Origin of the sequence: Oceanobacillus sp. FSL K6-0251, from assembly GCF_038004725.1 — a bacterium.
GTDB lineage: Bacteria > Bacillota > Bacilli > Bacillales > Amphibacillaceae > Oceanobacillus > Oceanobacillus oncorhynchi.
Genome location: NZ_JBBORS010000001.1, coordinates 3,885,772 through 4,001,114, shown reverse-complemented (window position 1 = coordinate 4,001,114; position 115,343 = coordinate 3,885,772). Strand labels below are relative to the sequence as shown.

Below are 115,343 nucleotides of genomic sequence, written 5' to 3'. Positions count from 1 at the left end.
TTCCTATCATCTCTATTGTTGTAAATAATAATATGTTTGGAACTATCCATACGCATCAGGAAGCGAAATTCCCTGGACGAGTAGTGGGAACAAAATTGACAAATCCAAACTTTGCAGAATATGCAATTAATTTTGGTGGACATGGTGAAAGAGTTGAAAAGAATGAAGATATTGCAAGCGCATTTGAAAGAGCGATTGCATCTGGACTTCCGGCATTGATCGAAGTAATGACTGACCCAACAATTTTATCAGCAAATCAGGAACAATAATCTAATCAAATAATTTTCTGCATATGATGCGGGGATAGAAAAGAGGAGATAAGATGCTTTATATAAATGGGACATGGGAAACTTCAGAAGATAATTTAGAAGTGACTAGTCCAACTACTGGTCAACTTCTTGGAACAGTCGCAAAAGGAGGAGAACATGAAACGAAGCTCGCAATTGACGCTGCGAGAAAAGCTTTACCTGCTTGGTCTAAACGAACTGCAAAAGAAAGGTATGATTTTTTAAATCGCGTTGCGGAAATCTTACGTTCTAGAACGGATGAGATTGCTGAAGTAATTACAACAGAAATGGGGAAACCTGTGCAAGAGTCAAAAGCGGAGATTAGTTTAGCAATCGATTATTTAGAATGGTTTGCGGAAGAAGGAAGACGAATTTATGGAGAAACCATTCCTGCATCGTCTTCAAGTAAACGTTTATCGGTTATCCGCCAACCGATTGGAGTTGTTGGAGCGATTACACCATGGAATTTTCCAATTGCAATGATTACAAGGAAGATAGCTCCAGCCATGGCTGCAGGGTGTACTGTTGTATTGAAACCAGCTTCTTCCACGCCTCTTACAGCTGTAGAAGTCTTTAAGGCCTGTCATGATGCAGGAGTTCCGGAGGGAGTAGTGAACTTACTTCATGGATCTGCAAGTAAGATCACAAAAGCATTAATGGATTCTCCTGATGTGCGTAAAATTACATTTACTGGTTCTACTGAAGTAGGAAAACAGCTAGTAAGACAATCTGCAGATACGATGAAAAAGCTATCACTCGAGCTTGGAGGACATGCACCATTTATTGTATTTGAAGATGCTAATCTAGAGCAAGCTGCAGAAGCTTTAATTGCTAGTAAATTTAGAAACGCGGGTCAAACATGTGTTTGTACCAATCGTGTTTATGTCCATGAAAGTATTGTGAAGCCTTTTTCTGAATTGTTTGCAGAAAAAATAAGGAAATTAATAGTCGGTGATGGACTGAAGCCAGGGGTTACAATTGGACCATTAATCGATAATAATGCAGTCAATAAAGTAGAAAAACAGGTGCAGGATGCAACAGAAAAAGGAGCAGAAGTATTAGTCGGCGGGAAGCGACTTGCCGATGGAGAATACGCAAAAGGCAACTTTTTTGAACCAACACTTTTAGTAAACGCAACACATGATATGAAGATATCATACGAAGAAACATTTGGACCTATTGCTCCTATCTTTTCGTTTACAACAGAAGAAGAAGCGATAGAGCGGGCGAACAGTGGTGAATACGGTCTTGCTTCTTATATATTTACGAAGGATGCTTCTAGAATTGTAAGAGTCAGCGAAGCTTTGGAATATGGGATTGTAGGCATAAATGATCCTATGCCAACTGTTGCCCAAGCTCCGTTTGGCGGAGTGAAGGAATCAGGCATCGGTCGAGAAGGCGGCAGGCAGGGAATTGAAGATTATTTGGAATACAAATATCTTTCTTTCCAATTAGATGAACAATAACTGTGATAGTAAATACATGCTAAGCTCGGGATTCAAACCTGTACGGCAGTGCTTGCATCCTAAGATGATAATTAAATGGGAGGAGAGATGACGATGAAGAAATCAAATGCATCGTATGGTGATGAAGCGTTTAGTGAGTTTTTGAAAATGGCTTTTAGAAGGCACTTGGGGCATGACGAGGAAGATTATGAAAAACCAGTTATTGGAATAAGTAATACATTTAGTGAAGTAAACCGGTGCCACTCCCATATACAGCCGATGGTAGAAGCTATTAAACAAGGAGTTATTATGGAAGGCGGCACCCCTTTGGAATTCCCAATCATGTCAGTAGGGGAGATGTTTACAAGCCCAACAACGATGTTATATCGGAATTTAGTTGCAATGGATACGGAAGAGATGATTACCGCACAACCAATTGATGGAACTGTTTTGATTGGCGGCTGTGACAAAATGGCGCCAGCCCAATTGATGGGGGCAGCAAGTGCTGATAAGCCTGCTATTTTATTTACGGGCGGACCAATGAATAATGGGAAATATAAAGGAAAAACTTTGGGAGCCTGCTCTGACTGCCGTTTTTACTGGCAGGAATATAAAGCAGGTACGGTAGATGAAAAAGAAATCAATGAAATCAATAAACAGCTGGCTCCAACTGCTGGACATTGTATGGTGATGGGATCAGCAAGTACAATTGCTGCTTGTTCCGAAGCTTTAGGTATGATGCTTCCAGGAGGCGCGGCAGCACCTGCAACAGTTAATGAACGTATGCATATGGCAAGAGAAACTGGGCGGGAAATTGTTAGACTAGTGAAAAAAAACATTAAACCGTCAGATATTATGACGAAGGAAGCATTTGAGAATGCAATCAGATTATTGATGGCTATTGGCGGTTCTACAAATACGGTCATACATCTGACAGCAATGGCAAAAAGACTTGGCATTACATTGAATTTAGATCAATTTGAAAAAATAAGTAAAGAAACACCATTTATTGCTAATATGAGACCAGCTGGTAAGTACCAAATGGAGGATTTATACCATGCTGGCGGGATACCTGCCGTTTTAAAAGAATTAGAGCCGCTTTTAAATGTGAATGAAATGACGGTGACTGGAAAAACAATGAAAGAGAATCTATCTTCTGTAACTATTGAAGAGGTGTATCGCGATATAATTAAACCATTGGATAATCCGTTGCATGCAGATGGAGGAATTGCTGTTTTAAGAGGTAATTTATCACCAAGTGGATCGATCATTAAACCAAAGGCAGTCATCGATAAAACATTGATGAAACATAAAGGAGAAGCTGTTGTATTTACTTCATTAGAAGATATGGAAGCAAGAATAAATGATCCGGATTTAGAAGTTACAAAAGATAGTGTACTTGTTCTCCAAAATGCTGGTCCTGTTGGAGCGCCGGGAATGCCTGAAGCTGGAATGATTCCGATACCTGGAAAACTATTAAAACAAGGTGTTCGTGATATGGTTCGTTTATCGGATTGTCGAATGAGTGGTACCGCTTTTGGAACCGTTATTCTACACGTGGCACCGGAAGCAGCTGTAGGTGGCCCAATTGGATTGATAGAAGACGGCGATATAATAGAGCTGGATATTGAAAATCGCATTTTGAATCTGGATGTTTCAGATGAAGTGCTTGAAAAACGTAAACAAGGTTGGCAGAAACCTGAGTTTGATGATGAAAGAGGTTATAAATGGCTCTATCGTAAACATGTCTTGCAAGCAGATGAAGGTTGTGATTTCGATTTTATGTTGCCGACAAAGTCCTGATAAAGTCCTTTTAATATCCTGCTTGAAAGGTTGAATAGGCTGATAGTTAAGATATAGCAGAGCCGTTATTATAGCAATGTATGGGTAACCGTTACATGTTAATTATGAATGAGTTTTAAGTTTTACACGTTTTGAGTCAGACTGGGACAAAAGGTAATATTAGATTCAAAAGAATAATCAACAAATAAAGCAAAGTATATTTCTAAAGTATGTATCTGTACAATATATGGCTTGAAATTACCTGGTATAAACACCTTTGTCCCCAGTCCATATTTATTTAAAAAGATATATGAATTCCTCCCAAAACAAAACTATTGTATATATGTATAATAGATAAAATTTAATATCTCTTTTATGTATGCGGTTTCGAGTATTTTTAGGATTACTGATTTTTTTAATGCTGAAGAGATTACATTTTCAATGAAAGATTTAACGTAATACCTTTTCTGCATTTTAAGAAAGAATGAATAAAGATGTACGAATTATTACATATTTTGTTGGAGTATAAAATTTGTTTTTTTAGATGTAATATTACAATCTACTAATTTGTAACTATACTAGGTGTTCAATTAATAGAATGATAACTAGAGCTTTAAAACAAACCAATTACATAGGCGATTCGTTTGAGCATCATGAGCATGAAATTAGCAAATAAATATACTGCAACATGATATAGAATCAATTTATCTTTGTAAGGAGTGTCAAAAATTGCCTTTGTTGATTGTTGCGTTAGGTGTTGTGTTTCTTTTAATTTTAATGATTCCATTAAAGTTTAACGGGTTTATAGCATTAATCTTAGTAGCCATACTAGTTGGACTATTAGAAGGAATGCCATTAAATACTGTAATGGAATCTATTTCAGATGGAATTGGGGGACAGCTGAATGACCTTATTCTGATACTTGGGTTTGGAGCAATGCTGGGTAAAGTTATGGCAGATAGTGGTGCTGCTCAGCGGATATCCAATACTTTAATTGGTAAGCTAGGAATCAAGCGCGTGCAGGTAGCGATGCTGATTGTATCGTTTATCCTTGGTGTTACCATGTTTTACGAAGTAGCTTTTGTCTTATTAATTCCTTTAGTTTTCACTATTGTTCGTCAAACAAATTTGAACTTACTTTATGTTGGATTAACGATGTCAATCGGTTTATCAACAACACATAGTTTTTTACCGCCACATCCTGGTCCGGCAGCAGTCGTTGGGGTATTTGATGCAAGTATGGGGTTAACCCTCCTGTATGGCCTTATTATAGCTATTCCAGTAGGAGCATTGATTGCTTTATTATGGCCGAGATTAAGTATCGTAAAAAAGATGAATCCATCGATTCCTGACGGACTAATAAGTACAAAAGAATTTAAAGAAGAAGAAATGCCGAGTTTTAGTGCAAGTGTTATATCAGCGCTTATTCCTGTTTTTTTAATGGCAGTATTAGGGGCTGCTGAAATTGCTTTACCAGAAGGCCATCCTTTTTTGAATGTTATGATGTTCTTTGGATCAGCACCAATTGCATTATTAATTGCGTTATTGCTTTCTTTTTATGTCCTGGGGATAAGAATTGGCCGTTCATTAGAAGATGTCATGCAATCATGTGTTGATAGTGTTAAACCAATGGCAATCATTATATTGGTCATTGGAGCTGGAGGAGCCTTTAAACAGATACTTGTAGATAGCGGCGTTGCTGATTATATTCAATCACTAACAGATGGTTGGGCAATTTCCCCCATATTACTTGCATGGTTGATTGCTGTTATTATGCGTACTGCTCTAGGATCAGCTACTGTAGCTGTAATGACAGCTGCTGGTATCGTACTTCCACTTGTTGAATCCTCGGGCACAAGTTTAGAAATGATGGTTCTTGCTGTTACCACTGGCAGTATTGCGTTTTCACATGTAAATGATCCAGGTTTCTGGTTATTTAAAGAATATTTTAATCTCACAGTAGCTCAAGCAATTAAGGTTAGAACGACGTACACCACTGCATTATCCATATTGGGACTGATTGGCGTATATATTTTGAATATGGTTATAGATTAGTCTTTTCTGAAAATAGGATTGTAAATAATTTAAACCCAAATTTTAGGAATATGAAGGGCAATCAGCTTTCTAGAAAGAAGGTCTTGCAGATTGCTTATGTATAAATGTATTTCGTCATATAGCTAGCAAAGTATTTTTAAAATAAATAATATAAAGGGAGATTGATAATCATGAATACACCAACTGTTACACAAATGGAAGTATACCCAGTAGCTGGAAAAGATAGTATGCTATTGAATTTAAGCGGTGCGCATGCGCCATACTTTACTAGAAATATAATCATTCTTGAAGATTCAAGTGGTCAAAAAGGGATTGGAGAAGTGCCGGGCGGGGAAAAAATACGTCAAACATTGGAAGACTCAAAACAATTGATTATAGGAGAAACTATTGGTAATTATAAAGCTGTACTGAATAAAGTTCGAAGCACATATGCTGATCGGGATGAAAGCGGCAGGGGTGCACAAACTTTTGATTTAAGAACAACAATTCATGCTGTGACAGCAGTAGAAGCTGCATTTTTAGATTTATTAGGCAAGCATTTAAATGTACCTGTTGCAGCACTTCTTGGTGACGGTCAACAGCGTGATGAAGTGGAGACACTTGGATATTTATTTTATATTGGCAATCGAAATAAAACAGATTTACCTTACGAGTCTGGAGACAATGCTCAGAATGATTGGTACCGGTTACGCCATGAAGAAGCATTGACACCTGAAGCAGTTGTGCGATTAGCGGAAGCTTCTTATGAATTATATGGATTTAAAGACTTTAAATTAAAAGGTGGAGTGTTATCAGGAAGCGAGGAAATAGAAGCTATTAAAGCTTTAAAAAATCGTTTCCCTGATGCTCGTATTACACTGGACCCTAATGGAGCATGGTCACTTGATGAAGCCATTTCATTATGTAAGGATATGCATGGAATTTTAACATACGCAGAAGATCCGTGCGGCGCTGAAAATGGATATTCCGGAAGAGAAGTGATGGCAGAGTTCCGGAAAGCTACAGAGTTGCCAACAGCTACAAATATGGTTGCAACAGATTGGAGACAGTTAGGACATGCACTGCAACTAGACAGTGTTTCAATCCCATTAGCAGATCCGCATTTTTGGACAATGGAAGGATCAGTAAGAGTTGCGCAGTTATGTAATGAATTTGGTTTAACATGGGGTTCGCATTCAAATAACCATTTAGATATTTCTCTTGCAATGTTTACTCATGTAGCAGCTGCTGCGCCAGGGAATATTACAGCAATTGATACGCATTGGATTTGGCAGGAAGGGATTGAACGTTTAACTAAAGATCCTTTTAAAATAGAGGGAGGTAAAATTGCTGTTCCGAATAAACCAGGTCTTGGAGTAGAAATTGATATGGAGCAAGTGGTGAAAGCTAATGAAATTTATCATAAAGAAGCGTTGAGTGCGAGAGATGACGCAAAAGCGATGAAGTACTTAATTTCTGGATGGGAATTTGATAACAAGTGTCCATGTCTTGTGCGATAAGCGTATCCTGAAACTTTAAAAAGTAAGTTTTTTAAAGAGGTTATTAGAAGTATTGGAATAAAAAATTAACAAAATGCAGGTTTCATTAAATACCAAAATTAGCTGTTGAATATTGCTGATTTTGGTATTTTTGTATGCTTACAAATGTTTAATCCATAGCCGGTAGAAAACTTATTTCAATATAGTGTATAATGGCATTCAATAGTTCTATATAAAAGATATGCATTTTTATAGTAATAAATTTCCACAGAATATGGATGTTTCTGAAGAGAAGGGTTATATCAGCATTCAATTTTTTGATCAATATAATGATTAGTACTGATAAATTATCTACATTAAAGAAAGGAAGATTGACTTGGTTGAATTTAATAAGAATCCGATACAAAGAAATACATTATCCAAGCAAGTTTTAGAACATATTATTTCTATGCTGATGGATGGACAACTTCACCCTGGAGATAAGCTTCCATCTGAATTAACATTAATGAATGACCTTGATGTGAGCAGGCCGGTATTAAGAGAGGCGCTTAGCTCTTTGGAAACATTAGAAATTGTTAAGCGGAGGCCGCGAGGAGGGACATACATAAATGAAAAGGTTGGAAGCAGCCCGTTTAAAGCAATGTTAGCATTGTCAATCAATAACATCCCAGCTATTATCGAAGCCAGAATGACGTTAGAATTAGGACTAGTAACAATTGCGGCAGAGAAAATTACAGAGGAGCAGCTAGAGGAGTTGAGGGGGACAATTGATAGCATTAAAGCAAATGTAGATAACAACTATGGACAATATGATAAAAAATTTCATAGTATAATTGCTGAAAGTGCAAATAACCCTGTAGTAGAGGGTATGATTGATTCTTTATTGATGGCTCATGAAAAAACGGACAGCCTTATACCATTTCGTGAACCTCAGATAACAATTGATTACCATACAGCGATTTATGAAGCATTAAAGAACAGAGATCCAGTTCAATCATTTAAAGAGATGTATAAACATCTTAGTTATGTCCGCGAAAAAATCTTGTCTAGAAATGATGTATAGATTCTTTTTGTATATAGAATAGAAAAAGTAATAATGACAGTTAAATGAATTACTTATACCTTACTGTAGTAACTTTTCTTTTTGGCTAAGCAGATTAATTAGAATGTGTCTATCTCACTCTATAAAATTATCTCTGCCAAACACCATACAAGGGCGGATCAGTTTTCCGCCCGTTCACTCCACAAGCGTAGCTTCTATAATATAACGATCAGGCGCATACCCGATAAAATCAAACGGATAGCATGTTGTCAGCGTCAATGTCGGCTCCTCTTTCTCGACAATCACAGTACGATCCGCTGCATCGGTAATCCATGTCTTATTAATTTCATATTCAAAGGTCTCGCCATTGTAATGGACTTCCAATATATCCCCTTGTCCAAGCTCATCTAGACCAGTAAAGACAGTGTCACGATGCCCGGATAGTACCGTATGCCCGCCTTCGCGGTTTGGAACTGTCGTCCACTCACTTACATACATCCCCACACCTTGGTCAAGGGTGCGTTCATCCGCTCCCCAATATGTCGTAAAACGTTTATTCATAGCTGGAATATCTAGCATGGCTATCTCTGAACCGGCGTCTACCTCATAATTGAGTGTGGATGGATTAACTGTCTCTTCCTCATCACTTTTTTCTGGTATATTTTTTTCTGGTATATTAATAGCTGCTGCCTCAGCCGTTTCTGACTTCTCTGGTATTTCCTGAACCGATTGCGTTGCTTGAAAGTAATTCCAGCCGCTATAAACAACAACAAGAAAACCAATCGCAATCAAGAGCAGCGATAATTTTCGAATCATTTGTTTATCCCCCTTACATGAGAGAAAGGCAGACGATTGAGCCGTCTGCCTATCTAACATTTTATTGACGCTTGCGCAAGCCAAGTCCGCCAAGAATCATTGCACCTAATCCACCTAGGATACCAAGTGGTAATGCTGTTGCGGTGTTCGGCAGCTCGCCGCCTTCTTCATCAGAGGAAGCAGATTCATCTGAGGTTGCTTCATCATCTGATGATGAAGCTTCTTCTGTAGACGTAGCATCTTCTGCTGATGTTTCCTCTTCAGATCCAGCAGCATCTTCAGAGGAAGTAGATTCATCAGTAGATGTGTCCTCAGAAGCTTCTTCTGATTCGTTTGCATCGTTATTGCTGGCAGTAGAGTCGCCTTGAGGCAAGTTCTCACAAGCAATACCGTCTTTATCTCGGTCCAATCCATCCGGATCACTCGGATCGGCATCTAAATGTGCCTGAGCTTCTGGCTGCGTGTCAAAATCAGAACAATTCAGATCATCTGCAGCAAAAACCGATGGCGTTGTACCGAACATAAAAAGAACCGCAAGAAAAGCAACTAGCGTTAAACGTTTCCCTTTCATTTTGTTACCCCCTATATGTATTTTTTTAGCAGTAGTTATGAAATGATTCTATTTTTATAATAGTTTCTATCAAAAAATAACTACTATAACTAATGTAACATAATAGTAATTATATTGTAAAATATTCTTAATTTAATGAAATAATAAACTGTCAATTTATTAATAAAGTAATAACTATCTAGCTTATTTGTGCTTTTTAATAAACCCAAATAAATCTTCCATCATAATAATTTTGATGCCGATAGAAACGGCAACTGGAAACGAGTGAAGAAAAAATCTTTTGAATGGTATAGAATAAATAAAAAAAACTGGAACAATATCTTGAATTGATATGTGTTGTTCCAGGTTTTTTAGTGTAATGGGAGCAGATAAAAAGTCAATATAGTTCTTAATTTAGTAACGAAATCTCTTTTTATTTTCAAATTTCGGATTCCACCCCGTATAATAGAATTTATAGAAATAAGAACATATTTTAAATTCTTTGGGTATGTTAATAACTATATTAAACTCCAGTATATTATTTTCAATAACAAAAACAGTAACATTATTATATGGTAAGTGACGGTGAATAAAATGAAAATAAATAATTTAGGTTTATTAAATTCCTTGTCTTTCATCATCAACTCAGAAAATCCAGAAAATACCGATTATACATTGGCTCATTTTATTTTGAATAACTTATATCGTATTTCTTCCGTCAGCATATGGGAAATGACGGAGGAATGTTTTACATCCAGATCTGCAGTGAGAAGGTTTTGTTTAAGGTTAGGATATGATAATTTCAGTTCATTGAAGAACTCCATTTCCAAGCTTGTTTTTCCCAGTGATTTAAGACATCGGGACATAAAAGCAGAGCCTGACTATCGCATTCATATAAAAAATCTAGTTGATGAAATGATTACTGACATTGACGAACAAATAACAGACGAGGATATCAATTATCTTTGTGAGTTAATCAATCAGGATGTAAATGTAGTGATTCTGTGCGCAAATAATACGAGTGGCAATGCATTAAGATTTCAACAAGAGCTGATGTTTGCCTCAAAAGTGATTCATGTTATTTCTGGGTCATTCACCACGAATGAAATTCTGAAATTACTTCATGAAGAAGATGTCATTATTACCATCTCTGCATCTGGTAAATTTGCGGAGTTGTCATTAGAATTTGTTCAGAGTTTAAAAGGACATAAATTTCTAATAACGGGAAATAAAGCGGAGAAACTGAAGAATAGCTATGATAAAACTTTTTATATTAGCAAGGATGGTTTCTCAGCTGATTATTTAGGGATTTATGGAAAGTACGGGATTACTTATATTCTTGATTTATTATCGATGCAGTATTTGTCATTGTATACTTGACTATGCTGTTTATTTTCAAAAGCCTTCATAAAAAAACTTAGTAAATCTGTTTAGCACATTTATAGCTTGTTTAAATTGCTGGATAAAAAGGATACCATGTCAAAGCCTTGCTCTATGGAGCGGGCTTTTTGTTTTCCATATTGGTAACCATGGCAATTTTACGATGGTTCAAATTCTGAACCACTTCGTTTTTTTGAAAGTGCTAACATTGGATTTAGATGAAGGTTATTCATCATTATTGCAGGGAGGTATTTAAATGAAACAAGTACATGACAAGTTTCTATGGGGTTCTGCTACAGCAGCATATCAATGTGAAGGAGCCTGGGATGAAGATGGAAAAGGTCTGGGTGAATGGGATGTCTTTAACCACAACAGTTCTTTAAATATTAATCAGGTAGATGGTGATATCGCTTCTGATTTTTACCACAAATATAAAGAAGATATCGACCTGATGGCAGCGGGTAACCAAAACACCTATCGATTTTCTATCTCATGGGCGAGAATTATTCCACAAGGTGTTGGCGAAGTAAACCAAAAAGGAATTGATTTTTATAATCATGTCATCGATTATTGCCTGGAAAAAGGGATTACTCCGAATGCGACGTTGTTTCACTATGATTTGCCATATGAATTGTCTCAAATTGGCGGTTGGGAAAATAGAGAAATTATCGATGCCTTTGATGCGTACGCGAAAGTTTGTTTTGAAAATTTCGGAGATCGGGTGAAGATTTGGTCTACGGTAAATGAACCAAGGTATTATGCTTATTGCAGTTATGTGGTTGGTAACTACCCGCCAAACTACAAGCTGGATTTTAATCGTTTCTGGAATGTTCTCTACAATCTGATGTTAGGCAGTGCCAAGGCCGTTGATACTTACCGGAAATTAGGCATGGATGGCCGAATCGGTATTGTTCATGATAACGGGAATGTTGAATTGGATCCTGCAACAAAAGAAAAAGATGCAGTAAGGTTAAGAGCGGATGTTTTTTATAATCGCATGGTTCTGGATACAAGTGTATTTGGGAAGCTTCCAGAAGAGTTAGGTGAAGTGCTTCAGGATTGGGGAGTTGACCCAAGCTTCGTCTATCAAGAGGACGTTTCTGATTTTGCGAAAGGTAAAGTAGATTATATTGGCTTGAACGTCTATAACCGTCAATATGTAACCGATTATTCTGAAGGTGAAACAGAAGTGTTCCATAATAACAGAGGGAAAGGATCTAATTCAAAAGAAGGGATACGCATTAAACATGTCTTTGAAAGCTCCTTTGATCCTCATGTTAAAAGAAACCTCTGGGGAAGAGAAGTTTATCCTAAATGTATGTATAATGCTTTGATGGAAATCAAAGAAAAGTACGGGGATATTTTAGTATATATTGCGGAAAATGGACACGGACAATATGAAACACCTGATGAGAATGGATATGTAAATGATGATAACAGAATCGAGCTATGTGGAGATTTTATTCATTACATGTTAAAAGCGCGTGAAGAAGGCGTGAATGTACAGGGTTACTATATGTGGTCCACGATGGATTTATACAGCTGGATTAATGGCTATGAAAAAAGATATGGGCTTGTCCGGATCGATTTTGAGAATGATACGAAACGGATACCGAAAGCAAGCTACTATTGGTATAAAAATCTAATTGCGGAAAACAGAGATATCTAAAAACAGTTATTTGTTTGCTGATGGATGATGGAAAGAAATAGAGTTTGGCGGGCATGAAAGTGAAGGGGTAAAACCTGTCCATTTGTTTCTAGTGTGATGATGCATGTCCGCTTAAGCTCTTTTTCAAACGGAATGGTATAGTCTATATAGTGAAATAAATGAAAATAACAGAAATAAAATTGTTGTCCTTGATAAATCGTATGGTGATTATAAAGCCGACTTAGATGTGCTTAACTATGTAAGCGGTATTTTATAGACAGGTAAAAGTCTACAAGGGAATCGATGTTATGGGTTTGGCTGCTCCGCTATCGAATTCCCATCTTAACCTAAAATAACTACACAGCCAGAAGAATCGATTTTATTTATAAAAGGTTTGATTGTGAAAATGTTAACATATTAATTTGTTCAGACGTCAATAGGACTTAAATTTTGTTTTAGTACCACATTGTTGGATTTATCGCGGAGAATCATCCGTAAAAATCCCGCTGAGTGAAATTTTGTTTTATTAATAAGCAGGCAGAAATGGAGGGAATAAAAAATGAAATATGTTGAGATGTCAAAACAAGTATTGGAGCACGTTGGCGGTGTAGATAATTTAAATTATGTTGAACACTGCGCCACTAGACTTCGTTTACATTATAATAACGAGAAACTGATAAACGAGGAAGCATTAAAAGGGATTGAAAATACGTTAGGTGTCATTAAGAAAGCTGGCCAAGTGCAGATTATCATCGGGCCTAATGTTAATGAAGCATACAACGATTTTTTAGAGGTGTCTGGGTGGAAAGAGGGGCAAAATAACGAAGCAGGCTCTGCAAAAGAAGCGGAAGAACCGCAAAAAATGAGTTTTATGAACTATTTAAACAAATTTGGTAATTTTATGGCTGCCGTATTTATGCCTATTGTTCCAGCACTGATTGCTGGCGGAATCATTCTTGCCGTTAAAAATCTATTAATCAACTATTTTGGTTTAGACATGGAATCTGGCACTGCAGTCATTATCGATGCTATTTTCAATGCAGCATTTACCTTCTTACCAGTTTATCTAGGATTTACAATGGCGAGACGTTTAAAAATGGAACCTATTTTGGGAGCAGTATTGGGAGCGTTGCTTGTCAGCTCGAATATTAGCGGTCAAGAAGGGCTAAGTTTTTTAGGAATCGGAATTCCAGCGGTGGACTATAGCACCAGCGTATTACCAGTTATGCTTGGTGTTGGGCTTATGTATTTCGTGGACAAATTCTTTAAGAAGGTTATTCCTGAAATCGTCATCTATTTTTTGAAACCGCTATTAACGATGATTATTGTTGTACCAATAACATTAATCGTGTTAGGACCTATCGGAACCCTTTTAAGTGACTATGTGGGTTCAGGGATTACAACGTTAATGAGTACAATCGGCGGACTGGCGATGCCGGTATTCGCTGTGGCTTATCCTTATATGGTTATGTTTGGATTAGATAAAGCGATTATGCCAATCGGTTTTAACAGTGTTGCAACGATTGGATATGACCCTGCCATTATGGTTATGGGGTTCATCTCCAACCTGTGCATTGGCGGAAGTGCTTTAGCAGCAGCTACTTCCATAAAAAATGATAAAGCGAAGAAGGGTATGATTGTTTCTTCTGGTGTAACCGCACTTTGCGGGGTTACAGAACCCGCTTTCTACGGTGCTTTGATTACGCGGCCTAAAATATTAATAGGCACTGCAATTGGAGCTGCAAGTGCTGGTTTGGTTGCTGGTATATTTGGATTGAAAAGCTATATTATGGGTGGAACCCCAGGGTTATTTACTGCGATGTTCTTCATTGATAATCAAGGAGGATTAGGGAATTTATTTTTAGCGGCAATCGTAGGAATTGTTGGGGTGGTTGTCTCCTATATTTCCTGCAGGATTATTATTTCAAGAACGAAATCAACAGAGAAGGCTGAATAAAATAAAGATTTTTCATTGGAGATAAAAAGATTTACTAAATATACCCGGGCCTTGAAAGGCTGGAAGGAACGGATATATTTCTTAAAAAAGTTGATGAGGTGAAATCGATGAAAGTTTTGATTGCACGATTTATTCTTGAATCGAATGCCAATATTCCGTATAAAAGTAATTTAGAGGATTTTGATCTCTTATTTGGAGAGGATTGCATTCGGGAAATGAAATGTAAAGATGTGTTTGCTAAAAAAGGTGTGGAGATAATTCCTTCCATTTATGCTGATGCATCAGCTGGCGGCGTTTTAGAAAAAACGGCATTTGATTATATTGAAAAGAGAATCTTGGAAGATATTAAAAAGCATATTCATGAAATTGATGGGATTTTTCTTCATTTACACGGGGCGAGTGAAGTAGAAGATTTGGAAGGCGGATCTGGGGATCATCATATTATGAAGATGATTCGCAAGCTGACAGGCCCTTATTTGCCAATTGCGGTAGTAAGTGATCCGCATGGTAACCTGTCTAAAGCGTATGTAGAAAGTACCACACTGATTCGCAGTTATCGCGAATCTCCACATACAGATATTAAAGAAACAATTGAATTTATTTGTGAAAAGCTCGTTGATTTGTTGGAGCAACGTCAAAATATTACCCCAGTATATCGTAAATTATCAATGATTTTAGGCGGAGAACAAAGCGTCTCCGCAGATGAACCAGTAAAATCGATTAATCAATATATGGATGAATTAGAAGCGGATTCAAGAATATTAAGCTGTTCCTGGCATGTTGGGTATATTCGTCATGACTGTGATGTTGCAGGGTGTGGAATTGTTGTTATTCCTTCAACAGAGGCTGATCAGGAATATGCAGATCAAATTGCGGATCAGTTGGCGGAATATGTATGGAATAAACGTTATGAATTCCATTATACTGGCTTAACTGCACAGCCGGAGGAAGCAATGAAAATGGCATTAGCGTGTGAAGGAAAGCCAGTGTTCATTACGGATTCAGGAGATAATGTAACATCGGGATCGGTAGGGAGCAATACCTTTATTTTACGTCAGGTATTACATCTTGATGAAGGTCATAACAAACGGTTTTTATTTGCCAGTATTCATGACGCAGAAACCTTAGATAAGCTGAAAAGCTATGAAGCGGGGGAAGAAACAAGCATTTCTTTGGGAATGGATATAGACGAATTATCCGCAAATGTAAATTTAGATGTTGTTATTAAAGCGAAAGGATATTTAGCTGGTTATGCTTATGTGAGAGAGGGGAACTTTGGTGATTGTATAACCGTCAGAATCAAGGATAAACCGATAGATATCGTTGTTTCAGGAAACAACCATCCGTTTGTTGAAATTGAACAGTTTCATGCGGCTGGTCTCGATTATAGAGACTATGATATTATCATTGTTAAACAGGGATATATTTTCCCTGAATTAAAAAAAGAGGGGAAATTAAATATCATGTCATTAACGCAGGGGGCAACGCTGCAGGACACAGCAAAACTTCCATTCAAGCGCATTATGCGCCCCATGTTTCCTATTGATGATATTTAGAAAGAGCAAGAATGGTACTACCCATTGCTAAGAAACAAGGTAATGCACAGGATTGGAATAAATGCATGTTCCTCTGATTAATAAAACCAATCAAATAAAAACATGTATACATTGGAGGCAAGTTAAATGGAAAAACAATATGATTCTAAAAAAGCACAATTAATAGAAATGGATGCTCCTGCTCCAGATTGCACAGGGACTCCAATATTGCTGGATGATACAACGATGCAGCAACGAAGAGAAAAGATATTAGATGAGATGCGTCACGATGGATTGGATGCGCTGCTGGTTTACGCGGATGTGGAACATGGCGGGAATTTTGAGTATTTAGTTGGATTTATTCCTAGATTTGAAGAGGCTTTATTAGTCCTGCATGCTAATGGAGATGCTTTTCTGGTCTTGGGAAATGAAAACTATAATAAAGTACAATTTTCGAGAATTCCAGCAAAAGGAATTCATTGTCCGCATTTTTCCTTGCCTAATCAGCCGATGGAGCCTCACAGTAAGATGTCAAGTGTTCTTCAGGAAGCCGGAATCAAGGATGCAATGAAAATTGGAATGGCTGGATGGAAGCATTTTACCAGCCAGGTAGAGGATAACCGGACTTTATTTGATGTTCCTTCTTTTATTGTAGATACGGTTCGGGAAATGGTCGGGAAGGAAGGTTCTATTACGAACCATACAGATATCTTCATCGGCGGGGATCGTGGCGTTCGCAGGGTGAATAATGCGAATGAAATGGCTCATTATGAATTTGGGGCATCCCTGGCAGCAGATTGTGTCTTGCGTGCGATAGACAAGCTGGAGGTTGGCATTTCTGAAATGGAATTAGGAAATGAACTCCATGCCTACGGTCAAAAAAATAATGTCGTCACGATTGCATCAACGGGTAAACGATTCGAAAACGGTAATTTATACCCAACTTCTAAAAAGGTTACACTAGGGGATGCCATCTCTTTAACCGTAGGATATAAAGGCGGATTATCGAGCAGAGCAGGATATGCTGTTATGAACAGCGAGGATTTACCGGAGAGTAAAAAGCATTATATAGAGGATCTGGCAGCACCGTACTATACTGCAATTACAGCTTGGCTGGAGAATATCCAAATTGGAATGCCGGGCGGGGATATGTATAAGCTGATGAACCATGTTTTGCCACAGGAAGCATATCACTGGGGACTATGTCCAGGACATTTGACGGCGGATGAAGAATGGCTATCGTCGCCAATCTATAGGGATTCAGAGGAAGTTATCAAAAGCGGCATGATTTTTCAAACAGATATTATTCCGCGTGTTGATGGATACGATGGTGTTTCGGCGGAAAGTACAGTAGCCATTGCGGACGATGTGTTAAAACAAGAGCTTAGAGATCATTATCCGGCACTTTGGGAACGGATGATGAAAAGAAAAGCGTATATAAAAGAGACGCTCGGCATCCAATTAAGCGAGGATGTTTTACCGTTATGCAGTATGGTTGCTTATTTGCGGCCGTATCTGTTGGATAAGAAGCTTGCGTTTTATTATAATCATGACTGATAAAGTTGAATCATTGCGTCAAAATTTTTTTGAAATATTTACAGCGCGAATGTGGAGCGAGTTTTAAGTATTAGAAAGAAAGGCAAAAAGAAATGAAATAAAATACTATAAAAATGAGATGTAACTATCCAGTAATAATATAAAAGGGATTTTTTGGGAAAATATAAATCTAGGCAATAGCCTGACACTGTCACCAGTTCTTTGACAGTGTCAGGCTATTTTATTTTCTCTTAGTAATGTTCTTCATTCTTCTACTAAGGATTCAAATGTATAAATATGATTAAAGAAAACAAAAAAGACGCCCGTTATGCAAATCGGGCATCTAATTTTAAATTACTATCTATCAAAGGAGTTGCCAAATATCCCACGGATCATTTTATGTCCGTAACTCTGCAATTGTGATTATTACTTATAACAGATAATATAAATAGCGTTAGAATGGAATTAGAAATAGGCTTTTAATTTTTAACCATCTTCAACACTTTATCTAACTTTTGTTTGCTACCCGTTTCGAAATATCCAGCGAATGGACATCCGACCTCTTGTAGACGTTCTACTGCATTTCCAATTGTAAAGGCTGTTGGTTCTAATCCCTTATGGACTTCATGCCAATATAAAGGCATAGAAACTGTACCCTCTTTTGTCATCCTTGGTGAATAAGGAGCAATCAACGTTTTATCTTGACCGTGTTGAACATAATCGATGTACAAACGTCCTTTTCTTTTTTTCTTTAATCGCTCTGTCGTAAAATCGTTTGGAAATGCTCTTTCTAATGTTTTTGCAACAGCCTCAGTAAAAAAAACTGTCTCGCCGTATGTCATGCTCCCCTCTCGAATAGGAATATATATTTGTAGCCCTTTGTTTCCAGATGTTTTCACGAAAGATACAAGATTTAAATCGTCTAATATCTGCTTTAATAGCTTGGCTGCTTTTACTGCTAAAACAAAGTGCTCTCTCTCAGGCGGGTCAAGGTCAAATACAATTTCCAAGGGGGTCACTTGTCCAATTCGTTGAAAAGGAACATGGTATTCGAGGGAACCATGGTTTGCTAACCAAACTAAACTTTCTAACTGATTGCATACAATTAAATCATCAGCAGCATCAAATGATAAAAAGTCCGGTGCATAATCCGGTATGCTTTTTTGAAAGAACGATTCTTCTTTTATCCCATTGGGACAGCGAATAATTGTTAAAGCGCGTTGTTTTAAAAATGGAAGCATCCAAGGTGATATTTCTCTGATATAAACTAAGAGGTCTTTCTTTTTAAAAACATCTGGCCATAAGTATTTATCCGTGTTACAAGTCTCGATTGGAATTTGAGCCATGTCTAATTGTAATTTATCCAATGTGCATTCAGTATATGAGGTGTTGGGGCTAATACTCTTAAAATTAGGTTCTCTCAACTCTCCTTTATATAAATCCAGAGTATTGATCATACTGGCTATTGCAGGAGGTAGATGATAACTACCCTCGACTAATTTCCCCTGCTCTTTAAAAAGTTTTTGTACTGTTTCAGACGATTCTTTAGATAAGCCATGTTTACATGTACCGATACGTATTAAATTATCGTTATCTAATACGTTCACAGCAAAATAACCATTACTTGGATTATACTCTGTTAAAATGCCTTGAATCACTCTCCAATTTTTAATCTTAAACCAATCATGATGGCTTTTACCTTTTTGATAAGTGCTGTCTTTTCGTTTTGCAACAATACCTTCGCACTTTGATGCTGAAATGACTTTCTGGATTTCTTTAATAGAAGAAAATATTTCTACACATTTTAAAACTTCATTATCGGAAACCGGCTCTAATAATTGATGAAGAATTTCTTTCCGTAAAGATAAATTATTGTTGGTAAGATTCTTGCCTCTTATTTCCTTGATGTCAAATGCCATCAATGCTGCAGGTCTATTACTTGCCTGTTTTTTAATACGGTCAATGCTTTTCGTCCTGCCCCGTGCTTGGATTTTTGTAAAATTAGCTTGGTAGCGATGATTTAGTATGACAAGTTCGCCATCTATTTTTAGTGGTAATTTGCTATTAAAGTAATCGTAATTATCATTGCACCAGTTAATAATTTCAGGAAACTTATTAGAGATATCCAGGTTATTCTTACTAGTTAAAATAATATTTTTATCAGTCCAGCTTAGTACACAGCGAAACCCATCATATTTAACCTCATACAACCATTCATCCCCCTCTGGTATATCTGTTGTTTCTATTGGTTTCATCCAGTTCATATGTAATCACCTCTTTTTAAATAGGATGCCTCATATCTTTGTATAAAAAACATACAAATCAGCAAAATAAATCAAAAAGGAGTGAACGGAATGCATACGATGTGGAAAGGAACAATCAGTTTTGGTTTGGTCAATATCCCTGTCAAAATGCATGCCGCTACTGAAAATAAGGATATAAAACTGCGGCAGTTGCATAAGAAATGTAAGATGCCTATTAAATATGAAAGGACTTGTCCAAATTGCGATAAAGATGTAAAAAGTGAGGATATTGTAAAAGCGTATGAATACGCAAAAAATAAATTTGTTATATTGGATGACGAAGAATTAGAAGCACTAAAGAAAGAGCAAGAAGACAAAGCTGTAGAGATTGTTGATTTTGTTCAATTGGAAGAAATTGATCCTGTTTATTTTGAGAAAAGCTATTACCTATCACCTAGTGAGGGCGGCTCAAAAGCATATGCATTGCTAAGAGAAGCGCTAACAGATACTGGTAAGATTGGAATTGCAAAAATGATGATACGCTCTAAAGAACAGCTTGCTGTAATCAGAGTGTATAAAACTGCGATAGTAGTTGAAACAATACATTACCCGGATGAGGTTCGGGGAGTTGAAGATGTACCCAATGTTCCTAGTCAAGAATCAGTTGGTAAAAAAGAGCTGGACACTGCCAAGCTTCTTATAGAACAATTGACGACTGAGTTTGAACCAAAAAAATATAAAGATAATTATCGAACAGCACTCATGGAATTAATCGAAGCCAAGAAAAACAATGAAGAAGTTGAAATTGGTAAAGATACCAAAGAAAAGCCGGATAATGTGGTTAATTTAATGGATGCGTTGCAGGAATCGTTGGATCGTGCTAAAAGTGATAAGCCTAAAACAACGAAGCCGAAAAAGAAAACGACTACTGCCAAAAGGGATGCAAAGACAAAAAAGGCTACTTCATAAGAGGATACCAGTCCTTAATATCGGGGGCTGGTATTTGTTATCCTGTTATTTTAGAAGAAGATGATATACAGTCGATGTTAGGCAATAAATCCGTTTTGCTTTAACAAATTTAAATGGTAGTTTACAATAAAACTACTGTATATTTATTTAAAATCTTCTAAAAATAGTAAACCTGTCCGATTGTTTTCTATATTCTTCAGTGGTAATCTATGTATGCAAAATAAATATTTTACGAGGAGGAGTAAGATGAGCAAACGGAAAAAAGTATGGTTCGAAGATGCCGGACATAAACTTGACCCTGGCTTAGTGGAACAATTACGAAATTCTCGGAAAGTAACTAATCAAGAAACCAACAACAATGAAATCCCCATTATCGTTTATTTAAGAAAGAATTGTGAGCAAGGAAAAAAAGACGACCTCTTAAAAGTATGCAACGTTGACTCCCATAATAAACTAGGCAGAGAACTCCACAGTATAAATGCTATAAAAGGACATCTAACACCGGATAGAATTAAACAAATTAAAGACCATGAAGCAGTAGATCGTATTTTTTACGATCGGATTGTAACCTCCTTTTTGGATATTGCCAGTGAGCAAACAGGCGCTGCAAAAGTAAGAGAACAGCTTGGATTAACTGGAAAAGGCGTTACGATGGCAATAATTGATACAGGTATTTATCCGCATGAAGACTTGACGACCCCTGCGAATCGGATTGTAGCTTTTCAAGATTTTATAAATGGGGAAAATGATCCGTATGATGATAATGGACATGGGACACATTGCGCAGGGGATGCTGCAGGAAATGGAAGTGCCTCCAATGGAAAGTATACAGGCCCTGCACCAGAAGCTTCTATCATTGGAATAAAGGTTCTGGATGAACAAGGAAGCGGGAGGTTATCCACCATAATTGAAGGCTTGGAATGGTGTATCGACCATAAAGAAGCGCATCATATTCAGATTATCTCGCTTTCGCTTGGGGCTCCGGCGTATGAATCATTCCGGGACGATCCTTTATCGCTAGCTGCTCAAGCTGCATGGCATGAAGGAATAGTTGTCGTTGCTGCTGCTGGAAATAGCGGACCTAGTGCAGCAACTATCAGTACACCAGCAATCGACCCATTTATTATTACAGTAGGTTCGACAGATGATCAGAACACGTTAGAGCGTGCGGATGACGTTATCGCAGAGTATTCTAGCAGAGGCCCTACGATTGATACGCTCGTTAAACCGGATGTTTACGCCCCAGGCACCAACATTATTTCTTTGCTGGCTTCAGGATCGGCAATTGAATCGGAACTGCCAGAGATGGTTATCGATGAAAGTTATATTCAATTGTCAGGTACCTCCATGGCAACACCAATTTGTGCAGGGATTATTGCTCTTATGCTGGAAGCTAATCCGAATCTTAGTCCGAATGATATTAAGAGTATCTTAAAAGCAACCTCTCATCCAACGCTTGATGACGTATGGGGATATATTGAAGCAGAAAGTGCTGCTCGTATGGCGAAGAATTACCAGCTCTCAGCTCCATCTGAAGCTTTGTAGGAAAGTCAGGTTAAGCAATGGGACTGGGAGAAAAGCTGATATAAAAAACAAGGTATTTTATGCTGCGGAAGATGCCGTATTTCATGATTCGGCTCTAGGTATATGCCGGAGTATGCATCTGTCACCAATACCAATCGATAATATTGGTGTTGCTCCATTCTTCTTACTATAAAATAGAAGTGAATAATTTAATTCATCACACAAGAACGGAAAAAGGATTTTCAAACCTTCCATTTGAAAATCCTTTTTCCGTTCCTGCTATTTACTCATCCTTCTCAATCTCAATTTCTTCCTTCCCGAGAATATAATAACTCAATTCTTTCTCCGGAATCTTCTTGAGATCTTTGCGCTTGATCAGGTAAAAGATAATCCCCAAAATAATCCACGCAGCTAAAGCAATTCTGGACTCTACTCCTAAGAATGCAGGAGAGCCTGGAATAAGCAGCAATCCCAGGAAGATAATGCTGGCAATCATCCCAAGAATAGCGATAATTTTCTTCCGGGGCGCTTCAATATGTTTTTTCTCGTTAAAGGTGTGATCCTTTTTCATTTTAAATAAGGTAGAAGCTGCATAGCATGTATAAAAATAAGCAATGGTTACACCGATGGAGGACATGTCTACCACCCACATCAATGCTTCTCTTCCGAACCATGGTGACAGCATCGCAACAATTACTGCGAAAATGATGCCCCAGTATGGCGTTTTATATTTCGGATGAAGCTTGGAGAAGCCTTCCGGAATAATCTTTGCCCGGGACATGGCGAACAATAGGCGGCTGGATGAGATGATAAAGCCGTTCAACCCAGTAAAAATTCCCATTGTCAATGCGACTGCAAGGATGGCTAACCCTAAAGGTCCGAGCAGCTCTTCAACAATATATCCGGTTCCCCAGATATGATTTTCTTCTACAACGCCTTCCCATGGGCGAATCATGGAGGTTGCTATAATCATTAAACTGTATAATGTAGCTGCAGCTAAAATAGCAAAGACGATTAAACGAAATGCTTTATGGGATGGGAAATCAAATTCCTCTGCAGCTTGCGGAACATTGTCAAAGCCGACATAAGCCCATGGAGCAATGGCAACAATGGAAATAATCGCAGCAATTGCTGTTGTTTCTGGCGGGAACATTGGTGTAATATTAGAAAAACCTGCACTTGGCTGGATGCCGACGAGAAGCAGCAGAATAAAAATAGCTGCAATCATAACGATACAAAAAACGAATTGCATACTTCCTGACAGGGTCGTTCCTCTAATATTAAAAAATCCAAATAAAGCGAGTAAAATGGCTGCTACTAAAATTTCGGTCAAATAGACATCCCAGCCGGCAATCTGATAAAGCGGGATATTTTCAATCAATCTTGGAAAGATAAATTTAATCATCAGCGCAAATGCAGATGCATTCAGTGCCACGATGCAGATATACCCTAAAGTTAAAAACCATCCGGAAATAAAAGCATGCGTCCTGCCGAGACTGACATAGGCATAAGCGAATTCTCCTCCGGAAACGGGAAAGCTTTTTATCAGAAACCCATAGCTGACGGCAATCAGAATCATGAGCAAGGCACCGATAAAGAAGCCGATTATTACTCCGAGCGGTCCGGCGGTGGACATCCAATTGATTGGCTGCACAAAGGCTCCCCAGCCAATGGCTGATCCTAACGCAATCGCCCAGACCCAATGCGGCTTGAGTGTTTTGGTCAGTGTCTCTCTCTTTTTCACTTCTCTCATAAGTTAATCTCCTTCGAATATGGAATGGTATGAATTTTTTCTGAATGATAGACGGTGTTATTTTGAAAAAAATTGTCTGTTTTTGACAGATTAAACCGTATAAAACCCTGCTATCCGTATAAAGGCAACGAAGGCATTCAGCCAACAGATTGGTGAATGCCAATTTTGCTAATATACATAGGTATACCCCATATTTTATACGATATAACATCGTCTTCTCAAGATGGTTAGAATGTCCGTACCAGTTAACACGAAGGAGAGGATTATGTCATTATTTGCTATTTCTCGACAATTTTATTTTGAAGGAATACATATCTGCCCGATAAAAAGCTCTCTCAAATTCGACAAAACCGCCATTTTTATCAGTGATTTTTCTTTCTGCAATCATGATGCTTGATCCCTCCGGAATGTGCAACAATCCTGAACCACTTGCTGTGGAAACTCCCGCTCTGATTTCCTGCTCTGCTTGAAAGGTTTTGACTTTTAACTCCCTTTCCAGCAGCTCATAAAATGTCTCCTGATTCAGGTTGAATTGTGCTAATTTCTTTCCTAAGGTAACGGGGTAATAGTGCCTTTCGATTCCCATAGGAAAATCATTAGCGAATCTTATTCTTTTAAAATGGTGGGCCTTTTCCAGCCCAGTAACTTTTTTAACCTTCCGAATAATTCAATTTCTTGCGATGTAATCAGTTTTGCTCCTGGAGTCATTCCCATCTTCTCCATATTTTCAGAGGTACTGCTGAGATTTCCAAGCCAGTCATTAATGGTGCTTACCGCAACGAAGGTTCCTTTTCCCGGCTTTTTCATTAAGATGCCTTCCAGGACAAGCTGCTGGATGCTTTGTCTGACAGTACTTCTGTTGACGTAATATTCATCCATTAATTCTCTTTCGCTGGGGATTTTATCTGCATAACGGCCATTATATACGTTCTGCTCTATTTTTTGCTTTAATTGGACATGAAGCGGAATGGAATTGGTATAGTCTAAGCTCATTGTTGTCCCTCCATTGGTTTTGTCATAAAAGCCTTTGCTGTTGATTGTTTAGCTAATCATAGCATGTTTTGATGGAGGGCGGGTGATTTCGAAGGGGAGTTTGGAGAACTTTATTTGAAAGCATCTTCTTCTAATGATTAGGAAAGATGCTATTTTCACGATATACTGTACATGAATTAATAGAAGGATGAAACGTGAATAAAAATGAGAGGATGAAATGGATGGTAACTCACATCATATGGGATTTGGGAGAAACATTAACGACCCCGCCAAACGGAAGAATGGATGAAAAACCGCTTACGGAATATCCGGAAATAGAATTAAGGGAACATGTACTGGAAGTGTTCGAATCCATAAGTCATATGGGTTTAAAGCATGCGATTCTCAGCAATACAGCAACCAGTGACAGCGACGTTGTTCGAAATCTATTAAAAAGATTACATATTTTAGATAGATTTGAATATGTCTTTGCGACGAAATCAGAACTGGATCCAGCTATTCCAGAAAAACCGGATGGCATCGTATATCACAACGTATTGGATGCACTGAACATCAAGCCTCATGAAGCGATTATGATAGGTAATACATGGGACACGGATATTATTGGAGCTAATAAAGTTGGGATGCATTCAATTTGGCTGCAAAATCCGGAGGTTTCTGTAAGAAAGGATTTTGATGAGAAGGTTATTACTCCTCCATGGATTGTGCCTGTTTGGGATATCCAGCAGGTGCCGAAAGCAATTGAGTTGATTGTTGGGTGCGGCGGGGAGGAGAGAATGGAGTAAATACTATTTATTTTACGCAGAATATCAGGACAGAACTCTCCGTTGACAGTGATACGACAGGGAATATAAAAGGTGAGCAGAGTAAAATCTGTCTCACTTTTTTAGTATTATAATTATTTATTAAAAATAATATAAAGCTGTAAAAATTAAAATTCCAACAATTATAAGGATAATTATTCAATTTTTATCAAAACTACAAACAATACTTCATTTTCTCTTGTTTTTTTAGGAGTAATTAACTATGATTATAGTATTGTGTCTTTATATCCTGTTATAAACAAAAGCATAAATAACGAACTTTATACATTATTACATAATAAGACAAGCAATCATTCAAGCAGGTAAATAGGATAGAGATGCAAAAATAGACAAAGCTGCTTCTTCAGTTATTTTGAGTTGCAGTAACTTATTAAAAAGGGGAGAAAAGAAAATTGGTTTTTGCATTACTGATTCTAGGGGTTTTAGTTTTAATTTTTTCATTTATCTATATCATTTCCCATGTCGTTCAGAAGAGTCTTCTTAAGCGGGAAAAAGTATTAAATAAACGGTTATTCTATAGTACTGCAATAAGCGGAATAGTTTTGATAGCTTTTGGAATAGGCCTTATTGGGTCAGACGAAAATACAGTGAAGGTAACAGAGTTAACAGAAGAAAATACAGAACTCAACAGTGAATTAGAAAGCATCCATGCTGATCATGAACAAGCACTTACGGAGCTGGAAGAGCAGCATACATCTGAGATTGCAGAACTGGAAAGCAAGCATGAGGATGCAATAGCTGATTTGACAGCAGAGGCAGAGGAAGCTTCTGACGACATAGAGGAGTATGAAAAGCTGGTAGCATCCTTGGAAGAGGAAAATGAGCAAATTAACTCTCTAAATGATGAAGTTGATGCACTATCTGAAGAAAATGAATCCTTAAAGGGCGACATTACCGACTTGGAGTCTCAGGTGACAAGTGCAGAATCCAGTTCGGCTACTGCAAGCTCCAGCGGCAGTTCTTCAAGCTCTGAATCCGGATCTGGCTCTAGCTCCAGCTCAGAATCTGATTCTAGTTCGGGTTCGAGTGAATCATCCTCTAGTTCCAATGTGCAATATCAGAACTGTACGGCAGCAAGAGAAGCTGGTGCAGCACCAGTGCGTGAAGGTGATCCTGGATATGGCCCTCATCTAGATCGGGATGGAGACGGGGTTGGATGTGAGTAAGTCATCCACTGATACATCTCTTTAAGAAAAAATTTAATAATAGAAGAGAATGAAAAACAGCTGTGGAGGGTCGGTACCACCTCCATAGCTGTTTTTCATTAATCAGAAATAGTTAATCTTCCAAAAATCGCTTCGTAATCTCTTTCGGCCTGGTGATTGCTCCGCCGACAACACTCGCATAAGCACCTAAATCCAGACAGCGCTTAAACATTTCTGGAGTGATGACATTTCCTTCCGCAATAACAGGAATTTGAACTGCCTCCAATACGTCCTTTAAAAATTGAAAATCATGATGATAGAGTTTTTCTCCGGCTGTTTCTTCTGTATACCCGTGAAGGGTGGTAGAAATACAGTCAAATCCTAAACGCTCAGCTATTTTTGCGTCCTCTAATGTAGCGATATCCGCCATGATTTCCACAGTGTTGTTCTGACTGCGTATATAATCTACTAATTCGCTAAGCTCTATCTTATTTGGCCGTTTCCTTGCAGTTGCATCAAGAGCGATCATTTCACAGCCGCTTTCTAAAAGTTCATCTATTTCTTGATAGGTGGCCGTAATAAAGACAGGGCTGTCAGGATAATCTCTCTTAACAATACCTACGATTGGCAGGCCCACTTCTTTTTTTATTTCCAAAATATCTTCCTTTGTGTTAGCGCGGATGCCGGCAGCACCGCCTTCTTTTGCTGCTAACGCCATTTTAGACATAATAAAAGAACTGTGCAGCGGTTCATCAGGTAATGCCTGACAGGAAACGATTAAAGACTTTTCCACTTTTTCTAGCATGTTATCAATCCTCCTTAAAGAATGGGAAGACTGCTCCGTATAAAGCAGCATCGTTATAGAGTTGCGCTATTTTCAATTCGGTATTTAAAAAATGAGCTGGCAGGAAAATAGTTAGCTGATTTTTAATGAGATTCAGCAGATAGTCCCCTTGTCTGGAGATTCCTCCGCCAATTAGTATTATCGCAGGGTCTTTCATTAGAATGATTTGGGCTAAACCTTTTGCTACTTCTGCGGTCCATTTGTAAATCACATCGTAGCATTTCATGTCACCGGAGCGCGCCAGTTCAAACGCTTTTTCAGCATGAAATGCATTTCCAAGTTCACTTTTTAGCACATTATTCAGTGCTGAAGTGGAGGCTCTTTGCTCGTAATTCAATTTGGTCTCGGGATCATATAAAAGGTAGCCAATGGAGTCGGCTTTTAAATTAGCTCCATCAATCAATCGATGATTATCGTAATGAGCGCCTCCGATGCCGGTACCGAGCGTTAAGCAATATACGTTGTCTGCTCCTTTGGCAGCGCCTTTCCAAACTTCGCCCAGCATGGCTGCGTTCACATCATTTTCAACATATACAGGTACATTCAATCTTTCCGTCAGTCTTTTTTTAAAAGCCGTTCCTGCGTAGTTGGGAATCGTTGGGCCGGCATAAACGATTTCACCTTTATTTCTATCAACGATTCCAGCTGTGCTGATGCCGACTCCTGAAATCGTGTATGCGTGCTTTTGTTCCGTAATAATGGCTTCTACTTGGTGATAGATGGCATCGTCTATATTTACTTTTGTCTCCACTTTGCTTTGGAATTGAAAGACGTGGTTCGTATCCATCACGCCATATTTTATGAACGTTCCACCAATATCTATCGATACATAATTCACCTTCCACCACCTAAACTTTCTTCGTATTATTTATGTGAGCCGTCAATAGACTTTTTGCTCCTTCCACATCCTTGTTAATTAGCATATCTACCATTTTTTCGTGTTCATCATTTATTTTTTGAAATTCTTGATGTGTTATATCGATACGTGATGCAGATTCAAAAAAGTAGCTGGTTATCATATTGGTCATCTGTATAAACAACACATTATTCGTGGCTTCTAACAGCTGTTTATGGAAGTTCATATCCGCTTCTATAAACGCTTCTCTTGTCACGGCTTCTCTATTATTTATAACTGACTCTTTCAGTTTGAGAAGATTATTGTTATTTTCAATTTTAATAATCTCTTCCATTGCGCTGGATTCAAATATGACACGCAGGCTTTGAATGTCTTTTAAGTCGCCGCCGTTCACCTGCCATAGAAAAAAGAAGCTATCAAGTAATTTGTCAATATTCGATTCATTTAAAATAGCACCTTGCCCTTGGCGGACTCTGGTTACACCTGTATTTTCCAGATAACTTAATGCTTCTCTGATCACAGAACGGCTCACCCCGAATATTTCCATAAATTTTCTTTCTGCGGGGAGCCTGTCGCCTGCTTTTAAATTATTATCGATAATGTATTGTTTTATTTCTTGAATAATTGTTTGTTTTAAAGATTTTCTTTCCGATGCATTAATTGGTTCCATCTTCTTTTAACCCTTCCATTTCATAAATATAGTCAAAGATAGGTTCAAAATGTACAGACATGATTTTATGACTGTATTCTAAATTTTTGTTTTTGAGACCTGCCAGTATTTCGCTATGCTCCTTGTAAGATGCTAACAAGTCTTTTTTGCTTTGCATTAAATCAATTTTTACAAGCGAGAAATACTCTTGAATCACCTCGGTGAAATTATAAAACGTTTCATTATCTGCTTCTCGGATAATATGCTGGTGGAACAGCTGATCATATTTTTTGGTGTCCCAATTATGGGTAATTGCTTGGTAGTACTCTTGATTCAAGCTTTTCAGGTAATCGAAATCTACATCTAAATTTTTTTCGATAATCAGCCTTAAAGCACCCAGCTCCAGAATTTTTCTGATTTCAACCAGCTCTCTAATCTTTACGCCATAAGCTTCATAATGATGTTTGAGAATGGATTTAATTGAACGGAAATCAGAGTCCCCTACAAAAACTCCGCCGCCGGGTTTGATTTTTAAGATACCAATAGATTCTAAAGATCTTAACGCCTCTCTTACTACCGTTCTGCTTACCTGCAGCTTGGCAATAAGTTCTTTTTCCGTAGGCAGTTTATCATTTTCTTTTAATTTATTTTCAAGAATATATGTTTTAATCCTATCCATTGCTATTTCTACTAATGATGTTTTTTGAATTGCCATCTACACCACTCCTAATAGAATAATCATAACACATAAGGAAGCAGCATAAGCAGAAGGCAAAAAAGAAGATAATAATAATTTTTTGCATCTAAAAGAATTATCATTCCTGCCAACGTGTTCTCAAGGTTCAAAGAAATAAAACGCATACAGGAATCGAAATTTACTAAAAATTATCTTGACAATTAAGGTGACACCTTCTATGATGAACATATCGAAAATTGGTCTGACCATATTATATATTTAAAGACTTATTTATTTCAACTACTTTGGAGGTTTTTTATTATGAAGGGTATTTTCTCAGCATTATTGGTTCCTTTTGATGAAGAAGGAAAGGTGAAGGAAAAAGGTTTACGAGAAATTGTAAGGCAGAATATAGATGTGCAAAAAGTCGATGGATTATATGTTAATGGAAGCTCTGGAGAAAATTTCATGTTGTCGCTGGAACAAAAGAAATTTATCTTTAAAACAGTGAAAGAAGAAGCAAAGTCAGATGTGAAATTAATTGCGCAGGTTGGTTCGATTAATTTAGATGAAGCGGTAGAGTTAGGACAATATGCTACAGAGTTAGGCTATGACAGTCTTTCTGCAGTGACACCGTTTTATTATCCATTTGGTTTTGAAGAAATCAAGACCTACTATGAAACCATCATTGAAAAAACGAATAATAATATGATTATTTATGCTATTCCAGCCTTAACCGGTGTGGCTATTTCAACGGCTCAATTTGAAGAACTGTTTGAGAATGAAAAAGTAATTGGTGTTAAATTTACAGATAGCAATTTATTCCTGTTAGAAAGACTGCGAAATAAGTTTCCTGATAAACTGATTTATTCCGGTTTTGATGAAATGTTGATTTACGGTGCTATTTCCGGGGTGGATGGAGCCATCGGCAGCACATACAATGTAAACGGTCAGCGGGCAAAACAGATATTTGAACTTTGCCAGCAGGATAAGGTTTCCGAAGCTTATGAAATTCAGCATGTTACCAATGATTTAATTGAAAAAGTGCTTGAACTGGGAATCTATCAGACATTGAAAGAAATTTTAAAAGTAAAAGGAATCGACGCAGGGACAACCAAGCAGCCAATGAAAGCTTTTGATGAATCAAAGCAGGAAGAAGTAGTTAAATTAGTAGAGCAATTCCAATTGTAATATATGCGTGCAAAAGTCATTTTTAATGGCTTTTGCGCTTAAATAAGAAAACGCTTTATCAGAAGGTGTGTAAAAAATCTTATAATTCGAGGAGTGAAATAAGATGGATAAAATAGGGCTGGGAACGGCTAACTGGTTGGTCATTATTGTATACTTGATTGCAATGCTGGGAGTGGGTCTTTATTTTACAAAGAAGGCTGGTAAAAATACAGACGAATTTTTTACTGCTGGCGGGAAAATCCCGGCGTGGGCAGCAGGATTTAGTATTTATGCTACGACATTAAGTGCGATCACGTATATGTCTACACCTGAGCAGGCATTTTTGACAGATTGGTCTTATGCAGCAGGGAATATTGCTATTTTTGCAATTATTCCAATCCTGATCTATTTTTATATCCCTTTTTTCAGAAAGCTGAACGTTACCAGTGCTTATGAATATTTAGAGGTACGGTTTGGGGCGTCATTAAGAGTTGTGGGAAGTTTATTATTTATTTTATTTCATATTGGACGTGTGGCAATTGTTGTGTATCTGCCTACGCTTGCCATTACATCGGTTTCAGATATAAACCCCATGTTGATTGCCTCTATCGTAGGTATCTTATGTATTATTTATACTTTCCTCGGTGGAATAGAGGGTGTCATCTGGAGCGATGTTATTCAGGGAATCATCCTGCTTGGAGGAGCTATCCTTGTCATTGGTGTTGGGATAAACTATATAAATGGCGGATTCTCAACAATTATTTCGGATGCTTTAGAGAATGATAAGTTAATCACTGCAGGGAACTTTCAGTTTGGAACTGCTGCAGCTGCGATACCTATCATCTTCTTAGGTTCGATTTTTAATAACTTGCATCAATATACAGCGAGTCAGGATGTTGTACAGCGTTACCAAACAACGAAATCTATGAAAGAAACGAATAAATCACTTTGGACAAATGGAGCGCTTGCACTCATTACGATTCCGATATTTTATGGAATGGGAACGATGCTGTATAGTTACTACTCTAATTCTGGCGGTTTACCGGAAGAGGTAAATACGTCGGCTATTGTACCTTACTTCATTGTGACAACGCTTCCAGCTGGTGTAGCAGGGTTATTGATTGCAGCGATATTTGCGGCAGCTCAATCAACTATCTCTTCCAGTTTAAATAGTATCTCTGCTTGTGTGATTACCGATTTTAAACAGCGCTTTTTTGTAAAGAAGAAGGGAAATGATGTATTACTTGCAAGGTTGGTAGTTATTATTGCCGGTGTATTAGGAATGACTGCCGCATTATACTTGGTTTCTACGAATAGAGCAGAAACATGGAATCTATTTTTAGATATAACTGGATTATTTGGAGTACCTATCGCAGCTGTATTCGCATTAGGCATTTTAACAAAACGGGCTAACACACCAGGTGTCTTTATAGGTTTGGGAACTGCGGCTATTGTAGCTTATTTTGTTCAAGGAACGGATTTAACTCCATTTGCTGTGAGTATGGTTTCCTTCTTAGTTTCCTTTGTTGTCGGTTATCTGGCGAGTTTTGTTTTTTCTGATAAAGGAAAAAATATTAAGGGGTTAACAATTTATACGAAAAGTGAAGGTTATGCAGATGAGGTAAGTAAGGCGGAATAATGTGAAAGACACTTCTGTTGCTGTGATGGGCAGAGGTGTTTTTTTGTGGGGGTAAATCATACTTTTAATCAAGAGATGCTATAGGGAAGTTAAAATGTTTCAATTACTCTGTCAAGGCAGCAAAGATTATACTAATCATGATGAATCCTTCTTTACTGAATATATAAGGACGTATTAGAGATTGTGTTAAAACGGGGAGGGAATCTTCTATATTTTGACAAGGTAAGGTGGTTAAGCTAAATACTGTATTTCTTTATACTATAATAGGAAGGTGAATATGAATATGAGATGGCTAGAAGCGAGAGAATTATTTCCTAATCAGTTTATATTGGTTTCTATACTGGATTATCATGAAGAAGGAGATAAAAAAATTGTTGATGAAGTAGAACTGATTCAATCAGTTTCAGAGAAGAATGCTAATAAAGAATTCTTTCATGCTAAAGAAGGTACAATGCTGTAGCATACTTCTAATCGAGATTTTATTATTCATTTACGGAGAGATCCTATGGTGAAAGTGGGGAGGGGATATGAAATTATTCTATGACGGTCAACTTATGTTTTAGAAGAAATCGGTGTTATGTATGAAAATGGAGATGCTATTTATGAAGCATATGGGATTGGTAGTACAGTACCTTTTTATACAAAGGCTATGAATCATATTGTTATTGGTAATTTCACAATAAAAAATTTTGAAATAGATGTCGGTATGTTGCCGAACAACCATAATGCTTTACTGGGTTTGGACATATTAAAAAAGCATCGTTTTGTGATTGATTTAAAAAAATTAGAACTTACTCCTGGTATAAAATCAAGTAGTTGATAAATTGGTTATAAAAATTTAATGTTATATGAATCCACCTCTATTTTTAATCCTCTAAATCTACACCTCAGATACTGGATTAATAATTAATATCCCGACTGTATGAACAGCCGGAATGCTGATAAGTAAGCACATCTTTTAAGGTGTATAATGAGATATTATTAAAAAGAATTCTCTGACCTCCTTAGAAAAACTAAAGGATATATTAAAAGTTAAAAAATGAACTTCCCGATATAGTGAAGAACTTATAAAAAAATTTTACTATATCGGAGAGTTTTTAATAGGTTGAACCTTGATAAACATCTATAATATTCTAGCCAGTAACACATTGAAGCGTCTTAATTATAATTCTAATACGCAAAATCCAGATGATTGTGCTTTATAATATCGTGGATATAACCGATTTCACTCGTCGGCAGAGTGATGTTATAAACATTTTCCAATTGAATGAACGCCTTTTTAATACCGCCTATAAATTCTCGATGCTTATGCTCAAAATTATCTAATTCTGCATAAATCTCTATTGGCTGTTGTTTGACGAGTCTTTCTATCAAACAACTGATATGAATGTATAAACTGATTTTGGAAGAATTAGATAATTTAATTTGAAATATTTCCTGTAACAAGGTTAATGCTCTTTCAACATGATTAATGATTTTTTCAGGATTTAATATCGTGATATGATCAAGCACACTTTGCATTGAAAACTGCTTAAGAAGCTTATCGTTAAGTACGGTTATCTCGCTTTCTGTCAATACGGTTCCAAGAATCTCATACCATTTAAATTGATTTTCTCCGTTGATTATGTCTTCAATAGCTACAAAGGGTATTCCTTCTATTTCAGGATCCAATGTTCCTACAATACCCAAAATGTTGTACGAGTCAAATAAAGCGCTTTCTGATTCGTTATGTTCCAAGGTTGAATAATCAAACGCGATAACATCAATATTTTTTATGTTTTTAAATATCCTGTCCAATAACTCTTTAAATTTCATAGCCGTTCCGATACCAGTATCACAGGTAGTAATAATAACATTTTCTTTTTTGTTTGCAGGAGGTTCAATGATTTGATACTTTGGTATCTGTTTCTTCATTTTCGCTAATATTTGCTTGATTGGTTTGTTTTGAAGGATACTTTCTCCTGCTTCAATGACCATGGAGGTCGTCACATTATTGACTAAACCAATCGTTCCTTTAAAGCTATTTTCTAATCGATCAGATAATTGTGTAAGGGAACCCATGTCTACAAAAATAATAATATCATTATGGTTATCGATGGTTTTAAGGAATAATTTCATTTTCTCGATAACATCTGAAACAGAGACTTCTATAGGCATGTCAAACCCTTGAAAGAGATATTTTCCCAATAATCTATTGGCTACATTTGCAATGCTTGAAGCGGTATTCTCCCCGTGGCAGACAATGATTGATTTGATTCCTTTACTATCCGTCAGCTTCTCGAAACTTCTTAAAAACAAAATAATGATATTCAAATCTAGTAAATTAATTGTTAATCCTAATACATTTTCCATTTCTTCTTTAATCAGATTTGCCTGATTGAATTCTCTTGGATAAACATGTTTTAAGCCTTCTAAAAGCTTTCTAAAAACACCTTCTTCATCTGTTAACGCTGAAAATGATTCATTTCGGTAAATAATATACTTCGTTATTTTTGAAATAGTCTGCTGTGAATAGAAGGTATAATCATAAACTTTTAGAACATTGAACAATAATTTTTCGATAGTATTAACTTTCTGTTCAGAGCTTTCTAAAAGGGAAAAAGACTGCAGTTCGTCTAAATATTTTTTTACATCTTCTACTAGAGCCGAAAAAGGTATATCTTGATGATTTTTTACTTTAGTCCGTATATCTTTAAACAAATGATGGATTATGCTTTCTGTTTTTGTAATATGTTTGTCAGCTAATGTAGGTCCATCTTCGTAATCAATCACCATTTCATCTAAAAAGATATGTTTGAATTGATAGTTTAAATAATACTTATTGTCTGCATATAGTTTTATTAAATGCTCAGGCAAATGTCTGATGTTAATGGAAATATTGTCATCAGCCATGGAATTTTCCTGTAAAGCACTGGCGCAGGAAAAAACAATAACGTTTTTAAGTTCACCTATATTGCCGGGAGGGTCATATTTAAAGAGTGTATAGATTACATTTTTAGAAATATCCAAGGTTTTGTTTATTCGTTTGCTTTCATCTTTATAAAATTTTTTAATCAATGTCTGTCTGTTTTTTAGAGACATTTGATTAAGAGATGGTAAATCGATAATCACTGGTATTCTTCTTGTAAAAGTAGGTAAAAAAGCTTCGCCAGGGTTCTCTGTGGTAGCAAGAATAACCCTGACATTTGTCTTCTTCTCTATATCATTGCTACCTAAGGGATTATAGACTCCCTTATCCATTAGCAGAAATAACTTTTCCTGACTCTCAAAAGATAATCGATGTGCTTCATCTAAAAATAATACCCCGTTATTCGCGGCTTCTACAATACCCATTTTGTGATTATCCGCTCCGGTAAAAGCTCCCTTTACATGACCAAATAGTTTCGCAGTAATTAAATCAGGATTATCTGCATATTCAGCACAATTTAAAGTAATGAATTTCCCATTGTTTGAAATAATCTCTTCATTGGAAGCATAATCATAAATCAATTTTGCTAAGTAACTCTTTCCCACACCTGAATTTCCTGTAATCAGAATTGGCAGCCCGCTCGGAGGGTAACTGATTGCTGTCTTGCATTGTTCAATCATATTTTTTGTATCCATGGATTCACCAATAAACTCTTGGAAAGGATCTGAAATATTTTCATTGATAGAAAAATAGCTCTTTAAATCAGAAATACTTTTAAAGACAAATGTATCCACTCTTTTATGATAGAAGTTTTCCAATGTTTTTCTCTCATAGAATAGAACGGGACGCGAATTCACTTTTATTAATTCTTGCCGGTGAAATAAGTCATTTAACAGGCGACTTGCTACACTTCGATTCATTTGAAATGTATCGCTTAACAAAGTTGCCGTAGCCCCTTTTCCCAGCTGCTGCGCTTTCCTATTTATGGATTGTTGACTTAGAAATTGAATTAGTTGATCTATATCCATCTATCTCATCCTTTTAAAATAAATAGTTATTGCAGCGTATCCGTGGCGGAAGATACGCTGCAATGCCCTATTATGATTTGCTCTTCATCAGCTGATGGAAATTTTGGAATTTAGAAACTGCAGGATCAATTCCTTTTTCATTTGCTAATACAGCAGATAGAAGCTGTAGAGGAATAATATATTCAAAGACACTAAATATTGAATCTTCATCTCTGGAAATAATCAAATCTTTCGGAGAAGCATTTGTTTTTTCACTTCCTATCAAATAACAATGGTTTGTAACTTTACTCAGAAATTCTTCCAATGCTAGTAATCTTTCCCGATTCTCGTGTTGGGATGCCAGAAAAATAAAGTTACTATCTTCACTGACGCAATTATACACACCATGCATATACTCTTCCATCTCATACCCGATGACTGGAACCCTTACCGTTTCTAGAAGTTTTAATGCCCCTTCTAATACTGTGGCATAATGGGACCCGTACCCGATAACCATGATTTCGCGGGCGTTTGTCAATTCATCTTTGATTTGATAAACCCATTCTTCTGAAGCATGAACAATTTCATCCAGCTTTTCGAAAGTTTTCTTCATTCTTGCCAAATAATTATTGTACTTCTCGTCACTTAGTAACTGATTATACTCGCTAAATTCTAATGAGAATAACATTAAGGTGAGGATAGATGCTACATATCCTTTCGTTTTTGCTCCAGCCTTTTCCTGATCTCCTACTTCAATAGGTAAATAATAATCAGATATATCGGCCAGATTACTATCTTTATATTCTGAAATTCCAACTGTCGGGATATTCATTTTCTGTGCACGTTTTATCCCATTTATCGTAGACAGACTGCTGCCTCCCTGTGAAATACCTAAAACAAGATTGTTTTTGCTGTCCGATATTTTTTCTTGCATAAAATGGGTGGGATAAGTTGGTTGAACCTCCCAATTAGTTACTTCTTCTATTAGTGGCTTGGCAGCTACTGCCGCATGATAAGAAGTCCCTGAACCGATAATATATACATTTCTCACTTCTTTATTTACAGATGGAATCACAGGTCCTACAATCTTTTTTCTGTTTTCGAGTAAATGGAGCAGTACTTCCTTTTCTTCCAAAATATATTGATGCATTAAATTAACAGTCATTTTCAATTCCTCCTTTAGAAAATACCTAAAACTGAACTTACAATTCCTATTACAATAATTCCTAACATAATATAGTTCACTTTGACGCTTTTCTTTAATAGATAAAGTATAAATAAGGTTAGACCAAGCGGTATCATTTTTGGCATAATCTCATCCAGTGTATCTTGCAGGTTCACTTCACTGCCTTGCATACTGAAAGAGAGAGGAGTGGATAGGTCAATCAATGTTCCTGTCATTGCTCCTATCACTATCAAACCTAATACCGATGCACTTAAAGATATTTTTTCAAATTGCCCTTTTTCCTGAATCTTGTCTAACAAATCTGTTCCTTTATTAAACCCTACGAAAGTTCCATAGTATCTGGCTAAAAAATGTGGAACATTATATAGCAGTAAGAATAGGATAGGTCCTAACATATTTCCGTCGCTTGCCAGAGAGATGCCTATACCAGCAGCAATGACTCTAAATGTGCCCCAAAAAAATGAATCACCTATTCCTGCAAGTGGCCCCATTAATGCAACTTTAATATTATTTATTGTAGTTTTATCAAAATTCTCTTTGTCTTTCGCGTTTTTTTGTTCCATGGCTCCGGATATACCCATAATAAAACTGGATACAGCTGGTGTCGTATTAAAAAATGCCAAATGTCGCTGATACGCTTCTGCTCGTTCTTTGCTATTAGGATACAATTTAATTAATAGCGGAATTAATGAATAAAGGTAGCCTAAGGCCTGCATCCTTTCATAGGTAAAGGAACCCTGAAGTGTGAAAGAACGCCAGAACACTTTTTTTAAATCTTTTTTAGTAATCTCGCCCGGTTTATTTTGTTCTTCCATTATAAAGAAACCTCCTCTTCATCAGATTTATCTAACTGATAAAGTATTACTGCAATGATTGCTCCAATAATGGCGACTCCAGTGATATCTACGCCAAAGTAAATAGCAATGACAAATCCCAAAAAGAAATATGGAGAAAGCTTCATACTGAACGTCATTTGAAGTAACAAAGCAAAACCTAATGCCGGAAACATCGAAGCTGCTACCTCTAATCCATTCGTAATAAAAGCAGGAATGTTATTAACAAAAGCCTCAACTGTTTCTGAACCCAGCATAATTCCTAAAAAATTTGGTACAAATCCATTTAAAAAGAATAAAGAAATTCCCAGCCAATGCATAAGAGTTATCTTTCTTGAATCACCTTGCCTGGCGTAACGGTCGGCACGGTGAATGAAAAAAGTATTTACCGTACGAACCAGAATTCCTAAAGACTGTGCTAAAATAGCAATTGGTACAGCTAGGGCTAAGGCAACTTCTGGGCCACTGTCTGTCATAATGGCAAATGCAGTTCCTAATACTCCTCCGGTAGTGACATCTGGGGGAGTGGCTGAACCAATGCCGACAATTCCCATCCAAACTAATTCCAGTGTAGCACCTACGATAATCCCTGTTTGCAGGTCTCCAAGAATCAGCCCTACCACTGGACCAAGTACTAATGGTCGTTCGATCATGGTCTGTCCAAAAATTCTGCCATCCAGGATTCCAACTGCTCCAACAAGTCCTATCAATATCGCTTCCAGCAGCATTTTCTTCCTCCTTCCAAAGCGTTTTTAAACAAGGTTTTTAAATAATTTTTTTGTATCGTTAGGAACTTGGCGAACCTCTACTTCGATTTTTTCTTCAATGGTCTTTAAATTTTTAATGTCCTCGTCATCTACTGCCACCGCTCGGGAAATTAATTTCTTTCCTTCTGCCATTCGAATTCCGCCAACATTAATACTTTTAATATTATCCGAGGCATCTACAAGGCATTTTGCGTCTTTAGTAGAATCAATGATGACTAACGCTTTCATTTTTGGGTTTTCCAATTTTGGTAAATCTTTGACAGCGTCTTCAACTGATTTAATATAAAGCTTGGCACTTGGTGGCTTAGCCATTTTTAAAGCCATTTGTTTCGTTTTATCCTGAGCAGCATTATCGTTCGCCACCAAGATGATATTGATGTCATAGTGCTTTGACCAGGCAAAAGCTACCTGCCCATGTAATAACCGATCATCGATTCTTACCAGTTTAATCATCAGAATTCCATCCTTTCCTGTTCCTGCCTTTCGACAACTTCATTAACATAGACAATCCCTTCTTTTCCTTGATAGATGCTTTTGTGAACAAGTTGTTTGAGACTAATATCTTCGTTGTTACTAATTAATTCAATAGCCACTGGGAGATTGGTTCCGGTTAGAACATGAATATTTTCTTTCGTCATCCATTCGGCCATTAAATTAGTAATACTTCCGCCTAAAATATCTGTGAGCACTACATATTCCGTATCAGATTCTTGCTGGGTAACTATGTTTTGCAATTGTTCTTTGATAGATTCTGTGCTCGTATTTGGATTCATTTTGATAGAGTGCATATTTTCTTGCTGTCCCAGTATCATTTCTATGGAATATACAAATGCGTCTGATAAATAGCCGTGTGTTGCGAATATAAAACACCTCATTCGTTCACCTCCTTTACTTTTATCTAGCAAAAAACATGCCAAGATAGTGTGTATTAAAGGTTTTAGTGTTGGTTATGTTCGTTGGAAGTTGTAGAATCAATATTTGAGAAGCTGAAGAATTTTTATATATGGCGAAGCACAGGCAGATGAAGCAAGATTTGTGCAACACTGGAGAGTGTAGATGTTTTTTGTGCATCTTAATGTATTTCCCCTTCAAAGAGGAAAAACAATGTGTTTAGTTGTAAGCGTTTTAGAATTACTATAAGGATAGTTTCACAAAACATTATTTTAATAAAACACTTTAGGAGGAATTATAGATGAAAAAAATATTATTAGCATGTTCAGCAGGTATGTCAACAAGTCTATTAGTTAAAAAAATGGAGGAAGCAGCAGAAGCTAAAGGCATTGAAGTAACTATTTGGGCTGTTGCGCAAGATAAAGCACCAAGTGAAATGGAAAAGGCAGATGTTCTTTTGATTGGCCCGCAAATGAGATTCATGAAGAAGAAGTATACTCCTGTAGCAGAAGAAGTTGGAATTCCATTAGATGTTATTGATCCAATGACATATGGACGTGTAGATGGGGAAGCTGTTTTAAATCAAGCATTAGAATTGATTGAAAAATAACCGTCAAAGGAGGACTAATAAATGAATAAGTTTATGGAGTTTTTGGAAAATATTCTGTTGCCGATTGCGGATAAATTAAACAACAATAGATATTTAACAGCTTTACGTGATGGGTTCATGGTTGCGTTACCATTTATTATTTTCGGTTCCATTTTCGTTGTTTTGGCAAATCTGCCATTCTTAGACAGGTTAATTGGAGAAGAAGCGTTTGCAACTTACCAAAATGCATTAGCGCCAGCATCAGAATCAACGTTAAGCCTTATGGGATTATTTGTTATCGTAGGTATTGGTTATAAGTTAACGCAGCGATACGGTTTGGAAGCTATTTATGGTGGTACAGTTGCCATCGCATCTTTCTTAATATTAACACCTCAAGTTCTTGAAGGAGTGGCTGGTGCTATCCCGGCTGTAAGCTTAGGTGCGGAAGGCATGTTTTTAGGAATTGTTACCGCATTCGTTTCCGCTGAGTTATATAGATTTTTCACTCAAAAAAATTGGACAATTAAAATGCCGGCTGGAGTACCAGATCAGGTTTCTAAATCATTTAGTGCATTGATTCCGGTTGCTTTGACATTATCCATCTTTTTAGTTCTCAGAATTGTATTCAGCTTTACTCCGTTTGATACGATACAGAATTTTATTTATACGCTTATTCAAGAGCCACTGACTGCTCTGGGCAGCGGTTTACCAGCAACAATTATTGCTGTTCTTTTAATTCAAGTATTTTGGTTCTTTGGATTGCACGGTCAGATTATTATAAACTCTGTATTTGACCCAATCTGGTACGCTTTAAATAATGAAAATCTACAAGCATTCCAAGCTGGTCAAGAAATACCAAACGTTGTAACCAAACAGTTTATTGATACCTTCTTAGTTGGTATGGGCGGAACTGGTATGACGTTAGCAGTTATCATTTTAATCTTAATAATAGGTCGAAGCAGGCAGATGAAAGAACTTGGCAAACTAGGTGCACCAGCAAGTATATTTAATGTAAATGAACCAATCATCTTTGGGCTGCCAATTGTTATGAATCCGTTATCTCTCATTCCTTGGATTCTTGCACCAGTTGTTGTAACGATTATAACGTACTTTGCGATGTCAACGGGTATCGTACCAAAACCAGCAGGAATTATTGTGCCATGGACTACGCCGCCGCTTCTCAGTGGATTCTTGGCGACAGGAAATGCGTGGCAGGGGGCAGTATTGCAAGCATTTAACTTAATAGTCGTAATGATAATCTGGTGGCCTTTCCTTAAGATTATTGATAAAAGCTATTATGAAAATGAGAAGAAAAGCAGCAAATAAAAATAAAGCACCATTGTCTATTTATTAAAAAATGGATTAAAGCAATCTTTTTGGAGCATAAAGAGAATCACAAGCAGAAGTGATTATCGCTATAAGAATATAATTGCGACTGAACATCCAGCTGATTGTCAATTGAGCAATCTTCTTTATCATAGTGAAAGAGGGTGAAATTTACTAAATGCTGGATATGTACGTCGCTATATATAAAATGAATATAAATTATTAATCTAACAAGAAAATGGTCCTAGCGGTAAAAACGGGATCAATCCTATTTATAAAATATAGGATGTCAGCTATTGAAAAGAGGGGAAAGTGCATGAAAAATATTACAGAAATTGCATTTCAAATTATTTTATATGCAGGAAATGGTCGCTCTAGTGCAATGGAAGCCATTCAAGAAGCGAAAGAAGGAAACTTTGAAGAAGCAGAAAGTAAATTAATTGAAGCGGGTGAGGAACTAAATAAAGCACATGAATTTCAAACAAACCTGCTTCAAGGAGAAGCTAATGGAAAAAGTACTGAAATCAATATTATTTTAATCCATTCACAAGATCATTTAATGAATGCTATGACTGTTCGTGATTTAGCAACAGAGATCATTGAATTATATCATCATAATAATTAGGAGGTATATCATGACTGTACAATACAAGTTCCCGGAAGGATTTTGGTGGGGAAGTGCAGCATCAGCAACACAGACGGAAGGTGCTGCAAATAAAGATGGAAAAGGAAAAAACATCTGGGATTATTGGTATGAAACAGAACCCAATCGTTTTTATGAAGGGGTAGGACCAGAGACCACCTCAGACTTTTACCACCATTATAAAGAAGATATCCAATTAATGAAGGAAATTGGGCATAATACATTTCGTCTGTCTATTTCTTGGTCTCGTCTAATCCCAGGTGGACGTGGGGAAGTAAACCACGAAGCTGTGAAATTTTATAATAATGTCATTGATGAATTAATTGCTAATGGTATTGAACCTTTTGTGAATTTATACCACTTTGATATGCCATATGAGTTACAAGAAGAAGGAGGGTGGGAAAGCAGATCAGTTGTTGATGCATATACAATGTATGCCCGTGAAGCATTCCGGTTGTTCGGTGATCGTGTTTCTAAATGGTTTACATTCAATGAACCTATTGTACCAGTAGAAGGCGGTTATCTTTATGATTTCCATTATCCTAATATAGTAGATGGAAGGCGTGCAGTACAGGTTGCTTATCATACGATGATTGCTCATGCTCAAGCAGTTGAGGCTTTCCGTGCTTCAGGAATGAGAGATGGAAAAATAGGTATCATTTTAAATCTGACTCCATCTTACCCGCGAAGTCAACATCCTGCTGACATAAAAGCATCACGTATTGCAGACTTATTTTTTAACCGTAGTTTTTTAGATCCGGCTGTGTTGGGAGAATATCCTGAGGAATTAATTGAAATATTAAAGGAGTATGGTCAATTACCCATCACTGAAAATGGTGATAAGGAACTTGTCAAAGCTAACACTGTTGATATTCTAGGTGTTAACTATTATCAACCACGCCGTGTGAAAGCGAAAGAGCATTTACCAAATCCATATAGTCCTTTTATGCCAGACTGGTTCTTCGATAACTATGAAATGCCGGGTAGAAAAATGAACCCATACCGTGGATGGGAAATCTACGAAAAAGGAATTTATGATATTATGATTAACTTAAAGGAGAACTATGGAAACATTGAATCCTTTGTCTCTGAAAATGGAATGGGAGTTCAAGATGAAGCACGATTCTTGGAAAATGGAGAAATTCAGGATGATTATCGTATTGAATTTATTCAGGGACACTTAAAATGGCTGCATAAATCAATTCAAGAGGGATGTAATGCTAAGGGATATCATTTATGGACCTTTATGGATAACTGGTCGTGGATGAATGGTTATAAAAACCGTTATGGTTTCTTCTCCGTTGATTTAGAAACTAAAAAACGTACACCGAAGAAAAGTGCACATTGGATTAAAGAGGTTTCCGAAAATAATGGTTTTTAGTAAGAGAACTCTATTAAAAAACGACGCAGCGGTCCGCTTTCTTTAGATTGTTTGTAAGTGTCCACTTTGAAATGTTTTCTGTGGATTTAAATACGGAATCAGGAACGCTTTTTCTCAGATAATTGTTTGGCATTTATAATTGAGATTGTGAAAACTTTAAAGTTTGCTATGTGGTTCTAAAAAAAAATATAGGTAAAGGTTCTGGTTCTATGTTTGAGTCAGGACCTTTATTGTTAAAATAATTTATATAGAAGAAATAAATATATTTACACACCCGAAAGTAAGGTGAAGTAAAAAGATGTTAGAAAATAGGATGAAAATGATATTACGAGAATTAATGGCAGCAGAAGCTCCTGTAGCAGGGAGGTATCTTGCTGCCGTAAATCATGTCACAGTCAGAACAACAAGGGAAGATATGAAAGCCCTCTCTAGCTTGTTAAAAGAGCATGGTGGAACGATTGAATCGTTAAAAGGGAAGGGGTATCAGCTGAAGGTTATCGATGAACAATACTTTCGTAACTTTTTAAAAGAAATATCAAGTCATGATCAAACCGTCGGCGAGTATGTTCCGCGGACACCTGAGGAACGAATAAAATATATTATCATTCGTCTCTTACTTAATCAAGATTATATTAAGTTAGACGATCTAGCAGAAGAAATGTATATTAGCAGGTCTACCATTCAAAATGATTTAAAGCATGTGAGAGTAATACTGTCTGCATATGAAATTGACTTAGATGTACGTCCGAATTATGGTTTGAAGGTGAAAGGGGATGAAATGAAGATTCGTTTTTGTATGTCTGAATATATATTTGACCGAAAGGAAGAAATGGGTGAACAATTGGTAGATTTACATTTAACAAGCTTTGATCAAAAGTTGTTAAATGTATTTTTGCAAATAATTATGAATCAAATTAATTTTCATCAAATCACTCTTTCAGACATTGCATTGAATAATTTGCTAGTGCATATTGTTATTGCCTATAAACGAACTAAAAGTGGACATTATGTAAAACTATATAATATGGACGTACAGGATATTTTGAAACAGAAGGAATATAAAGTAGCTCAGGAGATTGTTAAGGAAATAGAGGAAAAGTTAGAGATTACATTTCCTCAAGCTGAGGTAGCTTATATTACACTTCATTTGCTCGGGACAAAAATGCTTTCTCAAGCAAATAACGCGGTAGAAGAAGTGATTGATGAGAATATTCTCTGTTATGTTTCTAGAGCGCTGGATAAAATAGATCAAGAATTTAATTTGGGAATAAAAGACGATAAAGAATTGATTTTTGGGTTAAGCCTTCATCTAAAACCAGCAGTAAATCGATATAAGTACGGTATGAATATCCGCAATCCGATGTTGGAAGAGATAAAAAAGAATTATCCGCTGGCATTTGAAGCAGCTATTTCAGCTGGGCTGACAATTAGCGAAGAAATGGGAGCAGAAATAGATGAGAATGAAGTCGGCTATATTGCACTTCATATAGGGGCGGCGATAGAAAGAAGAAAGCTGATGTCTGGACCAAAGCGTTGTTTAATTGTTTGTGCTTCGGGCTTTGGTACAGCTCAATTAATTTATTATAAATTGAAAAATCAATTTGGTAAAGAACTGGATGTTGTTGGCACGACGGAGTATTATAAATTACGTAATTATAATTTAAATAATATTGATTTTATTGTTAGTTCTATTCCGATTTCTGGTGAAATTTCGGTGCCGGTAATTCAGGTAAATGCTATTCTAGGGGAAAATGATTTAATTAAAATTGGACAATTTGTAGAGGAGAAAAGCCAATCTATAAATACCTATTTTAATGAAAATTTAATGTTTTTTCGAAAAGAGTATCAAACAATGGATGAAGTTTTAAGCTTTCTTAACAATGAATTGATTAAGAAGGGCCTCGTAGACGATACATTTATAGAAGCAGTTTATGAAAGAGAAGAGGTTGCCCCTACCTCATACGGCAATTTAGTAGCTATACCACATCCAATAACTCCGAAAACGGAGAAAACTTTTTTAACTATATGTACGTTAGAAAAACCGATTAAATGGAAAGATAAACCAGTACAATTTATTTGCCTTTTATGTGTCAAAAAATATTCTCAGGAAGACCTGCAGGGAATGTATGAAATGCTTGGAGAGATAATTGATAATAGTACGTTGGTTAAGAGATTGATAAAAGCTAGAAATTATAAAGAGTTTGTTGAAAATTTGAAGTAATGGGATGTATTAATGTATCTCATTATAAATTAACATTGATAAGATTAAAGAAAAAAGATTGTAGAGAGAAAATGTAAGAAGAATGCTTTTGTATAGGTAAGTAATAATTAATCAAACAACCCGTCTGTATACACAGGCAGGTTGTTTGGAATCTAAGCTGTCAGAACACTATTACTTCCGCACTACAGGAATCCACATTTCACCAAATACCTTACCGTCACGCTGCCCCATCTCAACAGAGGTATTTGGTCCGCCGACATACGCAACATCCTGTGCTGCCGGCAGAGCCTCGCCAAAAGCCATACCAGTAAGTGTCTCATGCAGGACTTCAGCTGTTTCCGCTTCTCCTTTTACAACAACATATTCCCCTTGAGGAAATTGAATCACCCTTGTCGCATCAGGTAAAGTCTCTTTTGTCAGCACACCGACATAATGCATCATCTTGTTATTCACTGCTTCATTGACAATAAAAACATACTCATTTTCAGCAACGGTTTTTAACTTATCAAGCGTTCCATCCTCATTTACTTTATTCCAGAAATCCGCTTTTTCCTGATTGATGCCCATGTAATCTGTATAATCACTCTTTAGATCTGTTCCAAAGCCTAACACAACAAAGCTGTCTTTTTCTTCTAACGTATAATTTGCCATAGTTAAAACCATCCTTTTTTAGAAATTGTATCAAATGTGTTGTCTTTTCATTTGATAAGTTTATACTAACCTTAAATCATGTCAAAAAATGATACTGTTTAGGAGGATATCATGAGAAAAGTAGAGCGAATTAATACTATCATGCGCTATATCAATAATCGTTCACGTTTTACTATATCAGAAATCATGCATGAATTTACTATTTCTCGTTCGACTGCTATTCGAGATATCAAAGAAATTGAAGCGATGGGAATGCCGCTTGTTGCTGAAGTTGGAAGGGACGGAGGTTATTTTGTTATGAATAACTCTGTCTTGCCAACGGTCCGTTTTACGGATAATGAGATAAAAGCGCTTTTTCTTGCGTTTATGGCTACCAGAAATCAGCAGCTTCCCTATTTGAAAAGCCGCCAGTCCCTGGCTGAAAAACTACTTGGCCTTATCTCTGAAAATCAACAGGACGATCTGGTGCTTTTAAATCAAATACTCCTATTTGAAGGGACCAATCCGAATAATCCTGATCTTCTTGATTTGTCTGATCTGCCTCATCCAATGTTGGAGCAGCTTATCCAACACATCCTTATGGATAGCTATTTGTGGATTACTGTACAGGAAGGGGAGGAGTGTAAATCCTATCCGATTTATCTTCTGCATCTTTACCGGGAGAAAAGCTACTGGTTGATGGAAGGCTTTCATTTCGAGGAGGAAAAGACACAGATTATTCCTGTGGATCAGCTTACCGATATTCGCACCTATCCTGTTAAGCATAGGATGAGCAGGAAAAAGATTTTGGAAAAACAGCGCAGCCAGAAAGAAGAGATTAATCTCGTGCTTGAACTGGGGCCAAAGGCGATTGCTCAATTTAAAAAGTATCATCCGCTGACTGTTTCTATTTCTTATACTAATCCTTACCAGACTCGGGCGCGTTTAAACACGTTTGTTGATGTGAGGAATGAGGAGGAGGTTAGTGAGATGGTGAATTGGCTGCTTTTTTTGGGGGATGATGTTGAGGTTAGGGAAGCACCAAGGAAGGTTTTAGAGGAAGTGCGGAGGAGAACAATGATGTGGTAATGAAAGAAAAGATTAATACAGAATATAGCTAAGGTGCTTACTCATCATATTTTCTTTAAAACAGGGCAGGTTTTCCTTTCCTCATTAAATTCTCCGATTTTAAGGATAGCCTGCCTCATTTTTGGGATTCCAATTCATTTACACAAATGATTTCTCATCATCTTTGTCGAGATTAATCCGATTTCCCTTTATATTTTGGAAAGTAACCCAATATAAATGCAATACCTGAAAATACTGCAGCTAATATAATTGCGGTTCTTAGTAATAAATCGCTGACATTTATCATTAATTCTCCATTACCAATTATTAATCCAAACAATTGTGTTAAAACCATAATCAATGCAGTCAAAATGGATAGTATTAGACTTACTATAAAAGCTTTTTCTAGAAATTTTTGCAATTTTTATCCTCCCCAAATTGGTAAAATTCCCATTCCTATTAACCATCCTATTATTACAACAGGAACGGCATAATAAAGAATTAACATACCAAATGTTTTTTCAGGCTTCGCACCTACTATGCCAGATGCAATATAAATTGATCCCGAAGCTGGCGGCATTTGTGCTGATGTTGAAGCAAACGTAATCACTGCAACAGCAGCAATTAAAGGTGAGAATCCGCTTGCAACTAATATCTCATATGAAACTAAACCTACAGCTGTTAAAGTACCCGTTGATGTTAAAGGTCCTGCTATAATCGTAATTCCTATGCCCAATAGTAATAATGTTAACCATGCTGGAGAATTTAGGGCATCAATAAATTGTGCGATATTATCAGAGAGTCCGAGTTTCGTTAAAACCTCGCTTGCTGCTACAGCAAAGAAAATAAGTGCACCAATTACTGTAAATCGAGGTATGGATTTTTGTATAAATTCCATGAACTCTTGGCTGGAATTTGGTAACGCTTTCCTTCCTAATAAAAAAGCGATAGCAATCATCAGGGTTGGTATCCAAACAACAATATCAATACTATCGATTGCTTCTTCTCCTATAGAAGGGGTATTAATCAAGCTATCTGATAAAGGCCCAATAGTAAGCATTAATGGAATAATTGCACCTAAATAGATAAATATGGATGACCATCCCTTTTTTAACGAAACACTCAATGGTTCAAGCGATTCAGAAGGGAAAGCTTTTATATTTTGTTTTTTAACAAAGAATGTTATCATAACTGCCCTATGAATAAACTGATAAGCCCCAGCTATAAAGAGAGCAATATAATATTCACCAACAGAAACAGCTGCTGCAACTGGGGCAAATCCTAAAACAATAAACATCGATGTAGTAGGAGGCAGGACAGAAGCCATTCCTCCGTTACCAACCATGACGGTTGCTGCTATTTCTTTGTTCCATTTATTTTTAATCATCCATGGTCCTGTAATTGACCCAGTTGCAGCGGTATTCCCTGAATCTCCACCAGACAGGGTTCCTAGAGCGGAGGAACCGATAGCATCCATAAAGGCAGGTGCCCCCGGCAGTCTCCCTACAAGTGAATTTAATATCCCAAGTAATTTATCTACAATTCCTAATTTATCTATTACATAGGCCATAAATACAAATGCAATGGCAGCATATAATACTGAAAAAGTCGAAGCAAACGTAATTCCCTGTACAAATAAGTTAACAGCGTCCTTACCGCCTAATAGTAGTATTGCCAAAAACCCTATTAAAGCAGCTTCCCCTAAATTTCTCTTTAATTTAACACTCCATAATATAAGTATTACAACAAATATCACTAATGCTAATATCCCCATTTTAAACCTCCTTCGATTAAGGTTAACTATTTAATGCATGGATAACTTTCTTCCAATCCAATTTTTCTTCAGACTTTAATTTTTCATCTAATTTTGCTCGTGTAATATATTCAAGTTTAGATTTCGTACCATTTGTCATATAAGGCTCTACGCCATTCCTTTTCATAAATTCTATTACATTCTCCATTTCTTTTTCTCTTCGTTTAGAATGCGGTACATTGCTTTTTATATATCTCTCTACAATTTCTTCAAACGGATCTCTGTCCATTGTTGAAGTAATTGAATCAAGTATTTCGTCTTCCAGTTCCAGTTTTTCAGCTGTCTCCATTACTTCATACAATAATGTGGAAAGGCCTTTGGTAAAAATACTGCGGATAAATTTAAAGTTTGTTGCATCTCCGACTTTTTTGCTAATGCAGGTTAAATTCATATCGAATTTTTGCCCCCAATTAACAAATTCGTTCCCATTAGTTCCGCTAACTAACATAGGTACTTTATGTCCGTATACCTTTAAAGCGCCCATAATAGCTGCATCAATTAAATTTAATCCTTTTTTATCCAGCTTTTCAGCTATCGTCTTTTTTTCTTCGGCACTCGCTGTTGTCAAATCAACATATAAAGTGGATGTGTCTAAAGAATCTATTATAGAATTCCAGACTTCTACTGCATTGTTAGCTGGAACTGCCACAAATAAAATATCAATAGATTTTCTGACTAACTCTTTAGGCGTATTAATAAAGCTTAACGTTGTAACTTCTGAAATATCCTTTGATTCTGATCCATGAAATAAAGGGTCAAAAGCATAAATAGTATCCACGTTATATTCACTGATACTTTTCGTGATTTCACGACCGACTTCACCGTATCCAATAAATCCTATATTCAAATCCAACACTCCATCTCTATTGACTATTATTTTTTATTGCGTCTCTTAACCAAGCAGGCTCTAGCGCAGAAGTATCATTATGTTGTTCGTTTAAATTAAATTCCATAATCTTTTGTAATCGTTTGTTTTCATACGCCAGCTTTTTTTCAGCTGATATTATAGATTCTTCTATTTTTTCGTGAGGAATAATGACAACGCCATCTTCATCACCTATTACAAAATCACCTGAGTGAACTTGGATGCCCCCGCAGCTGATTGTGTCATCGAAGGTTCCAGGTCCATTTTTACGCGGACCAGTCGGCACAAATCCTTTAGAATATATTTGTATATCCATATCCGATAAATCTTGTTTATCTCTAACTAGTCCATCAACAATTATTCCTTTTATTCCCATTTTTTCAGCTGCTGCAGCCATTAAATTACCTAGGCATGCTGCATAAGTAGAACCCTTACAATCCACGACCAGTATATCGCCGGGATTAGACTCATAAATCGCATAGTGTAAATATAAATTATCTCCTGGATAAACGGACACGGTTCTTACTTGACCAACCAGCGGTTCTTTATAATTTACAGGCTTGATATGATAATCCATTACATTCTCATAATTCATACTGTCAGCAAGTAATGTAGAACTTAATTCTCTCAATTTAGTGAGTATCGTTTCTTTTTCATTATACTGTTTAGACATAATCAAAACCCCTTAGTAAAATTTATTACATTTTAAATTAAAATAGTAATATTTATTACAATATAGCATGTCTGATTATTTGTGTAAACCTTTTCAATAAATTAAAAATAAAAAAAGCTTTTCACACCATATAAAAAATAGTGTGAAAAGCTTTAGGTTATGAATTGTTAATCCTTAGCATGGTAATGGATACTTTTAAGAATTTCATCGACTTTATCTAAGCGATCTGAATCTCTATTAGATGCTTGAATAGCTAATGCGTTTATGATGTAGTCTACAGCTACAGCTGCTGCAATCGGTGAATTATGAAATGCTAAACTATTTGCATCACATGTTATGACCACATCAGCATAGTCAACAATTGGAGAAGAATAATTATCTGTAATTGTAACTATTTTAACACCTCTTGCTTTAGCCGTTTTTATAAAATCATTAATCCGTTTTGCGTATCTCGGAAAACTTATGGCAATAAGTAAATCATCTTCGTCCATAGAAACTACTTCATCTACCCAATCTGACGTATCCGCTACCATAAGCCTGCAATTTCCTTTAATTCGATTTACGTTCTGAGTTAAAAACTGGCCGACAGGAAGCCCGCTGCGCACGCAGGTACAATAGACATGTCTGGCTTGCGTTATCAATTGAACAATATCATCCAATAAGGCCTTATCAACGTGGCTGCTAAGCGTTCTTAACTGATTAATATAATAATCAATTGTTTGTGCCCAGAGTTCTCCTTCTTCTACATTTTTTAGATTAGATTCTAATCGGGCGTGAGGAGATGCCTTATCTCTTAAATTATCTTGCAAATCATGTTGAAATTCTGAATATCCCACATATCCCAATTTACTCGTGAATCTCATTATTGTAGTTGTACTCGTTCCGACCTTTTTTGCTAATTGATTGATTGTATCAAAAGAAACTTCTGATGAATTTTTAATTATGTAGTCAGCAACTTTTCTTTCCGAATTCGTGAGATTTACAATGTTCTTCTTTAATTTATTTATCACGTTTTCCATCATATCACCATCAATATTTGTAGTTATTCACATGTATTACTGAATCAGGTATTCATGAATATTACGCTACTTTCTTAATTATCCGTGACCCCGCGTCAAGCTAGTATATATTAGCATACCAATTTTACGATAAAACAACAAGATGACACAGATGAAAAGAGCTTAGAAAAAATTTTATAAACACACATTGGAATAAAAGGGGGATATAAAAATCGGTAAATCTGATGAATAGTATTATCAAAATGGTTGTTAAATCCGTCTAGGCTTTCTTTTCTTGAGATCCCAGCTGTCTCTACAGAAAAACAAAACATTATAAACGTACATCAAATAAAGAATTACCCCCCCATCCAATTATAAAAATCTGTTTATCAAAAAAAAGAAATGGGAATGACTATTTAAAAGAAAGAAGGGCTTCAGGAAAGCCTGTACGTTATATTTCTTTTTTAATAAGGAATTTTATAGGAAGAGTGAAAATTTATTTGAAAATGTTGTCATAAATCTGTGGATTCACATTGTTTCAGCTTTTTATCCAATAGAGGAGGTTTCTATAATGAAAAAAGAACTGACGCAAGAACAGTTCAGCTATTCAGGCAGAAACGTTTTATCTGGTTTTTTATTTGGGCTTGGGATGGTTGCTTTTATTGACGAAGCTATTTTTCACCAATTGCTTCACTGGCATCATTTTTATGATCGTTCGACTACAGAAATTGGTCTTATTTCCGATGGGCTGTTTCACGCATTTAGCTGGTTTGCAACTGTCGGCGCGCTTTTTATGCTGGCTGATTTAAGGCGGCGGGGAGCTTGGTGGAAAAAGCGGTGGCTAGGCGGTATGACGCTGGGGGCTGGTGTGTTTAATTTGTATGATGGTATCGTTCAGCATAAACTGATGCAGCTGCACCAGATTCGTTATGGCGTTAACCTGCTTCCCTATGATTTAACATGGAATATTCTTGCTGGAATAATGGTAATCGCCGGAGGAATTGTCGTTTACCAAACGCAAAAACAGCTAAAGCTGCACAAGGGTGAGCCGGGATGATGGGGCATCAGCATGAAAATATGGCGCATACTGCTCACTCGATTGATGCTGTTACACAAATATTTTTAAGCCTCCCTTTTATCATTGGCCTATTGCTTTACATTACTGCAGTTATTTTTTCAAAAAGACAGAATAAGGCATGGCCTATATACCGCACAGTTTTATGGACAGCAGGAAGTGTTTTGTGCATTATCACCGTTGTAAATCCGTTAGCTTCTATCGCGCATCAGAATTTTACCATGCATATGTTTGGCCACTTGCTTTTAGGCATGCTCGGCCCGTTATTCATGGTACTGGCTGCACCAATGACACTGCTTCTGCGAACACTGCCGACACGTTATGCTAAAAAAGTAACAGCTGTTCTAAGAAGTCCGTTTTTTCATTTTCTTTCCAATCCAATTGTTCCTGCAGTATTAAATATAGGCGGACTTTGGCTGCTTTATACGACGGGTTTGTACAGCATGATGGAGACACTCATGTGGGTCCATGTGCTTGTCCACCTGCATGTTTTTCTAGCTGGATACTTTTTTGCGGCTACGCTGTTATATATTGACCCGATTCCATATCGATACAGTTATATCCATCGTTCCTTGGTATTGATACTTGCTTTAGCAGGACATAAGATTCTTTCCAAAGTCATTTATGCTTATCCTCCTGAAGGAGTTTCCAGAGCGGAGGCTGAAGCCGGGGGCATGTTAATGTATTATGGCGGGGACGCTGTTGATATCGTAATTATTATTATTTTGTGCTATCAATGGTATCAGTCAAAAAGAACAAGAGAAGTTCGTTATCCTGTGACGGGGTAAATAATGAACGGAAATGACAGGGTCTATGCTCTCTATTCCTATATATTGAATATAATCGGAAAATTATCTGGTTTATTCAATATATAGTTTTTTTGTTTGAAAGGTTTTGAAATGGAGTATTGTTATTCTCTCCTGCTAAACTTTTTCACTATCCAAACCTATAAATAAATCAAAATTTAAAGATAATCAAGAAGAATCGTGTCAGAAATCCTTGATAGAGCGAGCAAAAGGATTTAATATAAATATAACTTATTATAATCGTACACGTAAGCTGGTTGAAAAGAAGCAATTATCCCAGTGGACGGAGATGGATTATTCAGGAGGCTGAAAAAATGAAATGTAGTCCCAAATTAAGGTTATTTTCATTGAACTCCCATTATACCTTAGCAAAAGAGATCGCTGATATTTTAAATGTTCCTCTTGGGAAAAGCTCTGTGAAACACTTTAGTGATGGTGAAATCCAAATCAATATTGAAGAAAGTGTCAGAGGATGTGAAGTATATCTGATTCAATCTACTTCTGAACCGGCAAATGAGCATATCATGGAACTATTGATTATGATTGATGCGATGAAAAGAGCTTCAGCTGAATCCATCAATGTGATCATTCCGTATTACGGTTATGCACGACAGGATCGGAAGGCACGGGCCAGAGAGCCGATTACTGCCAAATTGATTGCTGATTTAATCGAAACAGCAGGGGCCTCCAGAATAATCACATTAGATCTGCACGCGCGGCAAATTCAAGGTTTTTTCGATTTGCCGGTAGACCAGCTTATGGGAGTACCTGTATTAGCGGAGTATTTTAAAAAGAAATTACCGACGGAAGAGGTTATTGTTGTTGCGCCGGATAATGGGGGCGTAGGTCGCGCCAGGAAGATGGCAACGATATTAGACGCGCCTATTGCGCTCATAGATAAACGGCGTCCCAAACCGAATGTATCACAGGTAATGAATGTGATTGGCAATGTGGCAGGGAAAAAGGTCATCCTTATCGATGATTTGATTGATACTGCCGGAACGCTTATATCGGCTGCTGATGCGCTGGTTGATAGAGGAGCGGAAGAAATATATGCTTGCTGTACACATCCTGTTTTATCCGGGCCGGCAGTGGAGCGGATTAAATCCTCCATTATCAAGGAATTAGTGATTACCAATTCGATTTATCTGCCAGAGGAGAAACAAATTAATAAAATCACATCCTTGACCATTGCGCCGTTATTAGCTGATGCCGTGCTGAGAGTTCATAACAATGCTTCTGTCAGTGTCCTGTTTGAATAAGTTTTTAGCATTTAGAAATACCTGTATTAATGACAAAAGGATTCAGTTTAGATACAACACCCCAAATGTGAGAGCAAGCAACTGACGTTTGGGGTGTTTTTATATAGAGGGAGGTTCAAATCATGTTATCCAAATCTACACAAGAAAAATTGAATAATGAAATCAATCAAACCTGTGAAGAGCTAAAAATCCCCGGCATGGCACTAACTATTTACCAACACGGCAACAGCATTTATGAAAAATATTATGGATACAGAAACATGAAAGAAAGGCTTCCTATTACAAAGGATACAATATTCGGCCTGGCTTCCATCACCAAATCCCTGACATGTCTGATGGTTATGAAGCTGGAGGAAGAAGGCCGGCTGCATAGCAGTGATAGAGTAACCGAATGGCTTCCCAATTTGAAATTGCCAAGAGAGGATTACTTGAAACAGCTGGAGATTAGGCATCTTATGTCCCATACCAGCGGTTTACCGGGATTGCCCTCTATTCATCACGCCCGCATGAAAAGCATTAGGAAGGATCCGGATGGCGATTTTTTATTTGGAAAATGGCAGGGGGAGGATAACTCTGCCATTCAAACTGCGAATGAATTGATTGAACAAATAAGCAGGATGGACTTTGCATTGTCAGGTCCTCCAGGAACGGTGTTCAATTACTCTAATGAAGGATATGGGATGCTGCAAAAAATTATTGAATTGGCGAGCGGAATGACGTTTATCGATTATGTGGAGAGAAAATTATTTTCCCCGCTGCGGCTAAAGAACTCCTTTTTTCTGACTGAATCCATTATTAACAAAGAAAATGTAACGGAATTATATGCCTATCAAGAAAAGCAGTCAGGTATTTTTCATTCGCCAGCCTGGTGGGATGTAGGAGCTATTTACACGAACGGGTCCTGGAAGGCTTCGGCTGACGATGTAATGAAGTATGCAGAGCTGCTTCGGTTAAATGGCAGGATACAGGGGCAAAGTCTTATTTCAGAAGATAAACTTGAAAAAATGACTTCCTCCGCTTTTTCGTTACCTAATGGCGGTGATTACGGCTTCGGGATAGAAATAAATCCGATTGGGGAATACATCCGGTTTGGTCATGGCGGCAGTATAAAGGGAGGTTCCTCTAATTTTCAAATCATTAAGGAAAAAGGAATATCTGCTTCCATTTTAATCAATATGGCCGATGTCCCGGCTGAAAAGATATTGGTTTCTGCACTACATATTCTTTTAGGGATATCAGCGGAGAATCCTTTCAAGAAAGATGATGTGTTATCTGGAAAAACATTGAATTTAAACCTGTTTTCCGGCATGTATCAATCAGGAGAAGGGAATAAAGCTTCCATATCGATACAGGATGATTTGCTTTATTTGAATCGGAATGAACAAATAACATGCTTTTCCCCGATATCTGAAAATGATTTTATCGCGGAAACGGGAGAGCGGATTTATTTTGCAAAGAATGGAGATTGTGTACATTCGGTTCTTGTTGGAAAGAGGGTATTGGAAAAAGTGGAATGAGAATAGATTCGATAACCCCTTGATTTCACGAGTTGATGAAATCAAGGGGAAGTGGTATAGGATTATGTTAAAATGTGCAGTAAGTATAATTATTTACGGATAAACTTATTCACTTATTTGAGTAAATTTATCATTTTGGGGTTGAGGAGTCATATTTGTCTTCTTATTTATTCTTTGAAGAAGAAAAGAAGACAAACAGGAAACTAGAATACCAACAATGATAGGTTGTACTATAGACTCTAAAAATAATTTTACTAAAAGCATAAACGACCCGGGGTGTATTAACACTAATTGCATATTTTCTATAGGCGAGTAAAAAGGAAACCACCCTTTACATATAAGTGATAAAATAGAAGTTGTAGTACTAGCATCTTTTGAAATGAAAGTAATTTCCTTAGAATTAAAAAATCCAAGAATATCATTGTGAGCATAATAGTATGAACCAAGAGCTAAACCTATTGTGCTAAAAATAATGATTATACTAAAGCCGGCATTAAACAATTGAATCAACTTCCAACCTCTTAAGTCTTTCTGCACACTACGAAACAATGCGAAAGAATAAACAATTGTAAAAATAATAGTAAACAATAAAAATGAATAGTTTTCAGGATTTTGGAGTACTAGTAATACCAGTAATAGTAAAATTTGAAGGAAGGTCATTAGCTTGACTAAATATAAACCTAGATTATCCCATTTATGAAAACCACCAGGTTTTGAGAAGAACCAAAACAAACCACTTAATAACATAATAAAAATAATAAGGTTAATAATATTTGGTATACGAGCATTTAAACTAAATGAATCTATAAAAATAATCAAAGAAATTGGAAGGATCAGCATACTGATATATAGCTTTTCTTTGGAGTGATTCATCATAAAATTCAAAAATAATTTATTTGATTTATTATATTTTGTTTTTACTTCTTCAATAATTTCTGTCTTTATTTTTTGAAACCAATGAATTAAATTCTTTTTGAACTGTGGAATTAAAAACTTTTTTTTGAAATTCAGTAAGTGATTAATTACTGGTATTAAAAGAGCAATTAATGTAGCAAAGAATATAGATCCTGAAATTATTCCTAATAGCATAAATAGATTCCTCCCTCTATATACTTAAAATATCTCCGAAATGCTCTTGTTTTCTTAGAATTTCTTAAACATCCAATTTGGGGTTGGATAGTGGGGGTGGAGCGTTTGTCAGAATACAGAATATTCTAATGCACTCCTAGCCATCCTAACGACCAAACAGGTAGTATTTGGTAAAAAATGGTGTAACCATGCTTGGTAACTCCACACTTCTTATGGTCGCTCACCCTCCCATGTATCACGGGATTGGTATCCATACATTCCCTCGTCCTGCGTATCCACAAGGTGGAGGTCGGAATAAGCTCCTATGCTGGGTCTAGCCCGAATGGAAAAAATAAGCTCCGACTCCGCATTATTGGTGTTTGTGTATTCTAAGTTCCCAAGGTCATTTGTTGCTATTTCTTTCTTCTACAGCTTAAGCTGCCTGTAAAGTTTCTATCTGAGGTAAACCTTTCAATAACTTGCTTCCATCAAATTCACACTGTTTTTGACCAATGACAAACAAGGCACGTAATAATTTCCCACACAACGCAATCAATGATTGTTGTTTCTTTAATGGATTTTCCGGGCGGGTCGTGTAATACCTATGCAAGGTTTGAAACGTCGGATTATTCGCTACGAGCGGTCGTATCGCTAAATAAATCGCCTTTCGCAGTTTCTTCCGTCCGCGTTTCGTTATTTTCGTTTCCCCTTTGAATTTCCCGGAACTGTGCTCCCGCAACGATAAGCCGGCCAGATTCACGAGTTGTTGCGGATGATGATAATTTGATATATCTCCTACTTCCGCGAAAAAGGTAGCTACGGTTGTTACTCCCAGTCCTTTGATAGCCAGCATTTCTTTTGCTCCTGGTATCTCTCCTAAGAGCGCCTCTATTTCCAAATCCAGCTCTTTCAATTGTTCTGCATACAGCTCATATTGGTCTAATAAGCTGTGTAGCTCTTGTCTGGCAAAGCGTAAGCCGATTTCTATGCCAACACTCTTCTTCGCTTTGTCTACCAGTTTGGTTGCTCGTTTGATACCAACACCACGTTTAACGACCGTTTGCCATTCCTCCAGTACGTCTTCTGGCGTTTTATCACGAATATCAGATGGAAATGGAAATGCCCGTAACGTATATAATGCGGCCTTTCCATTCCATTGTTTAAATACATCCTGAAACTCTGGAAAATAGCGCTGCATGTTATTTTGTATACGTCCTTCCGTAACTGTCTGCTGTTTGATGAGTTGATCTCGTAGTTTCATGGCTTCTCTTAACTCGGCATAGATGCCGTCGAGAAGGTTTGGTATAGAGTATCTCCCATCCTTCACCAGCTGGGCAATCACGCGCGCATCTTTGGTATCATTTTTCGTTGGCGAGTTATCATCCAGTTCTTTTGCTTTCTTGACATGCATCGGATTAACCAATACAAAATCCGTATCCTTGCTGATCAGATAATAACCTAAACTCATCCAATAGTGACCTGTTGGCTCAGCTCCTATGATGACATGGTTTTTATCGTGTTCTTTCTGGAGCTTTGAAATCCATTCCAGTAGGATTTCAAAGCCTTCTATTCGGTTTTCAAAGATCAATCTTTTCCCAAATTCATAGCCTCTGTCGTCCTGTGCTCGTGCCACATGTTTGTCTTTGGCAATGTCTATTCCCACTACAAGTGTAGATGGTGTGATTTGCGATATTTTGTGATTTTGATTATAATTCATGGATGAGTCCTCCTTGGTATTTTTTAATTTCGGGGTCATTGCAATGACACCCTGTACTATACCAAGAGGGCTCTTTTTTGTTCAAACCTCAAATTTCTTCATTACAGGAATGCTCCTAATTTATAATTAATTTTCCTACGATATCTTTCTTGTGATAGTTTCAAAATAATCAATAATTTATTCATCGCAACGACAAAAAGGTAAAATACAATCCTAATTTAATGGCTTTTAAAACAAAATCAGCTTAAAGATTTTCATAACATTATTCATTGATTATAGAAGGAGATGTTCTTGTCCGCCTAAAATCAAGTTTTTTAAACAGGGGAGAATAATAATTTTTGTTTACCAAAAATAAGAAAAGGGAATAGCTTTGAAAGAAGAAAGGAGGAGGTCAGACTATGCTTTGGACTATTATCATCGTTATTCTAGTTTTATGGTTACTTGGATTCATCGGAGACATCGCTGGAAACCTTGTGCATATCCTATTAGTTGTGGCTTTAATCATCCTGATTTATCGACTTATAACTGGCCGTAAATCTTAGCTGGGTTGGATGAAAAGTAATTTCATAATTGATATTAAAAGATAAATACCGTGGGGACATTATATTAAAATTACCGAGATCGTCCTATTTAATATAATGTCCCCAGTTATATAATCAGATACGATACATATGTAAATAAAAAACAATCAGTCGGATGGAAAGCGGAAAAGATGCCCCTAAATTAATCACACTATTAAAATTAGCAAATGTATTGCCTGAGAGGTAATCAAATTAATGATGAACAAGCAGCATCTATTTCAACTTTCGTACACCAAATCAGATAACGCGTCTTTGGTAGTCTTTGTATCTATCTTCTTTGAAGCACTCTTCATCCGCCTAAAGAAAAACACCCTCTCTATACGGAATGTGATTCTCGAAAAATCAAATCTTCCATATAAAGAGGGTGTTTTTTCTAGTTGAAAACTTCTTGCCTGCAAATACTAAACTTTATTAAAGTGCAGTCCAGCCGCCGTCAATAACCAGTTCAGCTCCAGTCATAAAGCGTGATTCATCCGATGCAAGGAACAGCACACCATATGCCACATCTTCCGGATTTCCGAAGTAAGGAAGCTGGGTGAATGTTTGATAATAAGGGGTTGCATCCGCAAAGGAATCTGCCGTCATTGGTGTTTCAATGATACCAGGGTGAACGGAATTGACGCGGATTTTATCTTTGCCATATTCTACAGCTGCAGATTTTGATAGAGATCGTAAAGCGCCTTTAGCAGCAGTGTATGGACTTGAACCAGCCATCCCAACAATGCCTCCGATAGAGGAAATATTAATCAGGGAGCCGCCGCCGGCTTTTTGCATTTCCGGAATAACGTATTTCATCCCGATAACACAGCCGTTTAAATTGATATCCATGACTTTATTCCATTCGTCCATCTCCATTTGTGCGATGGTTTTCGGACTGGATACACCTGCGTTGTTTACGAGCACATCAATTTTTCCATAATGCGTTACAGCTTCCTGGATAACTTGTTTCCATTCATCCTCTGATGTCACATTATGTTTTAGGCCGATGGCATCTCCGCCATTTTCTTTAATTTCGTTGATTACCTCATCTAATACGTTATCATTAATATCTGTTGCGACTACTTTTGCTCCTTCTTGTGCAAAAAGCTTTGCTTCTGAAGCTCCCATCCCATTAGCTGCCCCGGTGATAATTGCTACTTTCCCTGTTAATCGTCCCATTGTAATCATCCTTTTCCATAAATTATATACTCTGTCCATGCAAGCTTGTTACACACTCCTGTCTTGCCTGGTAGGAGAGTGTAGTAATATCTATTTTATTCCATGCGATCTGCAGCATTAAAGCTGCTGAATATCGTCCGGCCCCCAATAGGCATGCATTGTTGCAATTTTCCCGTTGGAATCAAATGTCATGACATCGGTGACGTCGATTCGGATTGGCTGGCCTTCCTTTTCTGTGTGAACCGCAAATGTAATGGCTGCTGCGTTACGATAAGATCCGCGCGGCGGCGCCAATAGCTCCAAGCTGGCGCCGGATATGCTTTCTTTGTAAAATGCTTCCACTTCTTTACGTCCTGTTTTTGGCGGTGTGCCAACAGGATCCTCCACACTTGCTTCATCTGAAAATAAAGCTATTAAACGTTCGATGTCGTTTGCGTTGAAAGCATCAACATATGCGTGTAATGCTTTTTTCATGGTGGCGTTGTCCATCAATACGATGCTCCTTTGCTTAATTGGAATGATCCTTTTATAAAGTCAACCCCCCGTCAACGGCAAGGATAGATCCAGTCATATAGCTGGCGCCTGGGGAAGCCAGAAAGGCAACCACATCAGCAATCTCATCTGGTTCGGACATGCGTCCTATAATCGGAAAGTCAATTTTCGGTGTGTTTCCGGTTTCTTCCCATGTTTTTTGGAAGCCGGATACCAAGTTTGTTTCCACACCGCCAGGACAGATTGCATTGATGCGGATTCCTTTATCGGCATATTCTTTTGCAGCTGATTTTGTCAAGCCGACCACGGCATGCTTGCTGGCAGAATAGACTGCTAAGCTGTGTTCCACGCGCAGTCCTGAGCTTGACGATGTATTGATAATTACACCGGAACCTTGTTCTTCCATGATTTTTAATACATATTTCATTCCCAGGAATACCCCTTTAAAGTTGATGGAAACGACGCGATCGTATTCTTCATCCGGGATATCCGCCAATAAATAAGGCTTTTGGATGACACCGGCATTGTTGAAGAAGACATCAATGCGGCCATAGGCTTTAACGGCTTCTTGTACATAATTCTGCACGTCTTCACTTTTGGAAACATCCGCTTTGACAAAAATGCCTTCTTCTCCTTGTTCCTTCACCAGGCGGAGTGTTTCTTCTCCGGTTTGCTCATTGAAGTCAACTAAGACTAATTTCATGCCCTGCTCAGCCAATTTAAGGCTGGAGGCGCGTCCCATCCCGCTTCCAGCACCAGTGATAACTGCAATTTGTTCTGCTTCAGACATACATCATTTCTCCTTATCTATTCTGTATTCTTTTAGATTATCTACCATTTTTTTATAATATCCATGCAGCTCATGTAATTCTTCATCGGAAAAATTTTTCCATAAGGAATCGGTCAGTGTGGAATACTTTTCATTGATTTGGTCAAGCACCTCGGAACCTAAGGGAGCTGTCAATTAATTGGATTCCCTTTACATATTTTTGCTTTTCAGACAAAGCTAATTTCACATAAGAACTGGGCTTTTGCCCATTTAATGAATACCTGCGTCAGCCTTCTATAACTTGCACCATATATGATATTATGATGAATAACAATGAAAGGGAGCGATATTCAATGGATTTAAAACTAACAAACAAAAAAGTACTTGTTTTAGCATCCAGCAGAGGCATTGGCAGAGAAATTGCCAATAGGTATGCGGAAGAAGGGGCTTCTGTTATAATTACCGGCAGAAATGAAGATACTCTGAAAAAAACAGCAGCTGAGCTTTCCAATCAGACGGGCAGCGAAGTAATTCCGTTTGTTACAGATGTTTCGAAAAAGGAAGATATCGCCCGTTTATTTGCTTTTGTGAAGGAACAGTTTGGCGTGCTTGATGTATTGGTAAGCAATGCAGGAGGACCGCCGGTTATTGATTTTGAATCCAGTGAGGAAACGGACTGGTATGATGCCTTTGAGTTAACCTTGATGAGTGCTGTCCGGGCGATGAAAGAAGCGATTCCTTTGATGAAGACGAATGGACAGGGGAGAATCTTATACATCGCCTCTACTTCTATTAAAGAGCCGATCAGCGAGCTGCTGCTGTCTAATATTTTTCGAAGCGGTGTCCAGGCTCTTTGCAAATCGCTGGCAGCGGATTATGCGGCAAATGATATATTAATTAATATCGTAGGACCAGGAAAAATTGATACGGACCGGTTACGGAGCCTCGATGAGAAAAATGCGGAAAAGAATCAGGTTGCATTAGAGGATTGGAAAAATAAAGTCCAGGCGTCGATCCCAATCGGCCGATACGGCACGCCGGAGGAATTTGCAGATGCGGCCGTCTTCTTAGGCTCCTATCGAAATAGGTATGTTACCGGACAGACATTATTGATAGATGGTGGTGTGGTTAAGGCTTATTGATGGTGTGATTTATCATTTTTAATGGTTTTAATTCAGCTAGAAAAAATAATCTGTTGGACAAGGCTATTCTATTTATAACGAATGTAAAAACGCTTCTTTCCTTTAACCTGAAGGTGGGAGCGTTTTTCTGTTGGTTTACTAATAAGCTTAAAAAAAGAGGGGGGTATTTTGTAGAGGAGGCAAGAGAGGATATCCTTGTTATGAAGGCCGGGATATAGCAATTTCCTATGGTGAACGTTCTGATTTAGAAAATATCAAACAATACACAGAACAAGAGCAACCAGACTTATGAGGTGAAAAACTCAGAAGAATGATTCCTGTGAGTGATTGTCTTGCTGTGAGATTGTTAAAAAACGTCACGCTTACTTCTGAGGCTCAACAGGTTCTTTTTGAATCAGCGTACTAAGAATCCTGCCTAATGCTTCAGATGGATCCTCTGAAGGCGGCACCCCATTTTCTTCGATGTTTTCAATGATTCCATTTAGCCGCTTGCAGCGCGAAAGTTGATTATTTAATTGCTTTTTAGAGATTTTTAAAAATAACGTTGTACCATCTTTGAATATGATATCACTTCCATCGCTTTTTTTTATGATTTTGGAAACATGCTGGTAAAAAATCCATACACACTTTTTATTGGAAAGCCCCTGCGTCGGAAATACAATAATTCCCCGGGCAACGCTGACGGGGACAGGGGTTTTTTGTGTATAACTTGTGTAATGAAGAACAGAAGCTCTTCTTCCAGCATAAGAAGACAGATTTTTTATGCAGTTCTGCTCAATGATTTCAAAGGGTTTTTCTTTGAAAGTAAGCATATGTTCATTATTTGATTCAAGGACTTTTGATGCGGATTTGGATGTTGTTCCTGGCAATATTGCCATGGTTTTCCCGGTTATTTCATAAATAGGTGCCATGACAACCCTCCTTATGTTTATATTTTTAACATATTATGTATCTCATAAAAATAGTTTACCATATTCAAAATAATAAATAAACATAAAATGTTTTTATTTTTCAAAAATTAATAACTATTATTTTTTAAAAATGAATTTTATAATTATTTCTATGCAATCAGAAAAATTACTGGACCTGTCTAATTTGTGTGCTTCTAAGAGGCCAATCTAGAATTTGCCTGCATAAAAAGAACCCCTCATAAAGCTTTAGCGCATTACGAAGAGGTTCTATTGCACATCTATTTCAACGAAACCTGATACCGGTATCAACTGCATCTGGTTAAGATGCTTCTTCAACCGCTTCATCAGGTATTTCAATGTCATCAACATTATTTACATCATCATAGTTTACAAGAATATTTATATCTACATTGCCGGTTTCATTTTCAACGGAGAGGTTGTATTCTAAATTCTCAATATAGAAATCCTTCTTGTTTACTTCAAAGGTGTAATCTAAAGTCATGTCCTCATCAGCAATATCCGAACCGCCTAACAGAATATTGAATGGGCCTTCAAATGCTTCATAAATATCCCGTTCAAAGCCATCATAATGAAAGGTGTAGGTTCCGCCTTCCGAATCAAATTCAGCATAATCAATGACAGCTTCCAGGACAGAAACAACCTCTCTGTAGGATGGGCTGAATAAAGGTTCATTTTCTTCCGCTTCTCTCACTACCCAAGGATTATCTGCTTCCTGTGTATAAATTTCCTCGCCGGCACGATACGTTTCGATGGAGGTTTCTTCTCCATCCGCTTCCGCTGTAGAAATCTGATGCAGTGCTGCAGGGTCCTCTGTCACTTGAACTTCTATGTTATAGCTTGTCGTTCTGGTAAGGTCAGATGTATCAATTGTAAAGTCAGCTGCGTATTGATTCACATCACGATGGGAACTTAGTACATTTTCAACAACCTCATCTTCACTTGCTTCCTGAGAACAAGCAATCAAAAAGAATAGCAGGGAAATAGAAAGCAAAGTGTATATCTTTTTCACGTTTTCACCACCTTTCTTAAATATGGGTAAATTATCTCAAACTCTAACTTATAGTCTATAACATTCACAAAGGTTTTGTAAATTAGCTGCAACATCAAAATGTATGCGATTTTTTCTTTATTTTGGGAAAATAAACCTTTTCTAACTCTGGAAAGGAAAACGATTGTTAGCTATTTTCCCTTTTCTCCTCCATGAATTGCGTAAACAGTATTTGAATATATTTTCCCTTATCCTCTAATTCGGTATGCAATAAGGCGTTCTGATAGGAATTCATGACGCTTTCCATCAAAAATAAATTGGGATTCTCTAATTTGAGCTGTTCTAGTAAAAAGTGATGATAATATGTCAGTTTATCATTTTTCAGCTTGTCTACTCTGCAGTTTAACGCTGTTAATATTTGCTGTAATTCCACTTTGCTGTCTTGCTCTCCAGCATCCTTTATCTGATGGTAGGGGAGAAAATAGTCAGCCTGTAAAAAGGGCGGATGTAAGTTTGCTCGTTCAATCTGCCCGAGAGCAAAATAAACCGTTTCTTCTATCGGAATTTCTGTTTTGTTGATATCCATTAATATTTTAGAGGTTAAATGGATGGTGCCAAAGCAGGTAACCGCATCGTCATAGGCGTGTTTTTGTTTCTTAGCACCGAACACGTCACAAATCCGTTCAGCCATCCACGTGACTTCCTCCAGGTATTGCTGGTTTAGGAATTCTTTTAATTCTTGATGTGCTGTATCTGAACTGGCCAAAGAAGCGAACAAGGCCATCAGGTTATGTTTTTTATCAATATGAAAACGGGCAGCAATCTGTTTAACAAAAACCTCTTTGTCTGAGGAGGATTTTCCAAGAGCAAGCTGATGGCGGTCGTGGATAACTTCCTCCTTGATAAATGACAAAATGGCCATTAAGCATTCCGTTTTGGAAGAAAAATAATTATAGAATGTTCCTTTTGATACATTGGCTGCTTCTAAAATATCCTGGATTGGAGTCGCAGAAAACCCTTTCTTAATAAAAAGCGTTTGTGCAGCTTCAATAATTTGTTTCTTTTTCTTGTTCATGTAACCGTCCCTTTATATAAAATTTTGCGAAAATAGAATAGGTGTACAATATTTATGATAGTCTACATCCCTTGATATATCAACATTTTAAAATCATTGAAAGATTTATGTTGCATTTATTGGACTACAGGTATAAAATAGTTAAGTCTTAAGTGAGAGGCTGCTTTGAAACAACAAATAAATGTTTTTTAACCCTCTTCTTAATGCCGTTATTTGTATGTCAGAAAAGCACTACGCAGCATAGAAACGTATTTCAGTGCAACAAAAATTTTAACATAACAGACAGAAGGAAACATGATTTTTCCTATGGAGAGAAAGTGAGGGTATATAATGACAGACATAAAAGAAATGCATAAACAACCGCCTTACGGGATGATTGCTATTTTATTTATCGGGGCGTTTGTAGCTATTTTAAATGAAACATTATTAAACGTAGCACTGCCTTCAATAATGACAGAATTTGAAGTAAGTCCGACTACGGTTCAATGGCTGACGAATGGATATATGCTTGTGAACGGAATTCTTATTCCGGCAAGTGCGTTTTTGATTCAGCGTTTTACAAATAGAAAGTTATTTTTAACCGCAATGACATTGTTTACATTAGGTACATTAATAGCGGCTATTTCACCGACCTTTTCCATTCTTTTACTGGCAAGGTTGATTCAAGCAGCAGGATCAGCAGTAATGATGCCATTGCTTATGAATGTCATGCTGACTGCTTTTCCAATTGAAAAGCGCGGTACGGCAATGGGAACTTTCGGTCTGGTAATGATTGTGGCGCCGGCGATTGGGCCAACATTATCTGGATGGATTGTGGAGCACTTTGATTGGAGAACGCTATTTTATGTGGTCTTCCCAATTGCTGTGATTTCCTTATTAATCGGCGTATTCAAGCTGAAAAATATTACGCCCCAGCGTGGTATCAAGCTGGATGTTCTATCAATTATTTTGTCCAGCTTAGGATTTGGCGGTTTATTGTATGGATTTAGTTCAGCAGGAGATTCAGAGATGGGATGGAGTCATCCGGCTGTCTATATGACATTGATTGTTGGTGTAATTAGTATTGTCGCACTGATTCTTCGTCAATTACGTATGGAAGATCCAATGCTTGAGTTCCGTATTTTCCGTTACCCGATGTTTGCCTTATCTTCAGCCATTTCTGTTGTATTGGCAATGGCATTATTTTCAGGAATGATTTTAATTCCGTTATATGTGCAGACTGTCCGCGGATTTACACCATTTGAAGCAGGGCTGCTCATGCTTCCTGGCGCGCTTGTGATGGGGATTATGTCGCCGATTACCGGACGTTTATTCGATAAATTCGGTGCCCGTACATTAACGCTTGTCGGGCTTACGATTACAGGTGTGACAACGTACTTCTTTACACAGTTGGATTTAGAGATTACGATCACATCGCTTATGGTCATTTTTGCGCTTCGTTCCTTTGGAATGTCGATGGTAATGATGCCTGTTATGACAAATGGGCTAAACCAATTGCCGATGCATCAAAACCCGCACGGCACGGCGATGAACAATACGCTGCAGCAGGTATCTGGAGCTATCGGATCGGCCTTGCTGATTACGGTGATGAACAGCCGGACGAACAGTGAGGCAGAATCGCTTGCTGAGGAAGCAATGAAAAATATAGATCCGTCACAAATGCCGACTGGTGCAGCAGCAGAGCAGATGCAGACAGAAATAATGAATGAGGCAATGCTTCACGGCATTAACTTCTCGTTCTTTATCTCCTTGTTGATTATCGGTTTAGCATTTATTCTGGCGCTGTTTATCCGGAGAGTAGGCACGGACGGGAAAATCATTACAAAATCAAGAGCAAAATAAGAAAGCAGAAAACTATCATCTGATGGACGGGTGATAGTTTTTTATGCATGGAGACGTTTTTCGCATGTTAAACTAAGGAAAGGGTTATTCATTTGATTTAAAATCTGATCAACAAAGAAAGCAGGAATAGAATGATTCACATATCAAAAGTACATAAGCAAGGCAGTGCTCCGACAAATGAAGATGCCTATGTAGAAAATTTGGGAAGAAAGCTGTTTGCAGTGATTGACGGGGCAACTGGAGTAGGAGGCTTGCCAGGGAAAATAGCAGCAGAAACCATGCAGCATCGCTTAGATAACACGAATACTGGTGCTTCGTTCATCGACTTGATTCATCAAGGAAATAGAGATTTGGCGGAGAGGACAAAACAGGAGCTGGGTCAGGAAATCAATGCCATTTCAAAAGAAAAACGCAGCACCTGCGGGATTGCAGCAATACAAATACATGAAACGTATATGGAGTATGCACAGTCCGGGGATTGCATGATTTTTGTAAAGTATCAGGATGGCGGAATACAGGCGCTTTCCTATGATCATGTTATGCGACTGGATGAAAAGGTAATCTCTGATTTATATGAAGCTATTTCCGAGAGAATCGGCGCAGATGTCAGTGGAGAAGCTTTTCAAAAGGTCTATCAAGAGGAGAAAGAACAGATTATTCCTGCATTGGCAGCGAATCGAAGGAAGTTAAATACAGTTCAGGGTTACAGCATTATGGATGGTACAGCGGAAGCGATGGATTTTTTAAGTTATGGAAGAATTCCGCTTCAACAGGTGGAAAAGGTTCTGCTGCTTACAGATGGGATGCAGCTCTATGGAGTGGATGGCGATGTTTGGAGAGATACGGCAATGTATGCGATGGAGTATGGCATTGAACGGTTGTTGAAATATGTTGTACAGCAAGAAGAAAGCGATATCTATCTGCAAAGGTATCCGCGGTTTAAGTATGCTGATGACAAAACGGCAATACTGTTGGAATGCAGCGATGAAGAGAGAGGTTTCATCGAAAAATCGAAATAACCTGGCAGCAGTTCATTTCCCCGGAAAGTGATATCGCTACAATATGCAACAAGAGAAGTGCAAAGCGAAGGAATAGGGAAACTGCTTGAGGAAGTTCAATAAAAGAAGCTATACTAAAGGAAGCAGGCTTCATTTAAAAGAATAGAGCAACAGGTAACAATAAGAAATTTTAGGGGAAGCAAGATTTTTCTGAGGAGGATCTGTATGTATAATGAACCACTTTTTTTAGAACCGGTTTTGCAGGAAAGAATTTGGGGAGGAACGAAGCTTCAAACAGAATTCGGTTATTCGACGCCTTATGAACGTACGGGCGAAGCGTGGGTTATTTCCGCTCATCCGAACGGACCATGCCAAATCAAAAATGGACCGCTCGAGGGCAGGACACTTCAAGATGCGTGGGAAAACCATAAGGAATTATTTAATAGAGCAAAGGCTGCAGGAGAGACGTACCCGATTTTAGTTAAAATCCTGGATGCGAATGAAAATCTTTCTGTTCAAGTTCATCCGGATGATATCTATGCCCAGAAACAAGAGGGCGTTCCTTATGGAAAAACAGAATGCTGGTACGTACTGGATGCGGAAGAAGGAGCAGAATTAATCTTGGGCCATCATGCCGACAGCCGGGAAGAGCTGAAGCAAGCAATGGAAAACGGTGAATGGGATACGCTGTTGAAAAGCGTACCTGTAACTGCAGGAGATTTTGTCTATGTGCCAAGCGGAACCATTCATGCCATTGGTGCAGGAATTGTCATTTTAGAAACACAGCAAAGCTCGGATATTACGTATCGTGTCTATGACTATGACCGCACGGATACCAGCGGGGAGCCAAGGGAATTACATCTCGAACAGGCTGCTGAAGTAACCAATGTACCTCATGAAGATCCGAGTGTGGGAACACTTCAGGAAGCAATAGAGGATTTGACAGTCCAAAAACTTGTTGAGGAAGCTTATTTTACGGTCTATCATTGGGATTTACAAGGAGACGCCATGATGGAAAGAGATAAAGATTTTCTGCAGGTGAGTGTGATCAAAGGGGAAGCTTCGATTTCGATAGATGATACATCCTTTGCTATTGAAAAAGGAGATCATTTTGTTATTCCTCATACGGTAAAAGCATTTTCTTTAAAAGGAAATGCGGAGATGGTTGTGTCTCATACGTAGCAGGTGAAGGGCATTGAAAAACAACCTGTGTTTATTGAGCAGTCTGAAGTGAATGAAGGGGAAACAAACATTTCCTGGTAATTAATAAATGAAGAAAAGAAATGGAGCTGTACACTCCTGTATCTGTATGCAGCTCCATTTCTTTTACATTCTTATGTATGCGAAGTAGATTTTATCTTTGTGACTGTTCTGGCAATATCGTCCGCATCACAAATAATGCGCGAGATCGTTTCTGATATTTCTTTCGGACTTTGATGCATTCCAGTTTTTATCCATTCATTTAATACTTCTATCGTACCGGAAACTTGAAAGGAAACATTATACTTTTCGAAATCAGCATTTTGAAGGACGCCATGCCGCTTTCTGTCTTCCAGTTCTTTTTCTGTAATTTTTTCTTTTACTTTTGACAGCAGCAGGCTGCTTCTTTGCTCATTCATAAATAGTTTAAAAATCTTCTGGTTTTGAAGAATAGCTTCTGCTACTTTTTCCATAAATTCTGTTAGCGTAATAGACTGACTGCCGCCGTATAGTTCATCAATCCACTGCAAAAGCTGATGTAATAATTCATTTTCTAACTGGTTGTAAAGGTCGAATATATCTTGGTAATGTAAATAAAAGGTTCCCCGTCCTATATCCGCTAAATTGGAAACTTCTGAAACGGTTATTTTCGTTAATTCTTTTTCTTCCAGGAGCGTTAAAAAGGTATTTTTAATTGCTTTTTGTGTTTTTTTCGTACGTCGGTCTGCCATCTTTTTCATCCTTTCTAAACACTATTTGAGAAACTGTTTATTTATTTACAGATGAACAGAAATTGAATATTGTTCCTTTATTAATGCGATTATATAATACATGTATACATTAATAAACAGATGTTCATAAAAGTATGTAAGAAGAGGCGGATAACATGGTTCAAAATAAACGTTCTACAGCAAAAAATATTGTAATTATTTATGCATATCCAAATGATAACGGATTTAATTCCGCTATTTTTTCAACCGTAGAAAAGAATATTTCATCAAAGCATCATGTGAAGGTTATTGATTTATATAAAGATAAGTATAATCCGGTTTTATACTTTGATGATACACATAAAAGAAGAAATTTACAGTTCGATGAAGAAGTAAAAGGATATGGAGAAATAGTGTCATGGGCCACGCATCTTATTTTCATTTTTCCAATCTGGTGGGGCGGAATGCCAGCTATTTTAAAGGGATTTATCGACCGTGTTTTTGCAAAAGGATTTGCATATGAATATAAAGGTATTGTACCAATCGGTCTGTTGAAAAATAAAACAGCATGGATTATTACGACGCACGATACACCGGCAATTTATGCGAATCTCGTACAGCAAGATTATGGAAAAGTGTTAAAGAAGCAAGTGCTTAAAATGTGCGGCATTACACCAACAACAGTACATACCATGTCTTTTTTAAGATATACAAAAGAAAAGAGCAGAAAAAGGTTTTTACAGCGAATGACAAAAGAAGCGCAAAAAATCTAAGTAATGCTTGAAATAGAAACTGGAGGATTATCATGCAATCGACGAAATACTATTTAGAAAAAATGAATGTAACGAATATCAATATAAAGGTTCTTTATAATTATTTAGAACAGGAATTTGGCCGGGGGGAGTTATTTCCCCGTTTTGTGATACGGCATAATTTCAAAAAGAGCATTTGGGAAGCTGTCTATCTTACGGATGGGCAGGAAAAATATGGCTATGCTATTTATCAGAAGGCGCCTGGGTTTAAAGGTGTTTTTATTGCATATCTGGCTATTCTTCCAAAATATCAATCAAAAGGCCTTGGCAGTGAACTCATTCGTCAGTTAAATGCGTTGTTTCCTGATGGTATTTTACTGGAGGTGGAGGATCCGGACGCTGCGAAGGATGAGAAGGACCAGGCAACGAGGCTTCGGCGAATCCGCTTTTATGAAAGAAATGGGCTGGTTGTGAATCCGGATATGAAGGTAAATACGTTTTTTGTCCCATTTCGAATGATGGATAATTTAGGTGGGACAGAGGCTTATGATATTTCTTTTTATCAAAAGCTGTATAATCGTATTTTGAGATTGCCGTTAGGGAGTATATTTATTAAGGAGAATCGGTAATATGCCATCATGCAGGTAAATGAAAGAAAGAACTGTGTACAGCTTGATTAGCAGCAAAAAAGAAGTCGGAGCTCTGTTTCCGGCTTCTTTTTTTAAATTTCACAGTCTAAGGATGAAAAAGAACTTTCGCAGCGTCTATTTCTTTATGAATAAGCTGTTGGAAAATCTCAGGACCTTTCTCCAGCGGAAGATGATGAGAAATCATCGGCTTTACATCTAGCTGTCCTGTTTTCATATAATAGAGTCCCGTAGTCCATTCCTTCCCTGGAAAAGGTGCAGATAATGCATTCCAGGCACCTAAAATCTGCAATTCATTTCGGACGATCTTTTCAAAATAATAGCGGTGGAGGGTAATATCGCCATAGGGAATACCTAAGTATAAAACCTCTCCACCTTTTTTAGGGAGTGCTAGCACCTGCTCGCTTGTCAGGGGAGAACCTGCTGATTCTACGGCCAGGTCAACACCAGAGGAAGCGGTATGTTTTTTTATAACCGTTTCTGTATCTTCTTTCAGCGGGTTAATCAGAATATCAGCGCCCAGCTGTTTAGCGATTTTTAGTTTGTTTTCATCCATATCAATGGCGAAAATGGTTGCCGATCCAAAAATTTTTGCCCACTGCACGGAAAGAAGCCCAATACTGCCAACGCCCATGATTGCTACTGCTGCACCTGGCTGGATAGAGGTACGGTAAAAACCGTGCAGCACGACAGAAGATGGTTCCAGCAGGGAGGCAGTGTCAAAATCAATTTCATCCGGGAGCGGCAGCGCGTGAGATGCAGGCAAGACCACGTATTCGGCATAAGCTCCCGGCTGTTTTGCGCCAATAACCGTCAGGTCTGTACAGCGGGTTGGAAATCCTTGTCTGCAGTAGATGCAATTCCCGCAGGCAAAGGTCGGGCAAGCAGCTATGCGGTCGCCTTCTTTCCATTGTGTTACCGCACTGCCCATAGCAGCTACCACTCCTGAAAATTCATGGCCAAAAGTGGTTCCTGGAACATAAGGACCAAGCTTTTTGTAGCGGGATAAATCTGAACCGCATATGCCGGCGGATTGTACCTGAATAAGAATGTCCTCTTCACGAATAATTTGAGGAATAGGTGTATCTTCTTCATAACGTAAATCCTCTGTATCGTATAAATTTAGAGCTTTCAAGTCAGAACTCCTCTCTAATGCGATTGATTTGATTTCTTACTTCTTTTTACTAAGAAATAGGCAGCAATACCAACGACAATGGAATTGAAGATAACCTGGTATTCAAAATAAAATTGACTGATGCCGCGCATTGGACCGAGCATAAAATCTAAAAACATATCAACCATATTAAAACCTCATTTCGATTTATATTTCAGACACTTTAATCATCCAGAGGGGTGAGCATGACTTTTATGGCTTTCCCGCTTTTTATTGCCTGGTAAGCTTCATCCCACTGATTGATAGAATATTCATGTGTTACGAGGCTTTTTGCATCTACTTTGCCTTCTTTCATTAATTGGATGGAGGGTTCCCAGTCAGCAGGCTTTTGACTTCTGCTTCCGACTACCTTTATTTCCTTTTGAATGACTTTTTCCATATCAAGGGAAACCTGAGCTTCCGGGAAAATACCAATTTGCGCATAGTGTCCTTTTTTTCTTAATAAATCAAGACCTTGATTGGCAGCGTGAATCGATCCGGAGCACTCTAAAAGCACATCTGCACCGTACCCATCTGTCAGTTCATTTACTTTGTTTTTCAGGTTTTCTTTTTGAAGGTTAATGACATAATCGATGCCAATTTCGTTTGCTTTATCCAGACGAATCTGATCATTTGTCAGGCCGGCAATTAAAACGGATGCACCATTGCTTTTGGCTACTTGAGCTGCGAGTAAGCCTATTGGACCCGGCCCGAGAACAATGACTAAATCACCCTCGTGAATTTCTGTTTTTTGGATAGCGTGATATGTGCACGCCAAAGGCTCTGTCATTGCAGCAGACTGGTCATCCACTTCTTTTGGCAGGTGGTGAAGGCTTTCTTCACGCGCGATAAGATACTTAGCAAAGCCGCCATTTATTTGGCTTCCCAATCCTTTACGGTGATTGCATAAATTGTAGTCTCCTGATTGGCAATACTTACATTCTCTGCAGATATAGAAGGTAGTTTCTGATGTCACGCGATCTCCTACTTTAAACTTGGTAACGCCATCTCCAATCTCTGCTATTTCTCCAGAAAATTCATGTCCTAAGGTAACTGGAGCCGCGACTTTATAATGTCCTTCGTAGGTATGGATATCGGATCCGCAGATACCTGCCCAAGCTACTTTGATTTTCACATGATGACTGGATACAACAGGTTCCTCTACATCTTGCATGTGTAAATTCCCATGTCCCAGTTCTGTTTTTACAAGAGCTTTCATGATCTATTCTCCTCGTATTATATATTTTCAAATCAACTATATAGAAAAGCAGAAAAAAGATGATAGAATCTCGTTTCATGAAAGAATGAAGATACCTGGATAATATTTCGTAATACTATTATTTTCTGCTAGTTCCATATCAAAAGTAACTACTGATACGAATCAATCTTTTCATTAATTAAATAAGTCAAAGAATCTCCAGATTACCCAGTTAACGATATTACCTCCCTGGTCAATGCTGGACACCTGTGCAGAACCTTCCGGAAGATTAATGTCTGCACTCATTGCCATATCCGTGAACAATGGAGCGATATCCGTTGCTACATAGAGAGAAACCGCTATCATGAACGAGCCGACGATAACAGAGTGAATAATATTTCCTTTAGAAGCTCCGACAACAAAAGCTATAACAAATGGAATGGTTGCCAAGTCTCCAAAAGGAAGCACGGCATTACCTGGTAAAATAACAGCAATCAAAACAGTGACTGGCGTTAAAATCAAAGCCGTAGCAATAACTGACGGATGTCCCAGAAGAACAGCAGCGTCCAGACCGATATTGATTTCACGGTCGCCGAAATGTTTATTGAGCCATGCACGTGCTGATTCGGATACAGGCATTAATCCTTCCATCAGGATTTTTACCATTCGCGGCATCAGTACCATAACGGCAGCCATCGAAATCCCGATATTGATAATTTCACCGACACCGTAGCCGGCTAAAGCGCCAATCGCAGCACCAAGAATCAAACCGATAACCATGGAATCCCCAAATACCCCAAAACGTTTTTGGATGGAGTCTGGATCGGCATGAAGTTTATTGAGACCAGGAATTTTTTGAATTCCTTTAACCACAAAAATAAAAGGCGCATACGAAATCGTACTTCCTGTCGCCACGGAGACGCCTGGCATTTCATAAAAATCACGTACCATCGGCTGCGTCCAGTCTGCTATTTTTAAACAGACAATTTGGAATAAAGTTGCCGCAATCAGTCCTTGCACGATACTGCCGGATACGGTATAAACAATCGCGCCCATAAAGGTATAATGCCAGAAGTTCCAAATATCAACGTTCATCGTTTTCGTTGTTTTTGTTAATAGCATGACGACGTTTACAACTAATCCTAAAGGAATAATAAAAGCAGCAATCGTCGATGCCCATGCAATAGATGAAGTAGCCGGCCAGCCAATATCAATGGTATTTAAGCTGACGCCGAGTCTGTCTACCATTCCTTGTGCTGCAGGGCCGAGGTTTAAGGTCAATAAGTCGATGACAAGGAAAATACCTACAAATGCAACACCAATCGTCAGCCCAGAACGAAAAGCTTTTCCAGGCTTTTGGCCGAATAAAAGTCCAAGTAAAAAGATGACAACGGGCAAAATGACAGTAGCTCCCAAGCCTAGAAATGCTTGTATAAAATCAACAAATCCTTGCATTAGTTTTCCCTCCTATGGGTTAGGATGCTGCTCTATCCCTTAACAAGAACAGAGCAGCAAGATATTATTTTAATAATTCTTCTAAAATCTGTTTCTTTGTATCTTCTACACCAATTCCTGTCAGGAACGTACGGGCGTTGATAACAGGGAAGGAATATTCCTTCTTTGTCATTGCAGTAGTAACCAATAGATCTGCTGTATCTTCATAGGTGCTTACTTCTGCAATCCGGATTTGTTTTAAATCTATTTTTACGCCATTTTCTTTTGCTAATTCTTCAATCGCATTATTCACTACAGTGGATGTAGCAATTCCTGCTCCGCAAGCTACAAGTACTTGTTTCATAGCTTCTCACCTCCTTTAAAGTTTGGCAGGTCCAGCTTGTCAGCCAGTTGTTTCTGCATTTCTGATGCATTATCTGTCTGAAGTAATTGATTGAGAAAGTTCTCCTCTTGAAAAATCTTCATTAAATCCTGCAGAAGCTTCAATTGTGAATGAGGCTCATCCATTGCCAGCATAAATACGATTTGAACAGGAGTGGTCTCCGATTCTTCTCCCATAATGACAAAATCTACTGGTTTTTTTAAGGTAGCTATACTGATGGTTTTATGATTAACATGAACAGCATCTGTATGCGGAATAGCCACAGATACTCCAGCTGTCGGTAATCCCGTTGCAAATTCTTTCTCTCTTTCTACAATTGCTGGAATAAAGCTGTCTTTGACATACTGATGTTTTGCTAAATTTTCTCCCATTTGCTGAAGAACTTCTGTATAATCAGCTGCCTCTAAATGCATTAAAATAACTTCTTTATCAAAACGTAATTCACTCATGAAATAACACTCCTGCCTTAACTATTGATCAATGATATAATCTTGAATCAACTTGTGAATATATTCTTTGGAACTCGCTTGCGTCAGTTTAGGTAACAGACTGGGCGAGGAAGCAATCTTCATCAGCTGCATCAGTGCATGAATATGCTGTTTTTTGTCTGCTGCAGCAATCATAATCATCAAGTGAATCTGATGATTTTCTTCCCCGTACGGCACGCCGTTACGAATTTTTAACAGGCTCATGCCAACTTTTTTGACACCTTCCTCCGGTGTAGCATGTGGAATAGCCACGTGTTCGCCAATCGCAATATACGAATCTTCTTTCGAATGCTGGATGGCTGCATCAATATAATGCGGCGTAATGTATCCATTTGTAAGCAATGGAGCTCCGCATAACCGAATGGCCTCATCAAAAGAAGCGACAGATTCTCTCAGCGTAATATGATCCACTGTCAGAAAATCATGTAAATCCTTTTCTTCTGCTGCAGCGTCTTGTTTTGTAACGGAAGCATTTTTATCCCTGTGGATAAAAGCATAGAGTTCCTTCCGCAGACTCTTTTTATCGGAAATATTTGCATACAGCTGAATTTTAGCCATCAAATCATCTACATTGATTTCATTCGGGATGTAATCATACACCTCTAGCATGACCTGTTTACGAATACGCTGTTTGTCTTCCGTACGCAGAATCGGTTTACAGATAAATAATTTTTTATCTGTTTCTAATGAAACAGGCGAGAAAACAATATCGTAATCCAGCTCGTAATGTAAAAACTCTCTGACAGACAGCCAATCCAGAAATACGAATTCAGGAAACAACTCACGAAGCTGCTGGAACATTAAACGGGAAACGGAAATTCCCCGCGGGCATACGACCAGTGCTTTTATTTTCTGAGCCATGCTTTCTCCCTGTTTATGCATCCAGCCGCTAATCAACATAACAATATAAGTGATTTCATTTTCGGGAATCTTGCTTTCTATCACTTCTTCAAGCGGTGTAATTGCTAAATGGACCAAATGGCGGATCTGTTCGAATTCTTCATTATCGTTATCTTCAAAAAGAATGGAATCTGTCAGCTGATATTTGATCCGATAATATGCTGGTGTTAAATGCTGCAGAAGCTTATCAATCAACTGTTTTCGATCGTGAAAATTGATGCAGGCATTCTTTTCAAAGAGCCGGACCATTTTATCAATGGCTGGTACCAGGTCAGGAATGTAATCCTCGGCCATCCATGAATTTCGGTGGACGCTTCCGGTTAACAAATTGAGCGTAATAAAGATGCGTTCAGGTGTCGGCAGATTTTTGTCATATAGTATTTCTTCCGTTGCTTGATACTCCTTTGTATTGGAGAGTTCATCATAGCGGATAAATAAAGGCTTAATCGAATATCCTTTTTGAATTCTTCTCAGGATTAAGACAAAAATAGCTGGAAGTGTCATCATAATTTCATCAGTGAACTGAATGGTAAGCTTTTGTTCAACCCGCTCTAAACGGCGCTCGAACTGTGCAAGCAGCTCATCCTCAAGCATCAGAACTTCCTGCAGTTTACTCTTGTTGTCATCATGCAGGATTAATTCATTTGCGAGTCCTATCATCATTTTACGGGCTTGAAATTCGTTTCCTGTAATCTGATATCCGTCTTTTCTTGTATGCTGGATTTCCAATTGGTAAGCATTCAACAGCTTCTGCGCATGCTTCATATCATTTAGAATAGTGTTCTTGCTGACGTCTAACAGGTTCGTTAACCCGTTTAATGAAATTGTTTCTGTTCGCCCTAATATAGCCATGGTAAGAAATTTTACCCGATCCTGCTCTGACATGATTCCATCCTGGAATTTGGAGTCTGCAACAGCGTCTTGCTTCACGGTTGCAGTTAAAATAGATTGATCAATAATAAATTGACCTTTCTTGGTTCGTTCAATTTCGGGTAAACGGCTATCTTTTAACCACGTATTTATTTTTTGAAAGGTGTAGCCCAGCTGTCGGCGAGAAAGATTATATTTATCTGCGAGCTCTGAGCTTGTAATACATGTGTCATTAATCAATGCGTTAAAAATAATCTCTTCTCTTTCTCCTAACACAATGCCGCCTCCTTTGATTAAAATCATAACAATTGCTAAATAATAAGTGAATGCGTTTACATCACAAAATAGAGAATTATCTTTGTATTATATTGTGATAATCCATCTTGTCCTATCTTACTTAAAATTTTGAAATGCTAGAAGTAACAGGAAAACAAACTGGTAATTTATTTTAACCGGAAAAGGAATTTATCATAGAGAACCATCCGTAAAAAAACCTGTAAAATGACGTTTGGTTTTGATAGAAAGAGGAAATATCACTCTTTTTGGAGGAGGTGGCATAACAAGAAATGTAAAAGGTAGGTGTATTGAATGCTTTGGAAAAAGACGGGGAGTAATTTGTGTGAATCAGCTGGAGAATGATTTAAATCAGATTGAAAGTAGAAAAATAGAATTAAGGTAAAAGAATGACGCAATAAAATGGCAAGGTTTAGGATGTTAACATTAAATTATTACTTATTTCGATATCGTTTGTAATAAACTATTAATATTTTTGTAACTTATTGTTTGGTAAAATGTGCTATTATTGAATTTGTCGAATATTTATAGGGGGGACTACATAATGAAAAAATTAGTAGCTACAGTTGCTACGGGTGTCGTTTTAGGCGGCTCTTGTCTTTCAAATGTTTCAGCAGCGGAATATCAGGTTCAAAATGGCGATAACTTGTGGAATATAGCAAAAGAACATAGAACGACTGTTGACAAATTATTTGATTTAAATAATTTAAAGTCATCTCTTATTCATCCAAATCAAAAATTAATTCTTAACGAACAATACAAAGTAAAAAAGGGCGATACATTATCTAGTATCGGATATAAACTAGGTGTAACGGTTACTGATTTGAAAGAATGGAATAATCTTGAATCAGATCTTATTTTTATTGATCAAATGTTAACTATAAAGAAATCAAATGTTGAACAAAAAGGTGCACCAGTTGTACAAGTACCTGATAATAAATCAGCTAATGAAGATGAATTGAATGAAAATAATCAATCAAGTGAAAATATAGAAGCAGCGCAAGCAGAAGAAGAAGCGGAAGCTGAAGCAGCACAAGCGGAGGCAGAAGCAGAAGAAGCGGCGCAAGCAGAGGCAGAAGCTGAAGCAGCAGCACAAGCGGAGGCAGAAGCAGAAGAAGCGGCGCAAGCAGAGGCAGAAGCTGAAGCAGCAGCACAAGCGGAGGCAGAAGCAGAAGAAGCGGCGCAAGCGGAAGCAGAAGCTGAAGCAGCAGCACAAGCGGAGGCAGAAGCAGAAGAAGCGGCGCAAGCGGAAGCAGAAGCTGAAGCAGCAGCACAAGCGGAGGCAGAAGCAGAAGAAGCGGCGCAAGCGGAAGCAGAAGCTGAAGCAGCAGCACAAGCGGAGGCAGAAGCAGAAGAAGCGGCGCAAGCGGAAGCAGAAGCTGAAGCAGCAGCACAAGCGGAGGCAGAAGCAGAAGAAGCGGCGCAAGCGGAAGCAGAAGCTGAAGCAGCAGCACAAGCGGAGGCAGAAGCAGAAGAAGCGGCGCAAGCGGAAGCAGAAGCTGAAGCAGCAGCACAAGCGGAGGCAGAAGCAGAAGAAGCGGCGCAAGCGGAAGCAGAAGCTGAAGCAGCAGCACAAGCGGAGGCAGAAGCAGAAGAAGCGGCGCAAGCAGAGGCAGAAGCTGTGAACTCCTCAGAAAATGAGGAACCTGTAACGGAAACCAACACACAAGAACAAGCTAGCGGTGAAACAATCTCTGTAACTTCTACCGCATATACAGCTAACTGTGAAGGATGTTCTGGTGTTACATCAACCGGAATTGACTTAAACGCAAACCCGAATGAAAAAGTAATTGCTGTTGATCCAAATGTAATTCCACTAGGTACAAAAGTATATGTTGAAGGCTATGGTCATGCAGTAGCGGGCGATATCGGCGGCGCAATTAACGGTAATAAAATCGATGTTCATGTTCCGACACGTGATGAGGCTCTTAACTGGGGCGTGCGTGAAGTTAATGTTACTGTAGTAGAATAGTAGAAACTTAATAGAAAAAATTTGAGGGAAAGCACTTTGCAATAAGGTGCTTTCCTTTTTTTATGGAATATGAAGCGATTATGTCAATGAATATCTTCCCAATCCAACTCCCAATAAAGCATCGATTCCGTCTGCTTTTCTTTTTTCATATTCACTTTCTCAAGCACCCGCATGGAAGCAGGGTTATCCAAACGTGTTTCGGCTATAACTTTTTCAACCTCGGCAGTACGTTTTGCCCAATTTAATAAAGCGGCAAGTGCTTCTGTTGCGTAGCCCTTATTCCAACAGCTTTCCAGAAATCCATAACCGACTTCTGCCGTTTTATTTTCATCTGGTCTTCCTTTAAACCCCATATCTCCAATTATTTTGTCATCTGCCTTTCGTTTTACAAGCCAAACACCCCAATATAAGAGAACAGGGTCTTCTTTTAATGCATGTAAATGCTGGATAATATGAGGATCGCGTGGATAGTCTGAAGTCATTGTCTGTTCTGTACAAGGGGTAATGATAAGTCTGTCTGTTTCCAGCTTCATAAAAACCGCTCCTTTTTCACTGCATTTTAATTCGGGTATAACAGACTTTCACAGCTATTAGTATAACAGATAATATGGGTGATAAGCCTTCCAGGTTATAAGTTATGCTGCGATTAGTATCTGCTAATAACTCCTAGTATAATTAGCTTGTGTGTAGTATAATCAGGTTATTTCATTCTGCAAATAATTGTTTCAGAGATATTTTCAATAGAAGGGTGTTTAAAAAAGATGGAAGAACCAGAACAAAAACGTTCTCAAGCCTATGTTGAAATCATTGGTGATACGGTTGTCGGAAAAGACTTGATCATGACAATCTCCATCAGTGTGGTGTTGAGCTTTCTTGGCTTTTTTGCTGGCAGAGAGCTTATTTTTCCGCGGATTGCTCCAGAAGAAATGATCCTGTCTTATTCTCTATTGTCAGGCATCGTCGGCAGTGTAACAGGTTTGCTTGTGAACACGTTTTTATTTAAACCGAAGCGGACTTTAAATGAAACGGCGTCTACCAATGCAGAATTGTCGGAAATATATGAGAAGCTGCAGCTGGATATGGAGGAGGAGCGTGACTCTATTTTAAATGATCCAGTGACCACAGCAGAGATGAAGGAACAAGGATTTTATGAGATGTTTATCCTGGATGAGCAAACGCAAAGCGATGAGAAAAAAAAGAAATAGTTGAAAGAGGAGAATGAACGAAAATGGATGTATTACTGATATCAATCGGATTAGCGATTGTAGCCGGGCTGATTTTCACGGCAATCGGCTTGATTTCCGGCTCCGATGAAACCGCTGTGCTTGTTCCCGCTACATTGATTGTAGTGCTGTTGGGAGCACCTCCGGAAGCTGTTTTTGCCTTTTTTATGGCTGCCGTACTTTCCAAGCATCTCACGCATGCGATTCCTACTGCATTAATGGGTGTTCCTGGAGATACGACGGCTACGCCGATGCTGGACCATGCGAACTTTATGCGGCGCATCGGCCTGCCACATATTGCGTTGCGGAAAATGATTTCCGGCGGGATTATTGGTGCATTTATTGCGCTTCCTGTATCCTTGGCGTTTGCTGTATTCTTAAGCCAGTTTGGAGAATTTTTTCAGGAGAATGCCGGGCTAATATTTACATTAGCAGCTGTTTTGATTGGGTATTTTTCCAAAGGTCGCTGGGCGAGTATTATTTTGATTATCCCACTTGCCCTTGTAATTCAAGGGTTGAATATGGTCAGCACCACGATTCTGGGAACCGGATTATCAATCAGCTTTTTCTTAGGTATTGCAATTGGACCTATGTTTACCGATATCTTATTAGCAACCTCCGGAAGCGGACGGCTGATGATTCAGCGCCAGCAGCCCAATGAATATAAATTAGCTCCAGAAAAGAAATCATGGTCGGGATATTTTCCGAATCCATTTAAAGTATTAACGAAAAAACAAACAGCAGCGGTTGGAGGGACGTCGTTTTTATCTTCGTTAACCTTTGCTTTAAGTCCTGTCGGCATGACCGCATTGATGGGAGAGCTGGTAGGTTCCAGGATAAAGGGACAATACAAGAAGTCAACGGCCAGCCTTTCTACGATGAATGGGGTAACGGAATCAACGTATATTGCGGAGACGATTATTCCGCTTGTGGCCTTTGGAATTCCACTTAGTCCGGTAGCAATCGGACCGGCGCAAGCGTTATTTAATGCGCCGCCTGTATTTACAACAGAGCCGGTCCATAATCTGCATACGTTAATGGAGCCGATGGATTTTCTTCTATACGGGTTGATTGGAATTATTGTTGCGGCTGTTATTGCCTATCCATTTTCGATGAATTTTGCGCGGAAAGCGACGGTTCTTGTGTTAAAGCATATTAACCAGGAAGCCATTATTGCTATGTTTATTGGAGTGGTTACCTTGCTTGCGTTCTATGAAGGCGGCTTGGTGAGTGTTACCGTTACGTTTGCCATGGCAATGGTCGGCGGATTATTGAATCGTTTCCTTGGCGTGGGAATCGGGGTTCAATTTATGATATTCTATGGCTCCGGCTGGATTGTAACAACGTTATTAGGTATGTAAGGTGTGAAATACAGCGGAACAGATATATCAAAACAAGCCGGGCAATCAACATGGCTTCAAATATGGTAAGATAGCAACTGGAAGGATGTGAAGCACGTGAAGTTAATTGCAATTGATTTAGATGGTACATTACTAAGTGAAGACGGAAAGATCAGTGAAGAAAATCAAGAAGCGATTCATAGAAGACAAGCAAACGGCGATATCGTTGCTTTTTGTTCTGGAAGATCATTGCATGATATGCAGGAAATTGCGGAAGCGGCGAATTTAGAGGTTCCATTAATTTGTGCGAATGGTTCGTTGACCAGTGTGAATGGAGAAATTATCCGCAGCCAGATACTTGTTGCAGACAAGCTGACGGAAATCATGGACACGGTGGCGAGTGCAGGATTATATTTTGAGGTTTATACGAATAAAGGCGTCTATATTCAAAAGGATAAGAAGCCGATTTTAGAAGAAGAGAAGGAAGCTTTGTTTGATACGCCGGAAGAAAAGGAAAATGCCGGGCATATTATTCGAATACAAAATATGCAGTATGGGATGGTAGAAGTAGATGACTACTTAGAAGCAGGAGTAACCGAATTGGATCCGTATAAAGTATTTATTTTGTCCTTCCGTCGCCAGGAGCTGGAGAAGCTTGCGGAAGGCTGGGAAGGCAGAGAGGATATTTCCATCACCACCTCGGGCTATCAAAAATTAGAGGTTGCTCATCCGGACGCCAGCAAAGGAAATGCATTAGAAGCGCTGGCAGCGTATTATGAAATTCCGCAGAAGGACACCGTCAGCATTGGAGATAATTTTAATGATATTTCGATGCTTGAATATGCAGGAACAGCTGTAGCGATGCATAATGCTGAACCGGAAGTAAAGGAATATGCAGACCATGTAACAAGAAGTAATGAAGAAAATGGTGTCGGTTATGCATTAAATGAAATCATCAAATAAGACAGCAGGGGCTTTGCTTATAAAACGAAACGTCACGCAGCGGGAGTTTTGGCTCCCCATAATAAAAAATCCGAATCTGATTTTTACAGATTCGGATTTTAGTTGTTCTATATACTTTCTTCTTCTACCTTTTCAATCGACTTCTTCTTCACGAATTGAAATAAGCCAACTTCATGGGCTGCTTGAAATGCGCTGACAACAAACGGACCAAAAATAAGTCCGAGCACACCAAAGAAGACAAATCCAAAATACATGGATAAAACGGTTGGCAATGCCGCGAGCCCCATTTGATCACCGAGCACCTTAGGCTCCGTAATCCGTCTGATGACCAGGAGAAATAAGGCTAATACCATCAGCTGCAGACCGGTTGGAACGTCGCCGATAAGCATCATCAGTCCTCCCCAGGGAACCAGAATTAATGCCGGACCGACATACAGCGGAATAATGTCCACGAGCCAGATAATAAAGGTCATTAAGAGCGCAAACCGAGGTGAGATAAATAATAAGCTCACATAGGTAAGTATGAAAATCATTACACTAAGCAGGAATTGCGCTTTCCAGTATCCCCAGAAAACCGTTTTTAAACGCTGGAAGAAGGTCTTTAATTTTGTAGATGTTGTCTCTGGAAACAGAGAGAAAAAAGCTTGGAACAGCTTTGGCAGATCCAGACTGAATAAAAAGAAAGTAATCAGGTAGACAAGCGATACAAAAAGCAGATTAGGAATGGATTGGACCCAGGAACCGAGCATGCCAATCAAACTCTCTACTAAGTCATATCCTGTGTTTAACAGCCGTTCTGATTGACGTTCCAGTTCACTGATAATCGCATCACGCTGCGGCAAATCAGCAATTAAATCATTGAACCTGTTAATAATTTCAGTGATGATGGTCTGAATTTCACTTCCGTATCTGGGAACATTATAACTCCATTCCACGATACGGCTGATGGTACTTGTGAGCATGACATAAATTAATCCGCAAGCCACTACCACGAAGGTCGTAAAAACAATGGTAACCGGCCAGATTCGTTTTTCTTGTTTTAATACTTTTTGCAGCAGCTTCACAAGCGGTTCAAAAATAATTGCTGTTAATAATGCCAGCAGGACAGGTATAAATACCGAAAAGTAAAAATATAAAAATACAGCTAGTGCTATAAGTAAGATGCCGATAATAATTTTTTTGATTAATGATTGATTTAACAAAAGCTTTCCCCCTACCGAATAACACAATAAAATATCATAATATCATTTTATAATCCGGCTTTCAAATTGTAAACCGGATTAGTGGAGTTCAGGAATTATTGCTGTATTATTCCGCCTGTTCATGAATCCAATCGCTGATATCCTTGATAACCTGTTCATCCACATGATCGGGAATATTGTATTCAGCTATCGTGCCTTTATTTTCCCCTTGGGATAGAATAAAGTTATGGTTAAGGTCCGGATAGGTTTTTAATGTTGCCTGCGATTCATCTGCAAAAATATCTTCCCATGCAGCGAAGTCATTCTCCATGGTGACCTGAAAATCTGCTTCGCCCTGAAGAATAAGCAGTGGTTTATTGGAATCAAGAGCAATTTGGCCGACATCGTATTGATCCATTTCTTGAAGATAATATCCGCTCATTCCGCCAATGTCATATTCCATGGCTTCTTCTGGAGACATATCTTGAAAGCTTTCGGCAAGCTCTTTAAATGCATCTGCTTGTTCCTGCAGCTGTTCTCGTGCTTCTTCACTCAGATTATCAGAAGCTAAATCTAATTGCTGATTGTACAGGATTTCCCATAATGACCGGGGAGAGCCTGCTAAAAGAATCATGCCAGCTGTATCTGCCTTGTCGTCAATGCGCGGCGCCAGCATTCCCCCGAGAGAATGTCCATTGATGTATACTTGATCCGTCTGAATTCGGTCGTCCGCTTGCAGCATGCGGGCTGCTTCCACAGCATCATCCACCGATTCTTCCTTAACGGTCAGTGCCGCTCCCAGCTCTTCCACCATTTTTTCTCCATGTGTATACGTACGCTTATCATAACGTAACACCGCAATTCCTTCTTCTGCTAATCCATAAGCAATATCCTGAAAGGGTTTGTAGCTAAAAATAGTTTCATCCATATCATTTGGACCAGATCCATGTACAAGCACCACAGCTGGATATGGTCCGCCTTCCTCATCGGGCAGGGTCAATTTTCCATTTAGGGGGTAGCCGTCTTCCGCTTCTATTGTGATATCCTCTTCCACTGCAGCATCAGGGAGGGCTAAATCCTCCATTGGGCGCGCTATTTGTAAGCTCTCCAGTTTTTCTTCTTCATTCCAATCCATGGTTACCTCCATTCGTGCATCATCAAAAATGACTTCACCGGAAACAGCTGTCTCGTCATCATCTGCGGTTGCTTCCAGATTGTTAATTTCTTCAAATGTACTTCCGCGATTAGCTTCCCAGGACAGCCGTAATTCATCTGCAGGGTATGCATCCTGCAGTGCTGCGGAGAAATATTGGTCGGTAATTTGCTGATATTCCTCCTCCTGCAACTGCTGAAGCACTTCTTCTGCGTTCTCTTCTGCTGTGCTTTCCTGACTCGAACAGGCAGAGAGGAGAAAAAAGGCTGAACCAGCCAGAATTATGTATGTTTTGCGCAACATCATCACCCTTTTCATAAATTATGTGTTTATCTCAAATGAATGGAAGAGCATACAAAGCCTATACCCTATTGTACGATTTACGAAGGGGTTATGTTTCAAAACTACCTAATTATTTGTTGGTTTGTCCATATTTCGTTAAGATAGGGTTATACTTGAAAGAACGCATGATAGAATGATTTTTATGGGAAGAGGTGGAGGACATGACTACGAATGCAATCGAATTTCAAATAAAAACAAAGAAGAAGCAGGAATTTGTTTTCTTGGATAGCCAGCTGGAGGAAATTTTAGATTAGAGCGGTGTGCAGGAAGGAATCATGCTGGTATATTGTCCGCATACGACCGGCGGAATTACAATTAATGAAAATGCTGATCCGGATGTACGGCGTGACTTATCGCTTGGCTTGAACGAAACCTTTCCAAATAAAGAAGCCTATGTCCATATGGAAGGCAATTCGGACGGACATATGAAATCATCGGTTGTCGGTGCCAGCGAAACATTGATTATTTCCAACGGTCATCTGATTCTGGGAACATGGCAGAGTGTCTATTTCTGTGAATTTGACGGGCCGAGAACACGGACGGTGTATGTGAAGATAATAGAAGGGTAAGGTTTGTGACTAAAGGGGAGGCAGAAGCGTGACAACAGAAACTTTATTGTTTAATCCGGAAAGACATATTGCATTAGATGGAACACAAAATATTCGTGATTTGGGAGGCTATCCAACGAAGGATGGCAAGCAAACAAAATGGGGAAAGTATTATCGGGCAGATTCTCTGCATCAGGTGAGCCCTGAGGGGCATGCTTTTCTGCAAAAGGAAAGAGGCATTCATACCGTTATTGATTTACGCATGAGCATGGAAGGGAAATATCGAAAAGAGGATAAAGCACGTTATGATTTTTATAATATCCCCTTGCTGGACCCGGCTACATTTACGACTAAAATGCCGAAAAGTCTTGTGGAAATGTACATCTTGATGTTGGAGACCAGCAAGCCGAAATTTAAACAAATCATGGATATTTTTCTTGAGAATAAAGGAAATCCGGTTCTGTTCCATTGCCGGGTCGGAAAGGATCGTACAGGTGTCCTGGCCGCTATTTTATTAGATTTAGCAGGCGTGCCAAGAGATATTATCGTGAAGGATTATGCGCTGACGGGCGAGTATAAGAAGATAACGGATGAAGAGCTTCATCATCGTCCGCCGTTGATGTCACGGAATCAATTTAAAGCGATGTTGAGCTGTGAACCTGCTTACATGGAAGCGTTTTTGGACTATTTGTATAAAGAATATGGCAGTGCGGCTGATTTTCTGAAAGTGATTGGTTTGAGAGAGGAAGAAATCACTGCTTTGCGAGATGATTTTATAGAGGAAGGATAGAATAAAAAAAGGAGAAGAACGGTTGAAATTTATGCCGTTCTTCTCTCTTTTTTTCTGTTTTCTAATAGTACAGTGGATAGGGGTAGCCGTTATAATAACCAGGTGGTCCGGGCGGTCCAGGAGGGCCAGGCGGACCCGGCGGACCATAATATCCCATTGGCCCAGGCGGTCCTGGAGGTCCTGGGGGCCCGGGAGGACCATAATATCCCGGGCCTCCGCCAGGACTAAAAGCGCTGCCCAATAAACCGCCGGCTAATCCGCCGATGAACGGGAAAAAGAACGCACGCTGTTCTGGCGCATGCTGATTAAATGGCTGTCCCGGGTATGCATTATATGGTGAAGCAGTTATATCAAACTGATCCGGATGCTGATAATCCATCACCTGATATTCATCTGCATGAGAATACCCATGATTTGGGTCAGAGTGCATATACATTCCTCTTTTCTACATAAGCTATATACCTAACTTATGCAGCTGCTTCAATTATGTTCACCCATTCCTCTGTATCGTCTTTTAGAATCCGGTCCTTAACGGCGGAATAGTCGCATGATGAAACTGACAATAAGAATAAGGATAATCGCACCAATTAAAGCAGGTACGATAGAGAACCCGCCTATTTCCGGACCTAGTTCTCCAAGAATCGCAGTACCGAGCCAGGCTCCAATGAAACCGGCAAGAATATTTCCGATGATTCCGCCCGGCAAATCCTTACTTACTATTAATCCGGCTACCCAGCCGATAATTCCACCAACAATTAGACTCCAAATAAAGCTTAGCATAAAAATCATTCCTTTCTATATTTTATTTATCCCCAACTATATAAACTTTAAAACGAGAAATCCTTCTTTTTTTAACAAAAAATAGAAAAAATGCTTCAGAATTCCTAGTATGGAAAATGAAAATGAAATACAGCTATAATTTTTAGGTTGAAAGTACTTTTATAAATGAAAAGGTTAATAGGTAATAAGGTGTGTTCCCCCTGTGAAAATCATGGATATTTTATTAAAATCAATCTTTCATACATGGAACTTTTATCTTATAAGAAGTATTTAGTTTTTTTGATTTAATGTTAAAGGGTTATTTTTATTTTATGATTTGATTCTAAAAGAATGATAAATTTACTTTATGTTCCTTTTATTTCTTTTTAATGGAATTAGTAAAAATATTTTATAATATTTATTGTATTTAGATACATTTTTTCAGTTTTCTTCCGATAAATAATTATAGACAATTAGGAGAGATGAAAAAATGAAGAAATTATTTAAAGCCAAAGGAATCCGGTTTAAGTTAGTCTTATCTTTTTTCTTAATACTACTCGTCCCGGGAATAATCGTAAGTACGATGTCATTTTTTACTTCAACAAATACTGTAGAGCAGCAGAAGCGGGATCAGGTGCAGGAATTAACTGCGGTGATAAATCAGACAATCAATAATACATTTGATCTGAAGCAGAGGGATATGGAAATCTTATCAAGCGTAATTACAGCCGACGTCATAGAAGATACTGACGAATTAGATCGAAGAATGTCTGAGTACATAGAGATTCATGAAGAGGCTCCGGAATTTTATCTTGGAACGACAGACGGCGATTACCATATGCAGCCGGACTTAGAGATGGAGGAAGGCTACGATCCAAGAGAGCGTGACTGGTATCTGGAAGCCATGGCAAATCCGGAAGAAGTCATTATTTCTGATCCATACCTGACAGCAAGCGGGGACGGGCAGATAGCGGTCAGTATTTCGAAAGCACTGGAAGATGGTTCGGGAGCCATCGGTATTGATGTATCCATGGACTTTATTCAGCAGCTTGTATCAGAAATGAGCATAGGAGAAAATGGATACGCTATCCTGCTGGATACGAATCAAAACTTTATTTATCATCCGGAAACAGAAGCTGGAGAAGACGCAGAAGAAGCTTTCTATCAGAATATGTATGGAAATGATTCTGGGACGTTTGACTATGATTACAACAATATGTCTAAAATTATGGTATATGATACGAACAGTTTAACGGGTTGGAAATTGGGAGGAACCATTGACCAAAGTGAAGTAGAAGCTGCAGCCAGGTCTATCTCTACACCGGTTACCATTGTACAGGCTCTGACGATAGTCATCGGAACAGTCATTATTTTATTTCTGATTCGTTCGATTATCCGCCCAATCAAGGATTTAAAAGAAAAAGCAGAAGTCATCAGTACGGGAGACTTAACGCAGTCTGTGGAAGTCAAAACAAATGATGAGATTGGCGAGCTGGGCACTGCTTTTAATAAAATGGGAGAGAGCCTGCGGGAGCTGGTTGGCGAGGTGGAATATAATGCGCAGCAGGTAGCCGCCTCTGCACAGGAATTAAATGCAAATGCTGATCAGATGACAAGCTCATCGGAGCAGGTTTCCCTGGCTATTCAGGAGGTATCCTCCAGTGCAGAGCATCAGTTAAGCGGTACGGAAGATGGAGTGAATTCGCTGGAAGAAGTGTCTACAGGCGTGCACAGAGTCGTTGAAAGCTCTGCCCAAGTAACGGAATTCGTGCAAAAAATGAATGAACAGGCAGAGGTCGGCGGACAGGCTGTGAGCAACACATTAAATCAGATGACCTCGATTCAATCATCTGTCGAAAATACCAATGAAAATATTTCATCCTTATTAGAACGGTCGAAGCAGGTTAGCACGATTTTAAATGCCATTACCGATATTTCAGAACAGACGAATTTGCTCGCATTAAATGCAGCAATCGAAGCAGCCCGGGCAGGAGAGCATGGGAAAGGCTTTGCAGTTGTGGCAGATGAGGTGCGAAAGCTGGCTGAACAGTCGAAGCTTTCCGCTACGCAAATCAGGGAAATCATTGTAGGAATCCAGACAGACGTTGAGAATGCAGTAGATAAAATGGGGCAGGTTACCTCCAATGTCAACAGCGGACTGGATGTATCCTATGATGCCATCGATAAATTCGGTGAAATTCTCCGCTCCAGCGAAAGCATTAAACCGCAGATGGAAGAAGTAACTGCCATCTCAGAACAAATGTCTGCCGCAGTTGGGCAGTTAATGGAAACCGTGAATAATCTGGCTTCCATCGCCCGCAATAATGCCGCATCCTCTGAGGAAGTAGCCGCATCTTCTGAAGAACAGCTTGCCTCCATGGAGGAAATCTCGGCATCTGCGAAATCACTTTCTTCCATGGCAGAGGATTTATCGGAGAAAGTGTCAAAGTATAAATATTAAAGGTTTTAACACTATCTTAAGAAGAAACCCTTAAACTGAATTAATTTTTACCTTAATAAAAAAGTGCAGTAGTGAGAAATTGCTGCACTTTTTTTATGTCATTTTTTAGGTAATTAAACATAATTGTAAAAATATTTACAGGACTAATTAACGAAAAAAGTATTCAAATTATCATTTTCTTGCCGATAGATAAGTATAGAAGCATTTTTAGCAGTAGGGGAGGACAACCATGAAGAATACAGGAATTCGATTTAAGTTAATTGTATCATTTGTTTGTATGTTATTGATTCCGGGCGTTGTCATTGGGTTTATGACGTATAACAGCTCTTTGAATACATTACAGACGCAGCAAGAGAACCAAGTAGAAGAAATTATCACGATTATGAATCAAACTATTGATAATACATTTACTTTAAAGAGCAGAGATGCAGAAGTATTAGCGGGACAGATTCAAGGTGAATCGGTAGATAACGAATCCGAGGAGATAGCTGCATCTTTTGATCAATATTTTAACCTGCATGATGAGGTAGTATCCGTTTATGCTGGTTCTGAGGACGGAGCATTTATGGAAGCGTCAACGGATGTGATAGAGGGAGAATATGATCCGCGTGAACGTACGTGGTACATAGAAGCAATGGAGAGCACGGGAGAAATTATTATTTCAGAGCCTTATATTTCAGCGGGAGCAGATGGTGACATGGTCGTTACCGTTTCGAAAGCATTAGAGGATGGTTCAGGCGTTGTCGGTATCGATTTATCGATTGATTTTATTCAGGAAGTAGCGTCAGGAATTCAAATTGGTGAAAATGGCTATGCGATGCTATTAGACGAAACGCAGCATTTCATTTATCATCCGACAGTAGATATTGGCAATGAAACAGATGAATCTTTCTATGATCATCTTTATGAATCAAATACTGGCGAATTTGAATATAATTATCAAGACACCGATAAAATTATGGTTTATGGAACTAATGAATTAACAGGATGGAAAATCGCCGGAACGATTGACTATAGTGAAATTCAGTCAGAGGCAGCTTCTGTTTTTAACACATTATTGATTGTATTAGCCGGTGCTATTGTGATTGGGCTGGCTGTGACAGCAGTGATTGTACGTTCCATCGTGAAGCCAATCAAAGAATTGAAAGAAAAAGCGCAAATTATCAGCACAGGTGATTTGACGCAATCAATTGAAGTGAAAACAAAGGATGAAATTGGTGAGCTTAGCATCGCTTTTAATGAAATGCAGGGCAGCTTAAAAGAATTAATTCGTGATGTTGAATTCAACGCTCAGCAGGTTGCTGCATCTGCAGAAGAATTAAATGCGAATGCCGACCAGATGACAAACTCATCTGAACAAGTGTCTCTGGCTATTCAGGAAGTATCCTCCAGCTCGGAAACACAATTGAATGGGACAGAAGACAGTGCGAATTCATTAGAAGAAGTCTCGACAGGGGTCAGCAGAATCGTTGACAGTTCCTCTCACGTAGCAGAATTGGTAAACCAGATGAGCGATCAGGCAGAAATCGGCGGCAAAGCGGTTACGGATACGTTGAATCAAATGACATCGATCCAATCTTCCGTAGATAATACAAATGTCAATATTACCTCGTTAATGGCCCGTTCAAATGAGGTAAGCACGATCCTGAAGGCCATTACGGATATTTCTGAACAGACCAACCTGCTCGCGTTAAATGCAGCGATTGAAGCAGCCCGCGCCGGAGAGCATGGAAAAGGATTTGCTGTTGTTGCAGATGAAGTACGGAAGCTGGCTGAACAATCGAAAACCTCCGCTGGAGAAATTAGTACGATCGTTCAAGGGATTCAGCAGGATGTAAAGGATGCTGTTGAAAAAATGTCCCAAGTAACCGCCAATGTAGATAAAGGTCTGGAAGTGTCCGATGATGCGATGGACAAATTTAAAGGAATTGTCCAATCCAGTACGGATATTAAGCCGCAAATGGAGGAAGTTATGGCCATCTCTGAGCAAATGGCAGCTGCGGTACAAGAAGTTTCTTCCACAGCGAATGACCTGGCTTCAATTGCCAGAAATAATGCGGCATCTTCTCAGGAGGTAGCAGCTTCTACAGAAGAACAGCTTGCCTCCATGGAAGAAATCTCTGCATCTGCCAAATCATTATCTACGATGGCAGAGGATTTAACAGAGAAAATCAATCAATATAAATACTGATAAAGACTAATTTTCATCATGAAGAACTGGACCTTTCTATTCCAAAGCGCTGGAATAAGGTCCGGTTTTTTATTTGCTGTAATGCATTAGATGGATAAAGAATAGTAGGTATTTTGTTTTATTCAATTAACTTTACTCTAGAATCGAAGTAGGGAAACAAGGAAAAATGATTCATTTAACATAAATACAGCCGATAAATAATTAGAAGAATTTAGTAAAAAAAGGAGGCTGGAAAGAATGAAGCAGAAAAAAGAAACAAATGGAGTGAAGCGAAAATTAGTGATATCCTTTTCATCTATCTTAATTATACCGATTGTTCTCATTGGCTTTTTAACGTACAACAGCTCTGTCAATTCCATGCAAGCACAGCAGGAGGAGCAGGTAAATGAAATCATCACCCTGATGGGACAGAACATTGATGAGACGTTCGATCTGAAGGGCCGGGATATTGATGTATTTGCCGAAAATACTAGAGGAGATCAGATAGAAGAGGCAGACGATGAATTGACCCTTATTATGCATCAATATTTACATTTTCATGAAGAAGTAGAAGAAGTTTTCTTTGGTTCAGAGGAAGGCACCTTTTTGATTGATGCGGAAACAGAGGTCCCGGAAGATTTTGATCCGCGTGATCAATCCTGGTACATACATGCAATGGAGAACCCGGGGGAACTGATTATCTCTGATCCGTATCAAACTACAGCGGTCGATGGAGGAATGGTTGTTACGCTTTCCAAAACATTAGCGGATGGTTCCGGTGTTGCGGGTATTGACTTAACAATCGATTTTGTCCAGAATATGGCATCCACTGTTGAAATTGGTGAAAACGGTTACCCGATTTTATTAGATAGAGAAGGAACGGTTATTTTCCATCCTGACAATGAAGTAGGGACACAGCTGGAAGAAGCGTTTACCTCTTCCATATTGGAACAGGAGTCAGGTGTTCTTGAATATGAGCAGGATAATGAAGATAAAATTTTAGTGTACGATTCGAATGACCATACAGGCTGGACACTTGCGGGAAGTATTGATTACAGCGAGGTTAAAAATAATGCAGCTTCCATTATAAAAACACTTATCATCGTGATGATTGTTGCCTTTCTCATTGGTGCAGGGATAAATGCAGTCACGATTCAATCCATCCTCCGTCCGATTAATGGTTTGAAAAGAAGGGCACAGGTGATTAGCACCGGAGATTTGACGGAAGAGATCAAAGTGGCCAAAAACGATGAAATCGGGCAGCTTGGCAATGCATTTAATGACATGCAGCATAGTTTAAGAGAACTAATCAGCGATGTGGAAATGAATGCACAGCAGGTCGCAGCGTCAGCGCAGCAGCTGACTGCAAATGCTGATCAATTAACAAGCTCGTCCGAACAGGTATCGCTCGCTGTTCAGGAAGTATCATCAAGCGCAGAAAATCAGTTAGATGGAACAGAAGACAGTCTTCGTTCGTTAGAAGAAGTGTCAACAGGAGTAGGGAGAATCGTAGAAAGTACGACCAGCGTTTCTGACTATGTAGATCGGATGAATGAGCAGGCGAATGTAGGCGGACAGGCTGTAAGCAACACATTGAATCAAATGACATCCATCCAATCATCGGTAGAAGATACAAATAAGGATATTCATTCTCTGTTAGAACGCTCGAAGGAAGTGAGTACGATTCTCAAAGCGATTACCGATATTTCGGAGCAGACCAATCTGCTCGCATTAAATGCAGCGATTGAAGCAGCACGTGCCGGAGAGCATGGAAAAGGATTTGCTGTGGTCGCAGATGAAGTACGTAAGCTTGCCGAACAATCGAAAACATCTGCTAGTGAAATCAGTGTTATCGTCCAAGGCATCGAAAGGGATGTTCAAAATGCGGTGGAGAAAATGAAACAGGTCACGACCTCTGTAAATGATGGACTTGATGTGTCCTATGACGCGATTGATAAATTTGGCGAAATCATACGGACAGGCGAAACGATTAAACCACAGATGGAAGAAGTGACAGCTACTTCAGAAGAAATGTCTGCTCTTGTGGAACAAGTGACCTCAACGGCAGATGGTTTAGCATCCATTGCCAGAAATAATGCAGCATCCTCAGAAGAAGTAGCAGCTTCTACGGAGGAACAATTAGCATCGATGCAGGAAATTACGGCGGCTGCGAAGTCCTTATCTTCTATGGCAGAGGATTTGACGGAGAAGATAAAGGTTTATAAATATTAAGGGTAGAAAAATCATTTCCCAAAAATGGGAAGTGATTTTTTCGCTTTTTAATTACTCTTTACTGAGATGTTATTAAAAAAATGATGGAGGGGTAGCAATGCCAAATACGGATTGGACCAAATTGAATAGATTACAATTAGGAAGGTATGCTGAATATTTTGCAAAAATGGAGTTCGCTTCATATGGATTAGAGGTTTATACAACAGAAGTGGATGACAGGGGGATAGATTTTGTTGTAAGAGACAATCATGGACGTTTCTGTGAGATACAAGTTAAATCACTTAGAGGGACAGGGTACGTATTTATGCAAAAAAGTAAATTTGACATTACGAATAAAAATCTATATCTGACTCTATTATTATTTCAATCCGGGGAAATGCCAGATGTATTTCTTATACCAAGTGCGGTATGGGAAGCACCTGACAAGATATTCGTTGATAAAAATTATGACAAAGAAGGTCAAAAAAGTGCTCCAGAGTACGGAATTAACATCTCTCGAAAAAATTACTTCCAACTTGAAGGTTACAGATTTGAAGATTCCATTCAAGATTTTCTCAAAAAGAAAGAATAAAAAAAAAGCGGGTATTTGCTCACAATATAAATGGTATGAAATAGAATAAAAGTTATAAAATAGTTAAAAAATATTTAATTCATGAAAAAATAGCCGATAAATAATAGGTATGAAATCTTAGGGAATTATACGGTGTATTTGCAGAAAAAGGAGTGAGGAATGAGTCAATAGATACTGCATGCTTATTTTGTTTCAATAATTGGGAATGCTGGCGGCTTTCGTCGTAAGCATCTCAGAGAATGTTTGACCTGATTGTATAAACAACTGGTTCGATACATTATTGCATAAAAAAATGATATATACATCACCAGAATGAAATATAACAGCGAGGGAGAGTCAGTTGTGAAGAAATTAACCAAACCAAAAGGAATTCGATTTAAATTAGTAGTATCCTTCTTTTTCATGTTATTGATTCCAGGAGTAGCAATTGGAATAATGACCTATTTCAGCTCCATCGATTCATTAGAACATCAGCAAACGGAGCAGGTGAAAGATACCGCTGATCTACTGAACCAGACCGTGGACAACGCCTTGGAATTAAGGATAAGTGATTTGAATACATTTGCTGCGCAATTTAACAGCGGGCAGATAGAGGATGATGAAGAGACCTTAGAACAGGTATTAGGACAATATAAGGAGATGAATGAGGAAGTCTCTGAGGTATATATGGCTTCCAATGACGGCGATTTATTTTATAGACAGCCGGATACAGAACTGCCGGAGGGATTCGATGCAACCGAACGTGATTGGTTTATCAATGCGGTGAATAACCCTGGCGAGGTACAGATTTCAGATCCATTTGAAAGTGCCAGCGAAACAGGAACAGTAATCAGCATCACCAAAACATTGGATGACGGTTCCGGTGTGATGGGAGTAAGTCTCTATATCGATTCTATCCAGCAGCTGGCTTCAGAGGTCTCAATTGGAGAGAATGGCTATGCTGTCATTATTGATCCACAGCAAAAATACGTATACCATCCAACCTTTGAAACAGGGGAAGAAGTGGAAGGCGACGTATTAGGAACGATGTTTGAAGATGCGTCAGGAAGCTATGAATATAGCCATGATAATACATCAAAAATCATGGTGTACCAGACAAATGATTTAACTGGATGGAAGCTGGCAGGAACCATTGATTACGATGAAATCAAAGGAGAGGCAGCATCAACCTTAACGACGATGATAACAATTATTGTCATTACCTTAGTGCTGGGAACAATCATTATTCTATTCTTGATCCGTTCCATCACCCGTCCAATTCAGAGACTGAAGGAAAATGCAAAAGTCATCAGTACCGGTGACCTGACACATTCGATTGAAATAAACACAACGGATGAAATCGGCGAGCTGGGACAAGCTTTTAACGAAATGCAGGAGGGCTTGAAAACGCTGGTTCGTGATGTCGAATATAATGCCCAGCAGGTTGCCGCATCGGCAGAGGAGTTAAATGCGAATGCCGATCAAATGACAAGCTCGTCTGAACAGGTATCCCTAGCCATCCAGGAGGTCTCCTCCAGCTCGGAAACACAGCTGCACGGTACAGAAGAGAGTGCGAATTCGTTAGAAGAAGTATCTACCGGCGTTGGCAGAATCGTTGACAGCTCCACAAAGGTTTCGGATATGGTGACACAAATGAGTACACAGGCAGAAGTTGGAGGAAAAGCAGTCAGCGACACCTTAAATCAAATGACATCGATCCAATCGTCTGTTGATGATACGAACCTGAATATCGCATCCTTATTGGAACGCTCGAAGGAAGTAAGTACGATTTTAAATGCCATCACCGATATTTCGGAGCAGACGAATTTACTGGCGCTTAATGCAGCGATTGAAGCAGCGCGTGCTGGTGAGCATGGGAAAGGATTTGCTGTGGTAGCGGATGAGGTCCGTAAACTAGCAGAGGAATCCAAAACATCTGCAGGAGAAATCAGCTCCATCGTCCATGGTATACAGAACGATGTCCAAAAGGCTGTGGAAAAAATGTCTCAGGTGACAGCTAATGTTAATGATGGTTTAGACGTATCCTATGACGCCATTGATAAATTTGGAGAAATCCTGCGTTCCAGCGGAGATATTAAACCGCAAATGGAAGAGGTCATGGTCATCTCCGAGCAAATGTCTGCAGCAGTTCAACAGGTAACAGCCACTGCCAATGACCTCGCTTCCATTGCCAGAAATAATGCGTCCTCTTCAGAGGAAGTCGCTGCATCTACTGAGGAGCAGCTCGCATCGATGGAAGAAATCTCTGCATCCGCTAAATCACTGTCAACGATGGCAGAGGATTTAACAGGGAAAATTGCAGAATATAAATATTAAGAAAGTTGATAGAAAAAGAAGGATTTCTTATATAAGGGAACCCTTCTTTTTTTTTGCATGATACTTGCACATCCATATTTTTAGCTGTCAAGCTGAATTCATATTCATTTTTGGTGTAGACAAACCCTATCGTTTGTCCACACCAAAAAAATGGAGTACAGCCTTATTCTTTCTATACATACTATCCATTCATATGTTGTCTTAGTAGAACATGGCAATTTGTTTTGCTTTTACAAGAAATACAGCAGTGAACAATTATCAGCCAGTATCGCTATGAGCTATCAGCGTCTTCGTTGAATGGGTATATTTTTACTTATAGGAAAGTTAATTATTTTAGCGATTGTTTTGTGAGGGTGAGTAACTGTAGTTCCCAGAAGTATTTTCTAGCCTGACTAAAATTTTTAAACAATCATATAAGTGCACCGATGTTGATAGGACGAGTAGTGCTTGTCCTAATGAAAGCAATCCTGCGTTAGTTGTTAAGTCGATTTGCTACTTTGTTTTAAAATCTGATCTAATTGGTTCAGTAATTTATCCAGCGATTGTGATATTTTTAATAAATTCGGGTCGTTTGGATTCTTCTCATAAACTGCATACATTTCTTTTCTTTTCGTTTCAATCTGCTTGTTCAATTCATCAATTTCCGACATACTCTCACGCCCTCTCCAATTACCAAATAGAAGTTAATTTGGATATGGCATAAAAAGATATGATAAGGCTTTAAGCAGAATTCTAACAGGAAACGTAAGAAAAATAAAATAAATCAACTGTTCTAATTAATGGGAAGGTAGTATAAATAGTAAGTTTATATTAAAAATATCCTGTATTTTATAAAAAGGCAGAAGATTTTTGCGGCAAAAGAAGCAGAGGAATGAATAAAAAAAGAATTTAAAAAAATTATAAAAAAAGCTTAAACAATTTGTCCCCTTTGCCGATATAAGAAATAGGTCATCAAAGGATGATTCGTTAGGGCCTTAACGATTATTATTTATTTTGATATTGACCTGAATGGTTAATATAAATGAGTTCACAAGGATGTGGCTCAAAAAATTACAATTACATGGAGGTAAGGAATTATGATTATCAATCACAATATTTCCGCAATTAACGCACACCGTCAATTAGGGGTAAACCAAAACGGTGTACAAGGATCTTTAGAAAAACTTTCTTCTGGTCTTCAAATCAACCGTGCAGGGGATGACGCTGCTGGGTTGGCAATTTCTGAGAAAATGCGTGGTCAGATTCGTGGGTTGGAACAGGCATCTGTAAACGCACAAGATGGGATCTCTTTGATTCAGACTGCTGAGGGTGCTTTAAATGAAACACATGACATTTTACAACGCGTGCGTGAACTAGCTGTAAAATCTTCCAACGATACAAATACAGATGAAGACCGTGCTGAAATTCAAAAAGAAGTGACAGCATTATTGGATGAAGTGGACAGAATTGCTGGTCAAACTGAGTTTAATACGCAAAATCTTTTAGGCGGAGAGTTAGAAGTAACCTTCCATATCGGTGCGAATGAAGGACAAAGCATTCAAGTAGCAATCGATGCTATGGATGCAGAGGCATTAGGAATAAGTGATATTGATCTTAGTACACAAGAAGGCGCAGATGCTGCAATTACAACTATTCAAAGTGCAATTGAAACTGTTTCTGGACAACGTTCGGCATTAGGTGCTGTGCAAAATCGTCTTGAACACACAATCAATAATTTAGGTACATCTGCTGAAAACTTAACAGCAGCAGAATCTCGAATTCGTGACGTTGATATGGCAAAAGAAATGATGGAATTCACGAAGAACAACATTCTTTCTCAGGCAGCTCAATCGATGCTTGCGCAAGCAAACCAAGTACCTCAAGGTGTACTTCAATTACTTCAATAAGAAAAGATTATAAAAAAAGATCCCAACTGGGGTCTTTTTTTATTTTATGATGAACTTTATAAAGTAGACTTTTCATCCGATATTATATATAGAACTAACTTGCATGCTGTGTAAATAGTAAAGGAGTTTTCGTATGGAAAAATTAGAAGAAAAACAAATATTTCAACTAAAAAATATTATTGATACATTATTGGAAGCAACCGAGCATTTTTCTAAATTAATCAAAGAAAAAGAACTCCATCAAAGTATATTTATATTCAATTCTATTGTAGAAGGAGCAACCGCAATTGAAAATTTACTTAATAGAGCTGAAATAAAGGTAGACGATATAGAAACAGAGAAAATCAATAAGCCATTATTATTCATTGCACGAGAAATGGAGAAAAACAATTTTTCAAAAGTATCCGAAATAACCCGCTTCTCTTTACAGCCGCAATTAAGAAAATTAAAAAAGGCTTTTCAAGAAAGTAATGGCGATCATTCTAATCAGAAAATAACAATTGGTGTTTATCTTGACCCGAACAATCCAAGAAAAAGCTATCCAGAATCTAGAATTAACGCACTTGTAGTAGAAGCGGAAAAACAAGATGCCAAATTGTTATTTTTTTCTTCGGAAGATGTTAACTTTGAGACAGAAGAAATAAAAGGAGATATGTACATAAATAATTCGTGGGAAAAAGTTTCCCATTCTTTTCCTGATGTTATTCATAATGTTGGAATTACTCCAAGGATAAGACAATCACTAACAGAAAGAAAATTGAGAAGAAAATTACCATTTACAAGTTTTGGTGTGGAGAATAAATTACATCTACCTAAGAAAATGCTGCAGTATTTGACGTTTGCTGATTTATTGGTGCCTTTCAAAATGGTTACAGATGAATCCATTGTAATAGACTTTGTAAATGAGAATGGAAAAGCTGTGTTAAAACCTATTGTAGGGAGAAGAGGATTAGAAATTTACTTTGTTAAAAAATATAAAAATCATTATATTGTTCAAGATGATACAAAGGAGCGCAGATTTAATCAAGCGGAATTAAAAAACTGGATATATGAAATTGCTTTGCGTAAAGGTCGTCATTATATGGTCCAACAATATGTCGAAGCTCGCACTAAAAATGAAGAGCCATTTGATATTCGATCTCATGTTCAAAAAAATGCAGAAGGGAAATGGCAAATCACAAAGATATATCCGCGTATTGGAAATAAAAAGAGTATTTTAAGCAATATTAGCCGCGGTGGTAAAACAGATGATTTAGAGGCTTTTTTAATACATGAATTTGGAGAAAAAGGAAAACAGTATAACAAAGATTTGAAGCAACTATCATTTAATTTAACACAGCATTTAGATAAAATATATGGATTAGTACTTGATGAACTAGGGTTAGATATAACCATTGATAAAACAGGACGTTTCTGGCTGCATGAAGTGAATATGGGACCACAATCTACCTATCATGAGAAAGAACGGGCAGTGAATACTATTGGGTATGCAAAGTATATTGCAGAAAATGGAATTTATTTAACCAATAGCTCGCAGCGGTTAACTAGTAAGGGACAATTTAATGCTAGAAATACCAATTTACCTTGGGCCGAGTTAAGTAAAAAAACAAGTATTGGCATGCTTGTACCGGAACAAGGAGAAAATGAGCTGGCTATTGCATGTGCATATGTAGCCAAATATGAAGATGTTGACTTCTTTTACTTTTCGCCGAAGGATATAGATTATGATGAAATGTTTATCAAAGGATATTTTTATGAAGATAAAGAATGGATTTCGAAAGTAGTAAATTATCCAGATGTCATTTATGACCGTCTCAGATTAAGAGGAGTAAAAGGGCATAATACCATATATGAAGAATTAGAAGGAATTCCTTTTACCAATGAATTTTATGGGAATTCAATCAGTAAGCTGGAGGTTTATGATAAGTTAACGAAAGCTAAATCAGTTGACGATGTAATTATTCCGTATCAAAAGGTTGGTAAAGTAAGAGATATATTTCGTTTTATTGAGAAATATGGGACAGTTATTGTTAAACCAGAAATAGGCTCCTTTGCTAAAGGAGTGCATCTTATTCAAAAAATTGAAATGAATAAATACTTTGTAGTGGATGGAGATAAAGAAACTTATCATAGTGAATTTTCTTTATCAGATTATTTAAGAAGTATGATAAGAAAAGATACGTTTATTGTTCAAAGATATATAGAAACTAGAACGAAAGAAGGAAATCCATTTGATATAAGAGTCCATATGATGAAAGATGGTAACGGTGAATGGTCTTTTACTAATAGTTATCCTAGAATTGGTATTAATTATGCTACCATTTCAAGTACTGGAAACGGGGGCTATATTGGTGGATTAGAGGGATTTTTAAATAGAAATTTCAATGATAATGATTCAAAGTTAAAGCAAAAAATAGAGAAAATATCTTTAAACATTGCTGCTAGTTTTGAAGATTTATATAAGAATGAATTAAGTGAGTTAGCATTGGATTTAGCAATAGAAAAAAATTCTACTGTTTACTTGATTGAAGTTAACGTTAATAAACCAGGAATTATTTATTATGAATTTGAAGTAGCTAAACATGCGATACCTTATAGTGTTTATTTAGCGGAGTTTGAAAAGCAGAAAAGAATGATTGCTATAGATTCAGATATATCAACAGATATTGAGTAAGTAATTTAAAGGTTTAAGCAAGTGTAAGTAGATAATCAATTACGTATGATAAGTAAGAACCGTTGCACAATCAGGGAACTGATTGTGCAACAGTTTTTTTGTGAAGGCAAAAAACTATAAAAGTATACTCTCGTATATTATTAACTTATAACCAATAAAAAATAAATGTACGTAAATTCTCGCTAATTATTAATTATATTTATTGATGGGCTGGAAGAAATGATTCTTGCAGATTATTGGACCCGATTTCATTGACTCTTACTATGCCTATTCAGAATTTAAAATCCCCCCTCATGAAACGCACAAATAGTCTCTATAGACTTATGAATCACAGGCGGTAGATATCTCGAACGATTTTTAACAAGATATACATTTCTTTTTAACATCGGGCCTTCCAGCTTTTTGATATGCACATTTGGATGGTTGGATGCATTGACATAGTTTTCCGGAACAATGGTAATTCCAAGGCCGCTTTCCACAAGGTGATAAGCTGTTTCAAAGCATTCAATTTCGAATTGAATATTAGGATGGATACTTGCGTCTTGAAAAGCCTTTATGATATCAATCCGTGTTTGATATCCCTCTTTGCATAAAATGAAGGGCAGGTACTGTTTTTTCTATCGTAAGTGAAGTTTTAGATTGAAGAGGGTGATTCTTTTGGTAGGTGCGGTGCCTTCTTAATTGATGTTTTTGTAGTGCCGGTTATCATTACGACGATTAATTTATTTAGCTAGTCCAATGTATCATTTTTGATTAAAATATGTATCCTCTTCTTCTTTATCATATTTAGAAATAACAACTCTATCATGCAGGGTTGAAAGGAAAACTGTCGTAGAATTATATTTTGCGGCTTTTTTTTTGCTCCGTATTTTAACAAGTGTCTCTAGGTGATCCAGATAACTCCTGTCTTAAACATGGGAAACGTTATAGGATATAAAGTCTCCGGAAAAACATACATCCTATAAATGTTTCCATTCCATAGTCTTCAAATCATGGTATAATAGACTTAGTTTATTTGTTCTGTTTTATTGTTTTATTCAGACTATATTTTTTATACTAAAGGAAAGAGGTGGATGTTCCGGATTTCCCTGCCAGACAGGAAGGGGAAGTATATCTTACTCCATACGAATCGGCGTATGCTGTAAATCTATTAAAATACATAAGAAGGAGAACCGAAAAATGCATAGAAAGTACAAATGGGGTGTCTTTTTTATCGCCGCTGTTTTTACAATTTTCACATGGGCAATACCGTTACAGACAGTAAGCGCGGAAAAAGACAGTGAACGTTTTGTAGATACGCAAAATGATTCAAACGAACTAGATGCGGTTGAAATGCCGACACAAGCTCTTCTTTCTTTGAAGGATTCGGAGGATGACGAGGGGACAGAGGAAGATCAATCCGATGATGCGGAAGAGTTAGATTCGCAGGAGGTTTATATTACAGATGACGTATTGGCGGAACCGGTTACGGAAGAATTAGGGAAAGAAGCAGGGCAGCCGATTACAGAAGCTGATATGGAGCAATTAGTAGAATTGGAGAAGCAGGGAGCAGTTGGTGCTGCATCGATACGTTCTCTTGGAGGGCTGCAATCTGCGAAGAATTTGGAAAGATTACATTTGCCGATGCATGATCTCAATGATATTTCTCCGCTATCTAACTTGGGGAATTTACAGTCTTTAGATTTGGCTTACAGCTCGGTTAATGACCTGGCGCCTTTATCCAATCTGGGGAATGTAGAGAGTTTGAATTTGTTTGGAAATCCTATTAATGATGTTGCTCCTTTAGCAAATTTGGAAAAGTTAAGGGATCTAGACCTGGCCTATACGTTTATAGAGGATATTTCGTCCTTATCGGATTTGCCAAACTTAGAGAATTTAAATTTGGATGGTAACCCGGCGCAGGATGATGGCGGGGATTCACAAGATGATGGTGACGATGTTGTAAATGGCTCGGAATCAGATGAAGAAGGAGCCGAAGAGGAGAGCGGGGAGTTTGGTATTGATTCGCGGGAGGTTTATTTTGAGGATGCGGTGTTGGAAAAAGCGATTGCGGAAGAATTGGGAATAGATGGTCGGGCTATTACTGAGGCGGATATGACAAAACTGCCCAATTTATATGCCAATGGTTATGATTCTGAACGAATTACCTCTCTGGAAGGTTTACAATATGCGACGAATTTAGTTGATTTATCTTTATGGGATAATGATATTAGCGACCTGACACCTATAAGTGGCTTGGAAAATTTATCTTATTTAGATTTGGATGATAATAATATTGAAGATCTTACGCCCTTGGCCAATCTCAAAAACTTAATGACTTTATATTTGGATAATAATGCGATTGAAGATATTACCCCGTTGCAAGAATTAACCTTGGCAGACATGTATATCTCTTTGTATGGGAATCATATCGACGATGAAGCTGCGATCCAATATTTACGGGATAATGGTGCTTCAGTAGGTTATTATAACGATACCGATTCACCTGAGGTTTATTTTGAGGACGAAGTATTGGAAGAAGCAGTTGCAAATACGTTAGGAATTGAAGGTCGAGCGATTACGGAGTCAGACATGGCAAAACTAACTGATTTATATGCTAATGATTATGACTCTGACTTTGGTCCAATCACTTCTTTAGAGGGATTACAATATGCAGAAAATTTGATGACTTTAGATTTGATGGGAAACAATATTAGCGATTTAACACCTTTGTCAGGTTTGAAGAATTTAGAAAGCTTAACTCTTTGGGATAACGCTATTAGCGATCTGACACCTCTAATCAGCTTGGAAAACTTATCTTATTTAGACTTGGATGAGAATTATATAGAAGACCTCGCACCTTTAACTAATCTAACCAGTTTAGAGACTTTATATCTGTCTTATAATGAAATTGAAGATATTACCCCGTTGCAGGAATTATCCTTGATGGACATGTATATTTCTTTATACGGGAATTATTTCGATGACGAAGAGACCATTCAATACTTACGGGATAATGGTGCTACCATTAATTACGACTGGGAAGAGGAATCACCAGAGGTATATTTTGAAGATGGGGTATTAGAAGCAGCAATTGCTGAAGAATTAGGTGTAGAAGGTCGGCCGATTACGGAGGAAGACATGGCTAAGCTTACGGAATTAACCGCATATGGAACCGATTCGGAATCCATAACCTCTCTGGAAGGATTACAGTATGCAGAGAATTTACGAGAGTTAAAATTGATATCGAACGGCATTAGCGATTTAACGCCTTTATCCAACTTAGTAAATTTAGAAGAGTTAACTTTATGGGATAACGATGTCAGCGACATAACGCCGTTGGAAAATTTGAGAAATCTATCTTATTTAGATTTAGATAATAATGCGATTGAAGACCTCACTCCTTTATCGGATCTAAAAAATTTAGAGACTTTACATTTGGATGATAATGCAATTAATGATATTACTCCACTAAAAGAGTTATCCTTAAAGGATATGTATATTTCTCTGTATGGAAATAATTTCAACGATGATGATACAATCCAATATTTACGTGATAATGGTGCTATAGTCGGCTATTACTCTACAGAGGGTGATGAAGAAGACGAAACAGAAACACCTGACCCAGATGATGATTACATCGATCCAGAAGGGAAAGGCAATACACCAAACTCTGAAGGAAGCGGAGATGAAAACGGAGAAACAAATGGGGATACGCCGGCCCCTGAAGACAATGAAGGAGGAAATGAGGAACAAGAAAATAATACTCCAGTTCCAGAAGGCGACGATGGAGAAAACGAAGGTGCAGAAGAGGAAACTCCAAATCCGGAAGAAAATGAAGAAGGAACCGGAAATTCAGAAAATGAAACTCCAACTCCAGTAGAAAACGAAGAAGGAACTGGAAACCCAGAAGATGCTACGCCAACTCCCACCGAAGCAGAAGGCGGCAATGGAGAAGCAAATAATGCCGCTCCAAATGCAGTTGGAACAACAGGAGGCAGCGGAGAATCTGGAAACAATTCCACCGCTGAGGAAAGCCAAAGTGATGTACGCGGGGAAACGACAGCGGAAAAGCTGCCAAATACATCAACCAATGCGTATAATTGGTTCTTGGCTGGAGCGATATTCCTTTTCGCTGGTAGCTATATGTTGATTTTTTATGCATACAGAAACAGAATAAATAACGGATAGTAAGACGAAAGAAGCTACTCTCTCTCCCTTGCAAAATTTCAGGAATGAGAGTAGCTTTTTTCACTAATTTATCATTTTAAGAGTGGACGAAATTATTCTTAAATATTATATAAATTTCTCCAATAATGACATTTATAGATGATGTTCAAAAGCCCACCTGAAATGATTAACAGTAATTCTATGTTGGAGACAATTTTTTAATACCATAGAAATACTTCCATTTTTTGTTTATAATTCATTTTTTTACACATGTTTAATAGAATCGTAAAACTATATTCAATAACAAACACTTATAATACAATAAGAATATGTGAATCACGAGGGGAGGTTTTTAACATTTACAAACTACTATTAGCCGATCGTGATAAAGAAGAACTTCAAGGCATTCGTTGGTTACTATCTAAATATTCATTCCCAATAACAAATATTAGCTTAACTGACCAAATAACCGATGTTCTAACAAATCTCGAAAATGAACTTCCTGATATTCTATGTGTTGAATTAGATATGATACCAGAGAATAAGTGGGAAGTAGTAAAAACCTTTATTTACAGGTATTCAGGGCAGGTGATAGCGATTACTGCAGAGGCGACTTTTGAACGAGCTATGCAAGCGATGTCTATAAAGGCAGTTGATTTGTGGGTGAAGCCACTATCGCCTTCACGTATGAAACGTGCCATACAACAAGCAGTTGGTAACCTAACAGCCATTCGTAAGAAAAATACAGAAATTGAATTTGAACAGGTTATTCGATATGAATCTTTATTTATAGATGATTACGTACCCTTCCATTACCCAGTCTACTTATTAGAGGCTGAACATCGAGAAACACTGAATGATTTACGGGCTTTTATTAATCAATTTGATTTTGATTATAAACCATCAGTATTCTCAACTCATAATTGCATTATTCTTGTATTCCGCCATGATTTCCCAGAACCGTTAAAACAAGCACAGAGATTTTTAAGAGAATGGAAACACGTAGAAGCAGGTTCTATTGTGATAGTTGTACATACGGGGAGTGAAGATTCACTTTTTCAAATTTATATGAAACTAATTCGTATGATGGAAACAACATTTTTTATTGGTTACGAGCAAGTGCTGCTTGCAGAAGACGCACAAGATTGGGTGGAGATAGATCCTTTTCTAACAATGGAAGAACAAAGGAATTTGATTTTTATGCTAGATGAGGGACAGGGAGATAAGTTAAAGACATGGTTGTATGAGGAATTTTTTGATATGCAATCTCCTTATCTTGAACCAGGACTGCTTCGTACACGTTTAACGAGTATATTGGCACAGGTACGTCGTTTTATGTTTCGCAAAGGGATAACAAATCAAGATAGTGAAGTTTATTATAAGAAGGTATTTGAGATTATCTTATATGGTCCGGTTCTATATCGTATTGTTCAAGAGTTGATTCTATTTATTCATTATTTGTTTCAAACGGTTAAAGAGCAACAGATGTATGCGAAGGCAGATGTTGTCGAGTCAGCTATTAGCTACATGGAAAATCATTATAATTATGCAACTCTTTCGTTGACAGAAGTAGCAGAACATGTTGGTCGCAGTCCATCCCATTTAAGTCACATCCTAACCAAAAAGTATCATCAATCATTTCGTGAAATGCTGATTTATATCCGATTGCAAAAAGCAAAAGAACTGCTTGGATCAACGGACGAGTCCATTCAAAATATTGCAGTCTCTGTTGGATTTCGTAATCCGAATTATTTTAGTCGTGTGTTCAAATCATATACGGGGCTCACTCCTCGTGAATGGAGATTACGATAAGTGCGAAAATCTTAATGTAATGAAAAGTAGTTAATAATCATATATTTTTATAACAATCTAATATTTTTTCTATAAAATGAAAGCGTTTTATAAAATGATTTATAGTTACCTAAAATTTTTATTGTATTTCGAAATTCCATTATCTATATTCCACTTCTCTTCATTGATAAAATAAGAATTATCAGAAGACTTCAACGAGGAGTGAATGTGTGATGAAAGAGACGAAATCAAAAGAAGTAAAGCAATACAGAGGTACAGAATTAAATACAAAAGGATGGATTCAAGAGGCAGCATTACGTATGTTAAATAACAATTTGCATCCGGATGTAGCAGAAAACCCGGATGAATTAGTCGTTTATGGAGGAATAGGAAAAGCAGCAAGAAACTGGGAGTGTTATGAAGCGATTGTTGCTTCCTTAAAAGCTTTAGAAGAGGATGAGACATTATTAATTCAGTCTGGTAAGCCCGTAGCGGTTTTACCTTCTCATAAAGATGCACCGAAAGTTTTAATTGCCAATTCAAATCTTGTACCGGCTTGGGCAAATTGGGACCACTTTCATGAGCTGGATCAAAAAGGATTAATGATGTATGGACAAATGACAGCAGGAAGCTGGATTTATATTGGAAGCCAGGGGATTCTTCAAGGAACCTATGAAACATTTGCCGAATGTGCCAAGCAGCATTTTCATGGCGATTTGGCTGGAACTATTTCAGTGACGGCGGGTCTCGGTGGAATGGGTGGTGCGCAGCCGTTGGCGGTAACTTTGAATGGCGGAGTTTGTATCGCGATTGAAGTAGATCAGCATCGAATTAATCGCCGAATTGAAACGAAGTATTTAGACACGTATACCGATGATTTGGATGAAGCCATTCGTCTTGCTAATGAAGCCCGTTCAGAAAAGAAAGCGTTATCTATTGGCTTGTTGGGAAATGCTGCAGAATTGTTACCGAAAATGATTGAAAAAGGGCTCATCCCAGATGTGTTAACAGATCAAACCTCGGCACATGATCCGTTAAATGGTTATATTCCTGAAGGGTTTAGTCTGGAGAAAGCTGCTGATTTACGAGGAAAAGATGAAGCAGCATATATGAAGCTTTCCAAAGCAAGCATGGCAAAGCATGTTGAAGCAATGCTGGAAATGCAAAAACAGGGGGCTGTTACCTTTGATTATGGAAATAATATCCGTCAAGTAGCAAAAGACGAAGGAGTGGAGAATGCCTTTGATTTTCCTGGTTTTGTTCCAGCTTATATTCGTCCGCAATTTTGTGAGGGGAAAGGGCCTTTTCGCTGGGTAGCATTATCAGGAGAACCAGAAGATATTTATAAAACAGATGAAGTTATTTTGCGGGAGTTTAGTGATAATAAGCATTTATGCAACTGGATACGTATGGCACGTGAAAAGGTGAGTTTCCAAGGGTTGCCTTCACGTATTTGCTGGCTTGGCTATGGAGAACGCGCCCGTTTTGGGAAAATTATTAATGAAATGGTTGCCAGTGGTGAAATAAGTGCTCCAATCGTTATCGGTCGTGATCATCTCGATTCCGGTTCTGTTGCTTCGCCGAATCGGGAAACAGAAGCGATGAAGGACGGAAGTGATGCAGTTGCGGATTGGCCGATTTTAAACGCTCTGATCAATAGTGTTGGTGGAGCAAGCTGGGTCAGTGTCCATCATGGTGGCGGGGTAGGAATGGGATATTCCCTTCATGCCGGCATGGTCATTGTAGCGGATGGAACAAAGGATGCAGAAAAACGGCTGGATCGTGTGTTAACAACAGATCCAGGAATGGGAGTTGTCCGTCATGCGGATGCTGGATATGCGTTAGCCCAGGAAACAGCCCGCAAGAAGAACGTAAATATTCCGATGTTAAAAGATCAATAATGTGGATAGCAACTCCCAGGGAAAAGCAGTTCTTCTACTGGGGAGTGCTATTTTCAATGGTACTAGTAAATAGATAGAATGTAACTTCAGGAGGGAAAAACATTGACACAAAAGCTGTTTATTTCAAATGCAAACCAAGTAGTTACCATGGCCGGGCATTCTGATAAGCCTGCCAAAAAAGAGGCGATGTCCGACATAACAATTTTGGAACATGGGAGTATCTGGATAGAAGATGGCAAAATTGTTGAGGTAGGTACAGACGCAGAAATGCGCGAAAAATACCAAGGGCAACTTGATTCTGTAACTGAAATTGATGCATCGGGCAAAACTGTCACACCTGGTTTGATTGATCCACATACGCATCTTGTTCATGCGGGAACACGTGAAAATGAATATGCTATGCGTTTAAAAGGAAAAACCTATATGGAGATTATGGAATCTGGCGGTGGGATTCATGCTACAACCCGTGCTACACAAGCTGCCAGCTATGAAACATTATATGAAGCGTCAAAAAAACGTTTAGATAAGTTTTTATTACATGGTGTTACCACCGTTGAAGCAAAGAGCGGTTATGGATTAACGCTTGAACATGAATTAAAACAGCTGAAAGTGGCAGAGCAGCTGCGCCAAAACCACCCAATAGATATTGTTTCTACATTTATGGGAGCACATGCGGTGCCGCTGGATGAAAAAAGGAATCCGGAAGCGTTTGTTACACGTGTCGTAGAGGAAATGATTCCGGAAGTAGCCGAAAGAAAACTGGCTACATTTAATGATGTATTTTGTGAGCGCGGTGTATTTACACCAGAACAATCCAAGCGTGTACTGGAAGCTGGTAAACAGTATGGACTTACCCCTAAGATTCATGCCGATGAGATTGAACCATATGCTGGAGCGGAATTAGCGGCAGAAGTGGGTGCCATTTCGGCGGATCATCTTCTGGAAGCCTCCGATGCAGGGATTAAAGCGATGGCGGAAAAGGAAGTTGTCGGTGTTCTATTGCCGGGTACAGCGTTTTTCTTAATGGCAGAATTTGCTCCAGCGAGGAAGATGATTGATGCAGGGGTTGCTGTTGCATTGTCAACAGACCAAAATCCTGGGTCTTCTCCAACGATTTCCTTGCCTTTCATCATGAATTTAGGCTGCTTGAAGATGAATATGACACCAGAAGAAGTATTGACTGCGACGACGATTAATGCAGCGCATGCTATTGGATGTGCGGGTGAAGCAGGGAGCCTGGAAGCAGGGAAAAAGGCAGATATTACGATTTTTGATGTTCCTAATTATTTAACTTTATCGTATCAATATGGCATGAATCATGTGGATACGGTTATAAAATCCGGGAAGCAGCTTGTAGTGGAGGGGCGGTTACAATGAGCCATTATCCTTACCCAATGCTCCATAAGCCCAACATGATATGGTCCAAACAGACAGAGCAAACAATAGATTTAAAGGTTCATGAATGGATTGAAACGATTGGAGATACCGAGGTGGACTGGTCTCCTTATGATGTGACGATTCTTGGTGTTCCGCTTTCTAAATCCTCTATCAGTACATCGGCAGCCAGTGAAAATCCAGATGCGATGCGGCAAGCGTGGAAATCCTTTGGAACGTACAATCTGGATGAAAATATAGATTTGGCGGCGTTAAAGGCAGTTGATTTAGGAGATGTGAAGCAGCATGTAACAGACATCGCTTCTTCCCACCAAAATATTGAAGAGGCAATGGCAGCGATAAGAAGTCATCACCCGCATACTTTGCCGATTACGATGGGCGGTGATCACTCCATCACGGCTATGCTGGTAAAGGGATGGAAAAAGACGCATCCTGAGGAGACAATTGGAATTTTACAAATTGACTCCCATTTTGATTTACGTGATCTGAAAATATTTGGACCGGCAAATGGCACCCCGATTCGAAATATCATTGAGAGTGGGACGGTTAAAGGAGAGCATATTCACACCATTGGGCTGCATGGTTTCTTTAACGCTAAAGAACTAAAAGATGTTGCAGATCAAAATGGGATTCGTTATACGACTATGAAACAAGCGCGTAAAGAAGGAATACAGCAAGTTATTGCGCATGCATTAGAACAGTTGAATCAACAAGTAGATACAATTTATTTAACGGTGGATATGGACGTATTAGATATTGTACATGGACCTGGAACACCTGCTGCAGCTCCAGGCGGAATGTACACAGAAGAATTATTTGATGCTGTTCAGCTTGCAGGAGAACATCCGAAAGTCAAAGCCATGGATATTGTGTGTCTGGATCCGAGAAAAGATATAGCGCAAATTACGGTGAAAAATGCCGTTCATACGATGTTGTCGTTTTTAACAGGGTATTGTAAGAGGAGAAATAAAGGATAGTTAACGCAATAACTAAGCCAATGGTGATAAAGTGAAACTTCTTTCAGTGGGGGATTTCATTTACCACTGTAGATTAAAGGAATAAGGACTAAGTTCATGACGTCGTGGGAATGAGGTTGATTACTTGTCATAACCTCGCAAAATAGTTGTCTCAGATGCCTTTGTGACCTACCTTCTGCAGGCTGGAACGAGCCAGGCTGTTACTGGCTGTTCTATCTCCCACTTAGAAATAACATATCTCTTTCATTTCTTGAAGTGGGAGTATTACAAAGCCCTTCGATGGGGGAAGTAATCGCAGCCTCCGTCCCAGCCAGTAATACTGCGATAAATGTTTCTGTTATGGGAATGTATTACTAATAGAGTAAATTCAAATAAAAAAGGTTGGGTGTCAAATGAGTGAGATTCAAACGACTAAATATGATGTTGATAATGATCATAAAAATAATCGGAAAAATATTGTCAAATTTAGCATTTACAGTTTGA

The 115,343-nt window shown here is 38.2% G+C and carries 101 protein-coding genes and 1 pseudogene (2 of these 102 only partly in view); 56 read left to right on the top strand and 46 right to left on the bottom strand.

Features of this window, described 5'->3' with window-relative positions; genetic code table 11:
* The 6 genes from MKY45_RS19745 to MKY45_RS19720 all read left to right on the top strand — a co-directional run.
* A protein-coding gene (locus MKY45_RS19745) for a thiamine pyrophosphate-dependent enzyme (protein ID WP_256705094.1) crosses the window boundary here: on the top strand, positions 1-269 show its 3' end. 1,399 nt of this gene lie to the left of the window's left edge; the window shows 269 of its 1,668 coding nt (coding positions 1,400-1,668); its start codon lies beyond the left edge, outside the window; the stop codon is at positions 267-269.
* A gap of 53 nt (positions 270-322) precedes the next feature.
* A complete protein-coding gene (locus MKY45_RS19740; RefSeq protein WP_341173282.1) occupies positions 323-1,753 on the top strand; it encodes an NAD-dependent succinate-semialdehyde dehydrogenase in 1,431 nt (476 codons plus the stop codon).
* 93 nt (positions 1,754-1,846) lie between these two features.
* Positions 1,847-3,535: a dihydroxy-acid dehydratase gene (locus MKY45_RS19735; RefSeq protein ID WP_332094556.1), complete on the top strand. Its 1,689-nt coding sequence runs from the start codon at positions 1,847-1,849 to the stop codon at positions 3,533-3,535.
* A gap of 708 nt (positions 3,536-4,243) precedes the next feature.
* Positions 4,244-5,569, top strand: coding sequence for a gluconate:H+ symporter (locus tag MKY45_RS19730; RefSeq protein ID WP_341173281.1), 1,326 nt, complete (start codon positions 4,244-4,246; stop codon positions 5,567-5,569).
* A gap of 170 nt (positions 5,570-5,739) precedes the next feature.
* A complete protein-coding gene (gene gudD, locus MKY45_RS19725; RefSeq protein WP_341173280.1) occupies positions 5,740-7,068 on the top strand; it encodes a glucarate dehydratase in 1,329 nt (442 codons plus the stop codon).
* Between the two features lie 349 nt (positions 7,069-7,417).
* A complete protein-coding gene (locus tag MKY45_RS19720; protein WP_379585534.1) occupies positions 7,418-8,110 on the top strand; it encodes a FadR/GntR family transcriptional regulator in 693 nt (230 codons plus the stop codon).
* A gap of 174 nt (positions 8,111-8,284) precedes the next feature.
* Here MKY45_RS19720 and MKY45_RS19715 read toward each other — a convergent pair whose 3' ends face one another.
* Complete coding sequence (locus MKY45_RS19715) at positions 8,285-8,905, bottom strand: class D sortase (RefSeq protein WP_256705088.1); 621 nt, start codon at positions 8,903-8,905, stop codon at positions 8,285-8,287.
* Positions 8,906-8,966: 61 nt separating this feature from the next.
* The gene (locus MKY45_RS19710; RefSeq protein ID WP_341173279.1) at positions 8,967-9,476 is read right to left on the bottom strand and encodes an excalibur calcium-binding domain-containing protein; all 510 of its coding nucleotides are present in this window, start codon (positions 9,474-9,476) and stop codon (positions 8,967-8,969) included.
* A 573-nt stretch (positions 9,477-10,049) separates the two neighbouring features.
* Between MKY45_RS19710 and MKY45_RS19705 the strand changes: the two genes are divergently transcribed.
* The 5 genes from MKY45_RS19705 (at position 10,050) to MKY45_RS19685 (ending at position 17,532) form a co-directional block, all read left to right on the top strand.
* Positions 10,050-10,835: a MurR/RpiR family transcriptional regulator gene (locus tag MKY45_RS19705; protein ID WP_193064616.1), complete on the top strand. Its 786-nt coding sequence runs from the start codon at positions 10,050-10,052 to the stop codon at positions 10,833-10,835.
* Positions 10,836-11,091: 256 nt separating this feature from the next.
* Positions 11,092-12,504 carry a glycoside hydrolase family 1 protein gene (locus MKY45_RS19700; protein ID WP_193064617.1) on the top strand — a complete coding sequence of 471 codons (1,413 nt, stop codon included), beginning with the start codon at positions 11,092-11,094 and terminating at the stop codon, positions 12,502-12,504.
* A gap of 538 nt (positions 12,505-13,042) precedes the next feature.
* The gene (locus MKY45_RS19695; RefSeq protein ID WP_042529726.1) at positions 13,043-14,440 is read left to right on the top strand and encodes a PTS transporter subunit EIIC; all 1,398 of its coding nucleotides are present in this window, start codon (positions 13,043-13,045) and stop codon (positions 14,438-14,440) included.
* 107 nt (positions 14,441-14,547) lie between these two features.
* The gene (locus tag MKY45_RS19690) at positions 14,548-15,996 is read left to right on the top strand and encodes a M81 family metallopeptidase (protein ID WP_193064618.1); all 1,449 of its coding nucleotides are present in this window, start codon (positions 14,548-14,550) and stop codon (positions 15,994-15,996) included.
* 126 nt (positions 15,997-16,122) lie between these two features.
* Complete coding sequence (locus tag MKY45_RS19685; RefSeq protein ID WP_341173278.1) at positions 16,123-17,532, top strand: M24 family metallopeptidase; 1,410 nt, start codon at positions 16,123-16,125, stop codon at positions 17,530-17,532.
* Positions 17,533-17,990: 458 nt separating this feature from the next.
* Here MKY45_RS19685 and MKY45_RS19680 read toward each other — a convergent pair whose 3' ends face one another.
* A complete protein-coding gene (locus MKY45_RS19680) occupies positions 17,991-19,775 on the bottom strand; it encodes a DNA ligase D (protein ID WP_341173277.1) in 1,785 nt (594 codons plus the stop codon).
* Positions 19,776-19,865: 90 nt separating this feature from the next.
* On the opposite strand from MKY45_RS19680, the gene ku reads away from it, so the two are divergent.
* Both ku and MKY45_RS19670 read left to right on the top strand, forming a co-directional pair.
* On the top strand, positions 19,866-20,723 hold the full coding sequence (ku, locus tag MKY45_RS19675; RefSeq protein ID WP_341173276.1) for a non-homologous end joining protein Ku: 858 nt from the start codon (positions 19,866-19,868) through the stop codon (positions 20,721-20,723).
* Between the two features lie 246 nt (positions 20,724-20,969).
* Positions 20,970-22,268, top strand: a complete 1,299-nt coding sequence (locus tag MKY45_RS19670; protein ID WP_042529735.1) for a S8 family peptidase — start codon at positions 20,970-20,972, stop codon at positions 22,266-22,268.
* Positions 22,269-22,530: 262 nt separating this feature from the next.
* On the opposite strand, the gene MKY45_RS19665 is transcribed toward MKY45_RS19670, so the two are convergent.
* The 3 genes from MKY45_RS19665 to MKY45_RS19655 form a co-directional block, all read right to left on the bottom strand.
* Positions 22,531-23,991, bottom strand: a complete 1,461-nt coding sequence (locus MKY45_RS19665) for an APC family permease (protein ID WP_193064655.1) — start codon at positions 23,989-23,991, stop codon at positions 22,531-22,533.
* A 280-nt stretch (positions 23,992-24,271) separates the two neighbouring features.
* A complete protein-coding gene (locus tag MKY45_RS19660) occupies positions 24,272-24,586 on the bottom strand; it encodes a UTRA domain-containing protein (protein WP_341173275.1) in 315 nt (104 codons plus the stop codon).
* Between the two features lie 20 nt (positions 24,587-24,606).
* Complete coding sequence (locus MKY45_RS19655) at positions 24,607-24,993, bottom strand: GntR family transcriptional regulator (protein WP_341173274.1); 387 nt, start codon at positions 24,991-24,993, stop codon at positions 24,607-24,609.
* A 194-nt stretch (positions 24,994-25,187) separates the two neighbouring features.
* Here MKY45_RS19655 and MKY45_RS19650 point away from each other — a divergent pair, with 194 nt between their 5' ends.
* On the top strand, positions 25,188-25,778 hold the full coding sequence (locus MKY45_RS19650) for an HAD family hydrolase (RefSeq protein WP_341173273.1): 591 nt from the start codon (positions 25,188-25,190) through the stop codon (positions 25,776-25,778).
* Positions 25,779-26,209: 431 nt separating this feature from the next.
* Complete coding sequence (locus MKY45_RS19645; RefSeq protein WP_193064622.1) at positions 26,210-26,983, top strand: excalibur calcium-binding domain-containing protein; 774 nt, start codon at positions 26,210-26,212, stop codon at positions 26,981-26,983.
* A 112-nt stretch (positions 26,984-27,095) separates the two neighbouring features.
* Here MKY45_RS19645 and MKY45_RS19640 read toward each other — a convergent pair whose 3' ends face one another.
* The 4 genes from MKY45_RS19640 to MKY45_RS19625 are packed head-to-tail and all read right to left on the bottom strand — an operon-like array spanning position 27,096 to position 30,026.
* A complete protein-coding gene (locus MKY45_RS19640) occupies positions 27,096-27,767 on the bottom strand; it encodes an N-acetylmannosamine-6-phosphate 2-epimerase (protein ID WP_193064623.1) in 672 nt (223 codons plus the stop codon).
* Positions 27,768-27,771: 4 nt separating this feature from the next.
* The gene (locus tag MKY45_RS19635; protein ID WP_052484892.1) at positions 27,772-28,644 is read right to left on the bottom strand and encodes an ROK family protein; all 873 of its coding nucleotides are present in this window, start codon (positions 28,642-28,644) and stop codon (positions 27,772-27,774) included.
* Between the two features lie 10 nt (positions 28,645-28,654).
* Positions 28,655-29,332 (bottom strand): FadR/GntR family transcriptional regulator, encoded by a 678-nt coding sequence (locus MKY45_RS19630; RefSeq protein ID WP_042529741.1) that lies wholly within the window; start codon positions 29,330-29,332, stop codon positions 28,655-28,657.
* A complete protein-coding gene (locus MKY45_RS19625; RefSeq protein ID WP_341173272.1) occupies positions 29,319-30,026 on the bottom strand; it encodes a FadR/GntR family transcriptional regulator in 708 nt (235 codons plus the stop codon). Before MKY45_RS19625 ends, MKY45_RS19630 begins: the two co-directional genes overlap by 14 nt.
* A gap of 282 nt (positions 30,027-30,308) precedes the next feature.
* On the opposite strand from MKY45_RS19625, the gene MKY45_RS19620 reads away from it, so the two are divergent.
* The 4 genes from MKY45_RS19620 to MKY45_RS19605 all read left to right on the top strand — a co-directional run bounded on the left by MKY45_RS19620 (position 30,309) and on the right by MKY45_RS19605 (position 33,616).
* The gene (locus tag MKY45_RS19620) at positions 30,309-31,178 is read left to right on the top strand and encodes an N-acetylneuraminate lyase (protein ID WP_042529745.1); all 870 of its coding nucleotides are present in this window, start codon (positions 30,309-30,311) and stop codon (positions 31,176-31,178) included.
* A gap of 103 nt (positions 31,179-31,281) precedes the next feature.
* Positions 31,282-32,796 (top strand): sodium:solute symporter, encoded by a 1,515-nt coding sequence (locus tag MKY45_RS19615; protein WP_341173271.1) that lies wholly within the window; start codon positions 31,282-31,284, stop codon positions 32,794-32,796.
* Positions 32,797-33,073: 277 nt separating this feature from the next.
* Complete coding sequence (locus tag MKY45_RS19610; protein ID WP_139089001.1) at positions 33,074-33,256, top strand: hypothetical protein; 183 nt, start codon at positions 33,074-33,076, stop codon at positions 33,254-33,256.
* A 117-nt stretch (positions 33,257-33,373) separates the two neighbouring features.
* Positions 33,374-33,616 carry a hypothetical protein gene (locus MKY45_RS19605; RefSeq protein ID WP_052484893.1) on the top strand — a complete coding sequence of 81 codons (243 nt, stop codon included), beginning with the start codon at positions 33,374-33,376 and terminating at the stop codon, positions 33,614-33,616.
* Positions 33,617-33,966: 350 nt separating this feature from the next.
* Here MKY45_RS19605 and MKY45_RS19600 read toward each other — a convergent pair whose 3' ends face one another.
* From MKY45_RS19600 to MKY45_RS19575, 6 genes are all read right to left on the bottom strand, one after another.
* Positions 33,967-36,732 (bottom strand): sigma 54-interacting transcriptional regulator, encoded by a 2,766-nt coding sequence (locus tag MKY45_RS19600; RefSeq protein WP_341173270.1) that lies wholly within the window; start codon positions 36,730-36,732, stop codon positions 33,967-33,969.
* Positions 36,733-36,802: 70 nt separating this feature from the next.
* Positions 36,803-37,876 carry an SIS domain-containing protein gene (locus MKY45_RS19595; protein WP_256705081.1) on the bottom strand — a complete coding sequence of 358 codons (1,074 nt, stop codon included), beginning with the start codon at positions 37,874-37,876 and terminating at the stop codon, positions 36,803-36,805.
* 14 nt (positions 37,877-37,890) lie between these two features.
* Entirely contained in the window at positions 37,891-38,712 is an 822-nt protein-coding gene (locus tag MKY45_RS19590; protein ID WP_256705080.1) for a PTS system mannose/fructose/sorbose family transporter subunit IID, read from the bottom strand.
* Positions 38,712-39,458 carry a PTS mannose/fructose/sorbose/N-acetylgalactosamine transporter subunit IIC gene (locus tag MKY45_RS19585; RefSeq protein ID WP_341173269.1) on the bottom strand — a complete coding sequence of 249 codons (747 nt, stop codon included), beginning with the start codon at positions 39,456-39,458 and terminating at the stop codon, positions 38,712-38,714. Before MKY45_RS19585 ends, MKY45_RS19590 begins: the two co-directional genes overlap by 1 nt.
* Before the next feature lie 24 nt (positions 39,459-39,482).
* Complete coding sequence (locus MKY45_RS19580; protein WP_341173268.1) at positions 39,483-39,950, bottom strand: PTS sugar transporter subunit IIB; 468 nt, start codon at positions 39,948-39,950, stop codon at positions 39,483-39,485.
* Positions 39,950-40,372, bottom strand: coding sequence for a PTS sugar transporter subunit IIA (locus MKY45_RS19575; RefSeq protein ID WP_289585063.1), 423 nt, complete (start codon positions 40,370-40,372; stop codon positions 39,950-39,952). Before MKY45_RS19575 ends, MKY45_RS19580 begins: the two co-directional genes overlap by 1 nt.
* A 317-nt stretch (positions 40,373-40,689) precedes the next feature.
* Between MKY45_RS19575 and MKY45_RS19570 the strand changes: the two genes are divergently transcribed.
* From MKY45_RS19570 to MKY45_RS19550, 5 genes are all read left to right on the top strand, one after another.
* On the top strand, positions 40,690-40,998 hold the full coding sequence (locus MKY45_RS19570) for a PTS sugar transporter subunit IIB (RefSeq protein ID WP_193064631.1): 309 nt from the start codon (positions 40,690-40,692) through the stop codon (positions 40,996-40,998).
* Positions 40,999-41,019: 21 nt separating this feature from the next.
* Positions 41,020-42,303 carry a PTS cellobiose transporter subunit IIC gene (celB, locus tag MKY45_RS19565; protein WP_193064632.1) on the top strand — a complete coding sequence of 428 codons (1,284 nt, stop codon included), beginning with the start codon at positions 41,020-41,022 and terminating at the stop codon, positions 42,301-42,303.
* A gap of 316 nt (positions 42,304-42,619) precedes the next feature.
* Positions 42,620-42,928, top strand: coding sequence for a PTS lactose/cellobiose transporter subunit IIA (locus MKY45_RS19560; RefSeq protein ID WP_193064633.1), 309 nt, complete (start codon positions 42,620-42,622; stop codon positions 42,926-42,928).
* Between the two features lie 10 nt (positions 42,929-42,938).
* Positions 42,939-44,327: a glycoside hydrolase family 1 protein gene (locus MKY45_RS19555; protein WP_256705077.1), complete on the top strand. Its 1,389-nt coding sequence runs from the start codon at positions 42,939-42,941 to the stop codon at positions 44,325-44,327.
* A 298-nt stretch (positions 44,328-44,625) separates the two neighbouring features.
* Positions 44,626-46,548: a BglG family transcription antiterminator gene (locus tag MKY45_RS19550; RefSeq protein WP_341173267.1), complete on the top strand. Its 1,923-nt coding sequence runs from the start codon at positions 44,626-44,628 to the stop codon at positions 46,546-46,548.
* Between the two features lie 171 nt (positions 46,549-46,719).
* Here the strand turns inward: MKY45_RS19550 and MKY45_RS19545 are convergent, their stop codons facing one another.
* Positions 46,720-47,199 (bottom strand): GyrI-like domain-containing protein, encoded by a 480-nt coding sequence (locus tag MKY45_RS19545; protein WP_193064636.1) that lies wholly within the window; start codon positions 47,197-47,199, stop codon positions 46,720-46,722.
* Between the two features lie 111 nt (positions 47,200-47,310).
* On the opposite strand from MKY45_RS19545, the gene MKY45_RS19540 reads away from it, so the two are divergent.
* The gene (locus MKY45_RS19540) at positions 47,311-48,267 is read left to right on the top strand and encodes a helix-turn-helix transcriptional regulator (RefSeq protein ID WP_256705075.1); all 957 of its coding nucleotides are present in this window, start codon (positions 47,311-47,313) and stop codon (positions 48,265-48,267) included.
* A gap of 172 nt (positions 48,268-48,439) precedes the next feature.
* Here MKY45_RS19540 and MKY45_RS19535 read toward each other — a convergent pair whose 3' ends face one another.
* The 5 genes from MKY45_RS19535 to MKY45_RS19515 all read right to left on the bottom strand — a co-directional run bounded on the left by MKY45_RS19535 (position 48,440) and on the right by MKY45_RS19515 (position 52,616).
* On the bottom strand, positions 48,440-48,667 hold the full coding sequence (locus MKY45_RS19535) for a hypothetical protein (protein ID WP_193064638.1): 228 nt from the start codon (positions 48,665-48,667) through the stop codon (positions 48,440-48,442).
* Positions 48,668-48,670: 3 nt separating this feature from the next.
* A complete protein-coding gene (locus MKY45_RS19530) occupies positions 48,671-50,020 on the bottom strand; it encodes a TRAP transporter large permease subunit (protein WP_341173266.1) in 1,350 nt (449 codons plus the stop codon).
* A 22-nt stretch (positions 50,021-50,042) separates the two neighbouring features.
* Positions 50,043-50,906: a DUF1932 domain-containing protein gene (locus MKY45_RS19525; RefSeq protein ID WP_341173265.1), complete on the bottom strand. Its 864-nt coding sequence runs from the start codon at positions 50,904-50,906 to the stop codon at positions 50,043-50,045.
* A gap of 16 nt (positions 50,907-50,922) precedes the next feature.
* Positions 50,923-51,597: an RraA family protein gene (locus MKY45_RS19520; RefSeq protein WP_193064641.1), complete on the bottom strand. Its 675-nt coding sequence runs from the start codon at positions 51,595-51,597 to the stop codon at positions 50,923-50,925.
* A gap of 167 nt (positions 51,598-51,764) precedes the next feature.
* The gene (locus tag MKY45_RS19515; RefSeq protein ID WP_256705074.1) at positions 51,765-52,616 is read right to left on the bottom strand and encodes a MurR/RpiR family transcriptional regulator; all 852 of its coding nucleotides are present in this window, start codon (positions 52,614-52,616) and stop codon (positions 51,765-51,767) included.
* Between the two features lie 550 nt (positions 52,617-53,166).
* On the opposite strand from MKY45_RS19515, the gene MKY45_RS19510 reads away from it, so the two are divergent.
* The 4 genes from MKY45_RS19510 to MKY45_RS19495 all read left to right on the top strand — a co-directional run bounded on the left by MKY45_RS19510 (position 53,167) and on the right by MKY45_RS19495 (position 57,255).
* A complete protein-coding gene (locus MKY45_RS19510; RefSeq protein WP_193064643.1) occupies positions 53,167-53,652 on the top strand; it encodes a DUF2243 domain-containing protein in 486 nt (161 codons plus the stop codon).
* Complete coding sequence (locus MKY45_RS19505) at positions 53,649-54,458, top strand: cytochrome c oxidase assembly protein (RefSeq protein ID WP_226895061.1); 810 nt, start codon at positions 53,649-53,651, stop codon at positions 54,456-54,458. The genes MKY45_RS19510 and MKY45_RS19505 overlap by 4 nt, the downstream gene beginning before the upstream one ends.
* A 332-nt stretch (positions 54,459-54,790) precedes the next feature.
* On the top strand, positions 54,791-55,738 hold the full coding sequence (locus MKY45_RS19500) for a ribose-phosphate diphosphokinase (RefSeq protein ID WP_341173264.1): 948 nt from the start codon (positions 54,791-54,793) through the stop codon (positions 55,736-55,738).
* A gap of 122 nt (positions 55,739-55,860) precedes the next feature.
* The gene (locus tag MKY45_RS19495) at positions 55,861-57,255 is read left to right on the top strand and encodes a serine hydrolase domain-containing protein (RefSeq protein WP_341173263.1); all 1,395 of its coding nucleotides are present in this window, start codon (positions 55,861-55,863) and stop codon (positions 57,253-57,255) included.
* Between the two features lie 105 nt (positions 57,256-57,360).
* Here MKY45_RS19495 and MKY45_RS19490 read toward each other — a convergent pair whose 3' ends face one another.
* Complete coding sequence (locus MKY45_RS19490; RefSeq protein WP_341173262.1) at positions 57,361-58,344, bottom strand: hypothetical protein; 984 nt, start codon at positions 58,342-58,344, stop codon at positions 57,361-57,363.
* 412 nt (positions 58,345-58,756) lie between these two features.
* On the bottom strand, positions 58,757-60,040 hold the full coding sequence (locus MKY45_RS19485) for an IS110 family transposase (protein ID WP_341035585.1): 1,284 nt from the start codon (positions 60,038-60,040) through the stop codon (positions 58,757-58,759).
* A 398-nt stretch (positions 60,041-60,438) separates the two neighbouring features.
* On the opposite strand from MKY45_RS19485, the gene MKY45_RS19480 reads away from it, so the two are divergent.
* On the top strand, positions 60,439-60,582 hold the full coding sequence (locus tag MKY45_RS19480; RefSeq protein ID WP_193064652.1) for a lmo0937 family membrane protein: 144 nt from the start codon (positions 60,439-60,441) through the stop codon (positions 60,580-60,582).
* Positions 60,583-60,727: 145 nt separating this feature from the next.
* Positions 60,728-60,808 (top strand): hypothetical protein, encoded by an 81-nt coding sequence (locus tag MKY45_RS23325; RefSeq protein WP_445667644.1) that lies wholly within the window; start codon positions 60,728-60,730, stop codon positions 60,806-60,808.
* Between the two features lie 224 nt (positions 60,809-61,032).
* Here MKY45_RS23325 and MKY45_RS19475 read toward each other — a convergent pair whose 3' ends face one another.
* The 4 genes from MKY45_RS19475 to MKY45_RS19460 form a co-directional block, all read right to left on the bottom strand.
* On the bottom strand, positions 61,033-61,779 hold the full coding sequence (locus tag MKY45_RS19475) for an SDR family NAD(P)-dependent oxidoreductase (protein ID WP_042529828.1): 747 nt from the start codon (positions 61,777-61,779) through the stop codon (positions 61,033-61,035).
* A gap of 117 nt (positions 61,780-61,896) precedes the next feature.
* Positions 61,897-62,268, bottom strand: a complete 372-nt coding sequence (locus MKY45_RS19470; protein WP_193065461.1) for a nuclear transport factor 2 family protein — start codon at positions 62,266-62,268, stop codon at positions 61,897-61,899.
* Between the two features lie 37 nt (positions 62,269-62,305).
* Positions 62,306-63,061: an SDR family NAD(P)-dependent oxidoreductase gene (locus MKY45_RS19465; RefSeq protein WP_341173261.1), complete on the bottom strand. Its 756-nt coding sequence runs from the start codon at positions 63,059-63,061 to the stop codon at positions 62,306-62,308.
* 3 nt (positions 63,062-63,064) lie between these two features.
* The gene (locus MKY45_RS19460; RefSeq protein ID WP_212928909.1) at positions 63,065-63,235 is read right to left on the bottom strand and encodes a hypothetical protein; all 171 of its coding nucleotides are present in this window, start codon (positions 63,233-63,235) and stop codon (positions 63,065-63,067) included.
* Between the two features lie 158 nt (positions 63,236-63,393).
* Here MKY45_RS19460 and MKY45_RS19455 point away from each other — a divergent pair, with 158 nt between their 5' ends.
* Positions 63,394-64,182 carry an SDR family oxidoreductase gene (locus MKY45_RS19455; protein ID WP_341173260.1) on the top strand — a complete coding sequence of 263 codons (789 nt, stop codon included), beginning with the start codon at positions 63,394-63,396 and terminating at the stop codon, positions 64,180-64,182.
* Positions 64,183-64,544: 362 nt separating this feature from the next.
* Here MKY45_RS19455 and MKY45_RS19450 read toward each other — a convergent pair whose 3' ends face one another.
* From MKY45_RS19450 to MKY45_RS19440, 3 genes are all read right to left on the bottom strand, one after another.
* Entirely contained in the window at positions 64,545-65,093 is a 549-nt protein-coding gene (locus tag MKY45_RS19450) for a competence protein ComK (RefSeq protein ID WP_212928907.1), read from the bottom strand.
* 319 nt (positions 65,094-65,412) lie between these two features.
* Positions 65,413-66,123, bottom strand: a complete 711-nt coding sequence (locus MKY45_RS19445; RefSeq protein ID WP_332094494.1) for a DUF6612 family protein — start codon at positions 66,121-66,123, stop codon at positions 65,413-65,415.
* 166 nt (positions 66,124-66,289) lie between these two features.
* Entirely contained in the window at positions 66,290-67,177 is an 888-nt protein-coding gene (locus MKY45_RS19440) for a TetR/AcrR family transcriptional regulator (protein ID WP_341173259.1), read from the bottom strand.
* 330 nt (positions 67,178-67,507) lie between these two features.
* On the opposite strand from MKY45_RS19440, the gene MKY45_RS19435 reads away from it, so the two are divergent.
* From MKY45_RS19435 to manA, 3 genes are all read left to right on the top strand, one after another.
* Positions 67,508-69,019 (top strand): DHA2 family efflux MFS transporter permease subunit, encoded by a 1,512-nt coding sequence (locus tag MKY45_RS19435; RefSeq protein WP_332094492.1) that lies wholly within the window; start codon positions 67,508-67,510, stop codon positions 69,017-69,019.
* A gap of 131 nt (positions 69,020-69,150) precedes the next feature.
* Entirely contained in the window at positions 69,151-70,038 is an 888-nt protein-coding gene (locus MKY45_RS19430; RefSeq protein WP_341173258.1) for a protein phosphatase 2C domain-containing protein, read from the top strand.
* Positions 70,039-70,242: 204 nt separating this feature from the next.
* A complete protein-coding gene (manA, locus tag MKY45_RS19425; RefSeq protein ID WP_341173257.1) occupies positions 70,243-71,199 on the top strand; it encodes a mannose-6-phosphate isomerase, class I in 957 nt (318 codons plus the stop codon).
* Between the two features lie 152 nt (positions 71,200-71,351).
* Here the strand turns inward: manA and MKY45_RS19420 are convergent, their stop codons facing one another.
* Positions 71,352-71,948: a TetR/AcrR family transcriptional regulator gene (locus MKY45_RS19420; protein WP_256705057.1), complete on the bottom strand. Its 597-nt coding sequence runs from the start codon at positions 71,946-71,948 to the stop codon at positions 71,352-71,354.
* A gap of 155 nt (positions 71,949-72,103) precedes the next feature.
* Here MKY45_RS19420 and MKY45_RS19415 point away from each other — a divergent pair, with 155 nt between their 5' ends.
* On the top strand, positions 72,104-72,700 hold the full coding sequence (locus MKY45_RS19415) for an NAD(P)H-dependent oxidoreductase (protein ID WP_256705056.1): 597 nt from the start codon (positions 72,104-72,106) through the stop codon (positions 72,698-72,700).
* 32 nt (positions 72,701-72,732) lie between these two features.
* On the top strand, positions 72,733-73,308 hold the full coding sequence (locus tag MKY45_RS19410; RefSeq protein WP_341173256.1) for a GNAT family N-acetyltransferase: 576 nt from the start codon (positions 72,733-72,735) through the stop codon (positions 73,306-73,308).
* A 106-nt stretch (positions 73,309-73,414) separates the two neighbouring features.
* Here the strand turns inward: MKY45_RS19410 and MKY45_RS19405 are convergent, their stop codons facing one another.
* The 7 genes from MKY45_RS19405 to MKY45_RS19375 all read right to left on the bottom strand — a co-directional run bounded on the left by MKY45_RS19405 (position 73,415) and on the right by MKY45_RS19375 (position 80,048).
* The gene (locus MKY45_RS19405) at positions 73,415-74,461 is read right to left on the bottom strand and encodes a galactitol-1-phosphate 5-dehydrogenase (RefSeq protein WP_256705054.1); all 1,047 of its coding nucleotides are present in this window, start codon (positions 74,459-74,461) and stop codon (positions 73,415-73,417) included.
* A 14-nt stretch (positions 74,462-74,475) separates the two neighbouring features.
* Positions 74,476-74,628, bottom strand: a complete 153-nt coding sequence (locus MKY45_RS19400; protein ID WP_175296999.1) for a hypothetical protein — start codon at positions 74,626-74,628, stop codon at positions 74,476-74,478.
* A gap of 35 nt (positions 74,629-74,663) precedes the next feature.
* Positions 74,664-75,698: a zinc-binding dehydrogenase gene (locus MKY45_RS19395; RefSeq protein ID WP_341173255.1), complete on the bottom strand. Its 1,035-nt coding sequence runs from the start codon at positions 75,696-75,698 to the stop codon at positions 74,664-74,666.
* 174 nt (positions 75,699-75,872) lie between these two features.
* Positions 75,873-77,132: a PTS galactitol transporter subunit IIC gene (locus MKY45_RS19390; RefSeq protein WP_193065475.1), complete on the bottom strand. Its 1,260-nt coding sequence runs from the start codon at positions 77,130-77,132 to the stop codon at positions 75,873-75,875.
* 64 nt (positions 77,133-77,196) lie between these two features.
* Positions 77,197-77,475, bottom strand: a complete 279-nt coding sequence (locus tag MKY45_RS19385) for a PTS sugar transporter subunit IIB (RefSeq protein ID WP_256705052.1) — start codon at positions 77,473-77,475, stop codon at positions 77,197-77,199.
* Positions 77,472-77,963 (bottom strand): PTS sugar transporter subunit IIA, encoded by a 492-nt coding sequence (locus MKY45_RS19380; RefSeq protein ID WP_256705051.1) that lies wholly within the window; start codon positions 77,961-77,963, stop codon positions 77,472-77,474. Before MKY45_RS19380 ends, MKY45_RS19385 begins: the two co-directional genes overlap by 4 nt.
* A gap of 21 nt (positions 77,964-77,984) precedes the next feature.
* Positions 77,985-80,048, bottom strand: a complete 2,064-nt coding sequence (locus tag MKY45_RS19375; protein WP_256705050.1) for a BglG family transcription antiterminator — start codon at positions 80,046-80,048, stop codon at positions 77,985-77,987.
* A gap of 562 nt (positions 80,049-80,610) precedes the next feature.
* On the opposite strand from MKY45_RS19375, the gene MKY45_RS19370 reads away from it, so the two are divergent.
* Complete coding sequence (locus MKY45_RS19370; RefSeq protein ID WP_341173254.1) at positions 80,611-82,038, top strand: 3D domain-containing protein; 1,428 nt, start codon at positions 80,611-80,613, stop codon at positions 82,036-82,038.
* Positions 82,039-82,121: 83 nt separating this feature from the next.
* Here the strand turns inward: MKY45_RS19370 and MKY45_RS19365 are convergent, their stop codons facing one another.
* On the bottom strand, positions 82,122-82,571 hold the full coding sequence (locus tag MKY45_RS19365; protein ID WP_341173253.1) for a GNAT family N-acetyltransferase: 450 nt from the start codon (positions 82,569-82,571) through the stop codon (positions 82,122-82,124).
* A 228-nt stretch (positions 82,572-82,799) separates the two neighbouring features.
* On the opposite strand from MKY45_RS19365, the gene MKY45_RS19360 reads away from it, so the two are divergent.
* The 3 genes from MKY45_RS19360 to MKY45_RS19350 all read left to right on the top strand — a co-directional run bounded on the left by MKY45_RS19360 (position 82,800) and on the right by MKY45_RS19350 (position 85,564).
* Positions 82,800-83,243 (top strand): hypothetical protein, encoded by a 444-nt coding sequence (locus MKY45_RS19360; RefSeq protein ID WP_341173252.1) that lies wholly within the window; start codon positions 82,800-82,802, stop codon positions 83,241-83,243.
* 23 nt (positions 83,244-83,266) lie between these two features.
* Positions 83,267-84,622 (top strand): tripartite tricarboxylate transporter permease, encoded by a 1,356-nt coding sequence (locus MKY45_RS19355; RefSeq protein WP_193064879.1) that lies wholly within the window; start codon positions 83,267-83,269, stop codon positions 84,620-84,622.
* A 96-nt stretch (positions 84,623-84,718) separates the two neighbouring features.
* A complete protein-coding gene (locus tag MKY45_RS19350; RefSeq protein ID WP_341173251.1) occupies positions 84,719-85,564 on the top strand; it encodes a Cof-type HAD-IIB family hydrolase in 846 nt (281 codons plus the stop codon).
* Between the two features lie 107 nt (positions 85,565-85,671).
* Here MKY45_RS19350 and ytvI read toward each other — a convergent pair whose 3' ends face one another.
* A complete protein-coding gene (gene ytvI, locus MKY45_RS19345; RefSeq protein ID WP_042529875.1) occupies positions 85,672-86,766 on the bottom strand; it encodes a sporulation integral membrane protein YtvI in 1,095 nt (364 codons plus the stop codon).
* 106 nt (positions 86,767-86,872) lie between these two features.
* Complete coding sequence (locus MKY45_RS19340; protein WP_341173250.1) at positions 86,873-88,204, bottom strand: alpha/beta hydrolase; 1,332 nt, start codon at positions 88,202-88,204, stop codon at positions 86,873-86,875.
* A 197-nt stretch (positions 88,205-88,401) separates the two neighbouring features.
* On the opposite strand from MKY45_RS19340, the pseudogene MKY45_RS19335 reads away from it, so the two are divergent.
* Together MKY45_RS19335 and MKY45_RS19330 are read left to right on the top strand one after the other, a co-directional pair.
* Positions 88,402-88,809 (top strand): annotated as a pseudogene (locus MKY45_RS19335) (secondary thiamine-phosphate synthase enzyme YjbQ).
* 28 nt (positions 88,810-88,837) lie between these two features.
* A complete protein-coding gene (locus MKY45_RS19330; protein WP_193064875.1) occupies positions 88,838-89,578 on the top strand; it encodes a tyrosine-protein phosphatase in 741 nt (246 codons plus the stop codon).
* Positions 89,579-89,639: 61 nt separating this feature from the next.
* On the opposite strand, the gene MKY45_RS19325 is transcribed toward MKY45_RS19330, so the two are convergent.
* Both MKY45_RS19325 and MKY45_RS19320 read right to left on the bottom strand, forming a co-directional pair.
* Positions 89,640-90,008 (bottom strand): hypothetical protein, encoded by a 369-nt coding sequence (locus MKY45_RS19325; RefSeq protein WP_256705047.1) that lies wholly within the window; start codon positions 90,006-90,008, stop codon positions 89,640-89,642.
* A gap of 98 nt (positions 90,009-90,106) precedes the next feature.
* Positions 90,107-90,358 carry a GlsB/YeaQ/YmgE family stress response membrane protein gene (locus MKY45_RS19320; protein WP_042529881.1) on the bottom strand — a complete coding sequence of 84 codons (252 nt, stop codon included), beginning with the start codon at positions 90,356-90,358 and terminating at the stop codon, positions 90,107-90,109.
* A 469-nt stretch (positions 90,359-90,827) separates the two neighbouring features.
* On the opposite strand from MKY45_RS19320, the gene MKY45_RS19315 reads away from it, so the two are divergent.
* The 5 genes from MKY45_RS19315 to MKY45_RS19295 all read left to right on the top strand — a co-directional run bounded on the left by MKY45_RS19315 (position 90,828) and on the right by MKY45_RS19295 (position 100,087).
* Complete coding sequence (locus MKY45_RS19315) at positions 90,828-92,798, top strand: methyl-accepting chemotaxis protein (protein ID WP_341173249.1); 1,971 nt, start codon at positions 90,828-90,830, stop codon at positions 92,796-92,798.
* A 229-nt stretch (positions 92,799-93,027) separates the two neighbouring features.
* The gene (locus MKY45_RS19310) at positions 93,028-94,989 is read left to right on the top strand and encodes a methyl-accepting chemotaxis protein (RefSeq protein WP_042529885.1); all 1,962 of its coding nucleotides are present in this window, start codon (positions 93,028-93,030) and stop codon (positions 94,987-94,989) included.
* A 237-nt stretch (positions 94,990-95,226) separates the two neighbouring features.
* Positions 95,227-97,200 (top strand): methyl-accepting chemotaxis protein, encoded by a 1,974-nt coding sequence (locus MKY45_RS19305; RefSeq protein WP_341173248.1) that lies wholly within the window; start codon positions 95,227-95,229, stop codon positions 97,198-97,200.
* Between the two features lie 97 nt (positions 97,201-97,297).
* Complete coding sequence (locus tag MKY45_RS19300; protein WP_341173247.1) at positions 97,298-97,771, top strand: DUF4365 domain-containing protein; 474 nt, start codon at positions 97,298-97,300, stop codon at positions 97,769-97,771.
* Between the two features lie 342 nt (positions 97,772-98,113).
* The gene (locus MKY45_RS19295) at positions 98,114-100,087 is read left to right on the top strand and encodes a methyl-accepting chemotaxis protein (RefSeq protein WP_341173246.1); all 1,974 of its coding nucleotides are present in this window, start codon (positions 98,114-98,116) and stop codon (positions 100,085-100,087) included.
* A gap of 479 nt (positions 100,088-100,566) precedes the next feature.
* Here the strand turns inward: MKY45_RS19295 and MKY45_RS19290 are convergent, their stop codons facing one another.
* Complete coding sequence (locus MKY45_RS19290) at positions 100,567-100,737, bottom strand: aspartyl-phosphate phosphatase Spo0E family protein (protein ID WP_084612842.1); 171 nt, start codon at positions 100,735-100,737, stop codon at positions 100,567-100,569.
* A gap of 426 nt (positions 100,738-101,163) precedes the next feature.
* Here MKY45_RS19290 and MKY45_RS19285 point away from each other — a divergent pair, with 426 nt between their 5' ends.
* Positions 101,164-101,973 (top strand): flagellin N-terminal helical domain-containing protein, encoded by an 810-nt coding sequence (locus MKY45_RS19285; RefSeq protein WP_193064870.1) that lies wholly within the window; start codon positions 101,164-101,166, stop codon positions 101,971-101,973.
* 133 nt (positions 101,974-102,106) lie between these two features.
* A complete protein-coding gene (locus MKY45_RS19280) occupies positions 102,107-104,647 on the top strand; it encodes a YheC/YheD family protein (RefSeq protein ID WP_332094419.1) in 2,541 nt (846 codons plus the stop codon).
* A gap of 278 nt (positions 104,648-104,925) precedes the next feature.
* On the opposite strand, the gene MKY45_RS23320 is transcribed toward MKY45_RS19280, so the two are convergent.
* The gene (locus MKY45_RS23320; RefSeq protein WP_354005238.1) at positions 104,926-105,243 is read right to left on the bottom strand and encodes a LysR family transcriptional regulator substrate-binding protein; all 318 of its coding nucleotides are present in this window, start codon (positions 105,241-105,243) and stop codon (positions 104,926-104,928) included.
* Between the two features lie 583 nt (positions 105,244-105,826).
* On the opposite strand from MKY45_RS23320, the gene MKY45_RS19275 reads away from it, so the two are divergent.
* The 6 genes from MKY45_RS19275 to MKY45_RS19250 form a co-directional block, all read left to right on the top strand.
* Positions 105,827-108,817, top strand: coding sequence for a leucine-rich repeat domain-containing protein (locus tag MKY45_RS19275; protein WP_341173245.1), 2,991 nt, complete (start codon positions 105,827-105,829; stop codon positions 108,815-108,817).
* A gap of 507 nt (positions 108,818-109,324) precedes the next feature.
* Complete coding sequence (locus MKY45_RS19270) at positions 109,325-110,608, top strand: helix-turn-helix transcriptional regulator (RefSeq protein ID WP_193064867.1); 1,284 nt, start codon at positions 109,325-109,327, stop codon at positions 110,606-110,608.
* A gap of 212 nt (positions 110,609-110,820) precedes the next feature.
* Positions 110,821-112,488 carry a urocanate hydratase gene (gene hutU, locus MKY45_RS19265; protein WP_256705043.1) on the top strand — a complete coding sequence of 556 codons (1,668 nt, stop codon included), beginning with the start codon at positions 110,821-110,823 and terminating at the stop codon, positions 112,486-112,488.
* 147 nt (positions 112,489-112,635) lie between these two features.
* A complete protein-coding gene (gene hutI / locus MKY45_RS19260; protein WP_341173493.1) occupies positions 112,636-113,865 on the top strand; it encodes an imidazolonepropionase in 1,230 nt (409 codons plus the stop codon).
* A complete protein-coding gene (locus MKY45_RS19255) occupies positions 113,862-114,860 on the top strand; it encodes an agmatinase family protein (RefSeq protein WP_193064864.1) in 999 nt (332 codons plus the stop codon). The genes hutI and MKY45_RS19255 overlap by 4 nt, the downstream gene beginning before the upstream one ends.
* A gap of 392 nt (positions 114,861-115,252) precedes the next feature.
* On the top strand, positions 115,253-115,343 hold the 5' end (the start) of the coding sequence (locus tag MKY45_RS19250; RefSeq protein WP_052484903.1) for a YjiH family protein. It continues 1,247 nt past the right edge of the window; the window shows 91 of its 1,338 coding nt (coding positions 1-91); its start codon is at positions 115,253-115,255; its stop codon lies beyond the right edge, outside the window.

Bases quoted from the DNA above. Each gene is read 5' to 3' on its own strand.
- MKY45_RS19740 (WP_341173282.1), top strand. From the start codon at position 323: ATGCTTTATATAAATGGGACATGGGAAACTTCAGAAGATAATTTAGAA.
- MKY45_RS19735 (WP_332094556.1), top strand. From the start codon at position 1,847: ATGAAGAAATCAAATGCATCGTATGGTGATGAAGCGTTTAGTGAGTTT.
- gudD (WP_341173280.1), top strand. From the start codon at position 5,740: ATGAATACACCAACTGTTACACAAATGGAAGTATACCCAGTAGCTGGA.
- MKY45_RS19715 (WP_256705088.1), bottom strand. From the start codon at position 8,905: ATGATTCGAAAATTATCGCTGCTCTTGATTGCGATTGGTTTTCTTGTT.
- MKY45_RS19710 (WP_341173279.1), bottom strand. From the start codon at position 9,476: ATGAAAGGGAAACGTTTAACGCTAGTTGCTTTTCTTGCGGTTCTTTTT.
- MKY45_RS19705 (WP_193064616.1), top strand. From the start codon at position 10,050: ATGAAAATAAATAATTTAGGTTTATTAAATTCCTTGTCTTTCATCATC.
- MKY45_RS19700 (WP_193064617.1), top strand. From the start codon at position 11,092: ATGAAACAAGTACATGACAAGTTTCTATGGGGTTCTGCTACAGCAGCA.
- MKY45_RS19695 (WP_042529726.1), top strand. From the start codon at position 13,043: ATGAAATATGTTGAGATGTCAAAACAAGTATTGGAGCACGTTGGCGGT.
- MKY45_RS19690 (WP_193064618.1), top strand. From the start codon at position 14,548: ATGAAAGTTTTGATTGCACGATTTATTCTTGAATCGAATGCCAATATT.
- MKY45_RS19685 (WP_341173278.1), top strand. From the start codon at position 16,123: ATGGAAAAACAATATGATTCTAAAAAAGCACAATTAATAGAAATGGAT.
- MKY45_RS19680 (WP_341173277.1), bottom strand. From the start codon at position 19,775: ATGAACTGGATGAAACCAATAGAAACAACAGATATACCAGAGGGGGAT.
- ku (WP_341173276.1), top strand. From the start codon at position 19,866: ATGCATACGATGTGGAAAGGAACAATCAGTTTTGGTTTGGTCAATATC.
- MKY45_RS19670 (WP_042529735.1), top strand. From the start codon at position 20,970: ATGAGCAAACGGAAAAAAGTATGGTTCGAAGATGCCGGACATAAACTT.
- MKY45_RS19660 (WP_341173275.1), bottom strand. From the start codon at position 24,586: ATGGGAATCGAAAGGCACTATTACCCCGTTACCTTAGGAAAGAAATTA.
- MKY45_RS19655 (WP_341173274.1), bottom strand. From the start codon at position 24,993: ATGAGCTTAGACTATACCAATTCCATTCCGCTTCATGTCCAATTAAAG.
- MKY45_RS19640 (WP_193064623.1), bottom strand. From the start codon at position 27,767: ATGCTAGAAAAAGTGGAAAAGTCTTTAATCGTTTCCTGTCAGGCATTA.
- MKY45_RS19630 (WP_042529741.1), bottom strand. From the start codon at position 29,332: ATGGAACCAATTAATGCATCGGAAAGAAAATCTTTAAAACAAACAATT.
- MKY45_RS19625 (WP_341173272.1), bottom strand. From the start codon at position 30,026: ATGGCAATTCAAAAAACATCATTAGTAGAAATAGCAATGGATAGGATT.
- MKY45_RS19620 (WP_042529745.1), top strand. From the start codon at position 30,309: ATGAAGGGTATTTTCTCAGCATTATTGGTTCCTTTTGATGAAGAAGGA.
- MKY45_RS19615 (WP_341173271.1), top strand. From the start codon at position 31,282: ATGGATAAAATAGGGCTGGGAACGGCTAACTGGTTGGTCATTATTGTA.
- MKY45_RS19610 (WP_139089001.1), top strand. From the start codon at position 33,074: ATGAATATGAGATGGCTAGAAGCGAGAGAATTATTTCCTAATCAGTTT.
- MKY45_RS19605 (WP_052484893.1), top strand. From the start codon at position 33,374: ATGTATGAAAATGGAGATGCTATTTATGAAGCATATGGGATTGGTAGT.
- MKY45_RS19600 (WP_341173270.1), bottom strand. From the start codon at position 36,732: ATGGATATAGATCAACTAATTCAATTTCTAAGTCAACAATCCATAAAT.
- MKY45_RS19595 (WP_256705081.1), bottom strand. From the start codon at position 37,876: ATGACTGTTAATTTAATGCATCAATATATTTTGGAAGAAAAGGAAGTA.
- MKY45_RS19590 (WP_256705080.1), bottom strand. From the start codon at position 38,712: ATGGAAGAACAAAATAAACCGGGCGAGATTACTAAAAAAGATTTAAAA.
- MKY45_RS19585 (WP_341173269.1), bottom strand. From the start codon at position 39,458: ATGCTGCTGGAAGCGATATTGATAGGACTTGTTGGAGCAGTTGGAATC.
- MKY45_RS19580 (WP_341173268.1), bottom strand. From the start codon at position 39,950: ATGATTAAACTGGTAAGAATCGATGATCGGTTATTACATGGGCAGGTA.
- MKY45_RS19575 (WP_289585063.1), bottom strand. From the start codon at position 40,372: ATGAGGTGTTTTATATTCGCAACACACGGCTATTTATCAGACGCATTT.
- MKY45_RS19570 (WP_193064631.1), top strand. From the start codon at position 40,690: ATGAAAAAAATATTATTAGCATGTTCAGCAGGTATGTCAACAAGTCTA.
- celB (WP_193064632.1), top strand. From the start codon at position 41,020: ATGAATAAGTTTATGGAGTTTTTGGAAAATATTCTGTTGCCGATTGCG.
- MKY45_RS19560 (WP_193064633.1), top strand. From the start codon at position 42,620: ATGAAAAATATTACAGAAATTGCATTTCAAATTATTTTATATGCAGGA.
- MKY45_RS19555 (WP_256705077.1), top strand. From the start codon at position 42,939: ATGACTGTACAATACAAGTTCCCGGAAGGATTTTGGTGGGGAAGTGCA.
- MKY45_RS19550 (WP_341173267.1), top strand. From the start codon at position 44,626: ATGTTAGAAAATAGGATGAAAATGATATTACGAGAATTAATGGCAGCA.
- MKY45_RS19545 (WP_193064636.1), bottom strand. From the start codon at position 47,199: ATGGCAAATTATACGTTAGAAGAAAAAGACAGCTTTGTTGTGTTAGGC.
- MKY45_RS19540 (WP_256705075.1), top strand. From the start codon at position 47,311: ATGAGAAAAGTAGAGCGAATTAATACTATCATGCGCTATATCAATAAT.
- MKY45_RS19530 (WP_341173266.1), bottom strand. From the start codon at position 50,020: ATGGGGATATTAGCATTAGTGATATTTGTTGTAATACTTATATTATGG.
- MKY45_RS19520 (WP_193064641.1), bottom strand. From the start codon at position 51,597: ATGTCTAAACAGTATAATGAAAAAGAAACGATACTCACTAAATTGAGA.
- MKY45_RS19515 (WP_256705074.1), bottom strand. From the start codon at position 52,616: ATGGAAAACGTGATAAATAAATTAAAGAAGAACATTGTAAATCTCACG.
- MKY45_RS19510 (WP_193064643.1), top strand. From the start codon at position 53,167: ATGAAAAAAGAACTGACGCAAGAACAGTTCAGCTATTCAGGCAGAAAC.
- MKY45_RS19505 (WP_226895061.1), top strand. From the start codon at position 53,649: ATGATGGGGCATCAGCATGAAAATATGGCGCATACTGCTCACTCGATT.
- MKY45_RS19500 (WP_341173264.1), top strand. From the start codon at position 54,791: ATGAAATGTAGTCCCAAATTAAGGTTATTTTCATTGAACTCCCATTAT.
- MKY45_RS19495 (WP_341173263.1), top strand. From the start codon at position 55,861: ATGTTATCCAAATCTACACAAGAAAAATTGAATAATGAAATCAATCAA.
- MKY45_RS19490 (WP_341173262.1), bottom strand. From the start codon at position 58,344: ATGCTATTAGGAATAATTTCAGGATCTATATTCTTTGCTACATTAATT.
- MKY45_RS19485 (WP_341035585.1), bottom strand. From the start codon at position 60,040: ATGAATTATAATCAAAATCACAAAATATCGCAAATCACACCATCTACA.
- MKY45_RS19480 (WP_193064652.1), top strand. From the start codon at position 60,439: ATGCTTTGGACTATTATCATCGTTATTCTAGTTTTATGGTTACTTGGA.
- MKY45_RS19475 (WP_042529828.1), bottom strand. From the start codon at position 61,779: ATGGGACGATTAACAGGGAAAGTAGCAATTATCACCGGGGCAGCTAAT.
- MKY45_RS19470 (WP_193065461.1), bottom strand. From the start codon at position 62,268: ATGGACAACGCCACCATGAAAAAAGCATTACACGCATATGTTGATGCT.
- MKY45_RS19465 (WP_341173261.1), bottom strand. From the start codon at position 63,061: ATGTCTGAAGCAGAACAAATTGCAGTTATCACTGGTGCTGGAAGCGGG.
- MKY45_RS19455 (WP_341173260.1), top strand. From the start codon at position 63,394: ATGGATTTAAAACTAACAAACAAAAAAGTACTTGTTTTAGCATCCAGC.
- MKY45_RS19450 (WP_212928907.1), bottom strand. From the start codon at position 65,093: ATGGCACCTATTTATGAAATAACCGGGAAAACCATGGCAATATTGCCA.
- MKY45_RS19440 (WP_341173259.1), bottom strand. From the start codon at position 67,177: ATGAACAAGAAAAAGAAACAAATTATTGAAGCTGCACAAACGCTTTTT.
- MKY45_RS19435 (WP_332094492.1), top strand. From the start codon at position 67,508: ATGACAGACATAAAAGAAATGCATAAACAACCGCCTTACGGGATGATT.
- MKY45_RS19430 (WP_341173258.1), top strand. From the start codon at position 69,151: ATGATTCACATATCAAAAGTACATAAGCAAGGCAGTGCTCCGACAAAT.
- manA (WP_341173257.1), top strand. From the start codon at position 70,243: ATGTATAATGAACCACTTTTTTTAGAACCGGTTTTGCAGGAAAGAATT.
- MKY45_RS19420 (WP_256705057.1), bottom strand. From the start codon at position 71,948: ATGGCAGACCGACGTACGAAAAAAACACAAAAAGCAATTAAAAATACC.
- MKY45_RS19415 (WP_256705056.1), top strand. From the start codon at position 72,104: ATGGTTCAAAATAAACGTTCTACAGCAAAAAATATTGTAATTATTTAT.
- MKY45_RS19410 (WP_341173256.1), top strand. From the start codon at position 72,733: ATGCAATCGACGAAATACTATTTAGAAAAAATGAATGTAACGAATATC.
- MKY45_RS19400 (WP_175296999.1), bottom strand. From the start codon at position 74,628: ATGGTTGATATGTTTTTAGATTTTATGCTCGGTCCAATGCGCGGCATC.
- MKY45_RS19395 (WP_341173255.1), bottom strand. From the start codon at position 75,698: ATGAAAGCTCTTGTAAAAACAGAACTGGGACATGGGAATTTACACATG.
- MKY45_RS19390 (WP_193065475.1), bottom strand. From the start codon at position 77,132: ATGCAAGGATTTGTTGATTTTATACAAGCATTTCTAGGCTTGGGAGCT.
- MKY45_RS19385 (WP_256705052.1), bottom strand. From the start codon at position 77,475: ATGAAACAAGTACTTGTAGCTTGCGGAGCAGGAATTGCTACATCCACT.
- MKY45_RS19380 (WP_256705051.1), bottom strand. From the start codon at position 77,963: ATGAGTGAATTACGTTTTGATAAAGAAGTTATTTTAATGCATTTAGAG.
- MKY45_RS19370 (WP_341173254.1), top strand. From the start codon at position 80,611: ATGAAAAAATTAGTAGCTACAGTTGCTACGGGTGTCGTTTTAGGCGGC.
- MKY45_RS19365 (WP_341173253.1), bottom strand. From the start codon at position 82,571: ATGAAGCTGGAAACAGACAGACTTATCATTACCCCTTGTACAGAACAG.
- MKY45_RS19360 (WP_341173252.1), top strand. From the start codon at position 82,800: ATGGAAGAACCAGAACAAAAACGTTCTCAAGCCTATGTTGAAATCATT.
- MKY45_RS19355 (WP_193064879.1), top strand. From the start codon at position 83,267: ATGGATGTATTACTGATATCAATCGGATTAGCGATTGTAGCCGGGCTG.
- MKY45_RS19340 (WP_341173250.1), bottom strand. From the start codon at position 88,204: ATGATGTTGCGCAAAACATACATAATTCTGGCTGGTTCAGCCTTTTTT.
- MKY45_RS19325 (WP_256705047.1), bottom strand. From the start codon at position 90,008: ATGCACTCTGACCCAAATCATGGGTATTCTCATGCAGATGAATATCAG.
- MKY45_RS19320 (WP_042529881.1), bottom strand. From the start codon at position 90,358: ATGCTAAGCTTTATTTGGAGTCTAATTGTTGGTGGAATTATCGGCTGG.
- MKY45_RS19315 (WP_341173249.1), top strand. From the start codon at position 90,828: ATGAAGAAATTATTTAAAGCCAAAGGAATCCGGTTTAAGTTAGTCTTA.
- MKY45_RS19310 (WP_042529885.1), top strand. From the start codon at position 93,028: ATGAAGAATACAGGAATTCGATTTAAGTTAATTGTATCATTTGTTTGT.
- MKY45_RS19305 (WP_341173248.1), top strand. From the start codon at position 95,227: ATGAAGCAGAAAAAAGAAACAAATGGAGTGAAGCGAAAATTAGTGATA.
- MKY45_RS19300 (WP_341173247.1), top strand. From the start codon at position 97,298: ATGCCAAATACGGATTGGACCAAATTGAATAGATTACAATTAGGAAGG.
- MKY45_RS19290 (WP_084612842.1), bottom strand. From the start codon at position 100,737: ATGTCGGAAATTGATGAATTGAACAAGCAGATTGAAACGAAAAGAAAA.
- MKY45_RS19285 (WP_193064870.1), top strand. From the start codon at position 101,164: ATGATTATCAATCACAATATTTCCGCAATTAACGCACACCGTCAATTA.
- MKY45_RS19280 (WP_332094419.1), top strand. From the start codon at position 102,107: ATGGAAAAATTAGAAGAAAAACAAATATTTCAACTAAAAAATATTATT.
- MKY45_RS19275 (WP_341173245.1), top strand. From the start codon at position 105,827: ATGCATAGAAAGTACAAATGGGGTGTCTTTTTTATCGCCGCTGTTTTT.
- MKY45_RS19270 (WP_193064867.1), top strand. From the start codon at position 109,325: ATGATACCAGAGAATAAGTGGGAAGTAGTAAAAACCTTTATTTACAGG.
- hutU (WP_256705043.1), top strand. From the start codon at position 110,821: ATGAAAGAGACGAAATCAAAAGAAGTAAAGCAATACAGAGGTACAGAA.
- hutI (WP_341173493.1), top strand. From the start codon at position 112,636: ATGGCCGGGCATTCTGATAAGCCTGCCAAAAAAGAGGCGATGTCCGAC.
- MKY45_RS19255 (WP_193064864.1), top strand. From the start codon at position 113,862: ATGAGCCATTATCCTTACCCAATGCTCCATAAGCCCAACATGATATGG.